Origin of the sequence: Flavobacterium sp. SLB02 (genome assembly GCF_009664855.1) — a bacterium.
In the GTDB taxonomy this organism is placed as follows: Bacteria; Bacteroidota; Bacteroidia; order Flavobacteriales; family Flavobacteriaceae; genus Flavobacterium.
This window is the reverse complement of sequence record NZ_CP045928.1, coordinates 3,846,229-3,941,194: the sequence shown is the minus strand read 5'-3', so window position 1 is coordinate 3,941,194 and position 94,966 is coordinate 3,846,229. Positions and strand designations below refer to the sequence as shown.

Annotated in this window: 92 protein-coding genes (1 of these 92 cut by a window edge); 27 read left to right on the top strand and 65 right to left on the bottom strand. The window is 34.4% G+C overall.

Translation table 11 applies throughout. The features are described from left to right. From tpx to GIY83_RS14420, 9 genes are all read right to left on the bottom strand, one after another. Nucleotides 1–432, bottom strand: a 432-nt coding sequence (gene tpx, locus GIY83_RS14460) for a thiol peroxidase (protein ID WP_208682049.1), incomplete at its 3' end; no start/stop codon positions are given. Between the two features lie 297 nt (nucleotides 433–729). Beyond that, the gene (locus GIY83_RS14455) at nucleotides 730–987 is read right to left on the bottom strand and encodes a hypothetical protein (protein WP_017495510.1); all 258 of its coding nucleotides are present in this window, start codon (nucleotides 985–987) and stop codon (nucleotides 730–732) included. Between the two features lie 85 nt (nucleotides 988–1,072). After that, nucleotides 1,073–1,381: a co-chaperone YbbN gene (locus tag GIY83_RS14450; protein ID WP_041519142.1), complete on the bottom strand. Its 309-nt coding sequence runs from the start codon at nucleotides 1,379–1,381 to the stop codon at nucleotides 1,073–1,075. Nucleotides 1,382–1,624: 243 nt separating this feature from the next. Next, a complete protein-coding gene (locus GIY83_RS14445) occupies nucleotides 1,625–2,263 on the bottom strand; it encodes a peroxiredoxin (RefSeq protein WP_065450690.1) in 639 nt (212 codons plus the stop codon). Nucleotides 2,264–2,401: 138 nt separating this feature from the next. Beyond that, entirely contained in the window at nucleotides 2,402–4,009 is a 1,608-nt protein-coding gene (locus GIY83_RS14440; protein WP_370514210.1) for a glycoside hydrolase family 3 protein, read from the bottom strand. Between the two features lie 8 nt (nucleotides 4,010–4,017). Next, on the bottom strand, nucleotides 4,018–4,467 hold the full coding sequence (locus GIY83_RS14435; RefSeq protein WP_208682044.1) for a GNAT family N-acetyltransferase: 450 nt from the start codon (nucleotides 4,465–4,467) through the stop codon (nucleotides 4,018–4,020). Nucleotides 4,468–4,492: 25 nt separating this feature from the next. Further along, nucleotides 4,493–4,834 (bottom strand): hypothetical protein, encoded by a 342-nt coding sequence (locus GIY83_RS14430; RefSeq protein ID WP_208682042.1) that lies wholly within the window; start codon nucleotides 4,832–4,834, stop codon nucleotides 4,493–4,495. A gap of 20 nt (nucleotides 4,835–4,854) precedes the next feature. Beyond that, nucleotides 4,855–6,123, bottom strand: coding sequence for an MFS transporter (locus tag GIY83_RS14425; protein WP_208682040.1), 1,269 nt, complete (start codon nucleotides 6,121–6,123; stop codon nucleotides 4,855–4,857). After that, entirely contained in the window at nucleotides 6,110–7,681 is a 1,572-nt protein-coding gene (locus GIY83_RS14420; RefSeq protein WP_194616348.1) for a glycoside hydrolase family 10 protein, read from the bottom strand. The genes GIY83_RS14425 and GIY83_RS14420 overlap by 14 nt, the downstream gene beginning before the upstream one ends. 372 nt (nucleotides 7,682–8,053) lie before the next feature. Here GIY83_RS14420 and GIY83_RS14415 point away from each other — a divergent pair, with 372 nt between their 5' ends. The 4 genes from GIY83_RS14415 to GIY83_RS14400 all read left to right on the top strand — a co-directional run bounded on the left by GIY83_RS14415 (nucleotide 8,054) and on the right by GIY83_RS14400 (nucleotide 10,457). Next, entirely contained in the window at nucleotides 8,054–8,611 is a 558-nt protein-coding gene (locus GIY83_RS14415; RefSeq protein ID WP_194616349.1) for a LemA family protein, read from the top strand. After that, nucleotides 8,611–9,567: a DUF3137 domain-containing protein gene (locus GIY83_RS14410; protein WP_208682037.1), complete on the top strand. Its 957-nt coding sequence runs from the start codon at nucleotides 8,611–8,613 to the stop codon at nucleotides 9,565–9,567. Before GIY83_RS14415 ends, GIY83_RS14410 begins: the two co-directional genes overlap by 1 nt. Nucleotides 9,568–9,707: 140 nt before the next feature. Continuing rightward, nucleotides 9,708–10,061: a hypothetical protein gene (locus tag GIY83_RS14405; protein ID WP_208682035.1), complete on the top strand. Its 354-nt coding sequence runs from the start codon at nucleotides 9,708–9,710 to the stop codon at nucleotides 10,059–10,061. Between the two features lie 174 nt (nucleotides 10,062–10,235). Further along, a complete protein-coding gene (locus GIY83_RS14400; RefSeq protein ID WP_208682034.1) occupies nucleotides 10,236–10,457 on the top strand; it encodes a hypothetical protein in 222 nt (73 codons plus the stop codon). Nucleotides 10,458–10,805: 348 nt separating this feature from the next. Here GIY83_RS14400 and GIY83_RS14395 read toward each other — a convergent pair whose 3' ends face one another. Continuing rightward, nucleotides 10,806–11,453, bottom strand: coding sequence for a mechanosensitive ion channel family protein (locus GIY83_RS14395; RefSeq protein WP_229029110.1), 648 nt, complete (start codon nucleotides 11,451–11,453; stop codon nucleotides 10,806–10,808). 362 nt (nucleotides 11,454–11,815) lie between these two features. Between GIY83_RS14395 and GIY83_RS14390 the strand changes: the two genes are divergently transcribed. Together GIY83_RS14390 and GIY83_RS14385 are read left to right on the top strand one after the other, a co-directional pair. Continuing rightward, nucleotides 11,816–14,722 (top strand): FAD-binding and (Fe-S)-binding domain-containing protein, encoded by a 2,907-nt coding sequence (locus tag GIY83_RS14390; RefSeq protein ID WP_208682030.1) that lies wholly within the window; start codon nucleotides 11,816–11,818, stop codon nucleotides 14,720–14,722. Nucleotides 14,723–14,947: 225 nt separating this feature from the next. Beyond that, entirely contained in the window at nucleotides 14,948–16,882 is a 1,935-nt protein-coding gene (locus GIY83_RS14385) for an amino acid permease (RefSeq protein WP_208682028.1), read from the top strand. 198 nt (nucleotides 16,883–17,080) lie between these two features. Here GIY83_RS14385 and GIY83_RS14380 read toward each other — a convergent pair whose 3' ends face one another. Continuing rightward, nucleotides 17,081–18,283: an aminotransferase class I/II-fold pyridoxal phosphate-dependent enzyme gene (locus GIY83_RS14380; RefSeq protein ID WP_194616359.1), complete on the bottom strand. Its 1,203-nt coding sequence runs from the start codon at nucleotides 18,281–18,283 to the stop codon at nucleotides 17,081–17,083. Between the two features lie 357 nt (nucleotides 18,284–18,640). On the opposite strand from GIY83_RS14380, the gene GIY83_RS14375 reads away from it, so the two are divergent. The 3 genes from GIY83_RS14375 (at nucleotide 18,641) to GIY83_RS14365 (ending at nucleotide 21,477) form a co-directional block, all read left to right on the top strand. Beyond that, entirely contained in the window at nucleotides 18,641–19,099 is a 459-nt protein-coding gene (locus tag GIY83_RS14375; RefSeq protein WP_194616360.1) for an Lrp/AsnC family transcriptional regulator, read from the top strand. Between the two features lie 269 nt (nucleotides 19,100–19,368). Further along, nucleotides 19,369–20,772: a dihydrolipoyl dehydrogenase gene (gene lpdA / locus GIY83_RS14370; RefSeq protein ID WP_072964517.1), complete on the top strand. Its 1,404-nt coding sequence runs from the start codon at nucleotides 19,369–19,371 to the stop codon at nucleotides 20,770–20,772. Nucleotides 20,773–20,934: 162 nt separating this feature from the next. Further along, on the top strand, nucleotides 20,935–21,477 hold the full coding sequence (locus tag GIY83_RS14365) for a lipocalin family protein (protein WP_208682026.1): 543 nt from the start codon (nucleotides 20,935–20,937) through the stop codon (nucleotides 21,475–21,477). Nucleotides 21,478–21,564: 87 nt separating this feature from the next. Here the strand turns inward: GIY83_RS14365 and GIY83_RS14360 are convergent, their stop codons facing one another. Both GIY83_RS14360 and GIY83_RS14355 read right to left on the bottom strand, forming a co-directional pair. Continuing rightward, nucleotides 21,565–21,939, bottom strand: a complete 375-nt coding sequence (locus GIY83_RS14360) for a DoxX family membrane protein (RefSeq protein WP_208682024.1) — start codon at nucleotides 21,937–21,939, stop codon at nucleotides 21,565–21,567. A 208-nt stretch (nucleotides 21,940–22,147) separates the two neighbouring features. Next, a complete protein-coding gene (locus GIY83_RS14355) occupies nucleotides 22,148–23,044 on the bottom strand; it encodes a DUF4349 domain-containing protein (protein ID WP_208682022.1) in 897 nt (298 codons plus the stop codon). 186 nt (nucleotides 23,045–23,230) lie between these two features. Between GIY83_RS14355 and GIY83_RS14350 the strand changes: the two genes are divergently transcribed. The 3 genes from GIY83_RS14350 to GIY83_RS14340 all read left to right on the top strand — a co-directional run bounded on the left by GIY83_RS14350 (nucleotide 23,231) and on the right by GIY83_RS14340 (nucleotide 28,213). Beyond that, nucleotides 23,231–24,529 (top strand): anthranilate synthase component I family protein, encoded by a 1,299-nt coding sequence (locus GIY83_RS14350; RefSeq protein ID WP_194616365.1) that lies wholly within the window; start codon nucleotides 23,231–23,233, stop codon nucleotides 24,527–24,529. 278 nt (nucleotides 24,530–24,807) lie between these two features. Next, on the top strand, nucleotides 24,808–26,127 hold the full coding sequence (gene tilS / locus GIY83_RS14345) for a tRNA lysidine(34) synthetase TilS (RefSeq protein ID WP_208682019.1): 1,320 nt from the start codon (nucleotides 24,808–24,810) through the stop codon (nucleotides 26,125–26,127). Continuing rightward, complete coding sequence (locus GIY83_RS14340; protein WP_208682017.1) at nucleotides 26,117–28,213, top strand: thioredoxin family protein; 2,097 nt, start codon at nucleotides 26,117–26,119, stop codon at nucleotides 28,211–28,213. The genes tilS and GIY83_RS14340 overlap by 11 nt, the downstream gene beginning before the upstream one ends. Before the next feature lie 273 nt (nucleotides 28,214–28,486). On the opposite strand, the gene GIY83_RS14335 is transcribed toward GIY83_RS14340, so the two are convergent. From GIY83_RS14335 to GIY83_RS14325, 3 genes are all read right to left on the bottom strand, one after another. Then, nucleotides 28,487–29,803 carry an ammonium transporter gene (locus tag GIY83_RS14335; RefSeq protein WP_065448139.1) on the bottom strand — a complete coding sequence of 439 codons (1,317 nt, stop codon included), beginning with the start codon at nucleotides 29,801–29,803 and terminating at the stop codon, nucleotides 28,487–28,489. Between the two features lie 339 nt (nucleotides 29,804–30,142). Beyond that, nucleotides 30,143–31,450 carry an amidohydrolase family protein gene (locus GIY83_RS14330; protein WP_208682015.1) on the bottom strand — a complete coding sequence of 436 codons (1,308 nt, stop codon included), beginning with the start codon at nucleotides 31,448–31,450 and terminating at the stop codon, nucleotides 30,143–30,145. A gap of 39 nt (nucleotides 31,451–31,489) precedes the next feature. Further along, nucleotides 31,490–34,480 (bottom strand): amidohydrolase family protein, encoded by a 2,991-nt coding sequence (locus GIY83_RS14325; protein WP_208682013.1) that lies wholly within the window; start codon nucleotides 34,478–34,480, stop codon nucleotides 31,490–31,492. A 129-nt stretch (nucleotides 34,481–34,609) separates the two neighbouring features. Between GIY83_RS14325 and GIY83_RS14320 the strand changes: the two genes are divergently transcribed. Both GIY83_RS14320 and GIY83_RS14315 read left to right on the top strand, forming a co-directional pair. Next, entirely contained in the window at nucleotides 34,610–35,587 is a 978-nt protein-coding gene (locus GIY83_RS14320) for a Gfo/Idh/MocA family protein (RefSeq protein WP_208682011.1), read from the top strand. A 78-nt stretch (nucleotides 35,588–35,665) separates the two neighbouring features. Further along, entirely contained in the window at nucleotides 35,666–35,887 is a 222-nt protein-coding gene (locus tag GIY83_RS14315) for a hypothetical protein (protein ID WP_208682009.1), read from the top strand. 57 nt (nucleotides 35,888–35,944) lie between these two features. On the opposite strand, the gene GIY83_RS14310 is transcribed toward GIY83_RS14315, so the two are convergent. The 28 genes from GIY83_RS14310 to gltB all read right to left on the bottom strand — a co-directional run bounded on the left by GIY83_RS14310 (nucleotide 35,945) and on the right by gltB (nucleotide 63,301). Next, a complete protein-coding gene (locus tag GIY83_RS14310; protein WP_208682008.1) occupies nucleotides 35,945–36,640 on the bottom strand; it encodes a DUF1963 domain-containing protein in 696 nt (231 codons plus the stop codon). Between the two features lie 144 nt (nucleotides 36,641–36,784). Continuing rightward, entirely contained in the window at nucleotides 36,785–37,858 is a 1,074-nt protein-coding gene (locus GIY83_RS14305; RefSeq protein WP_208682006.1) for an alanine/ornithine racemase family PLP-dependent enzyme, read from the bottom strand. Between the two features lie 36 nt (nucleotides 37,859–37,894). Continuing rightward, nucleotides 37,895–38,329, bottom strand: coding sequence for a GNAT family N-acetyltransferase (locus GIY83_RS14300; protein WP_208682004.1), 435 nt, complete (start codon nucleotides 38,327–38,329; stop codon nucleotides 37,895–37,897). Nucleotides 38,330–38,917: 588 nt separating this feature from the next. After that, nucleotides 38,918–39,286: a nuclear transport factor 2 family protein gene (locus tag GIY83_RS14295; protein WP_208682002.1), complete on the bottom strand. Its 369-nt coding sequence runs from the start codon at nucleotides 39,284–39,286 to the stop codon at nucleotides 38,918–38,920. A 668-nt stretch (nucleotides 39,287–39,954) separates the two neighbouring features. After that, nucleotides 39,955–40,641: a GNAT family N-acetyltransferase gene (locus GIY83_RS14290; protein WP_208682000.1), complete on the bottom strand. Its 687-nt coding sequence runs from the start codon at nucleotides 40,639–40,641 to the stop codon at nucleotides 39,955–39,957. A gap of 40 nt (nucleotides 40,642–40,681) precedes the next feature. Further along, entirely contained in the window at nucleotides 40,682–41,554 is an 873-nt protein-coding gene (locus GIY83_RS14285; protein ID WP_208681998.1) for an alpha/beta hydrolase, read from the bottom strand. A gap of 68 nt (nucleotides 41,555–41,622) precedes the next feature. Continuing rightward, a complete protein-coding gene (locus tag GIY83_RS14280; RefSeq protein ID WP_208681997.1) occupies nucleotides 41,623–42,186 on the bottom strand; it encodes an HD domain-containing protein in 564 nt (187 codons plus the stop codon). Nucleotides 42,187–42,362: 176 nt separating this feature from the next. Beyond that, on the bottom strand, nucleotides 42,363–43,592 hold the full coding sequence (locus tag GIY83_RS14275; protein ID WP_208681996.1) for an autotransporter outer membrane beta-barrel domain-containing protein: 1,230 nt from the start codon (nucleotides 43,590–43,592) through the stop codon (nucleotides 42,363–42,365). 167 nt (nucleotides 43,593–43,759) lie between these two features. Further along, complete coding sequence (locus GIY83_RS14270; protein ID WP_208681995.1) at nucleotides 43,760–44,257, bottom strand: SRPBCC domain-containing protein; 498 nt, start codon at nucleotides 44,255–44,257, stop codon at nucleotides 43,760–43,762. A gap of 50 nt (nucleotides 44,258–44,307) precedes the next feature. Beyond that, complete coding sequence (locus tag GIY83_RS14265; protein ID WP_208681994.1) at nucleotides 44,308–44,808, bottom strand: SRPBCC domain-containing protein; 501 nt, start codon at nucleotides 44,806–44,808, stop codon at nucleotides 44,308–44,310. Further along, nucleotides 44,798–45,124, bottom strand: coding sequence for a helix-turn-helix transcriptional regulator (locus tag GIY83_RS14260; RefSeq protein ID WP_208681992.1), 327 nt, complete (start codon nucleotides 45,122–45,124; stop codon nucleotides 44,798–44,800). The genes GIY83_RS14265 and GIY83_RS14260 overlap by 11 nt, the downstream gene beginning before the upstream one ends. 217 nt (nucleotides 45,125–45,341) lie before the next feature. Continuing rightward, nucleotides 45,342–46,052 carry a M949_RS01915 family surface polysaccharide biosynthesis protein gene (locus GIY83_RS14255; RefSeq protein ID WP_208681991.1) on the bottom strand — a complete coding sequence of 237 codons (711 nt, stop codon included), beginning with the start codon at nucleotides 46,050–46,052 and terminating at the stop codon, nucleotides 45,342–45,344. Between the two features lie 23 nt (nucleotides 46,053–46,075). Continuing rightward, nucleotides 46,076–46,621: a hypothetical protein gene (locus GIY83_RS14250; protein ID WP_208681989.1), complete on the bottom strand. Its 546-nt coding sequence runs from the start codon at nucleotides 46,619–46,621 to the stop codon at nucleotides 46,076–46,078. A gap of 74 nt (nucleotides 46,622–46,695) precedes the next feature. Beyond that, entirely contained in the window at nucleotides 46,696–47,883 is a 1,188-nt protein-coding gene (locus GIY83_RS14245) for a hypothetical protein (RefSeq protein WP_208681986.1), read from the bottom strand. A gap of 311 nt (nucleotides 47,884–48,194) precedes the next feature. Then, a complete protein-coding gene (locus GIY83_RS14240) occupies nucleotides 48,195–48,584 on the bottom strand; it encodes a VOC family protein (protein ID WP_208681984.1) in 390 nt (129 codons plus the stop codon). Between the two features lie 95 nt (nucleotides 48,585–48,679). Further along, complete coding sequence (locus GIY83_RS14235) at nucleotides 48,680–49,120, bottom strand: hypothetical protein (protein ID WP_208681981.1); 441 nt, start codon at nucleotides 49,118–49,120, stop codon at nucleotides 48,680–48,682. Between the two features lies 1 nt (nucleotide 49,121). Beyond that, the gene (locus tag GIY83_RS14230) at nucleotides 49,122–49,493 is read right to left on the bottom strand and encodes a DUF5071 domain-containing protein (protein ID WP_208681979.1); all 372 of its coding nucleotides are present in this window, start codon (nucleotides 49,491–49,493) and stop codon (nucleotides 49,122–49,124) included. Nucleotides 49,494–49,504: 11 nt separating this feature from the next. After that, the gene (locus GIY83_RS14225; protein WP_208681977.1) at nucleotides 49,505–49,993 is read right to left on the bottom strand and encodes a DUF2947 family protein; all 489 of its coding nucleotides are present in this window, start codon (nucleotides 49,991–49,993) and stop codon (nucleotides 49,505–49,507) included. Continuing rightward, a complete protein-coding gene (locus tag GIY83_RS14220; RefSeq protein ID WP_208681976.1) occupies nucleotides 49,974–50,693 on the bottom strand; it encodes a hypothetical protein in 720 nt (239 codons plus the stop codon). Before GIY83_RS14220 ends, GIY83_RS14225 begins: the two co-directional genes overlap by 20 nt. Nucleotides 50,694–50,796: 103 nt before the next feature. Then, nucleotides 50,797–51,276 carry a DUF1572 family protein gene (locus tag GIY83_RS14215; RefSeq protein WP_208681973.1) on the bottom strand — a complete coding sequence of 160 codons (480 nt, stop codon included), beginning with the start codon at nucleotides 51,274–51,276 and terminating at the stop codon, nucleotides 50,797–50,799. 109 nt (nucleotides 51,277–51,385) lie between these two features. Next, complete coding sequence (locus GIY83_RS14210; RefSeq protein ID WP_208681971.1) at nucleotides 51,386–52,384, bottom strand: hypothetical protein; 999 nt, start codon at nucleotides 52,382–52,384, stop codon at nucleotides 51,386–51,388. Between the two features lie 73 nt (nucleotides 52,385–52,457). Then, entirely contained in the window at nucleotides 52,458–52,820 is a 363-nt protein-coding gene (locus GIY83_RS14205; RefSeq protein ID WP_208681969.1) for a hypothetical protein, read from the bottom strand. A 549-nt stretch (nucleotides 52,821–53,369) separates the two neighbouring features. Further along, nucleotides 53,370–53,819, bottom strand: a complete 450-nt coding sequence (locus GIY83_RS14200) for a hypothetical protein (protein ID WP_208681967.1) — start codon at nucleotides 53,817–53,819, stop codon at nucleotides 53,370–53,372. Nucleotides 53,820–53,860: 41 nt separating this feature from the next. After that, a complete protein-coding gene (locus GIY83_RS14195; RefSeq protein WP_208681965.1) occupies nucleotides 53,861–54,196 on the bottom strand; it encodes a hypothetical protein in 336 nt (111 codons plus the stop codon). Nucleotides 54,197–54,658: 462 nt separating this feature from the next. Next, nucleotides 54,659–55,168, bottom strand: a complete 510-nt coding sequence (locus GIY83_RS14190; RefSeq protein WP_208681963.1) for a hypothetical protein — start codon at nucleotides 55,166–55,168, stop codon at nucleotides 54,659–54,661. Nucleotides 55,169–55,570: 402 nt separating this feature from the next. Next, a complete protein-coding gene (gene lysA, locus GIY83_RS14185; protein WP_194616396.1) occupies nucleotides 55,571–56,794 on the bottom strand; it encodes a diaminopimelate decarboxylase in 1,224 nt (407 codons plus the stop codon). A gap of 421 nt (nucleotides 56,795–57,215) precedes the next feature. Next, entirely contained in the window at nucleotides 57,216–58,670 is a 1,455-nt protein-coding gene (locus tag GIY83_RS14180) for a glutamate synthase subunit beta (protein ID WP_208681961.1), read from the bottom strand. A 116-nt stretch (nucleotides 58,671–58,786) separates the two neighbouring features. Continuing rightward, nucleotides 58,787–63,301: a glutamate synthase large subunit gene (gene gltB, locus GIY83_RS14175; protein WP_194616398.1), complete on the bottom strand. Its 4,515-nt coding sequence runs from the start codon at nucleotides 63,299–63,301 to the stop codon at nucleotides 58,787–58,789. A 415-nt stretch (nucleotides 63,302–63,716) separates the two neighbouring features. Here gltB and sucC point away from each other — a divergent pair, with 415 nt between their 5' ends. Further along, nucleotides 63,717–64,910: an ADP-forming succinate--CoA ligase subunit beta gene (sucC, locus tag GIY83_RS14170; protein WP_035684436.1), complete on the top strand. Its 1,194-nt coding sequence runs from the start codon at nucleotides 63,717–63,719 to the stop codon at nucleotides 64,908–64,910. A gap of 315 nt (nucleotides 64,911–65,225) precedes the next feature. On the opposite strand, the gene GIY83_RS14165 is transcribed toward sucC, so the two are convergent. Then, nucleotides 65,226–66,029 carry a DUF5694 domain-containing protein gene (locus tag GIY83_RS14165; RefSeq protein ID WP_208681959.1) on the bottom strand — a complete coding sequence of 268 codons (804 nt, stop codon included), beginning with the start codon at nucleotides 66,027–66,029 and terminating at the stop codon, nucleotides 65,226–65,228. Between the two features lie 220 nt (nucleotides 66,030–66,249). Here GIY83_RS14165 and GIY83_RS14160 point away from each other — a divergent pair, with 220 nt between their 5' ends. Then, a complete protein-coding gene (locus GIY83_RS14160; protein WP_208681957.1) occupies nucleotides 66,250–67,290 on the top strand; it encodes a sensor histidine kinase in 1,041 nt (346 codons plus the stop codon). 3 nt (nucleotides 67,291–67,293) lie between these two features. Further along, nucleotides 67,294–67,998: a LytTR family DNA-binding domain-containing protein gene (locus GIY83_RS14155; protein ID WP_208681955.1), complete on the top strand. Its 705-nt coding sequence runs from the start codon at nucleotides 67,294–67,296 to the stop codon at nucleotides 67,996–67,998. A 149-nt stretch (nucleotides 67,999–68,147) separates the two neighbouring features. Here GIY83_RS14155 and GIY83_RS14150 read toward each other — a convergent pair whose 3' ends face one another. The 4 genes from GIY83_RS14150 to GIY83_RS14135 all read right to left on the bottom strand — a co-directional run bounded on the left by GIY83_RS14150 (nucleotide 68,148) and on the right by GIY83_RS14135 (nucleotide 71,633). Beyond that, nucleotides 68,148–68,612: a DUF1456 family protein gene (locus GIY83_RS14150; protein ID WP_194616402.1), complete on the bottom strand. Its 465-nt coding sequence runs from the start codon at nucleotides 68,610–68,612 to the stop codon at nucleotides 68,148–68,150. Nucleotides 68,613–68,775: 163 nt separating this feature from the next. Then, on the bottom strand, nucleotides 68,776–69,795 hold the full coding sequence (locus tag GIY83_RS14145; RefSeq protein ID WP_208681953.1) for an aminotransferase class I/II-fold pyridoxal phosphate-dependent enzyme: 1,020 nt from the start codon (nucleotides 69,793–69,795) through the stop codon (nucleotides 68,776–68,778). A gap of 5 nt (nucleotides 69,796–69,800) precedes the next feature. Next, nucleotides 69,801–70,811, bottom strand: coding sequence for a dipeptide epimerase (locus tag GIY83_RS14140; RefSeq protein WP_208681951.1), 1,011 nt, complete (start codon nucleotides 70,809–70,811; stop codon nucleotides 69,801–69,803). Nucleotides 70,812–70,832: 21 nt separating this feature from the next. Further along, nucleotides 70,833–71,633 carry an alpha/beta hydrolase gene (locus GIY83_RS14135; protein WP_208681949.1) on the bottom strand — a complete coding sequence of 267 codons (801 nt, stop codon included), beginning with the start codon at nucleotides 71,631–71,633 and terminating at the stop codon, nucleotides 70,833–70,835. A 55-nt stretch (nucleotides 71,634–71,688) separates the two neighbouring features. Between GIY83_RS14135 and GIY83_RS14130 the strand changes: the two genes are divergently transcribed. Beyond that, nucleotides 71,689–72,090 carry an excinuclease ABC subunit B gene (locus GIY83_RS14130; RefSeq protein ID WP_194616406.1) on the top strand — a complete coding sequence of 134 codons (402 nt, stop codon included), beginning with the start codon at nucleotides 71,689–71,691 and terminating at the stop codon, nucleotides 72,088–72,090. Here GIY83_RS14130 and uvrB read toward each other — a convergent pair. The 13 genes from uvrB to trmD all read right to left on the bottom strand — a co-directional run bounded on the left by uvrB (nucleotide 72,087) and on the right by trmD (nucleotide 86,497). Further along, nucleotides 72,087–74,078 (bottom strand): excinuclease ABC subunit UvrB, encoded by a 1,992-nt coding sequence (gene uvrB, locus GIY83_RS14125; protein WP_208681947.1) that lies wholly within the window; start codon nucleotides 74,076–74,078, stop codon nucleotides 72,087–72,089. The two genes, GIY83_RS14130 and uvrB, sit on opposite strands and share 4 nt — an antisense overlap. A 213-nt stretch (nucleotides 74,079–74,291) precedes the next feature. Beyond that, nucleotides 74,292–75,233: an alpha/beta fold hydrolase gene (locus GIY83_RS14120; protein ID WP_208681945.1), complete on the bottom strand. Its 942-nt coding sequence runs from the start codon at nucleotides 75,231–75,233 to the stop codon at nucleotides 74,292–74,294. An 87-nt stretch (nucleotides 75,234–75,320) separates the two neighbouring features. Then, nucleotides 75,321–75,551 carry a uroporphyrinogen decarboxylase gene (locus GIY83_RS14115; protein ID WP_194616409.1) on the bottom strand — a complete coding sequence of 77 codons (231 nt, stop codon included), beginning with the start codon at nucleotides 75,549–75,551 and terminating at the stop codon, nucleotides 75,321–75,323. Between the two features lie 78 nt (nucleotides 75,552–75,629). Beyond that, the gene (gene rlmF, locus GIY83_RS14110) at nucleotides 75,630–76,577 is read right to left on the bottom strand and encodes a 23S rRNA (adenine(1618)-N(6))-methyltransferase RlmF (RefSeq protein WP_208681943.1); all 948 of its coding nucleotides are present in this window, start codon (nucleotides 76,575–76,577) and stop codon (nucleotides 75,630–75,632) included. A gap of 293 nt (nucleotides 76,578–76,870) precedes the next feature. Next, nucleotides 76,871–77,533, bottom strand: a complete 663-nt coding sequence (locus tag GIY83_RS14105; RefSeq protein ID WP_208681940.1) for a thiamine diphosphokinase — start codon at nucleotides 77,531–77,533, stop codon at nucleotides 76,871–76,873. A gap of 258 nt (nucleotides 77,534–77,791) precedes the next feature. Next, entirely contained in the window at nucleotides 77,792–78,250 is a 459-nt protein-coding gene (locus GIY83_RS14100) for a RidA family protein (RefSeq protein WP_194616412.1), read from the bottom strand. A gap of 105 nt (nucleotides 78,251–78,355) precedes the next feature. After that, nucleotides 78,356–78,796 carry a DinB family protein gene (locus GIY83_RS14095; RefSeq protein ID WP_194616413.1) on the bottom strand — a complete coding sequence of 147 codons (441 nt, stop codon included), beginning with the start codon at nucleotides 78,794–78,796 and terminating at the stop codon, nucleotides 78,356–78,358. Further along, the gene (locus tag GIY83_RS14090) at nucleotides 78,786–79,283 is read right to left on the bottom strand and encodes a GyrI-like domain-containing protein (RefSeq protein WP_208681938.1); all 498 of its coding nucleotides are present in this window, start codon (nucleotides 79,281–79,283) and stop codon (nucleotides 78,786–78,788) included. Before GIY83_RS14090 ends, GIY83_RS14095 begins: the two co-directional genes overlap by 11 nt. A gap of 8 nt (nucleotides 79,284–79,291) precedes the next feature. Then, nucleotides 79,292–80,113: a DUF4249 domain-containing protein gene (locus GIY83_RS14085; RefSeq protein WP_208681935.1), complete on the bottom strand. Its 822-nt coding sequence runs from the start codon at nucleotides 80,111–80,113 to the stop codon at nucleotides 79,292–79,294. A 35-nt stretch (nucleotides 80,114–80,148) separates the two neighbouring features. Next, nucleotides 80,149–82,530, bottom strand: coding sequence for a TonB-dependent receptor (locus GIY83_RS14080; protein WP_208681933.1), 2,382 nt, complete (start codon nucleotides 82,528–82,530; stop codon nucleotides 80,149–80,151). Between the two features lie 208 nt (nucleotides 82,531–82,738). Beyond that, complete coding sequence (locus tag GIY83_RS14075; RefSeq protein ID WP_194616417.1) at nucleotides 82,739–84,961, bottom strand: NADP-dependent isocitrate dehydrogenase; 2,223 nt, start codon at nucleotides 84,959–84,961, stop codon at nucleotides 82,739–82,741. A 282-nt stretch (nucleotides 84,962–85,243) separates the two neighbouring features. Then, nucleotides 85,244–85,594: a 50S ribosomal protein L19 gene (rplS, locus tag GIY83_RS14070; protein ID WP_194616418.1), complete on the bottom strand. Its 351-nt coding sequence runs from the start codon at nucleotides 85,592–85,594 to the stop codon at nucleotides 85,244–85,246. A 219-nt stretch (nucleotides 85,595–85,813) separates the two neighbouring features. After that, a complete protein-coding gene (gene trmD, locus GIY83_RS14065) occupies nucleotides 85,814–86,497 on the bottom strand; it encodes a tRNA (guanosine(37)-N1)-methyltransferase TrmD (protein ID WP_194616419.1) in 684 nt (227 codons plus the stop codon). A gap of 340 nt (nucleotides 86,498–86,837) precedes the next feature. On the opposite strand from trmD, the gene GIY83_RS14060 reads away from it, so the two are divergent. The 9 genes from GIY83_RS14060 (at nucleotide 86,838) to GIY83_RS14020 (ending at nucleotide 93,092) form a co-directional block, all read left to right on the top strand. Continuing rightward, nucleotides 86,838–87,089 (top strand): hypothetical protein, encoded by a 252-nt coding sequence (locus GIY83_RS14060; RefSeq protein ID WP_229029109.1) that lies wholly within the window; start codon nucleotides 86,838–86,840, stop codon nucleotides 87,087–87,089. Between the two features lie 111 nt (nucleotides 87,090–87,200). Beyond that, nucleotides 87,201–87,647, top strand: coding sequence for a nuclear transport factor 2 family protein (locus tag GIY83_RS14055; protein WP_194616420.1), 447 nt, complete (start codon nucleotides 87,201–87,203; stop codon nucleotides 87,645–87,647). Further along, nucleotides 87,644–88,561, top strand: a complete 918-nt coding sequence (locus GIY83_RS14050; RefSeq protein ID WP_208681930.1) for an archaemetzincin — start codon at nucleotides 87,644–87,646, stop codon at nucleotides 88,559–88,561. Before GIY83_RS14055 ends, GIY83_RS14050 begins: the two co-directional genes overlap by 4 nt. Nucleotides 88,562–88,567: 6 nt before the next feature. After that, complete coding sequence (locus GIY83_RS14045) at nucleotides 88,568–89,104, top strand: NADPH-dependent FMN reductase (RefSeq protein ID WP_229029108.1); 537 nt, start codon at nucleotides 88,568–88,570, stop codon at nucleotides 89,102–89,104. Between the two features lie 42 nt (nucleotides 89,105–89,146). Next, nucleotides 89,147–90,010, top strand: coding sequence for a sugar phosphate isomerase/epimerase (locus GIY83_RS14040; protein ID WP_208681928.1), 864 nt, complete (start codon nucleotides 89,147–89,149; stop codon nucleotides 90,008–90,010). A 49-nt stretch (nucleotides 90,011–90,059) separates the two neighbouring features. Beyond that, complete coding sequence (locus GIY83_RS14035) at nucleotides 90,060–90,410, top strand: cupin domain-containing protein (RefSeq protein WP_194616423.1); 351 nt, start codon at nucleotides 90,060–90,062, stop codon at nucleotides 90,408–90,410. Nucleotides 90,411–90,552: 142 nt separating this feature from the next. After that, nucleotides 90,553–91,689, top strand: a complete 1,137-nt coding sequence (locus GIY83_RS14030; protein WP_229029107.1) for an MFS transporter — start codon at nucleotides 90,553–90,555, stop codon at nucleotides 91,687–91,689. Between the two features lie 59 nt (nucleotides 91,690–91,748). After that, complete coding sequence (locus tag GIY83_RS14025; RefSeq protein ID WP_194616425.1) at nucleotides 91,749–92,681, top strand: peptidylprolyl isomerase; 933 nt, start codon at nucleotides 91,749–91,751, stop codon at nucleotides 92,679–92,681. 96 nt (nucleotides 92,682–92,777) lie between these two features. Further along, complete coding sequence (locus tag GIY83_RS14020; RefSeq protein ID WP_208681924.1) at nucleotides 92,778–93,092, top strand: cytochrome c; 315 nt, start codon at nucleotides 92,778–92,780, stop codon at nucleotides 93,090–93,092. Between the two features lie 114 nt (nucleotides 93,093–93,206). On the opposite strand, the gene GIY83_RS14015 is transcribed toward GIY83_RS14020, so the two are convergent. The 3 genes from GIY83_RS14015 to GIY83_RS14005 form a co-directional block, all read right to left on the bottom strand. Beyond that, a complete protein-coding gene (locus GIY83_RS14015; protein WP_208681922.1) occupies nucleotides 93,207–93,602 on the bottom strand; it encodes a GreA/GreB family elongation factor in 396 nt (131 codons plus the stop codon). 429 nt (nucleotides 93,603–94,031) lie between these two features. Then, entirely contained in the window at nucleotides 94,032–94,586 is a 555-nt protein-coding gene (locus GIY83_RS14010) for a thioredoxin family protein (RefSeq protein ID WP_208681920.1), read from the bottom strand. A 128-nt stretch (nucleotides 94,587–94,714) separates the two neighbouring features. Next, on the bottom strand, nucleotides 94,715–94,966 hold the end of the coding sequence (locus GIY83_RS14005; protein ID WP_208681918.1) for an alpha/beta fold hydrolase. Its footprint extends 642 nt past the window's final position; 252 of the gene's 894 nt are visible here — the last part of the coding sequence; the start codon falls outside the window, past its right edge; its stop codon occupies nucleotides 94,715–94,717.

Sequence of the window (94,966 nt, the reverse complement as noted above, 5' to 3'; positions counted from 1 at the left end):
AGTAATTTTTCCGTTTTCATCAACAACAATAATTGCTCTTGAGTGTAAACCCGCTAGTGGTCCGTCTAGGATTTCCAGACCGTTTGCTTTACCAAAAGTTCCTGCTTGAAAATCAGATAAGTTTACTACATTTTCAAGTCCCTCAGCTCCACAAAAACGTTTTTGAGCAAATGGCAAATCTCTTGAGATGCATAATACAGTTGTGTTTTCTAAACCGCTTGCGCTTTCGTTGAATTTTCTAACAGATGTCGCGCAAGTTCCTGTATCAACACTTGGGAAAATGTTTAAAACTAATTTTTTTCCTGCAAAGTTACTCAACGAAGCAACAGATAAATCGTTTTGTACTAATTTGAAATCAGCTAGTTGAGAACCAACTGTTGGTAATTCACCTGAAGTATGGATAGGATTTCCTCCTAATGTTATTGAAGCCATGATGTTTGTTTAAATTAATGAGGTTCAAAAGTAAGGATTAATATTTGAATCTAAAAGTATTTGTTAGCTGTTGTCATGACAATTAAGCTAGTTATAAGATAACGAATAATATGTGTATTTATGTTACAAATGTTACGATTTATCTTTATGTATCTATGAAATGCGGATCATACTGATTGGCTTTGCGAAAACACGGATAGCTCGCCCAGATGATTGTGAAAACTGAAAATAAAAAAAAACGCTCCCTTGGAATGAAAGCGTTTCTTAAGTCATGTTTTTTTAATTTGTAGTGCTCGATTATTTATCGATAGAGCCTAAAACACGTTTCATGAACGCATTTAGAGCTTCTTTTTTATCTGTGCCCTGAACTACCATTTTGTGTACTTCGAGTGCACCATACATATTGGATATTAGTTCGCCAATTACATCTAATTCTTCATCTTTTAGAGAAGGAATTTCAGTCATTGCCTCCAGAACTTCGATCGTTTCAATGATATAATCCTGATCGTTTTCTTCAATAAATTGAGTTAACTGCTTTATTACGGGTAATTTCATTTTTTCTGGATTTTTAGATTACTCGATTATTGGATTTTTAGATAAGATTCAAAAAATCTAATAGTCTAAAAATCTAATGATCTGTTTATGCAATTGCGTTTACCAAGTCGATTAAAACTTCTTGTTTGTTGGTTTGAGTTTCTCCAACTAATTTTCCGTTTACAAAAGTGGCGAATGTTGGCAGGTTGCTTACATTGGCTAATTTTCTTGATTCCGGAGAATTCTCAGCATCAACCAAAACAAAAGTGATAGCTTCATTCTCTGTTGCTAATTTTTTGAATTTTGGTTTCATAATACGACAATTTCCACACCATGAAGCTGAATATTGTACTACTACTTTTTCGTTTTTAGCAACTAAATCTGCTAATGTATCTTCGTTTAAGTCGATTAACATATCTTTTAAATTTAAATTCCAAATTTTTGTAAATTCCAAATTCCAAATTTTAGGGTTGGAGCTGAAATTTTTAAATTTGAAGGTTATTTTTTTAATGAAATTCCAGGATTATAAATTTCAAATTCCAAATCGTAAGATTGAAACTTAAAAAAATAAGGTTTGAAATGTGATTGGATTGTTGTGAGAAAAAAACTCCAAATCCTCAGGGATTTGGAATTTTAAAAAAATGTGGTATTCTATTTCTTAGTTTGCGCTTAAGTATTCAGCTGTACTGATTCTGTCTGCGCTCATTGCTTCTTTTCCAGCTTCCCAGTTTGCAGGACAAACTTCTCCTTTTTCCTGGATATGAGTATAAGCATCAACCATACGTAAGTATTCGTTTACGTTACGACCTAATGGCATATCGTTTACACTTTCGTGGAAGATTTTTCCAGTTTCGTCAATAAGGTAAGTAGCTCTGTAAGTTACGTTTGAACCTTCGATGATCACTGAGTCAGTTTCTTCGCTGTATTCTGTAGAATCAATATCTAAAATTCCTAAAATGTTAGATAAGTTACGATTTGTATCTGCCAGGATTGGGTAAGTTACACCCTCGATTCCACCATTGTTTTTTGGAGTGTTCAACCAAGCAAAGTGCACTTCGTTTGTGTCGCATGAAGCTCCAATTACGATTGTATTTCTTTTTTCAAATTCTGGTAATGCAGCTTGAAAGGCGTGTAATTCAGTTGGGCATACAAAAGTAAAATCTTTTGGGTACCAGAACAATAATACTTTTTTGTTGTTGTTTACTGCTTCTTCAAAGATGTTGATTTTTAAATTATCGCCCATCTCTGAGATAGCATCTACTGCAATACTTGGGAATTTTTTTCCTACTAAAGACATATTTTTCGTTTTAACGTTAAAAAATTTATTTCTGGTGCAAAAGTAGGTTATAAGTGCATGTTGAAGCAATAAGAAGTGATTATAAATATTTATAGATTGATAGTATTTGACTATTGAACTGGGTTTTGGTTTTGTAACTTATTGCAGGTCAATATTTACAGGTAATTTTCCATTGCAAGTTAAATTTTCAAGAAATTGAATTGCTGCATTTTTTTGGAATTCATTAAAATCCTGATAGACCTGAATTAATCCTGAAGCCTTTGTTAAATAAGGAATAATAGGCAATACATACGGATTTCCGAAAACGTAAACGATACATTTTTTACCTTGCAATAAGCTTGAAAGCAATTCTAAAACTTCGTCGTCGATTTCGAAATTGTTCATAGGTTTTGCTTTTGGAACAAATAAGGAAATAATAATGGTTTGGAAATTCTCTAAACTAGCTGCAATTGATTTGGCATCTGAAGTTTCTAAGCTTTCAAAAGCAAATTCAGGAGATTCTAATTTTGAATTTAAGGTTTGAAAAAAAGTATTCTCTACACCTTTATATAAACTCAATTTTGCTAATTGATTGTTTTTTTGTTCTTCGAAAGCTAATTGAGTATTCTGGTTATCGATAATTTTTGTGATCGAATATTGCGCAATTTCAAGATTTAATACTGATGTTTTCTCGAAATCTAATGCTCCTGAAGTAAAATTGTTATCAGAGAGGATTCCCACTTTTTCTTTGGCTTTCATGATTCTGTTAAAGCTCTCTTCGATACGCTGCGGTGAAGCATTTTTAAGGATAGCTTCAATTCCTTCGGGAACATTTTCTGCAAAACATAAAACATCATTTCCTGCGTTGAAAGCTTCCCATTCCAGTTCTCCTTTGGTCTGGTATAATTTAGAAACACTGTGCATGTTGAGCGCATCAGAAATTATCAGGCCGTCGTAACCCAATTGCTCGCGCAAAAGCGTCTCGATAATAGGTTTTGATAAGGTTGCCGATGTATTTTTTCCATCGTTTAAACTCGGAACGGCAAGATGGCCTATCATTATAGAATCGACATTATTTTGGATTCCTTTAATGAAAGGATACAATTCATTTTCTAGTAATTCTTCAAGGGTTTCATTTAAAACAGGTAGCCCCAAATGCGAATCGACATTGGTGTTTCCATGTCCTGGAAAGTGTTTCAGGCAGCCTAAAACGCCAGCTTCGGACATTCCGTTTAGATATTCTATCGAAAAATCAGCGACTTTTTCTTTGTTTTCACCAAAAGAACGATAACCAATAACAGGATTGTTGGGGTTATTGTTAATGTCTGCCAAAGGCGATAAATTATAATGAATTCCGGCAGCTTTCAGGTCTAAACCAATTTGTTTTCCAACTTCATAAACTAAATTGGATTTACTCTCAGGCAAAGCGCCAAGCGTAATGGCGTACGGATATTGCGGTGTTTTTTCGATGCGCATGGCCAATCCCCATTCGGCATCGATACTGATTAAAAGTGGAGTGGAAGCGGCTTTTTGGTAGCGAACAATCAGGTCTTTTATTTTTTGATAACTATCATCATTAAAAATGATTTTTTTCTTGCTTTCGTAATTTGTTGCAGCACTGGCACGGCTGTGAAAAAAAGTCAATCCGCCAATGTTGTGTGCTGCGATTAAACGTTCGGTTTGCTGAATGTTTTCTTCGGTATCGTTTATAAAAACTGCGGGAAAAAAGAATTGTCCCACTTTTTGTCTTAATGCTTGAGCTGTCATTTTCATTATTATAAAGTCTTTTTCATACAGACACTGTTATCCATGTTTTCATAAGGCGGATAATTTGGAATTATGGTATAATTTAGTTTTTGATATAAGTTGATGGCTTCGGGCTGGTTTTTTCCGGTTTCGAGAATAGTATAGGTGTAACCTACTTCTTTCGACCAAATTTCTAATGCTGCTAAAACTGCAGAAGCAATACCTTTTTTACGATGATCAGGATGCACATACATTCGTTTGATTTCGACGGTATCTTCTTTTTTCTCCCGAAAAGCGCCGCAACCCACAGCAATATCATTTTCGTAAAAAACGATAACATGTTTTATCGCGTCAGTTTTATTAAACTGATTGTAAAAGGCGTGATCTTCTCCGTCTCTGATCGCTAAGTCCTTGTCTAATAAGACTACCAGATTTATAAAATCGATATCGTCAGAGTTGGTTCTTTTTAAGCTGGTCATGATAAAATGCGGTAAAAATTATTCTTTATTTCAGCTTGCTTTTCTTTTGTTTGGCAAGCTGGGTTTTGGTATGCAAGGCTTTTTCGAGTCGGTTTTTGAAACGGAAGAGTTTAGGCAAACCTTCTAACCGGTCCTCGAGAGTGATTTCTTCGTAAATGATAATGGCTTTTTCTAAAACCCTGATCTCATTGTCCAGATCAAGTTGGTTTTTGTAGATTGTTGCCAGTCGGTCATAAGGATGATTTCCTTTAAAACCTTCGCTAATGTTTTCTTCGTATAACGCAATTGCTTTCTCAATTTCTCCTGCTTTTTCCAATTCAATTGCTTTCAGGTTTCGTTCAACCTGGATGTTTTCATTGATTTCCATGGGCGTTATAGGTATAGCTGTTATTGTGTTTTTTTACCGAAATCTTTTGGAAACTCTAAAAATCGGGAAAGAATTAAACCCGGTATTGTAGCCAGAAGAACCCAAATAAAGAAGTTATCATAGCCTAAATATTTCTGAATATAACCACTGAGCATTCCCGGAAGCATCATTCCTAATGCCATAAAACCAGTTGCAATTGCGTAGTGCGATGTTTTTGATTCGCCTTCAGCCACATGAATTAAATACATCATAAAAGCTGTAAAGCCAAAACCATAGCCAAATTGTTCTAAAATTACCACGGCATAAATATAATAAATGGATGTGGGATGGAAAAAAGCCAGCAGAATAAAACCAATAATAGGCAGGTGCATGGTCAGGAACATCGGAAGCATCCATTTGGTAAGACCTTGTCTGGAAATAGCGATTCCGCCTAAAATTCCGCCCAGGGTCAAAGCTCCAACGCCGAAAGTTCCGTAGATTATTCCAACAGCTTCGGTGTCTAATCCCATTCCGCCTAATTCTTTTGTGTCCAGTAAAAACGGACTGAGCATTTTAAGCAACTGAGATTCTCCTAATCTGAAAACAAGGATAAAAGCTAAAATTAATCCGATTCGTTTTTTCTTAAAAAAGCTGATAAATACAGTAGCGAAGTTTTGATTCTGATGCGCTTCTTTATTATTTGCTACAGCATTGATTTCATTTTTGGGTGTAAAAATGAAATTATAAAGTGTTATAAAAGTCATTAATAAACCAACAGCAATCATCGTGTAGGACCATGCTTTGGTGTTATCTGAGTATTTATGCTCCAGATATCCGGCAAAAAGTACAATTAGTCCGTTTCCGGCAAGTAAAGAGAGTCTGTAAAAAGTACTTCTGATACCCAGGAAAAAAGATTGTTTGTCTTCGGGTAAAACCAATAAATAAAAACCATCGCTGGCAATATCATTAGAAGCCGAAGCAAAAGCAGCCACCCAAAAAATGGCCAGAGTCATGATGAAAAAGCCACTGGAGGGAATGGTAAATCCGACCAGTAAAAAGGCGACTGAAATAAGTAGCTGCATCGATAAAAACCATTTTCTTTTGGTTCCGTGTAATTCTATAAATGGACTCCAAAGAGGTTTTATCACCCAAGGCAGGTATAATAAACTGGTATAGACACCAATATCTTCATTTGAAATTCCCAGATTTTTGTACATAATAACAGAAACTGAGATAATTACCGCATACGGTAAACCAGATGCAAAATTAAGAAGCGGAATCCAGAACCAGGGTTTATTATCTGTTTTCATTAGGCTGAGCAGGTGTATAAAGTTTAAATGTCTTTTTCAGGTCGATCGTAGTTGGGGTACTTTCGTTTGCAAAATAATCAATAAATGTTACAGCGCAAGCTTTATACTGATTCATTTTTTCGGCCGGGATAGAAAACTGGATTGTTCCTTCATTTTCATAAACCGTGATTTTGTCAATTATCTTGCTTGGATCGTTAATGTCTATTTTCGAGGTACTTTCTCCTCCGTAAAGGACCATATAACGCACCTTTGTATTGAGAGGAGCTTTTATATTAAAGGCATAATGTACACTGTCTTTTTGATATTCATTCACCACCGGAATATCAATTACGATGTGTTTTAGATTAGGAACCGGAGCAGGAAGTGCTGGATATTTATATTGGTTTTCTTCTAAGATACGAACCACATCAAAGTTTTTATCCATGAACCATTTTGAACTGAAATAAGCACTTCCGCCTACTTTTTTGAAACTTCTGGCAAAGTCAATCTGAGTTGGGATTTCGTTTACAAAGTTCCAGCTCTTGTCGCTATCACCTCTAATTTTATAGGTTGCATGACCAATATAAAGTGCGGTATTATTTGAATTTTCAGACCACCATTTCACCAGTTTTGAGTACGAAGCTCTTGGGTTATTCATACTCCAGTAGAGTTGAGGCAGGATATAATCGATCCATTTTTGGTCCATCCATAAAATAGGATCTGCATATAAATCATCGTAATTGGATGTCGATTGCGTCTCAGAACCTTTTGGATCCATCGATTTGTTGCGCCAAACCCCAAACGGGCTGATTCCGAATTGTACCCAGGGTTTGCTGGCTTTTATCGTAGTTGAAATGGTATGCACAAAGCTGCTCACATTTGCACGACGCCAGTCGGCAAGACTTAAGCCGGCTCCGTATTTTCTGTATGATGCTGAATCGTTAAAAGATTTTCCAGGAACAGTATAAGGATAAAAATAATCATCAAAATGAATCGCGTCGATATCGTATTTATCAACAACTTCTTTGACAACTTTGGTCAGATGCTCCTGAACTTCAGGCAATGCAGGGTCATAATAATATTTTCCGGCATATTCGATCATCCATTCCGGATGTTTAAAAATGTCGTGATTGCGGCTTAAAAGATTTTTATTTAGATCGAAAGTAGCACGATATGGATTTAGCCACGCATGAAATTCAAAACCTCTTTTATGCGCTTCCTCAATCATCCAGGCCAATGTATCGTAATACGGGTTGGGAGCTACACCTTCCTTACCGGTTAAAAAACGCGACCAGGGAGCAAATTCGGAAGGATAGAAAGAATCCCCAACACTTCTAATCTGAACAATTACCGCATTATAGTTGAGTTTTTTATAGGTATCTAAGATTTCAAGATAATCAGCTTTTTCTTTTTCAACGCCGTCAATGGCAGTTTTGGGCCAGTCGATGTTGACCACCGTTGCAATCCAGACACCTCTAAATTCGTTTTTAGGGTAAATTATTTTTTCCTGTGCATTAGAAATTAATCCAAAGAAAAATAAAAATAGGATAGAGAAAAGTACTTGCTGATTTTTATGCATTTCAATCTTTTTTAACAGAAACCAAAAATAGTTTTTTTAGCGGACTATAATAAATAATTAATAAATTATAATTGGAACGGTATTTATTTGGTTTTCATATAATAGGTGATGTTTTTTGTATTTTTTGTTTAGTGATAAAATAGAGAATGGGTTTAAAAACGAAAGTTTAATCATGAATTTCGCTATTTGGGTTTCAGTATTTTATGCCATAAACAGGATAAACTGCAAGCAAATCTGATGCCTAAAAGTTTTTTAAAGTCTGGCGAAGTGTTTTTTCTTGCTTTAGTAAAATTGATGTCAACGCATAAAAATAAAAAAGAATCATTTTGTTTTTTATTTATATTTGAACTCAACCAATTAAAACTAAAATTCATGTTTGTTATTTTACCTATCCTTATCCTCTTTATCTTTTTATGGATATTTTATTATAATTCCCTTATCGGAAAAAGAAATCAGGTAACGAATGCTTTTTCGGCAATTGATGTAATGCTGAAAAAACGTTTTGATTTAATTCCGAATCTTGTTGAAATCGTAAAACAATATACAGATTATGAACAAAGTACTTTAACTAAAATCGTTGAGCTTCGTGCCAAAGCAACTTCCGGTTCTGTTAGCGATACCGAAAAAGCCAGTCTTGATGCTGAATTGAGTACAACAGTAAGAGGTTTAATGGTAAATGTTGAAAATTATCCTGACTTAAAAGCAAACGCAAGCTTTACTAATTTGCAAACTACCTGGACAGAAAGCGAAGAGCAAATAGCGGCTGCCAGAAGAACTTATAATGCTGTGGTAACAGATTTTAATAATGCTATTATGATGTTTCCGGGTAATTTATTTGCCGGAATGCTTAGTTATACCCCAATTGCAGTTTTGGCAACAGCCGAAGAAGAGCGTAAAAATATCAGTGCAAAAGAGCTTTTTAATAGTTAATGGATTCAGAAATTAGTAATAATACGGCCTTTGAGGAGGTTTTGAATACATTAGAAGTCGACCGTAAAAAAATTGCCTCGACTTACACCGTTTGTTATACCGTATTTGGCATTGCAGCATTGCTTATCGTGGGCGGTTTGCTTGTAGGAGCAGCGACTGTGGCCATTATACTGAGTTTGATTCCAATAATTGTGGGTATTGTAATGCTTTTTCAGATTGATGGTGATGCAAGGAAATACAAAACAGCATATAAAACCAATGTTGTAGCAACAGCATTAAAGAAGATCAATGACAGTCTCACTTTTGTACCTCAAAGCGGACTTCCGGAATATGAATTTATAGATTCTGACCTTTTTACAAGAGAACCGGATCGCTATAAAACACAGGATTTAATAAGTGGAACGGTCGATAAAACTTCTTTCTCGTTTGCCGAAGTTCACGCCGAATATAAAACAGAAACGCAAACCAAAAATGGAACCCGTACCGAATGGCATACTATTTTTAAGGGAATTATTTTTGTAGCCGATTTTAATAAGAACTTTACAGTCTCGACGGTTGTTCGCCCAAAAAGCTTTGGAAATACGGTTAGTGCATGGTTTTCTAAAAATGTTTTTAGTTTTGGAAATACCGAAATTGTACAGTTAGAAAACACCAATTTCGACAATCAGTTTGTTACCTATTCCAGAAATCAAATAGAGGCAAGATATATCTTAACGCCCGCAATGATGGAAAGAATTTTGGACCTAAACAATAAATCCGACGAAACGATTTCGCTTTCGTTTATAAGTTCAAAAATGTATATCGCTTTCCCGTTAAGCAACAATTACTTCGAAGCGCCTATACATACGTCGCTTCTAGTGCCCGATTTACTTACCGATGATCTTTCGATTGTTCAGTTTATGCATGATATTGTTCAGGAACTGGATTTGAATACGAGGATTTGGGGGAAGTATTAAGGATTTTTCAAATCATCTTTATTTAAATTATTAAGTAGATTTTCGATTTGTTAAGCAGTTTTCTTTTTAAATAATCAGGTATAAATACGTGGTTGTTAAGGTTGGTTTATTGATAATTTTGAAAAAAAATGAACTTCTAAATGGATTTAATAAAAATTCAACAAGATATTTGTAATAAATATGAGTTTAAATTTGAATCTTGTGAAATGCATCTAAAAGTTGGAATCACTTTAGATATAAAAGAAAAAAGTAAAACAATGCCAATACACGCATTGCGACTTCCTATTGAAGGAGGTACAAATGGCTGGTATATCTGGTCAGGAGAATATTTAGAAGATGATGACTTTTTTAAACCAATGCATGCAGAGCATTTAGAAGATTATTGTCCGTTGATAATTCCTTATTTAGGCTTGCCAACAGGAACCAGACTTTTGATTGCTGAAAATGGAGATTATGTAGATGTCTGGGAAGATTTGTCTTTATTGAGTGTTTAAATTTCAAAATAATAAAACCTTCTTATGAAAAAGAGTCCTCGATGCAATCGAGCACCACAAGAAGACATAGATTTACTACTCCATATTTCGCTAATCAATTAGGATAAAATGAATATTATAATCTGATTGAAAAATATTTTTCTTAAATTAGAGAAACAATTAAATTCAAAAAACATGAATTCATCAAAAATAATAGGTATAATTCTAATTATTATTAGTCTCGGTGTGGGGTATATAAGTGTCAACAAAATAGCTGATAATACAAAAGAAATCAATTTATTAGGACTAAAAATTAATGCGTCAAACGAATCCGGTAAACAACAGGGATACCTTTATTTAGGGCTGGGCGTCATTTTACTTGTGGGCGGAATTTACACTGTCAACAAATCAAATTAAAGTGCTGTAAGTAGGGATTGTAAATGTTGAATGAGGGCATTGCTGGATAACTATTTCGTGTCAATTAATTTTACAACAAAACTTCTTGTAAAACCAATAGCCCTAACCTTGATAGAAGTGGAAATCCTTTTGTGATGGGGTTCAATACAAAAGATTACTTTGTCAGTTCGCTTTCGCTTGTGTGGAACGGATAGCAGGAAATAGCTAAAATTAAAATTCCAATTTTGCGTTTTCGGTGATGTTTGAGTTTTGTTTTCAAAAGCCTTCGACGTCGCCCAGAATGACAATCGTGTAGAGAAGAAACCTCCGTCCCTTTGCTACTTTGAACCTTCGGCCCTTAAAAAAAAACTATTTCAAGACAAATCCATTTTCTTTTAAAGCATTTAGCACTTCAGAAATAATTTTGGAGCGGTTTTCGGCTTTGTTGGTTGCGGTGGCGGTCTCTACCCAGTAGCGAATGTTGAGTTGAGCGACGCCGGCGGTGACATCGGTAATTATAGCCGAATCGTTATGATCTTTGTCGGTTACCTCGTCGTTGCGCTTTAGAACTTCTTTTACAAGTGCGATGGCCTCATTATAATTAGAACCAAATTCGAGTCCTACGGTAAAAGTCTGCAGGAGAAATCCGGCGCTGTTGTAATTGATAAGGGTGTTTTTTATTAAAAGTGCGTTGGGTATATAAATGATTTTCGAGTCGCTTTTAACTTCGGTATCGCGAAGGTTTAGGTTAATGACTTCGCCTTTTACCCCATTGCTTTCGATAATATCGCCAATAGAAAACGGTCGTTTGAAGGCGAGCAGAATTCCGGCAAGGAAATTCTCGCCAATATCCTTAAGGGCAAAACCAATCACGAAAGCCGAGATTCCGGCGCCGGCAAGCATACTTTGCGCGATTCCGTCAAGACCAATAATCTTGAACATGATCAGAACGCCAATAATAATAAGGACAGATTTTATCAGGCGCGCAATAAAAGTGGCCAAAAGTCGGTCGTGCATTCGTACCTTGAGTCGATTTCCGGCAAAAATACCTACGCGGGTGGCGATAAACCAGGAGACCAGAATTACGGCGACGGCCAGAATAAATTTAGGAGTTAAATCGACAATGCTGTAATAGTAGGTTTCTAAATGTTTGAGGACGTCTTGCAGAAAATTTTCCATAATTGTAAAAGGCGTAAAAATGTAAAATCTTAAAATTAGTGATTTGGGTATTTCGGCGTTTTACAGCATTAGGCTTTAATTTTATAAAATACAAGGGAGGTGATTACTAAATTGCCAATTTGTACCATTTTACCATGCTATATATTTATATTTGTTGTCTCAGTTTTTGAGGAAATATTTTTTTAAAACGCACCATTTACATGTTGACCCAATCTCAGTTAGAGCAATTCGCCGGTACGCTCGAAGGCACACTTTTATATGATGATCTTCATAAAACGCTTTATTCGACCGATGCCTCGGTATACCGTATAAGGCCCAAAGCTGTTGCCGTTCCTAAAACGATTCAAGATATTAGTAAACTAATCAGGTTTGCCGCCCAGCATCATCTATCCATTACGCCAAGAACGGCGGGAACTTCGCTTGCCGGACAAACAGTTGGTGAGGGAATTGTAGTGGATGTTTCGAAAAACTTTACCAAAATCCTGAATTTTGACCCAATAAAAAAAACAGTTACGGTTCAGCCCGGTGTGATTCGCGATGAACTGAATTTATTTCTGAAACCTCACGGTGTATTTTTTGGTCCTAATACTTCGACTACAAACCGCTGTATGATTGGGGGAATGGTTGGGAATAATTCATCGGGGACAACATCGATCAGATATGGTGTTACACGCGATAAAATTGTAGAGATCAAAGGGCTTTTGAGCGATGGATCTCAGGTAGTTTTTAATGAACTGACTTCGGCTGAATTTATCGAGAAAACCAAAGGTGATACTTTAGAAAATAAAATATATAAAAGTCTTTATGATGAACTTTCTCTAAAAGCAACGCAGGACGAAATTATAAAAGAGTTTCCAAAGCCGGAAATTCACAGGCGAAATACGGGTTACGCGGTTGATATTTTACTGAAATCGGATTTATTTGCAGGAACAGAACCGACAATAAATGTTGGGAAATTACTTTGCGGAAGCGAAGGGACTTTAGTATTTACAACCGAAATTACCTTGAAAGTTGATGATTTACCGCCAGCCAATAATATTATGGTCGTGGCGCATTATCATAGTATTCAGCAGTCGCTGGAATCTGTTGTGGTAGCGATGAAGCATCATTTGTATACTTGTGAGATGATTGATGATACGATTTTAGATTGTACTAAAACTAGTCGCGAACATATTAAGAACAGATTCTTTTTAGTTGGAGAACCAAAAGCGATTATGATGTTTGAAGTGGCCTCGCACGATCCGCAAGATGCCGAAAGGCAAGCCAATGCTTTGGTGGCTGATTTAGAGAAAAACAACTTTGGTTATGCCCTTGTAAAGATTTACGGCGCGGATATTGAAAAAGTAAATGAACTTAGAAAAGCCGGCCTTGGACTTTTAGGAAGTATTGTGGGGGATGATAAAGCAGCTGATTCTATAGAAGATACAGCAGTTGAATTGAGTGATTTACCGGCTTATATTGCGGAGTTTTCAGCCATGATGCTGCGTCACGGGCAAGGCGCCATTTACTACGCGCACGCGGGAGCGGGAGAACTGCATTTGCGTCCGGTTTTGAATTTGAAGAAAACATCTGACTTAAAACTCTTTAGAACCATTGCAACCGATGTGGCGATTTTGGTCAAAAAATACAGAGGTTCGTTGAGTGGGGAACACGGGGATGGAATTGTGCGCGGAGAATTTATTCCCTTTATGATTGGTCAGACTAATTACGAATTGCTCAAAAGAATCAAATTGGCCTTTGACCCGAATTCGGTTTTCAATATTGGCAAGATTGTAAACGCCTTGAAAATGGATGAAAACCATCGTGTGGTTTCAGGAAGGGTAGAGCCCGATATTAAAACATTTCAGGATTTCTCAGACAGTTTAGGAATTTTGCGTGCTGCCGAAAAATGCAACGGATCGGGAGATTGCAGAAAATTGCCATCGGCAGGAGGAGCGATGTGCCCTAGTTATCGCGCCACTAAAAACGAAAAAGAAACCACGCGCGCCAGAGCCAATGCCTTGCGTGAATATTTGACCTATTCTGAGAAAGAAAATAAATTCGACCAGAAAGAACTTTACGAAGTTTTTGAGTTGTGTGTGAGCTGTAAAGCCTGTGCGAGTGAATGTCCCAGTAATGTGGATGTGGCAACCCTAAAGGCGGAATTTCTATACCAATACCAAAAAGCAAACGGGTTCTCGACCCGAAATAAGATTTTTGCCCATAACGCAAAACTAAATAAAATGGGAAGTAAGTTTCCCTTGATTACCAATTTCATTTCCAATCAGTCCCTTGTAAAGAAAAGCATGGGAATTGCGCCGCAAAGACAAGTACCGCTTTTGGCGAGAAAGACTTTCAAGAAATGGTATGAGAATCATAAACCAGAGCAAAATAATTTCCCTAATGGACAAGTGTACTTGTTTAATGATGAATTTACCAATTATTATGATGTGAATATCGGGATTGATGCTTTCGAACTATTGACCAAATTAGGTTACCAAGTTTTGGTCGTAAACCATGAAGAAAGCGGAAGGACCTATTTATCGAAAGGATTTCTGGAAGAAGCCAAGAAGATTGCCAATATCAATATCAATATTTTTAAAGATCTAATTTCGGCAAAAGCGCCTTTAATTGGGATAGAACCTTCGGCAATTTTGACTTTTAGAGACGAATATTTACGTTTGGCAGATAATAAAGAAGCGGCTGAAAAAGTTGCTCAAAGCGCCTTTACGATTGAAGAATTCTTTAAAAAAGAAATCATCGAGGGAAAAATAAAACCGGATTCTTTCTCAGAAGAAAAAAAAGAGATCAAAATTCACGGACATTGCCATCAGAAATCATTGAGTTCTGTTGAAGCCACTTTCGCAATGCTGAATTTACCAACCAATAATACAGTTACTATTTACAATTCGGGATGTTGTGGAATGGCGGGATCCTTTGGTTATGAAAAAGAACATTACAAGGTCAGTATGCAAATGGGAGAAGATACGCTATTTCCTAAGGTTCGCGCTACTGGCCAAAACGTAAAAATCGCCGCGGCGGGAACCAGCTGCCGCCATCAAATTTTTGACGGTACAAGCAGGGAAGCGCAGCATCCGGTAAGTATTTTAAGAAGCTCTCTGAAGTGAGAGGTTTAAGTGCAGAGAGTTCCCCAAGATGTAAAACTTTTGCCAGAGGTTAGCAGATTAAATTAATTAAAATATGCTCCCTAAATGATTCTAATCTCTGGCAAAAAAATAATTCACAATAAAACAAAATGGTTTTATATATTTGAAATCAGGATATTTTTTGCATTATTTGCAAAATAAAACCGCAAAGACCGAGTTAAATTAATTTTAAAAGCAAAACCATATATGGCATTATCAGGTTTATTCCGAAAAAAAACGGTACAAGATATTCTGAAACAAGTTGCAAAAAACGAAGCAGACGGTCATAATGCATTAGGAAAACATTTAACGACCAAAGATCTAACTGCTTTTGGGATTGCTGCTATTGTAGGGGCAGGAATTTTTAGTACTATCGGAAAAGCCAGCGCAGATGGCGGTCCGGCGGTAATCTTTTTATTTTTATTTACTGCGTTGGCCTGTAGTTTTGCGGCTTTTGCATACGCTGAATTCGCCTCAATGGTTCCTGTTTCAGGAAGTGCCTATACCTACTCATATGTTGCTTTTGGAGAATTAATCGCATGGATAATTGGCTGGGCTCTAATCATGGAATATGCCGTGGGAAATATAACGGTCGCCATATCGTGGAGTGATTATTTTACCGGACTTCTCCAGAGTGGGGGAATTCATCTCCCGCAATGGATACAGATGGATTATCTCACGGCTTCAACTGGTTTTACAGATGCAGAAGCTCTGATGCAAAGCGGGAAATCTTTTGATAATTTAAGCGCTTCATTACAGACAGCCCATACTGCCTGGAGAACAGCGCCAACTATTGGTTCTTTTCATTTCGTGGCTGATTTACCAGCATTGTTTATCATTGTTTTAATTACAGCCTTGGTCTATAGAGGTATGAAGGAATCTCGTAACGCGAGTAACTTAATGGTGATTGTAAAGCTTTGCATAGTACTTTTAGTAATTGCCGTTGGTGTGTTTTATGTAGATACAGCCAATTGGGATCCTTTTGCGCCAAATGGAGTAAGTGGAGTTTTAAAAGGAGTTTCGGCTGTTTTCTTTGCTTATATTGGTTTTGATGCTATTTCAACAACTGCCGAAGAATGTAAAAATCCGCAACGTGATTTACCACGTGGTATGATGTGGGCGATCATTATTTGTACGATCTTATATATTGCTATTGCTCTGGTTTTAACCGGAATGGTACGCTATAACGAATTAAATGTTGGAGATCCTCTGGCGTTTGTTTTCGATAAACTAAACCTAAAATGGATGTCAGGAATTATAGCCGTTAGTGCTGTAGTGGCTATGGCGAGCGTTCTTTTGGTTTTTCAGATGGGGCAGCCTCGTATCTGGATGAGTATGAGCCGTGATGGTTTATTGCCAAAGAAATTCTCTACCGTGCACCCAAAATTCAAAACACCATCATTTGCAACAATTGTAACTGGTTTTGTAGTGGCAGTACCGGCCTTGTTTTTGAATCTTACCATGGTTACCGATTTATGTAGTATTGGGACATTATTTGCCTTTGTACTGGTTTGCGCAGGAGTTTTGGTTTTACAAAACAAACCAGAGATTCCAAGAGGTAAATTCAAAACACCTTATATCAATTCAAAATTTATTTTGCCTGTTTTAATGATCGCCGGATTGTATTATGCTTTCGCATTTAACAGTAAAGCTACAATGGCTTTTATTAATAATGATGCGCAAACAAACGACGCAACCACAATTATTACCTCTTTGGATAAAGAACAATCAGCAAAAGTTTTCAATTATTTACAAAGTATCGATATAGATAATAAAACTGCAAAAACGACCGATTTAGAACATTTATTGAGTCAGTATCAGGACAACGATGCCAAATATGCTCAGGTTGTAAAAGGATTGCCCATTAAGGATTCTTTAAAGTATGAATCAGGTTTTAGTTTATTTAAACACAAAATCCCAATGTGGATTTTCTTATTTGTTTTGGTAGGATTAGCCGTTTGGGCATTCAGAAAAAACTTGTCTTTAATTCCCCTTTTAGGGCTTATATGTTGTCTTTACATGATGGCTGAGCTAAGTGTTTGGAACTGGATTTATTTCACCATCTGGTTGCTCATCGGGCTTGTGATTTACTTTACCTACAGTAGAAAAAACAGTAAACTTAATTTTCCTGCAGAAGCATAGATGCTTGTAAAGTACAAATAGAAAAAGCCGTTCTGAAAAGTAATTCTCAGAACGGCTCTTATTTTTCATTGCCGATAATGGATTAAAAAATATTTTTTTCACGCAGCATTATGCAGATTAAATCAAATTTAATTTTTGATTTTTTAACTAAATAAAATCTACATGAAATAATCTTGGTAAATCTCTGCGAAATCCCCCCTATAAAACCCCAAGCTCCACCATACAGGCCTTCATCATTTCATATGTACGTTCAATATCGTTATCCAGCCCAATTGAAAAACGAATCAAGCCATCGGTTAATCCCATTTCATGTTGTTCCTCTAGAGGAATCTCACTAGAGGTCGAGGTTCCAGGCGCGCTGAATAGTGTTTTATAAAAACCTAAACTGACCGCGAGATAACCTAGGTTTCTGGCTTGCATTAATTCCATTAATTCATTGGCTTTAGCCAAAGTACCAACATCAATTGTCATCATTCCTCCAAAACCATACTCGGGATTAATCATCGTTTTGTATAATTCATGGCTTGGATGACTTTTTAATCCCGGATAAACCGTTTTAAGTCCGTCTTTTTCGAATTTATCCGCCAGAACATGCGCGTTATGACTGTGCTGTTTGATACGGATATGAAGGGTGCGCAGATTTTTCATCACAGAGGCCGATCGTAAACTATCCATAGTTGGTCCCAGAAGCATACTTGCTCCGGAATTTACATTTTTAAGTGAATTGATAAATTCCTTTGATGCGCAAGTCACCCCACCAACTGTATCGCTACTTCCGTTAATGTATTTGGTCAAACTGTGAATGACAATATCCGCTCCTAATTTAGCAGGAGAAACAGACAATGGCGAGAAGGTGTTATCGACCACCAGTTTCAAATTATGCTTTTTAGCAATCTTTGCCAAGCCGGCAATGTCAGCCACTTCGAGTAACGGATTACTAACAGTCTCGCAATACAAAACTTTAGTTTTTGTACTAATTGCAGCTTCTACAACATCGAGTTTTGTGATGTCTACAAAACTCGTTTCAATCCCGAAGCGAGGCGTGAAATTCTTTAAAAAAGCATACGTCCCACCATAAATTGTTCTGCTCGATACGATGTGATCTCCCGCACCACAAAGCTGTAATAGAGTAGGGGTGATCGCGCCCATCCCTGAGGCTGAAACATTTGCCGTTTCGGTGCCTTCCATTGCTGCCAAAGCCTGATCCAGATATAAGTTACTCGGCGAGGAATGGCGAGAATACAAATAACATCCTTCCATATTCCCCTCAAAAGTATCGAACATGGTTTTGGCCGAAAGAAAAGTATAAGTCGAAGAATCAGATATAGAAGGATTCACCCCTCCAAATTCGCCAAAGTATTGCAGATCCTGAATTTTGTCTGCCGGGTTAAAATTTTCCATAATAGTTTGTTGAGTTGATATTTTATTGTTTTTTATCATTATCATTGCAATTTTCAGGACCTATTTCCTGGTATCTGTTCTGGGCGAGCAACAGCGAACCGGCAAAGTAATCTTTTGCATGGAAGCCCCACGCAAAATGATTTCCACTTCTATCAGGTCAGGAGCACTTATTTTCAAAATAAATTCTATTCAAAATAACGTTTATTGTGAAAAATAATCAACTATACAGCTTATAATTAGGTTTTAAAACTATAAATATAGATTTATAGAGATTTTTAATCTAAATTTGATTCGGAAAGTATAACTCATTAGATTTTCTTTCACCTGCACAAAAAAAAGGATAAGCAAAAAAAGACTATGATATTAGACCCCACCGATAAAAAACTCCTGGTCTTACTGCAAAGCGATAGTAAAAAGACAACTAAAGAATTGTCCTTAAAACTCAATCTATCGGTTACGGCTGTTTATGAAAGAATTAAAAAGTTAGAGCGGGAAGGTATAATAAAAAATTATGTAGCATTAGTAGATAAAACCAAAATAGATAAAGGATTTGTGGTTTTCTGTCATCTAAAACTCATTCAGCACACCAAAGAATTTCTAACCAAATTCGAAAGTGAAGTCATCAAACTCCATGAAGTTTTAGAATGTCACCACGTGAGTGGTGATTACGATTATATTTTGAAAGTCTTAGTAAAAGACATGGAAGAATACAGGGAATTTCTGGTCACCAAACTAACCTCTTTACAGCATATTGGAAGTACCCAAAGCATGTTTATGATTAGTGAGGTAAAAAATTCTACCATCATCGGGTTTTAGAAGCCTCAAATGTTTTTGTTTCGTGTTTGATCTTGCTTTACTTTGGGTTCTTTACTTTGGCAGAAAAAGTCCAGACTCAGTTTTGCCAACCTCTGCAGATCTTTGTAAGCTTTACGATAAAATGTCCAATCCAAAAAAAACTTTTGCATCTTGGCGTCATTGCGGGCAAATTCTCAACCCAAAATTTCACGCAAAAAACATTGAGATTTAAACTTTAAACAAAACTTTATTGCTTAATTTTGTATCGCTAAAAATAAAATTTACAAACTATGAGTTCATTTGACGTAGTCATTATAGGTTCAGGTCCTGGCGGATATGTATCAGCAATTCGTTGCGCACAATTAGGTTTCAAAACAGCAATTGTAGAAAAGTATAACTCTCTTGGGGGAACCTGCCTTAACGTAGGTTGTATTCCTTCAAAAGCATTATTATCTTCTTCTCATCATTATGCCGAAATTGCACATTTTGCAGATCACGGAATTGAAGTTTCCGGTGATGTAAAAATCAATTTAGAGAAAATGATCGCGCGTAAACAAGCCGTTGTAGATCAAACCGTAGGTGGAATCAACTACTTGATGGATAAAAATAAAATCACTGTTTTCAATGGTTTAGGTTCTTTTGTAGACGCAACGCACATTGCAGTTGCTAAAGCTGACGGAACATCAGAAACTATCGAGACTAAATACGCTGTAATTGCTACAGGTTCAAAACCATCTTCTTTGCCATTTATCAAAATCGACAAAGAAAGAATTATCACCTCCACTGAGGCTTTGGCTTTAAAAGAAGTTCCAAAACATTTAGTAATCATTGGTGGTGGAGTTATCGGAATCGAGCTAGGACAAGTTTACCTTCGTTTAGGGGCTCAGGTTTCTGTAGTGGAGTTCATGGACAGAATCATTCCTGGAATGGATAGTTCATTGTCTAAAGAATTGACTAAGGTATTGAAAAAACAAGGAATGAAATTCTATGTTTCTCACAAGGTAAAATCAGTGGAAAGAAACGGTGATGCGGTTGTTGTTCAGGCTGAAAATGCAAAAGGAGAAACAATCACTCTTGAAGGAGATTATTCATTAGTTTCTGTTGGTCGTCGTCCTTACACAGACGGATTAAACGCTGATAAAGCAGGAGTAAAAATTTCAGATAGAGGACAAGTAGAAGTAAACGATCATTTACAGACTAATGTTCCAAATATTTATGCAATTGGCGATGTTGTTCGTGGAGCAATGCTGGCACATAAAGCAGAAGAAGAAGGAACTATGGTTGCTGAAATCTTAGCGGGTCAAAAACCACATATCGATTATAACTTAATTCCTGGTGTAGTATACACTTGGCCGGAAGTTGCTGCAGTTGGACAAACTGAAGAGCAGGTTAAAGCTTCAGGAACTGAATACAAGGTAGGAAGTTTTCCTTTCAAAGCATTAGGTCGTGCAAGAGCAAGTGGAGATCTTGACGGATTTGTGAAAATCATCGCTGATGCTAAAACAGATGAGGTTTTGGGAGTTCACATGATTGGAGCGCGTACAGCAGATTTAATTGCTGAGGCAGTTACAGCAATGGAGTTCAAAGCTTCTGCTGAAGATATTTCAAGAATGAGCCATGCGCATCCAACTTTTGCCGAAGCAGTAAAAGAAGCAGCATTGGCCGCTACAGATAATAGAGCTTTACACGTATAATCTGCGTTAAATTATATTTAAACCGCCAGCTTCTTGGGAACTGGCGGTTTTGTTTTATGATAGATTTATTTAAAGGTTTGTAAAAATGTAAAAAGCAATTATAATTCTGTAAAACAATTGTTTTGATTTCGGCTTATCTTTACAGGTCTAAAAGATAATGTTATGAGAAATAGATATATAGCTCCGGTTATCCTGGGGGCAGGAGTAGCACTTGCACTTTATTCCTGTGGAGCAACAATTCCGCAAAAGGCAAAAGCAGTAACTAATTTTGATAAATCGAAATATTTAGGAAAATGGTACGAAATAGCCAGGCTGGATTTTAAGTATGAAAAAGATCTGAACAACGTCACGGCGGAATATTCTCTAAACGATAACGGAACGATAAGAGTAGATAATAAGGGCTATAATGTCAAAAAAGACAAATGGGAAGAAAGCATAGGAAAGGCCAAGTTTGTCAAAAAAGACAATATTGGTATGCTTAAGGTCTCATTTTTTGGTCCTTTTTATGCAGGATATAATGTAATTGCTGTTGATGAAAATTACAAGTACGCACTTGTTGCAGGTGAAAACTTAAAATACATGTGGATACTCTCTCGAGAAACCACTATGCCAGAGAGTATAAAAGCGGATTACCTTATCAAGGCTCAGGAAATTGGTTATAAGGTCACTGATCTGGTTTGGACAGAACACAATAAGACAAATTAATAGAGATTATAACGTTGAGTCTTTATTAAATAAGAAACCCGGTACTCAAAAAAGTATCGGGTTTGTTTGTTTTAAAAGTAAACTGGATTATCTGGTAAAAACTGATTTATAATTATCCCAATATCTGTAGATCAAAAATAAGTTAGCCAGGAACAATAAAACCGCAATTGGTAAACCCTCAGGGGCTAAAAAATAATTGATAAACAAAATGTTTACCGTAATGGGTAAGATCAAAATATTGGCCAGTGTTACATAACGCCCCGTTACAAAAGCAATTCCGCAAAGCAATTCAATCGACTTTGCTAAAGGCATAATATAGGTTGAGGCGATTAAACCAACATTAAAAGCTTTAAAGTTTCCTGTTGTTTCCGGTTCAGGTGCCAGATGAAAGAAATAACTTATCGAAGCAAAAAGCAACAAAAGACCAATTAAAACGCGGACAATAATGGTAGCGATTTTCATAATACTAGATTTAATAAGGTTAAAATATATAATTTAATTGCTGATAAACATCTTAAATCTGAATTCCCTAATAAAATGAAAATCTGTTTTTATTGTTATTTTATTGAGGATTCAATAATCATTATAACTGTAAATTGTATTTAATTTAATGCTATATCAAATATAGCGAATTTTTCATTATCAAATCGCTAATTTATTAACACTTTTCTTATTTCTTTGCGTATTTTTTGTAAAGAAAAAATCCGCCTAAACCAATTAAAATAAATGGCCAAAGATTAATTAAGAAAACAAAAACTGATTCGAGAATATACCAGCCATTTTTAAGCGAATCAAGAATCTGCAGGCCTAAATTTGGCTTGTAAGCATTGCTGTTTTTCTCACTTGCCATTGTCTCTTGTCTAATGGTTTCATTTTGATAAAGCTGCAAAGTAATAGTGCTAAAATTAACCTGATCTTTTAGAGATAAATTATCAATAATTCTGCTATCGCTAGCTTCTTTTTGGTTGGCCAGGGTATTTTCGGCTTCAATAACATCATTTAGTTTTTTGCCTTTAGCATCAATTGCATTTTCAACTCTTTTTTCGGTTGAAGCGCTTCTTTTTTGCGAAAGCTGATTCGATAATAATTTCAACGACACATCATCGGCTTTGATGACTCTAAAGTCAAGAAAATCAATTTGTTTGGCAATAGTTTTTATAACAGTATCAAGCTGGGTGTTAGGAACGCGAATCGTAATGTTATTCTCGACCGTGTATTTGGTGGTTTCAAGGGTACTATCCTGACTGATTTTGGTTTTAATCTGATCGTGAATATTACTTTGTAAATTGGTATAAGTTACAAAACCTCCAAATTTTTGAGTTGCGTTTTCAATTGCATAGGTAGACTTGACGACATTCTTTACCTTGAATTTAATATCGGCAGTTCGAATAAATTTTTGCTTACTGTTTTTATCGACTACCGCTGCCGACGATGAAACAGCAGTGCTATCTGCTGAAACGCTCATATCGGCTGATTCTCCATACGAAGAGTTATCAGCTTTCTTACAAGAAAATAGTAATGCAATGATTACTACAGAGGTCAATGATAATTTTGCAATTGTTTTCATAAAGGTTTTAAAATTTGATTAATAAATAATGTTTTTTAGAATTATTAATTTTGATTTTATGTTAAAAATCTGTTTAGTTAATAAGTCTTAATTCGGTGTACTAAAAAGTGTGCCAATAATTTTTGAGTATTATTTTATCGAAGGATTTTTTTTGTCGTAATTTTGAAATCTAAAAATTATACTTTTTTGAGAGTTTCCATTCATAAACATATTTCAAATCCAGGGCACTTTAAACAACAACTTTTAAGCTGGTCGCAACAATTTCGCGAAGTAGTTTTTTTGGATAGCAATTCTTATCCGCAAGAATATTCCAGTTTTGATTGCGTGTTGGCTGTGGATGCTTTTACGTCTTTAAAAACCGATTTTCATAACGCTTTCGACGATTTAAAACAATATCAGCAAACGACCAAAGACTGGCTTTTTGGTTATCTTACCTATGATTTAAAGAATGATCTTGAAGAGTTAAAATCTTCCAATTTTGATGGTTTAAATTTTCCGGATCTGTTTTTCTTTCAACCCAAAAAGATTTTTTTATTGAAAGGAAATCAGCTTGAAATTCAATATTTATTACTTTGTGATGATGAGCTTGAAGATGATTTTCAAGAAATTGTTCAAACTCAAAATGATTCTTTTATCACCCTAAGCGGAGTTGAAACGGGCGGTGAAGTGAAACAAAGAATTTCAAAAGAATCTTATGTCGAAAAAGTAACAAAAATGCTCGACCATATTCATAAGGGAGATATGTACGAAGCGAATTTTTGTATGGAATTTTATGCTGAAAACGCGATTATAAATCCGCTTGAAAAATTTCAGAAACTAAATAAAATATCACAGGCGCCATTTTCGGTTTTCTTTAAAAATTACAAACAATTTTTACTTTCTGCCTCGCCTGAAAGATATTTAAAACGAGTAGGAGATACCTTGATTTCCCAACCCATAAAAGGAACCTCGAAACGATTTACAGATCCTGTCCAAGACGAAAGATCAAAACAGTTTCTGGAGTCAGACTCAAAAGAGCGTGCCGAGAATATCATGATTACAGATTTAGTGCGCAATGATCTATCACACACAGCTCAAAGAGGCTCCGTTGAGGTGGTAGAACTTTGTAAAATCTATTCGTTTTTGCAAGTGCATCAAATGATTTCCACGATAACTTCAAAACTAGATCCTCAATATTCGCCAATAGATGTTTTAAGAACTACTTTTCCAATGGGAAGTATGACGGGCGCTCCAAAGATTTCGGTTATGAATATTATTGAAAATCTCGAAGAAACCAAACGAGGTTTGTATAGCGGATCGATAGGGTATTTTACCCCTGAAGGCGATTTTGATTTTAATGTTGTAATTAGAAGTATTTTGTACAACCAGGAAAATAAATACGTTTCATTTTCTGTGGGAAGTGCCATTACAGCACAATCAATTCCGGAAAACGAATACGAAGAATGTTTGTTGAAGGCGAAAGCGATGCACGAAGTTTTGAAGTAAAAGTTAGCCAGAGATTAAAGGATTAAAATGATTTTTTTTCATGCAGTCCATAACTATTGGGAGCAGATCAAAACAGGTTTAATTTAGATTTTTGTAAAATTAATCTGCTATTAAATCTTTTTAAATCTGCTTGAGTCCATATAGAGAATCTGTGCTAATCTTTTTGATGTGTGGCAGAAAAGAAATAATTCGTACTAATTCATGCAATTCGTGGCAAAAAACATACGCTTAACAATTCATTTAAAAATAGATCGAATTTAATTTTTTACATTTATCGAATGTTTTCAAAATTTCAAAATCATATCATTTCAAGATTTCCATTTCTGGGAGATAAAAAACTTTTTCTTGCCGTTAGCGGAGGATTGGATAGTATGGTTTTATTGTATTTACTCAAGCAATTGCCGTATGAAATTGCGGTTTTACATTGCAATTTTCAGCTTCGCGGATTAGAAAGTTTTGGCGATCAGAGTTTTATTCAGGCCTATTGTGATCAGAACAATATTCCTATTTATACCACACAGTTTGATACCGAGGCTTTTGCTAAAGATTATAAATTGTCGACACAAGTTGCAGCACGTGAATTGCGTTACAGTTGGTTCTATGAACTTTTAGAAAAAGAGAATTTCGATTATATCTTAACGGCACATCATGCCGATGATAATCTGGAAACCTTTATTATTAATCTTACCCGCGGCACAGGATTAGAAGGCTTAACCGGAATTCCCGAACAAAACGATCGTATTATTCGTCCCCTTTTGCCTTTTTCCAGAGAAGAGATCCTGAAATATGCTGAAGATAATAATATAGAATGGCGGGAAGACAGTAGTAATGCATCAAATAAATATCTTCGAAATAAGATTCGCCACGATTTGGTGCCGATACTGAAGGAAATCAACCCTAATTTTTTGAATGCTTTTCAGAAAACACAATCCTATTTGCAGCAGTCGCAGGAAATGGTTGAAGATGCTTCGATTATGATTTATCAGCAAATTGCCAAAGAGCAGGGTGACGATATTCATTTTGATCTAAATCAGCTTAAAAAATTACCCAATTATAAATCGTATTTATACCAGTGGCTGAACGAATTTGGTTTTTTGGCCTGGAATGATATTTATGATTTGGTTGATGGGCAATCCGGAAAACAAGTGCTTTCGGCAGAATTTCGCTTACTAAAAAACAGAGATACGTTGATTTTATCACCTATTTCTGAAATGTCAGAAAAGGAAGAATTTGAAATTTTTGCAAACGATAAAGAAGTTAATTTTCCCTTAAAATTAAAGCTTTGTAACGTTAGTCACATAACAATAGATTCAAATAAAGCTATCTTTGTGGACGCTGAAAAAATCCAGTTTCCTCTTGTTTTACGTAAATGGAATCAGGGAGATATTTTTCAACCTTTTGGGATGAACGGAAAGTCGAAAAAAGTAAGTAAGCTTTTTAAAGATGAGAAATTATCGCTGATCGAAAAAGAAAAAACGTGGATTTTGTCTTCAGATAATCAGATTGTATGGGTTGTTGGAATCAGACAGGATGAACGTTTTAAAATTGAAAATGCCACAAATAAAATACTTAAAATAGAATTAGATAATGAACTTTAATCAATACCATCAAACGATAATGTCGAAAAGTGTTTGGAATAAAATCATCATATTTTTCCTGTTTTTTGCTTTTGCAAAAGGAAATGCGCAAATCCTGGAACCGGTAAAATGGACTTCTAAAATTGAAAAAAAATCAGGAAATAACGCCGTTTTAATTTTTGATGGAACAATTGAAAAAGACTGGCATATGTATTCGCAATTCACGCCGGAGGGTGGGCCTCTTGCGCTGGAGATTGCATTTAAAAATCAAAAAGGGAACTATACTTTAGTTGGCAAGGCTAAAGAAGGTAAAACAAGAACAGCATTTAATGATGTTTTTGGCGTAAACGAAACTTTCTTTGAAGGTAAGGCACATATCGAACAGGAAATCACCATCATAAATCCGAATTTAAAAACCGTTGATGTTGAGTTTGATTTTCAGGTTTGTAAAGAAGTTTGTATCAATTCCAATAAAAAATTCTCCATTGCAATTCCATCAACATTTAAAATGGATGCAGTTGCCAGTGTGGCAGAAGTAAAAAAAGATGAAACTAAAGTAGAAGGTCTAGCTGTTGATACAGTAAAACCAACAATTGAACCGCAGAAAACCGAAACTGCTAAAGTGGCTGTTGATGATGCTTCTTCTGCCAAAGAAGATGTTCCCGGGCCAGCTCCGGCAAGAAGTTTATGGTCTATCTTTTTTATTGCTTTTATATCAGGATTTGCAGCCTTGCTCACACCTTGTGTTTTCCCAATGATTCCAATGACGGTAAGTTTTTTTACCAAACAAAGTAAAAGCAGGGCAAAGGGAATCAGAAACGCTATTTTTTACGGACTTTCCATTATTGCTATTTATGTTATTTTAGGATTAATTGTAACTAAAATATTTGGTGCAGATGCATTAAATGCTTTATCTACTGATGTTTGGTTTAACTTAATCTTCTTTATTATATTGATCATTTTTGCTACTTCGTTTTTGGGAGCTTTCGAAATTATGCTGCCAAATTCATGGGGAAATAAAGTAGATCAGCAAGCAGACAGAGGTGGAATAATCGGAATATTGTTTATGGCTTTGGCCTTGGCAATTGTATCATTTTCTTGTACAGGACCAATTGTAGGGACATTACTGGTTGAAGCAGCTTCAAATGGAGGAATTGCTCCGGTGATCGGAATGTTAGGATTTTCTTTAGCATTGGCTTTACCCTTTATGTTGTTTGCAATGTTTCCGGGTTGGTTGAATTCTCTGCCAAAATCCGGCGGATGGCTCAATACTGTAAAAGTAGTTTTAGGATTCTTAGAATTGGCCTTAGCATTTAAATTTTTATCAAATGCCGATTTAGTTTTGCAGTTGCATTTATTAGAAAGGGAAGTTTTTATCGCAATCTGGATTGCCATTTTTGCAGCCTTGACTTTATATTTATTTGGAAAAATTACTTTGCCTCACGATAGTCCCCTACAACATATTTCGGTTGGAAGATTGTATTTAGGATTACTTACATTAGTATTTACAGTATATTTAATTCCGGGTCTTTGGGGAGCACCATTAAAATTGATCAGCGCTTTCCCACCACCACCGCAATATAGCGAAAGTCCGTTTGGAGTAGGAGGTTCTGGTAATTCAGGCGGAACTGCCGAGTCTATAAAAGGATTGCCTGATGGGGCTGAATTAGGACCGCATGGCATTATGGTTTTCCATGATTATGAAGATGGACTGGCTTATGCAAAATCAATCAACAAACCAATTATGCTTGATTTCACCGGCTATGCTTGTGTGAATTGTAGAAAAATGGAAAACAATGTTTGGTCTGAGCCAACTATTTTACCTATTCTTAAAAATGATGTTGTTTTGATCTCCCTTTATGTAGATGATAAACGCGAGTTGCCAAAAGAAGAACAATTTGTAACAACATCCGGAGATAAAATCATTACTGTTGGTGATAAATGGACTGATTTTATGATCTCAAAATATAAAACCAATACACAGCCATTATACATTATCACTGATTTAGAAGGCAAGAATTTAAACACTTCAAAGCCAACTATTAGTTATGTAAATGCTGATGAATATTTGCATTGGCTCAAAGAAGGAATTGGGAATTTTAAATAGAATTTGTTTTTTAGAATATAGAAGATAGATCTGAAATTATAATGACAAGGTTGAATTAATTCAAAATAAAAAGCACTCTGGGTAAAAAAACTTAGAGTGCTTTTTTATGTATACTGTAAATCCACAATCGCAGATATACATTCTACAATCTATGTTCAATTTTCTTTCTTCTATCTCCTTAATCTAAAGAAATGCTTAAAAGCAAAAAGCACTCTAAGTCAGACTCAGAGTGCTTTTTCAATTTTGGCTAGGTTTTGGTTTTGGTTTGTTTTTTTATAAAAATTCTCCGTGTTGAGAGATGTCTAATCCTAATTCTTCTTTTTCTTCAGTAACTCTTAGAGGTGTAATTTTATTTACAACAAAGAACAAGATGTAAGAACCTACGAAAGCGAAGATTGAAACGATTACCAGAGCAGTTAACTGGTTGATGAATAAAGTTGGAGTTCCGAAAATCAAACCTTGATTATCTCCAACAGCAGGATTAATTGCTTTAGAAGCAAAAACTCCTGTTAATAGCATTCCTACCATACCACCAACACCGTGGCAAGCAAAAACATCTAATGCATCATCAATTTTACCTTTAGGGAATTTACTCACTACTAGGTTACTAACAATTGCAGAGAAAGCTCCGATGAAAATTGCGTGAGGAATACTAACGAAACCTGCGGCAGGTGTAATAGCAACAAGGCCTACCACAGCTCCGATACATGCACCAAGTGCAGATAATTTATGTCCGATGATTTTATCAAGGAAAACCCATGCCATAGCAGCTGCAGCAGCTGCAACAGTTGTAGTTCCTAAAGCCTGTACAGCCAAGCCGTTTGCTCCAAGTGCAGAACCTGCGTTGAAACCAAACCATCCGAACCAAAGTAAACCTGTACCTAATAATACATAAGTAATTCTGGCAGGATTCACTTTTTGAATTTTTCTTTTTCCTAAGAAGATTGCTCCGGCCAATGCAGCCCAGCCAGCACTCATATGCACAACTGTTCCTCCGGCGAAGTCTAATACTCCCATTTTAAAGAAAACTCCATCAGGATGCCAGGTCATGTGTGCTAAAGGAGCATATATAAGTAAGATAAATAAAACCATGAATAATAAGTATGCCCAGAAACGTACACGCTCTGCAAATGCACCAGTGATTAATGCAGGTGTGATGATGGCAAATTTTGCCTGAAACAATGCAAATAACATAAAGGGAATAGTTGGGGCAAGACTCCATGCAGTGTTAGTGCCAACACCTTCAAAGAATAAATTAGTAGATGGATTTCCGATGATTCCTCCAATAGTAGGACCAAAAGCCAATCCGAAAGCAACAACAACCCATAAAATAGTAACAATTACCATTGCCATGAAACTTTGAAGCATTGTACTGATAACGTTTTTCTTACCTACCATTCCTCCGTAGAAAAATCCTAGTCCTGGTGTCATAAGCAATACAAATGCAGTTGCTACGATCATCCAAGCTGTATCTCCTGTGTCAAACTTTACAGCCTCTGCCGGAATAGGATTATCAGACAGGATAAAGTTGGATATAAAGGTTAGTACCAAAATAGTGATAAGGATCACACTTAAAATAATTTTTCGCATAGTTATTTAGTTTTAAATTTTTTATAAAAGTATAAAATCAATTGACACCCCTATAAAAAATAGAGTCAGATGTTTAATTTTTGTTAATTTTAGAATTTAACCCCCTGTATTTTGCGTGTATTTGTTAAAATGAACTTAAAATTTGTAATTTATTAATGAGAAACATCAAAATTTGCCTCTGAGAAGCTTTTGTTAACAGAAAAATGAAAGAATAATTTTAAATTTAAGAGTAATTATGTCCAACTATTTAAAGATTTGATCAGAATGGTGATAATTTTAAATAAAAAAGACATCAAATGAATTTCTCAAATGATGCCTTTTTTATAGAAAAGAATTTACTTATTTCTGGTTGTATTTCGCTTTGAATTTATCGCTGAGTTTGGTTTGAAAAGTTTCTAAATTAATTGATCTTCCCTGAATAAAGGCGCTCGTTAATTTATTTGTTCTCATATCCAGTGCATCACCTTCAGAGATAAATAACGTGGCATCTTTGCCTGTTTCCAGTGTACCGCAAGTAGCATCGATACCTAATAATTTTGCTGTATTTGAAGTAATAAGCTGTAGTGCTTTTTCTTTGTCAAGACCAAAAGCTGCACAGGTTCCGGCAAGGAACGGAAGGTTTCTTACACTCATACGTTCGTGATCGCCGCTGTTTTCAAGGCCTACCACAATAGCTTTATCAGTTAGTATTTTAGCCATTTTGTAGGGAAGATTTACATCCTGGTCGTCACTTGTTGGCATATCGTGAACACGTCTTAGTAAAACACCAACATTGTATTTTTGCAATACATCTGCTGATTTATAAGCTTCGAATCCTCCAACGATAACAATCTTTTTGATCTGGTTGTCAACGGCCAATTGTATTGCATCTACAATCTGTTTTTCTTCGTCGGCGTGAATATAAAGGGTTTGAGTTCCGTCAAAAATACCTTTTGTAGCTTCTAAAACTACATTTCTTTCTTTGGAAGGAGCCTGATTGTATGCTTTTGAATTGATTAGAAACGCAGCGATTTCTTCAACCTGTTTAGGGTAATCTTTATTTGCCTCGATTATTCCGGGTTCAAACCATGATCCTGATCTTTTAAAGTTCGATGGAAAATTAAGATGAATTCCATCGTTTTCTTTTAAGATTGCATCCTGCCAGCTCCATGCATCCAATTGTACTACTGAAGAAGTTCCTGAAATTCTTCCTCCACGTGGTGTAATCTGAGCAATTAAAATACCATTTGGACGAACGGTTTCTACTACTTTCGATTCTGAATTATAAGCAATAATACTTCTCACATTTGGGTTAAAACTACCAATTTCTTCCTGATCGTCTGATGATTTTACAGCGTCAATTTCTACCAAGCCCAGTGTTGCATTTGGAACTATGAATCCCGGGTAAACATGTTTTCCCCTGGCATCAATAGTAGTGTCATAAGCATTGGCAGCAAGTCTTATGGTTGTTGCATCGGCCACTAAGGTAATTTTCCCATCCTTAAAACCAATTGCACTATTTTCAATAACAGTTCCGTTGCCTAAATGTGCAGTGGCATTTAAAATTAAAACCGATTTGGTTTGTTTTGGTGCCGGTATTTGTTGTGCTTTTATTTGTACCGAAGCGCAAACTGCGAGCAGCATTATATAGATGTTTTTATGTATCATATTGTCTTTTTTTAATCTTTTCGAATTATAACACCTTAATTATTGTTCTAAAGTATCACAGTGATATTCTGTTTTTTCCTTTTTTGTAGGTTGTTGCGTGCTCATGCCTTTGTTTTTTTCTTGTAGCATTTGCCCAATGAGCAAGCTTCTTTCTTTGGTAATAGCCAATTGTTTTTGGGCATCTTTTTCAATATCAAAATAAACAACACCTTCAATAATTGTTTTTTCGGCTTTAGCATAAATAGATAAAGGATTCTCGCTCCATAATACAACATCAGCATCTTTACCTACTTTAAGGCTTCCTACTTTATCATCAATATGTAATAATTTGGCAGGATTCAGCGTTACAAATTTCCAGGCATCTTCCTCGGAAATATTTCCGTATTTTACTGCTTTTGCAGCTTCCTGATTCAATCTTCTGGACATTTCGGCATCATCAGAGTTATAGGCTACGACCAATCCTTGGTTGTGCATAATTGGCCCGTTGAACGGAATTGCATCATTTACTTCAAATTTATATGCCCACCAGTCAGAGAAAGTCGAAGCTCCAACTCCGTGTTCTTTCATTTTATCAGCTACTTTATAACCTTCAAGAATATGGGTAAAAGTGTTTACTTTAAAATTGAATTTCTCTGTAACATTCATAAGCATCAAAATCTCTGATTCTACATAAGAGTGACAGGTAATAAAACGTTCTTTATTGATAATTTCAGCAATAGTCTGTAGTTCTAAATCAACTCTTGGCGCTTTTCCTTTTTTCGATCCGGCGTTGAATTTTTTCCAGCTTTCGTCATATTCTTTTGCACGTTGAAAATAATCGGTAAAAACCTGTTCAACACCCATTCTGGTCTGAGGAAAACGAGTAGGATTATCAATTCCCCAATTGGCTTGTTTTACGTTTTCTCCCAAAGCAAATTTGATAAACTTGGGTTGGTTTTTGTATAACATTTCGTCTGGAGAAGCTCCCCATTTCCATTTTACAATTGCAGAACGTCCGCCAATAGGGTTTGCAGATCCGTGTAACAATTGAGAGATGGTTACCCCTCCGGCAAGATCCCTGTAAATATTAATATCTTCAGAATTCACAACATCCTGAATTGTAACTTCGGCAGTAGAGTTGTGCCCCATTTCGTTTACACCCTTAGATATAGCGATATGCGAGTGCTCATCGATAATTCCGCTGGTAATATGTTTGCCTTTGGCATCAATAACACTAGCAGATGCATCTGAAAGATTTTTACCAACAGCAGCAATTTTTCCGTTTTTAATTAAAACATCCGTTTGGGTTAAAACACCTTCTTTTTCATTTGTCCAAACCGTAGCATTTTTAAACAATAAGGTCTGAGCCGTTAGTTTTTTAGCATCACCAAAGGCCACGTTCGGGTAAGTTAAAGGTAGAACAGGATTTGGTTTTTCTGGTTTTACAGTATCTTTTACAGCAACAAATGCACTTGTTTTTAAAGCTGTCCAAACTAGTTCATCTCCGTTTGCAAAAACCGCTTTTCCCGATAAACTTTCCGGTTTTTCTATAAATCCTGTCAAACGGGTAAAGTTAGCTTTGATAGTATCTGCAGGTTTGATCAAAAGGGAAATCCAATTTTTAGAAACTGCAAAAGTGCTGTTTACTTTTTTATCGTCAAGAGTAGTTATTTCAGATTTTGGAGCATTAGCAGTTCCTTCAATTTTCCATTTGTAAGTATCTTTTCCAACCGTTAAATTGTAGTTGCCGCGAATGTCTTTTGAATTAATATCATTTACAACATATTTAGTTCCCTGAACCCAGTTTTCGTATAAAACTGTTTTTTCGTCAAAGATTTCACCTGAGGTAATGACAAAATTGGCATAACTTCCGGTTTTTAAACTTCCAATTTCATTGCTTTTTCCAAGAATTGCAGCCGGAATTGTAGTGAGGGCTTCTAAAGCTTTTGTTTTATCAAAACCATATTTAATGGCTTTTAATAAATTAGGTTTAAAGTCTTCGGTCTTTTTTAGTTTGTCTGTCGTAAGGGCAAAAACAACACCATTATCAGATAATATTTTTAGGTTTGATGGCGCCTGATTCCAAAAACGCATATCGTTCAATTCGATTTGATTGGATAAATATGGATTTGAAACATCATAAGCTTCGGGAAAACTTACCGGAATGATAAATTTAGCATTCGTATTTTTGATTTCGTCGATTCTTTCAAACTCATTTCCACTGCCTTTTAGAATATAGTTTAAACCAAATTCCTTAGCAATTTTAGCCGCTCTCAAACTATTTAATTTGTCTTCTGTAGTAAAGATTTGAACCAGCTTTTCGTTATTTGCCAAAGCTTCTAGTGATAAATCTTTAGTATCAGAATTTCCTTTTTTGTACCAATCCAGATCCAGATACATTTGACGCAGCAAAGCCATCATACCCATTAATGAACTCGGATAAGCCTGATTTGTTAGAACGCTTCTCGAAAAAGCAAGGTGATTGGTAATTTTACTGGCAATAATTTGTTTACTGTTTTCAGTATTATTCAGGGCAACCAAAATTCCGGTTCCCTGAGCAATTCCGTCAGCAATATGCGTTCCAACAACTCCAAAGCCAGCTTTTAGTAATTCTTCGGCTTTAGGCTGGTCGTACTTAAAAGTCTCATAAGTGTTTACTTCTGGTCTAACGCTTTCATTCCAATAATAACCCACTCTTTTTGTATCATACAAAGGATCGCGGAAACGGCCTAAATTGCTTTTTGGTTTTTCAATTCCAAAACTTGTGTAGATATCAATAAAGGAAGGATAAATTGTTTTTCCTTCAAGATCGATCGTAATACTGTTTTTAGGAATGGTGACAGTATTGCCAACTGCAACAACTTTACCATCCTGAACAAGTAAAGTTCCTTTTTCGATTTTTTGAGTTGGCGTAACATAAATGGTGGCATTTGTAAAAACAGTGTAATTTTTGTTTTTGTTTTGCACACTTTCATTAATAGGGAAATAATCCTGAGCATATGTTTTTGTTAAAAAAACGCTCAAAAAGAGTAAGAGTAGGGCTTTTTTCATAGTTAATTTGCAAATTTGTTGCTAAAATTATGAAATATATGTTGTCTATGATTTATTTTTATAAATGTTTTTTCTTTATTTACATTACATTTTAATTAAACCCTTGATAAGTAGCTCTTATAGCATAATATGAAAGACGATAATAAAATAAAATGGGGTATTATTGGCCTGGGAAACATTGCAAATCAATTTGCCACTGATTTATTGTTAGTACAAGATGCAGCATTATTTGCAGTAGCTTCCAGAGACCATAATAAAGCAATTGAGTTTGCCAAAAAGTACAATTGCGCAAAATCCTACGATTCTTATCAGGCGCTTTTTCTGGACGATCAGATCGATATCATCTACATTGCAACTCCACATGATTCCCATGCCGAATTATCTATAAAAGCACTAGAAAACGGAAAACATGTTTTATGCGAAAAGCCACTGTCGCTTTCTACTAAAGATGCAATGCGAATGATTGAAGCTTCAAGAAAACACAATAAGTTTTTTATGGAGGCATTCTGGACACGATTTATTCCGTCAGTTAAAGAGGTTTTAGAAAAAGTAAACCAGGGAGTAATTGGTGATATCAAATCCATTAAAGCCGATTTTGCTTTTTATGCAGATGAAAAACAGGGAGGCAGACTTTTTGATAAAAATCTTGGCGGAGGAGCTTTATTTGATATTGGCGTATATCCGTTATTCCTGTCTTATCTATTATTAGGTATGCCAAAAGAAATTATGGCAAAATCTATTTGTAATAAAAACGGAATCGATTTGCAAACTTCCATGATATTGCACTATGAAAATGCACAATCGATTTTGCATGCTTCGATAGTTTCTGAATCTGATATGAAAGCAACTATAAGCGGGACAAAAGGTCATATTCAGCTCAATTCTCCATGGTATATTGCTGATGGCTATTCTGTTTCTAAAAATAATAAAGAAGAAACTTTTAGTTTACCAAACTCAGGCATAGGATATATGCATGAAGCAATTGAATGCCATAATTGCATTAGAAACAACCAAATCGAAAGTAAGCTTTGGTCACATCAGAATAGTCTGGATTTGAGTAAGATTGTCCAGGATATTAAAAATCAGATTGGGTTGAATTTTTCTTAATACGATTCTATTCAAAAAAGAATAAATTTCTTCAGAATAATAAATAATACATTTACAAGTAAACTTTAAATAAATAAAATGAGTTTCAAAATTACAAAAATGCAAGATTTAAGTATTGCCGATTTAAAAGCTGCTTATGACTTTAATGAGATGAAAATAAAAAGTTTAAAGAAGTCATCTAAAAAAACTGGTGCTGTTGATTTTAAGAAAAGTGAAGGTTATCAAGACTTATTAGTATATAAAGCAAATCTTTATAAAGAATTAGAAAAAAGAGTTAATTCTATTGAAGTAATATGGTAGCATTAAAAACAGCTTGAAATTGGATTGAATTTTTCTTAATCGAACACTTTATTTATTTTAATAAAAATCACAATAAAACACCCATTGTTTGGTCTTTCTATTTTTGGCTAAATAAATATTTCCGCTGTCTACAATATTTAAATTCGCTTTTTCATCAGAAGCAATTTGGAAAACAAATTCAAAATCTTCTCCAAAATCAATTCCGGATTGACAATATGTTGGATAACCGCCAATTTTGTGGCTATAATTGTTTTGGATAATATCGTAATAAGAATCAATAATTCCTGAGTCTTCAAGTTCATTGATTTTATCTGATATGTCATCTGGTATTTCAGGGTCTTCCCAAACCGGATAATCTTCTTCAATAAGTCTATTTGATAAAGGAAAAGGTTTTATAAATGAAGTATCATTTTTTAAATCCTTAACTGCAACATTATCTACGCTTTTATATTCACGTAAAACCCAATTATTTCCATTAGGAGTTAAGTCCATTGGGAATTTTTTAGAAATGAAAACGGTAATAATTTTAGTTTCTTCTAAAATTTCAGGGACAAAAGGCAATTGATTTAAGCATAATTGAAAAAGGGGAAGCATCAATTCACCATCATTATCTAAAGGTATCTCTTCATTTTCGTGATATAAATAGACTCTTCCAATCCAGCTTTCTGAAATTGAGTTTGTTGGTTTAAATCCAGCAGATACAAATTCGGTTGCTTTTTTTGCAAGGGTTAATTTTATTTGAGTTTCATCCATCATCTTCGTTTTTGTAAAGAGAAATTAATAATTATTTAAATAACAGTTTTAAATGTAATAAAAAACCGCAAACCCGCTCTTTTCTCGATTATAAATCTATGATTTGCAATGAAGATGATTTGCAATTAAAATGGTGATCTTCTTTTACTCGATATTTTTATCAATATAATTTGAATTCAGCAAGTACAAAGCGCCCATGTATTTAATATTAAAAGAGATTAAATCACCCACTTTATATTTTTGTGTTGAAGATGAAATGTCAATTACCAGCATATCAGAACTGGCATCTACGATTGTGATGTTCTCATCGACAGCTTCCAGATACTGCGGTTGCATGTCCAGTAATCCAACATCTAGAATAGCGCGTAATGAGGTTCCTCCAAAGTTCTCGATTTCTTGCATAGAAAAACTATTTCCAGCCACATTTTCACCTAGCTCTCCAGTTGGTACGTCCGGTTTTTTGGTTATCTCGATAATTTCAGCAAAAAGTTTAAAAACATCATTGTGCATACCTTTGATAGTTTCTCCGGTAAATAAATCCTTTCCAAAAAACAATGCTTCACCAATTCGAAAATGATTTACAGCCATTGGTCGGGCATTCTTTAAAAGTAAAGGTATAGCAACAGATGTCCCGCCAGAAACCCACGGAATTGTAATATTAAATTTAGCCTCAATAAGTTGTTTGTACAAACTCAATTGTATTAGCTTATCCTGGGTTGGCATCACGCCGCTAAGGCAATTTAAATTCGTACCAATTCCCCGAATTTCGATGTTGGGCATACTAATAATTTTTCCGTAAAATTCGATTAAATCTTCGCCCATAACACCTTCTCGCAAATCTCCCATTTCGATCATAATAATGATTTTATGCACTTTGTTTTGCTTTTGGGCTTCTTCTGAAAGGAGTTGAATCGTATAGAATTCAGTATTAAAACTTACATCAGCATATCTTACAATATTAGCGATACTTCGTTTAGCGGGCGGTTTTATATATACAGTCTGAATACTAGGATCGAGAGCTTTAATTTTCTTTAGATTACTAACTCTTGAATCATGTATTTCTTTAACTCCCAATGAGATAATCTCTTTTAAGTACAATTTGTTTCCACATAAAAGTTTGGAGACAACTCCCCATTGAATATTTTTAGATTCAAAAATTGAATCCAGGAAGTTGTAGTTTTCTTTTAATTTCTTTCTATATAATTTTATGAATGCCATTAGGCTTTATTTTTTATTGAATTAGTGAATTTGCGATTATCTTACTAAACGCATTTCGAGATATTTATTTGTAAAGCCCAGTTTTTCATATAATCCTTTCGCAGGATTGTCCGGTTCTACATGTAGTGCAATATTTCCTTCGACTACAGAAATTGCTTTTTCCATTAGTTTTTTTCCATAACCTTTTCCCCTTTCAGAATTGTCAACAGCAATATAAACCAGAATGTTTTCAGGAATATAATCCTTCATTCCGGTATTGTTTAAAACTACAGCTCCAACAATTTTATCGTTCTCCAGACCAATAACGATATTACCGCCCTTATCAGGATTCATGGCATAAGCAATAGCTTTTAGAATATCTTCTATTTCGTCTCCATACTCTTCTAAGTGGGTATGTAAAAAAGTGGCAATTATTTTTGATGTATAGGTTACGTCGTCTCCAGAAATTGGATTAATTAATTTAAATTCCATTTTTTAAATTTTAGATTATTTACGCTGATAGTAAATTTCAGCTATTAAAAAGATGCAAAATCAATTGCAGAAGATTTCCAGGATTAGAAATCGAAATTATCAACAGAAATTGATGATATTTTCGCAAGATAGGCATAAATACTGGTTTTATTGCAATGTTAGGCTACCTTTTAGCCTTTATGCTACCAAAATTTCATCATTTCTAGTTTGTAAAAATATCGAACAGTACGGTTTTGAAGTTTTTTTTCAATTAAAAGCATTAAAGAAACTGCTAATATTGAAGTGTGTAGCTACTTTAGATTTAAAGAGAGCCATTTTTTCCACAATCGCATCACACTCTTTAAATTTGTCAGTTCTGAATGCAGGAAGTAGCCTTGAGCCTAGCAAAAAAAACAGGTGGGCTATAATGGCGTTTTCTTGCTGGAAGAATTGCAAGGGTTTAAGGGTAAGGTTTCAGAGTCAGTGCATCAGCAGCCTTAAGAGGGTGGGTAAGTATTTCGCATGTTAAATTCTGTGAGAATCTCAGGGTCATAATCCAGTGCTTTTAGTGGAAAACTTGATGAATCTTTTCAGTTATTAAGATTAATTTTATTCAAATTTTAAACTGGCATTTCTGGACATTAAATACGAAGTTAACTTCTTTATTTTTCCTGTTTCCATTTCAAAAACATCACAAAAAACGGCATCCAGTATATTTCCGTTTTTCATATTACCTTGCACGGCACCTTCTGCAATGACAATATTATTTTGCTCTATCAATTTTATAATCTGAATGGTAGGACTTCCAACAAAATTATCATTCTCGATTTCTTTATCAAAAGCTTCCTTACCAACATGTTGGTAAATACCCGGCATTTCCCAAATGACATCCTCGGTGAGACAGGCAAGTATTCTTTGATGATCGCTTACTCTAAAAGCGTCCATGTATTCATTTACAGTTTGTTTGTTTAATGTCATGTCTAAAACTAATAAGAGTTAATAATTTATTCACTGACTTTTTTATACTCAAAAGTTCCTATTTCTGGGGTTGTAATCGCACGTTTATTAGAGTCAAAACAATCAACAGAAAATTTTACAGGCATTAAAATGGCCATAATGGTAAGTTCAGAATTGTCCTTAGATAGTTTTCATTTTGCTTTGTGAGATTCATCTCTGACCAAACTTTCAAAATCCCCATTTTCCCTGAAAACCTGGTAAAGCTGATCTGTTTTATAATATTGCTGAATATTTTTTTCTTTTCCTTTTTTAGTCCATTTTACCAATTGCCATTTCTATAAGTTGATTAGCGGTTTGAGCACTTACCGAGATTCCTAATTATACAGATAATGATATTTTTTTTCATCATTTTAAGTATTAACATTGAGATATAAAATTACTAATTAATCTGTTTTGCGCCTATTGATTCAGCGATTTTTCTATCTTAAATTACGGGATTATAAAGCGCTTTACCAACAAAAAAAAACTCTAATATTATTTATAGACCAGAATATTTAGTTGATGTTGTTTGAAATAAATTATAGGCCGTGATCTGAAAAAAAGTATCCATGCTGAATACCAGTAGATAAAAAAAGGAGTAGAAATCTATACAATCAATTTCAGCTCCTTTTTTTATTGAATTTATAGCTTTACTGATTCTTAGAAATATTCCAAAAACTCATTTTTCTTCTCGTTACAAAACCCAGTTTTTCATATAGGGCAATTGCTCCTATATTACTTTCCACTACATGTAAATACGGAGTTTTATTTTCGCTAAAAATGTTATTGACACAATGAGCAATTAATTGTTTTGCATAGCCTTTTCCCGTATGATCGGGATGGGTAATAATAGCACTGACCTCTGTAAAATCATTCATCTTCATGCGCTCGCCTGTTATAGCAACCAATTGCTTTTGTTTAAAAATTCCATAATAATTGCCTAATGAAGCAGTTTTGTTTTTAAAATATCCCGGTTGCACTAAGTTGACCAAATGCACCAATTGATCATTATTTTCTTGGGTAAGTTTTACAATGTCTTCAGTTATTGATACTTCTATTTTATTGTAAATAATCATTTGCAGGCAAACTAATTCTTTTACAATTTTTAGTGAATTAGCTATTTGAGGTTTTTCTCCAACAATAAAGAAATTTTCTGCTAATACTGCATATTGATCTGATGCATCTAAAGTGCTTTGGGAATTTATAAAACCTCCAAAAGGGCAATAATCGGGATTGTAAAATTTGGTTCCCTTATAATCTGTGACAAATCCTTTATGAATTTCTGAAAGTGAATTCCAAACCGGATTGTCTAATTTATTTTCCTGTATACTTTTCATTGTTGTAAATTTTGTCTTTCGATAAATCTTAAAATACTTTTTATTCTTTTTCTTTTATTGGATAAAAGAATTTGAAAGAATTTGAAACTGCCGGATGCAAAATAGTACCATGATTTTCGAGAGGGAAATAATCAAAATAAACTTTTATGTTTTTGCTTTTTGATGCCTTAATTTTTTCGGCTAGTAAATTAGCATCTACTTCCATCACTCTCGGGATTTCGGTAGGAGTAAGGCCTTCTTTACCAACAGCGATATAAATCGCAGTTTTTTGATTAAAACTCTCCTGAAAAATTGCACTGTCTAGCTTTAAAATAGAACCATTATTCCACCAAATGCTTGGGCTCACAATAACGTATTTATTAAAGAGCGTTGGTTTCTTTAATAAGATTTCGGTTTCTAATAATCCACCTAACGATTGCCCTATAATGGTTTTAGAATCATTTGTTTTGTATTTTTTATCGATAAAAGGCTGTAATTCTTTTTCGATAAAAGCAATAAATTTATCTGAATGTCCAGAAGTGGCAAAACGTTTTTGATCTTTTTCGATAGTGGTCGGGAAAGTAAAATCTCTTCTTCTGTCGACCGTTGCAATGCCCACCACAATTGATTTAGGCACCTGATTGATCCATTCAAAACTATTAAACTGAACCAAACCAGCAATATGAATAAAGTCTTCATCTGCTGAGCCGTCTAATAAATAAATTACAGGATACTTTGTCATATCTTCCGGTTTATAACCATCAGGCAGATAAATATTCAGGATTCTTTTTTCGCCCAGTTCTTTCGATTGTATTTCGTCTATAACACCTAATACAAAAGGTTTAATCGTATCTGCTGATTTAGATTTATTGGTTTGACTAAAGGAAATTGTTGAGGTAAAAAATAATAATGTAAAGGCAATAATTTTATTCATTTTGTGGTATTTTATATCCAGTATGATTTCTCATAATAGGTTTAAAGATTAAAATTTATCTTTTTTGTCTAGTTTTGGTTATGAGAGGTAACACAGTATTGTAAATAATCGGCAATTTTTTCCTGAAGTCTTTTTTCTAAAAAATCGTTACTGCCTTTTAAAGCATCAGCTATCTGAATCGCTTCTTTTTGGTATGCACTGATTTTTTCTATGCCCCAAAGTTGCGGTGGAGTTTGCAGGTTTGTTATTCTGTCCGCCAGTTTTACAGCCCAAACTTCTTTTGATAATTGTTTGATGCGATGTAAGCTGTCGGCCATTCTGTTTTCTTTTGGAATTTCGGCATTTTTTGTCAATGCTAAAACAGCCTGCGCAATTTCTGGACTAAACTCTTGAGAAAGTTCTTCAAATGAGGTATTGGTATCTTCTAAAATGTCGTGAAGTAATGCCACCTGAACAGCAAATTCAGCATTGAACTCTTTTGTGTTTTGTGAAGCAGTCAAAATTTCCATCGCTACATTGCTTAAATGAACAACGTAAGGTAAGTTCGTTCCCGGAATTAGTTGATTGATATCTGCGTGTCTTTTTGAAGCGAATTTTATTGCTTTTTGATAAAGCGTTTGTATGTTGGTCATATTATTTTTTCAAAGGGTAAATACTTTGCAGTTTGCGAGACTCGCAGTTGGATATAATATTTTCTGCTACACGAAAATACAAATTAAAATTTAATTTAATTTTGGGATCTGTTTTGCAATGATTGAAATTAAAAAAAAATCCCATTCTGTAAAGAATGGGACAATATAAAGCTTTTTTAAAAAAAGGAATATCCTAGTATCAGTGATGCTGTCGAGAATGAGGAATTTACAAAGATGTAATCTTTTACAATACTTCGGTCAATTATATATCTGAGCTCTATGCTGTACTTATCGTGAAGTTTTCCGCCAACTCCTAAAGCTAGAGTGCTACGGGATTTAACATCAAGAGAATTTATTGATGAGCCATCTTTTCGAAACAATTCAATTTTTGAATTTAAAGCAAAATCAACGAGATAAGATGCATTTATAAATATCTTAGAATCATTTTTAAGAAAAAAGTAATGTCTTAAACCTATTGGTAATTCAATTGACTTGTAATCAACTTTTGCTGTTACTTGTCCTCCTAGTAAAGAAGTAGTTTCTTTTGTTTTTTCGTTTTTATAGTATTGATAAGTCGGTTCTACGATTAATGCCCATTTATTTCTGTTAAATGGAAAAATAAACTCTGCTTCAAGACCAACACCTATATTTGATTTAGAATCAAATTTCACGTTATAAAAGTCTACATTAGAACTACTCATTGATAATAAGCTGCTATTTAATCGGGGTCTCACAGTTAAGTTAAACAAATCTTTTTTTTCTTTTTTTTCAAATTCGGTAAAATTCGTATCACTGCATTTATTGTATTTTACAAATAATTTTAAAAGGCCTCGGCGATCGTAGTTCAAATTTTCATATTCTCTTTGAAGTATATTGTCACATTTCAGATCGATAAAAAGTTGTTCTCTGAAATAATTATTCTTAGCAACAGAAGAATTTTCGTTTACTAAGTAAGGTTTGTACACCAACTGTTTTATTTCGCTGCCATTAACTTTATAAAAGAAACGAGTTAAGCTTCCTTCGTCATACAAATACAGAGATGCTTTTCCTTCAATAAGTACTTTTAGCAATAAAGTTTCTTCCTTGAAAATCGGATTTTTTTCTGTACTCATTTCTTCTATAAATTTTGAAGATCGGTCGATTTTTACTGAAGTTCTAAGATATTTGCTTTCTCCGGCAATGGCAAATTCTTTTATAGCTTTAAGGTCTGCTGTAATGATATCGTCACTTCCTGGTAGCTTATATCTAAAATTAAGAGGTGTGTTTTTCCAGTCTAAATTTTCAATTAGACAGTCAGTCTTTTTATTAGTTGGATCTATGAAGTATCCGTTTTCGAAAACTACTTGCGAATAACAATTAATACTAAGAAAAAGGGTAAGAACAAGGAGTAAAATTGGTTTTTTCATTAAAAATTTGGGTTTGTTTTTATATTTTAAAGCCCAAATATAATGGCTAAAAATTGGTTTTCATTACGGGAAACCGTAAAAGTTTCTTTTTAATTGTGTCTCAAAAAAAAATGCGTAAATTATAGAATCTTACGCATCTTTTTCGATCTTCACTAGGCGAATTTATTTTATTTCGAAGCAAAAACTTTGTCCAGACCTTCCAGAGCAATGGTAAAACCTTCTTTGAATCCCATTTCGATCATCTTCTCTAAATCGGATAGGTTTTCGTGTTTAATGGCGATGTCTGCAAAAGTACTATCGCCTTGTTCTGAAAAATTGACATCCCAGTCAGAACGCGGAAAATCATTGTTTAAATTCCCTTCGCTATCGCAAAAAGCGTCCAGATATTTAAAATTAGTCTTTGGAGTTATCGACGTAAAATCAGCCAAAGCCCAATGTTCTTCGCCTTGAGGACCAACCATCGCGTAGAGTCTTTGACCTCCTGTTTTAAATTCCATATGTTTTGTTTTAGATTTCCATGGAGCGGGAGCCCACCATTGATCTAAAATTTCAGCTTCTGTCCAGGCCGACCAAACATTGGCAAGTGATGCATTGAACTCACGTTTTACATTTACCGTACTGGTTTTTTTGTTTACAGTAAAATTCATTAATAAGTTAGATTTCATTTTCTTAAGATTTTAAATTCATTACTATTTTACTTGTCTTATTGCACTGTTTATTTTTTTGCTTCAAGGATTTTATCCAAACTTTCCATAGTGCTTGTAAATCCTTCTTTAAAGCCCATTTCTATTATTTTTTCTAAATCAGATAAGCTATCGCGTTTGATTTCAATATCAACAATTACTGAATCTCCTTGTTCGGAGAAATTGACACTCCAGTAAGAACTCCCAAAAATTGAATCCGGGTTACCTTCAGAATCGCAAAAAGTAGAAGAATATTTAAAATTGGTCTTCGGAGAAATCGAGGTATAATCAAGAATACCCCATCGTTCCTGATTTTCAGGCCCAACCATGGCGTACAATCTATGTCCGCCTTCTGTAAAATCCATACGTTTTGTTTTAGAGGTGAATGGAGCAGGAGCCCACCATTGATCTAAAATTTCAGTTTCTGTCCAGGCCGACCAAACATTAGCAAGCGATGCATTGAACTCACGTTTTATATTTACCGTGATGGTTTCTTTATTCACGGAAAAATTCATTAAAAGATTAGATTTCATTTTCTTTAGATTTTAGATTCATTAATACCTGATCAAGCTGACTGAAACGGTTTTCCCAGATTTCTTTAAATTGCGCTAACCATTTGTCGACTTCTTTCATTTTGTCTATTTTGAGTTGATAATAGATCTCCCGACCTATTTTTTTTTCTGCTAATAAGTCGCATTCATTAAGAATTTTGATGTGTTTAGAAACGGCTTGTCTTGTCGTATTAAATTGCTCTGCAATAGCGTTGGGTGTTAATGCATTTGTAGCAACCAGTACTAAAATAGCCCTGCGGGTTGGGTCAGCAATAGCCTGAAATATATCTCGTTTCATTTTTAACGTATTTTTAATTAGCAACCAATCAGTTGCAAATATACATAATGTATTGGTTTTGAGTAATATTTTTTTGTCATTTTTTTGAAATAGATTTATTTAAACAAAAAAAAGACGCACTGTAGTACGTCTTTAATGGTATTGAAATGTAGAATAATGGAATGAAAAAGTGAATAACGATGCAGGATTTTGCGTGCCAGAATTGACTCGATATATTTTAGTTATCCCATTTTTCCATGAGATTTTCTTTCCACAAATTTTGAGCATATTCTTTGAATACTTTCGGGCCATTTTTAAAGTTGGCGTCCAATTTAAATTCACCGCCAATAAAAGATGCTTTATCGTTTACATCACTTCCTACCTGAACCTTATTTTCTCCGCGCATGGCATATTTACTATTTCCTTCGTACATTATTATTTTCATATTAGAAGGACTCACATCCCCATGGCAAACAGTTTTATACATAAGCCATACTTCGGCAATTCCGTTTTTATTTAAGTCGGTGATTTTAAAAGTATTTTTGACAAAAGAAGCAGTAATATCAACAGGACAATCGGCAATAAAATCCTTCACTCTCCAGGTTTGGGTGGCTTCATTATTTGATAGTATAAAATGATAAGCATATAATTCAGCATCACTACTATCCTCAAATTCATGTTTCAGTTTTTCATTTCTGTAGATTCCGGTTTCACTTGTAATGACAATATTTTCTCCGAATTTATCTTTCCAGCGAACAGCATTTTTTATAAAACCTTCGTATTTTATAGAAGCTGGAAACTGAGTCGAGTCAATTTTATTTACGACCAAAGGATATTCTTTAAATTCTGTTAATGCTGAGGTTTCAGATTCTTTTATGGAGTCTTTTTTATCTGATTTACAGCTCGAAAAAGTAACAAGTAACAGGCATAAAACGGCAATATTCTTCATAGAAAAGTTTTTAAAAAGGTGATTTATTCCTGCTGAATCCATTCGTATTTTCCATCTTTCAGATAAATTACTCCGCCGCCACAGCTTTCTTCTGCATGAATGTATATTCCGTCATTGAGGAGTTTTATTTTGTCTTCTTCCTTGATTTCTTCGTCGGCCATTATTTCGCCATCATCATTTACATTGTTCCAGTAAAGTTCATTTTTAGGGGCTTTTTCGAATATTCCTACCCAATCAATTTCATCAAAACCCTGCTTTAAAACATTATTTCCTAAACCTAAATAATCCGTTTTATTTCCGTTGCCAAATGTTATTCTCAAACCGCTTTTTCCGCTTTTTGTGCTTCGTACAATCTCTACAGTTTCATTGATATTATCTCCGTCAAGATCACAGACAATTTTGTTTACCTTATGTTTTGTCGAAATAACAATTGTGTCAGCCTTGTTTTTGTCTTCGATTGGTTTTTGTATGCTGTCGGTTTTTACCGTTTTTATTTCAGTTTGTTGTTTGTCTTCTTTTTTGCAAGAGATAAAAAGGAGTGTAGTAATTATTAGAATGCTAAATTTCATAGATCACTTTTTGAAATGAATAAGGCTAGTAGATCTTTTTAAGATCAAGGCTGAATTACTAAGATATAAAGTAATTATCCCCTAAATTTATTGCTGACAATAATATTTTTAACCCTCGCTTTTAAATCCTCTCCGGTATCAAAAACCATTTGCTCATTATTTGGGAAAGGCACAGCGCGCTTATTAAAATACGACATATAATTGTCCTCACAAGCACTCCTGTCGCCTTTGTAGGTAGAATAAATATTCTCAAAAATAAATTCGCTCGCTACTGGAAAAGATTGCAATAACTGATTCGTTTTTACATCAATATAATCGATTTGCGCCGTAACCTGACAAGACTTAAATTGCCTGAACTCGTAAACATTCGCGCGAAGCATTCTGTAGTTATCCACTTTTATTTCCTTACCCAAACTATCTTTTACAGGTCTTCCACGACTGTCTAAAAGCGTTTTTACACCATCTTTAACCTGTCTTTCTTTAATGAATTCTTTCTCCTTAATTTGTTCCGGCGAAATATTAATTTGTCTAAAATTGATTACAAGACTGTAATCGTAGGTAACATTTTTTTGTCTCAGGTTATGGTAAACCGTCCATTTGTCATTTAATCCGTAGGTTTTAAAATCCAGCAAATCATCCTGAAGTTGTTTCGGGATCACCATATTGGTTTCGTTTTTGGCATAAACATCCACAAAATCAGTTCCTTTAAACTGTGCATCTTCCATCAGTTTTTTTGTGTTTTTATATCCCGGACTAAGGCTTTCCAAATACGCAAAATCATCATATGCTTTTCTTAAATCCAGTTTGTTTTTCGATTTTAAGAGAGCCGAAGCGCTTTCATACAAATATTTTGTAAGCGCAATTTTACTGCTCACAATCTGGTTGGAGTAATTATCAAAAGCAAACGAAGCATTTTTTCCCTGCTTTAACAACGGCAACGGCAATAAAGGCCTGATTTTTTCCTGACGGTTATTCAATTGCAAATACGTATTGTAAACGCGCTCTGCATTTGTTGGCGTAGCTTCTTTAATCATCAAATCAAGATCGCGCAGGTCCCTGTCCTTTGCTTTTGCAAAAGCCTCTTCAAGCAAAAACACATAATCTTGTTTTCCTTTCGAATCTTTTTTGGTTCGCAATGCCTCTACGGCGCGGTCTATTGCAGCATCATAATTTCCATCGCTTAGTAAGGATTGAGTGGTTTTTACACCGCATGAGAAAAGTGCTAAAAATAATATAGAAAGCAGTAAAGTAATTTTTTTCATCCTAAAAGACCAATTGATTTTAAAGGTGTAAATATATCAGTTTTTAGATGAATTCAGATAATGTAAATTTTAAATTTCAGGAGCAGAAATTTCAGTTTCCATAAGACCCTTCGTCCCGCTTTCGCCTTTATCTCTTCTCTCGATAGCCATCGGGATACTAGGATACAGGCTCAAACGAAGTTCACTGAACACAAGTTTAAAAATATAGTTTAGTGAAGTAATCGGGGCTCAGGTTAGAAATTTAGTATTTTATAAGAAGTTGGATAGTAGAGACGCACAGCAGTGCGTCTAACGTTAAGCAATATAATATTTTATTCAGGCCAATACAAAACATTGAATTTGTGACCATCAGGATCAGCAAATCCAAAGAAATAACCTTTTTCAAAGCTTTGCGGTTCTGCAAAAATTCTTCCTCCTGCATTTTTAACGGCAAGTAACCATTGATGTACTTCATCTACACTTTCAGCCGAGAGAGAAAATATGATTTCATTTCCCAGTTTTAAATCAGATGCTTCATCGCCAACTGCCCACTTAAATCTTTCTTTTGTAAAAAAATGAATGATAAAATCGTCTTGTCCAAACGTAAAACTTGTCAGTAATTCATTGGTACCATTGGGTTTAAAACCTAATTCGCTATAAAATTTGGTAGTTCTTGCCAAATCTTCTACGCCCAAATTGGCCCATATTTTTTTAGTTCTCATACTATTTACTTTAAAAAATTAATATAACCATTAAAATAATCTAATAGTAAATTTATGATTTTAAAAAGCATCTATCGTAAAATGGAGTCCTTATTTTAAAAGGGATTAAATTCCATATTATGTTTACGTAAATAATAGATACCCAGACTTAGGAAAAACAAACCAACAAAAAACAATAAATGTTTTACCATAAAATCTTTATTAGGCAAATAATACTCCGTTTCAGGTTTCGCAGGATTGTAGCACACAGGAGTGGTTTCGTACATAGTGCAGATCGAATTACTTTTCCCTTTTATACTGATCTGATTGTTTGAGCTGTCGTAAAATATAAACAACGGTATTTTAAGAGGTGCTTGATCTTCTTCCAAAGACTTTTCATCGCTAAAAACTATAACCTTTGCGATTGTTTTTATTCCGATTTTTTGAATTCTTCGTTGTTTGATAAATACCCGAATCCCCATCACCATTAGACTCAAGCCAATACCAATCAGTAAAAGATCCCACAATGAATCCCAGATCAACGATATAGTTTCCAAATTAATTATTGTTTATTTCGTTTGCAATCTCATTAACTCCATCATCTATTTCATCCTGCGTTGGATTTTCGGCAATTCTATTAATTTCCTTGAGAACCAATGTGTTTTTGATATTTTTTCCAAAAGCCATAAGAATACAATACTTCCACATTTCATCTTTGCTTTTCAATATTTTGACTATTTCCGGAGCAATTTTTTCAGAAAACGGAAGTAAAAATTCGGCAATGGGCTGACTAATTGGCCAGTTTATATCCTGCAGCCATTCTAATAAATCCGGAACTATGGGTTGGATATCATCAAAAGAATGTTGTTTTAGTTTTTCGACAGTTTCAAGATCAAATTTGTCTTTTGGTATCAAGTTTTTAATATCCATATAAGGTTCATTTATAAACGATCAGCAATAGATAAGTTTCCGTTTGTACTTAAAATAATGGCTTTTCTGCTTTTAGGATTGATAATAATATTGGCTTCATCTTCATATAAAAACGAAATCCAGTATTTGCAAATCAAAGCCCATTTAGATTCTATTCCCGAAGTTTTGTTCCAAAAAAATATAACCGAATCATCATCTTTCCAGTCCAAAAGATTTTTTACATTTTCATTGAATGCTTCAGGACTAGAGTCGTTCCAGTCTTTTAGCCAGTTGTATTCTTTCTTGATTTCATTTTTTACTTTCGATTCTTCAGGATTATTTACAAGCATCAAATGTCTTTTATTTTCTGACACGTATTCATGCCAAAGCGCAGCGCAATAATCATCTGTTAGAGCCTTTATTTCAGGTTTATCAATATTGGTTAATTTAGGATCACAATATTCATTTTCAAAATAATAGAATTTTTCCAGAGCTTCATATTTATTTATATTCTTTTCCATTAAAAATTAATTTTGATGTCGCTTTTTTAGTGGTTTCCTTCGAGACACAATCATCAATTGTAGGAGTACTGATGCTTTTTACAATTGTGGTCTTCACTATGATATTGTTGTAATTGTTGGTTTGCACTTTATCTATATCAAAAGTCGAATTACGATCTTCAAATTCTCCTGCGCAATTGGTATCCCATTCTCCTGCGGATCGAGAAATAGAATAATTGTTAAGCACCGGCTTCAAAGAATTTTTATCTATGATGTATAATGATAATTTGGTTTCACCAAAAGGATTCGGCCTGCTGCTGCCGTTATAAGATACCCTGACTCCAAAGGCTCTCGTAGTGGTGTTAAGATGATACAATCCGGTATCAATCCAAATGCTGCTTAGCATTAATGCATCAGATGTCCATGCATTGGGTTCAATAAATTTGCAGATTATTTTTCCTGTCGTATTATCGATGACCACTACATAAGCGTCTAAAACAAAGTAATCATGACCTTCATTATCTTTCTCGTTAATATCATATTTAGGAATAACCATAACACTTTTACTCTTATCATAGGGTAAGACTTTTTGAGTAAAAAGTTCCTGATGTACTTCGCTTTTTTTGATCTTAAGCTGTTTTAAAACAGTATTTAAATGATCTGTATTTTGAGAAAATGAAAATTGAAAGCAAAGGATTAAGGCCAATAGATATTTTTTCATTAGAATTTCCTTTAAAACTTGTTAAGGATAAAATTTATATTGTCTGTCAATTCTATTCTCGGGTTTTCAAAAAATAAGTAGAGACAAGTAAAAATACCCATTTTTAACATTTAGTGTATTCGGTTATCATTTTTTTAATCAGGACAATTTGACCTAAATGGTAGTAACTATGTTCGATCATAGCTTCGATATTTCTTTTGTACGTTCCGTACTTTTCATCAACAAAAACCTGATTTAGTTTTTCATCCGGCATTTGTTCTACGAAAGAGGCAAATTCTTCGGCTGCAGTCCAGAATTTCGATAAAAAAGCCTGCCATTCTTCCTGCGAATTAACAGAAGGAAAGTCGAAGCTGAATTTGTCTTTTATATCTAATGATCCGCCTTTGAAAACATTATTTATTCCATCGATGTAATAATGGATATGCTGCGCCAAAAGCAAAATGGAATTCAGGTTTTTTATTGGAGTAATTGCAATTTTCCAGTCTAAATTTTCAAGCTGATCTTTATAATTAGTATTAGCAATCCAGGTTCCGTTTATAATAGTTTCTCTAAAACGATTGGCAATTTCTGAAGTGTTTTTCATCTTTAAAATTTTTAGAAATTAAATTTAATGAAAATTATACTTACTAATTCATCTCTTTTTTTGATGCTTATGAAGTCTCCACGTTTATAGATGCTCGAAAATATGGGAATCATTTTTTCAAATAAATACAAATTCCAGCAATGGTTAGCGCTACTCCAAAAATCCCAAAAAATCCAATTCCCCAGTAATCATTTTGTCGATTTGTCTTATTATAGTCAGACAAGGATAAATATTTAAAAGTCTTGTTTTCGACTTCAACTACATCAATTTTTTCATAATAAAAGTATTCGTCTAAAACTGATATTGGAATCTTTTTACTTATTTTCTTTTCATATTGCTCTTTTTCGATCGTAAGATAAATGAGATCGCCTTTTTTAAAATCGCTCATTAAATCTTCATAATATGTTTCTTTTAATGCCAGGCTTCCAATTTTGAATTTGAAATCACTAAGGTTTTCAAGTCTAAAAACCAGAGAGGTAGATTTCTTACTACGTTCTAGTTTTATATCGTCTGCTAATTTTTCTTTTATTACATATATATCGTTTGTAGTAAGACTAGTGTCTTTGTAAAATTGGCAAGCAATATAAATAAAGAGACAGCCTATGAGGAAAAAAACAACAGCGTATTTTAGATTTTCTTTTTTGTTTAATTGCTCTTTTAATACGTTGTTTTTAGGTTTGTTTCTAATTATTTCTGCTTGTACTTCATAGAAATTAGCATAATCATAACTGCTTAATTTTACTATTTCTTTATTGTTCAAAGTGAGATACAATTCTTCATAATTACCATATTTACTTTCTTTTTCTAAGGTAATCCAGCTTTCTATTTCGCTCAAAAACAAAGTTCGTTTTAATAAACCAAAATAACGATGCAATTCTATTTTGTCAGCATAGACATAAATTCCGGGTAAAGAAATGATATAGTAAAAAACGAATAATGCAAAAAGGATAAAGCAAATTCCGGGAATTAAATTCGCAAATGTATTAGCATATTTGGCATTGTATTTAGAAAATGAAAGAAGACTTAAATAGCAAAAAAAAACAATTCCAAAAACGTAAAGAATTCTATTGGAAGTTTTAAATTTTGAAGCCGCTTTTAGTCTTGACATACAGGTTAGTTCTTGCCGTTTTTTACAGCAATTAAAAAAGTAAAAGGATAACATTCATTAAAGAGAATGTATTTTATGATTTTCTACTTTTTACCTGATAAACAATTTCCCAAAGTAATATAGATAAAATAGCATTTGTAAATATTGCTGTTTTAACCAGGTAAGGATCGTATTTGGCTAACAAATGCAAATTGGCAAATTGCACAGCTAAAAACAACGATGCCGCTGCAATTACGATAGAACAAATTATATTTAGTAAAGGTGTCCACTTGAGAGCGAAGAAAGTGTAAATGATATTTAAAACAGCAAAACCACAGCCTAAAGTGATGTAAGGATCTGTTTTTAATAATTCTCCCAAAGACAACAATGATGAAGTTGTAGAAAGATATAGAAAAAATAGGATAGAATAAATTAGGATTCGGATTTGTGCTTTCATTTGAAATTTATTTTGCTTTGGCGAAATTACGAATTAAAAATGAAGCTGTAATTAGGATAGATTTAAAAAACGGTTTTTTAATAATCTTCAAAAGTTTTTTTTTCGTCCCAATTTTCCTTACTTAAAAATTTCCCGTAAGAATCATAATGTTTTATTATTGCTTTTTCTGAGTCTGTGTTATATCGAAATATCCATATTTCGTTTTTTATAATCTTTATACGTCGAAATTTTCTAGTGTCGCAAGCATCGAGAGAGCAAATATGAATGGAACGCGTCTTTACTATTAATTTTCGATCTGTAGTAATTACCCGATCAGTAATGATTATCTTTTTATGAGGCAATTTCCAAAAAACAAATTTTCGTTTCTTTTCAACTCTTTCCGTTTTTAGGTCTATTTTTTGGCATGAATATTTGTCTTCATTTTGAATTGTGTCTCTTGATGATTTGGATATATTCATGCTGAAAATTGAAAGCGAAAAGAAACTAAATAGAATTGACGTTATGAATTTTACTTGCATTAAATTTTGATTATTAGTGTTATACACTTATTTATTGCAAAATCGCCTCTATTTTATCTTCCGATTTTTCTTTTATGGCGCTGTCGGGACGAAAACTCCAAATGATCAGGAATTTTCCTTTTGCAAGATACTCTTCCGGGCGTTCATCAGTTGGCTGACCTTCTTTTCCCCAAAGTAATCCTTGCAGAAATCGATCGCCTTTAAAGGTGTGTTCAAATTCAAAGTACATGATAGATCCACGATCTGTTTTATTTTTAAAACTTTGAATCGATTTACTCTTTAAGGTTCCAACAAGGTTGCTGTAGGTTTCGATATCATTGTAAAAAGTGCAAGCCTGAGGTGTAATACAAATATTACCATCATTTAAGGTATAACCTTTGGGAATTTCTTTTGGTTTTAGTTTTAAATCAGCAAGCGTCTGGCTGAATGTAGTAGTAGTGAATAAGAGGAATAATAGCGATAGGGGAATCGTAATTTTCATTGGTTTTTTGGGGTTTGGTTTGTTAAGCGAAAATAGTTTTTTTATTTTTTTCTTACTTTAACTTCTTTCTCTTTTTTGTCATAATATAAAAGATCTTTATTTTTTTCAAACCAAGATCTCCACTTTTTTATAGTTTTATCTGGCGGAAATACAGGCATATCAAATGGCTTTTCCATTTTATAAGTAATGCCGGTTATATCTATCAAAAACTTTCGAGCTTCGTAAACGATGTTTAAACTTATCGATTCATTTTCGTTTTTAGATAATCTTTCAAATGATTCGAGGTTTTCCAGAAAGATTGCTTGAGCATTTTGTGCATTTACTTTTTTTGTAAAGGAAAATAAAATCAGAAATAAAATAATGGTTAGTTTTTTCATAGGTTAGTTTTTAGTTTATAAAAGAGCACAAAATAAAAAAATATTTGTGCTTTTGTATGCTTTATTTTTCTTTTAGATATAGTCGATAGCGAAACGCTTGCGTTAGCTAGGCTTATTCTAAAAAACTATCAAACTATAAAAACATTTTACTAGAAATATTAAACTGACAACAAGAAAAATAAAGGAAAAAATCAAGTAACTTTTATTTTTAAATATTCTAAGAAATGCAAAAAATAGATACCCGAATATAATAGTAGTGATAATATACAGCATTTTTAAGAATGCGACTGCATCTTCATCAATCACTATATATTGTCCATCGTTGACAGTATAGGGACTAATAAAATAGCTGACAATTAAAAGAAAAAGTCCAATAAAAAATAATATTCCTATTATGATTTTCACAGTTTATTTATAGATGCTAAAGTTCACTCGCTAATTAAAGCGTTGTTAACTTCATTTTTATTTTCGTACTTCTAATTTTAAAATTTGATTTGAATTTTTTATTCTAATGTAACTTATTTTAACATATTTATTTGCGTCTATCGCTCCTCCATGTGACTTCGAATTATTGTATCCAAATCCAGATATATCGAAATCTGAAAACTCAAATTCTACTCCGCTAACAGTGAATTTTTCATCTTCATGACCACCAGATGGCATTGGATGGAAATTAGTTACAAATCCTTCGGTTTGAAATTTGGCATTATGGTATAAATAATTTGTTTTGTAATATCCGTAGCCAAATAGGATTGAGAATAGAAAAAAAAGGAATATCGATAAACATTGGAATATTTTTACAATCAATTTTTGGTGTTCGGGATCTTTAAATAAATTTTCTTCTTCATCGTTTTCAATCAAGAATAAAATAAATTTTAGAAATAGAAAAATGCCAACTGGTATCAACAATACTTGAAATTTTTTGAATCCATCTATAGATGCAAAATCATAAATTATCTCAAAAGAGTTCATAGGTTATAAAAATATTGCGATTTATTTCAAATATAATATTTCTTATTAAATAAGTTTGTTTGTAATGTAAATGATTTTGCTTCAGGGATAGAGGCGGTATCCTTTTGTGAAGTGAAACGGAACAAAAGATATAGCCGAAAGCCGGGCTCGGAGGGAGACGCCCAAAAAATAAAATTGCTTTGCCTGTTGGCTAACGCTCGGGTCCAAATTCCAATCTTTGTGGAGTTACTTGCGGAGATTCTTAGTTCCTCAGAATGACAAACGTTATGGCTACTTTGCGTGAGCTTCGACTTCGCTCAGCCTGACAAACGTTTACCAGTCAGAAATCAGAAATCTACAATAAAAAAAATCCCGCCTCAATTAAGAAACGGGATTCAATAGATATTCTCTTTTTTTTTATTTTTAAACTGTCGCAGCAACTTCTTGTGGCAACGGAATTTGATTTTTAAGTAAATCTTCGAATGTTTCGTGTTGACGAATTAAGATTCCTTTACCGTCTTTCCATAAAACTTCGGCTGGTTTGTATCTTGAATTATAGTTCGATGCCATAGAAAAACAATAAGCTCCGGCGTTTCTGAACGCTAAGATATCTCCTTCGGTAATTTCTGAAATTCTGCGGTTGTTGGCAAAAGTATCAGTCTCGCAAATGTATCCTACAACGGAGTAAAAACGCTCTTTTCCTTTTGGGTTTGAGATGTTTTCGATATAATGTTGTGAACCATAAAACATAGGACGGATTAAGTGGTTGAAACCACTATCGATTCCGGCAAAAACTGTTGAGGTTGTCTGTTTTACTACGTTTACTTTTGCTAAGAAGAAACCTGCTTCGCTCACCAAAAATTTTCCTGGTTCAAAAATCAAGGTTAAATCTCTACCGTATTCTGTACAGAATGCATTGAATCTTTTTGATAATTTTTTACCTAACTCTTCAATATCAGTTTCGATATCGTCTTTTTTGTAAGGAACTTTGAATCCGCTTCCGAAATCTAAAAACTCAAGATCTTTGAAGTGTTTTGCGGTATCAAACAAAATTTCAGCAGCATACAAGAATACTTCGATATCAAGGATATCAGATCCTGTGTGCATGTGAATTCCTACGATGCTCATTTTTGTATTCTCTACAATTCGCAAGATATGTGGAATTTGGTGAACAGAGATTCCGAATTTACTATCGATATGTCCTACCGAAATATTAGCATTTCCTCCCGCCATTACGTGCGGATTGATACGAATACATACCGGAATTTGTGGATATTTTGTTCCGAATTGCTCCAGAATAGATAAGTTGTCAATATTGATTTGTACACCCATTGCGGCAACTTCTTCGATTTCTTCAAGAGAAACTCCGTTTGGTGTAAAGAAAATTTTGTCAGGATCATAGCCAGCATGAAGTCCTAATAAAACTTCCTGAATAGATACAGTATCTAAACCAGACCCCATGTTCTTTAATAACTGAAGAATCGCAACGTTTGACAATGCCTTCATGGCGTAATTAACTCTTAAGTTTTCTACCTTAGAGAAAGCTTTAGTTAACCTATTGTACTGTGATTGGATTTTTTCGGCATCATAAACATATAATGGACTTCCAAATTGGTCTGCTAACTGCAGTAAATCTTTTGCTTGCATTTTTTAAACTATTTTGAGCAAAGTTATTACACTTTTGACTAACAGCAAATTATTTGTAGAAAAATAACAAATTATAACAAATTGTTTGTTTTTAAACAAAAATCGACTTAAAATGATTTTTTATAAAACTACAATGCATGCCTAGCAAAAAGACTCTAAGCTGCTAAGGATCTAAGTTAGTAAGGTTTTGTCACAGATTAAAAAAGATTAGCAGAGATTTTTATAGTTTTTTCTGCCAAGATCCGAGAGATAGCGAACACATGAAGTAATTACACGAATTTTTGCGAATTTTTATTTTGATGATTTATTTATGAGTGTTTGTAATTAGTGAAATTCGTGATGAAAAAATCTTTGTAAATCTGTGGCAAAAAAAAGCCCCTGAATTAATTCAGGGGCTCGTGTTAGTTGTGTGTTATAAGGTTTAAAGACTTGGTAAGTCTCCGTTTCCTTTGGTTGGCAAGTTAGTAGAGCCCATTAAGAACAAATCTACTTCTCTTGCTGCTTCGCGACCTTCTGAAATAGCCCATACGATTAATGATTGTCCTCTTCGCATATCTCCTGCAGTGAAAATATGAGGAACATTTGTTTGATAATTTTTTGCTTTATAGTTGCTTCTCATGTCTAATTCAAGACCTAATTGCTCGCTTAGAGTTTTTTCAGGACCTGTAAATCCTAAGGCCAATAAAGCCAGATCGCAAGGCCAGATTTTCTCAGAACCTTCTTTTTCGATTAATTCAGGACGCTGACCCGGAGTCATTTTCCATTGTACTTCAACGGTTTTCAATCCGACTAATTCTCCTTTATCATTCGATAAGAATTCCTTAGTATTGATTAACCAGTTTCTATCGCAACCTTCTTCGTGAGATGAAGAGGTTTTCAGCTGCAAAGGCCAGAAAGGCCAAGGCGTAGACTCGCTTCGTCCAACCGGAGGTTTTGGTAAAATCTCAAAATTCGTTACCGATTTTGCTCCGTGTCGGTTTGATGTTCCAATACAGTCAGATCCTGTATCTCCACCACCAATTACAATTACATCTTTTCCGGTTGCCATAACCTGGTCCGGAACTGATTCTCCAAATAAAACTTTAGTTTGTTGAGTCAGGAAATCCATTGCCTGAACAACGCCTTTGCTTTCGATTCCCTTAGTTGGCAAACTTCTTCTTTCGGTTGCTCCACCGCATAAAACGATAGAATCAAAAGCGTTTAGTTCCTCAACGCTAAAGTTTACACCAACATTTACATTAGTTTTAAAAGTAATTCCTTCGGCTTCAAGGATAGCTACACGTCTATCTATAATTCCTTTTTCTAATTTGAAATTAGGAATTCCGTAACGTAATAAACCTCCAATAGCGTTGTCCCTTTCAAAAACAGTTACCGTGTGACCGGCTCTGTTTAATTGTTGAGCTGCCGCTAAACCTGCAGGACCTGAACCAATAACGGCTACGGTTTTTCCTGTTCTGGTTTTTGGTGTTTGTGGTTTGATCCATCCTTCGGTAAAACCTCTTTCGATGATGTTTTTCTCGATGTTTTCGATGGCAACAGGCTCTTTGATGATCCCCAGTACACATGACTTCTCACATGGAGCAGGGCATAAGCGACCTGTAAATTCAGGAAAATTATTAGTGGATTGTAAAATCTCTAAGGCGCTTTGCCATTCTTCCTGATGTACCATGTCGTTGAAGTCAGGAATTAAATTTCCTAACGGACAAGCACTGTGGCAAAAAGGAATACCACAATCCATACATCTTGAACCTTGTTCTTTTATTTTATCTTTTGCTAACGGAATGGTAAATTCATTGTAGTTAGAAACGCGTTCTGCTACTGCTAAATTACTTTCGTCGGCTCTGCTATATTCTTTAAATCCGCCTATTTTACCCATGACATTTTAATTAAAATTCCAATTTCTTAAATTCCAATCCTTAGACTTCGCTCAGGATGACATTGTTAATGCCATTTTTATTGAAATTGATTTTTGATTTTTGAAATTGATTTTTATTAAGCAATTAATTCTTCTATTTTTTTCTCTTCTGCAATTCGCTGCAATGCTTTTTTGTAATCAGTTGGCATTACTTTTACGAAATTGTTTTGTTCATTTTCCCAGTCTGCTAAAATTCTTTTTGCTAATGGACTGCTGGTGTACAATGAATGATTTTTGATCAATCGTCTTAGTTTGATTACATCTTCTTCTTCGATTGGATCAAAAGCAACCATTTCCATGTTGCATAATGTTGCGTCGAATTTTTGATTTGGATCATAAACATAAGCAACACCACCGCTCATACCAGCTGCAAAGTTTCTTCCTGTTTTCCCTAAAACAACCACTGTACCACCGGTCATGTACTCGCATCCGTGATCTCCAATTCCTTCAACAACGGCAGTTGCTCCAGAATTTCTAACACAAAAACGCTCACCGGCTATTCCATTAATATAAGCCTCCCCGGTAATAGCTCCGTAAAGGGCAACGTTTCCAATAATGATGTTCTCTTCAGGTTTGAAAGTGGCAGTAGGAGGTACTTTTACAATTAATTTTCCTCCAGAAAGACCTTTTCCTAAATAATCATTACAGTTTCCGTGAATTTTAAACGACAATCCGTTTGTGGCAAAAGCACCAAAACTTTGTCCGGCAGAACCTTCAAAATCAACTAAAATAGTGTCATCAGGTAAACCTTGTGCGCCATATATTTTTGAGATTTCATTACTCAAAATGGCTCCTACAGAACGGTCTGTATTTTTAATTTTAAAGGTAACTCTTGTTTTTTCTTTTCTATAAATAGACGGAATTGCTTCTTTGATAATGGCAAAATCCAATACATTGTCTAAATCGTGATCTTGTTCAGTTGTATTGTGAATGGGCTGTGTTTTAGCTTTTTCTGGTTTGTATAGAATTGATGATAAGTCTAAACCATTTGCTTTGTAATGTTTGATTGCTTTGTTCACATTTAATTTTTGTGATTGACCAACCATTTCTTTTAAGGTTCTGAAACCTAATTGCGCCATGATTTCTCTTAATTCCTCTGCAATAAAATACATGAAGTTAATAACGTGCTCGGGAGTTCCTTTGAAATTTTTTCTCAATTCAGGATCCTGAGTTGCAATACCAACCGGGCAAGTATTTAAATGACAAGCTCTCATCATGATACAGCCAGAAGCTACAAGTGGGGCAGTAGCAAAACCAAATTCTTCTGCTCCTAATAGAGCTGCGATAGCTACATCACGACCCGTTTTTAATTGTCCGTCGCACTCTAAAACTACACGGCTTCTTAAATCATTTAAGATCAAAGTTTGTTGTGCTTCGGCTAATCCAAGTTCCCACGGAATACCTGTGTGTTGTAACGATGTTAGTGGAGCAGCACCAGTTCCTCCGTCATAACCTGAAATCAGGATCACGTCAGCTTTTGCTTTGGCAACACCGGCAGCGATGGTTCCAACTCCAACTTCAGAAACTAATTTTACGTTGATACGCGCTTCGCGATTCGCATTTTTTAAATCGTAAATCAACTGAGATAAATCCTCGATAGAATAAATATCGTGGTGAGGTGGAGGCGAAATCAAACCTACATAAGGAGTGGAGTTTCTTGTCTCAGCAATCCAAGGCACGACTTTTTCTCCCGGTAATTGACCACCTTCTCCCGGTTTTGCACCCTGAGCCATTTTGATCTGGATTTCTTTAGCATTTGTCAAATAGTTGATCGAAACACCAAAACGTCCTGACGCTACTTGTTTAATTGCACTATTTCTTGAATCTCCGTTAATTTCTTTCTGGAAACGTTTAGGATCTTCCCCACCTTCTCCAGAGTTACTTTTTCCGCCAATTCTATTCATTGCAATGGCTAAATTCTCGTGTGCTTCTCTACTGATAGATCCGTAAGACATCGCACCTGTTTTGAATTTTTTTACAATCTCGGTCCATGGTTCTACTTCATCAATAGAAATAGGATCTAAATTGTTGAATTCGAATAAACCTCTAATCGTCATTAAGTTTGAGCTTTGCTCATTGACCATATTAGAATACTCTTTATAACTTTCAGGACTGTTTAAACGAACGGCCTGTTGTAATTTTGAAATCGTTGTTGGATTAAACATGTGTTTTTCTCCGCCACGTCTCCATCTGTAAATACCTCCAATTTCTAAAGAAAGCAAGTTGGCAATCTTAGAGTTTGGAAATGCTTTTTGGAAACGTTTTTTTACTTCTTTTTCTACTTCCATCAAACCAATTCCTTCGATTCTTGAAGGGGTGAATGGGAAATACTTATTGGTGAAGGTTTTGTTTAAACCTAAAATCTCGAAAATCTGAGCAGCTCTGTACGAATGTAAAGTCGAGATACCGATTTTGTTCATGATTTTAAGGATACCTTTTGCAATTGCTTTGTTGTAATTTACAATTGCGTAATCAGCTTTTACTCCTGTAATGAATCCCTGGTTTACCTGATCGTGAATGATCTCATTTACCATATAAGGATTGATTGCACTTGCGCCGTATCCGAACAATAAAGCAAAATGATGCGGTTCACGTGGTTCTGCAGATTCGATGATGATTCCGAATTTAGAGCGTACCTGTAAAATGTTCAATGAATGGTGAATGTAAGAACAAGCCAATAACATTGGTATTGGAGCCAATTCTTCGCTAACTCCTCTGTCTGATAAAATGATGATGTTGCATCCTTCAGAAACAGCTTTAAAAGTGGCCTGAACACATTTTTCAAGCGCTCTTTCTAAACCGTTAACCCCTTTTTCTATTTTGTATAAAGTAGAAATAGTAGCCGATTTGAAATCTGCGTGATCAATGTTTCTGATTTTATCTAAATCCTCATTGGAGATAACCGGATTCTGGATTTTTAATTTTTTACATTGTTTGGATTCAATTTCGAAAATATTAAAATCCCCACCAATTGCTAAACTAATATCGGTAATGATCTCTTCACGAATACCATCCAAAGGCGGGTTGGTAACCTGAGCAAATAATTGTTTGAAATAGTTGTACAACAATTGTGGCTGCTCTGATAATACAGCCAATGGTGTATCGTTACCCATAGAACTAATGGCTTCAGCGCCCTGAGCTCCCATTGGGTTAATGATTGTTTTTAAATCTTCGATAGTATAACCAAATAAACGCTGTCTTGTCTGGAAATCAAGTTTCTCAACAGGAGTAGGGTTATTGGTATAGGGTATTTGAGATAATTGTAACAAGTTGGCATCGATCCATTCCTGGTAAGGACGTTTGGTTACAATTGCTTTTTTAATTTCTTCGTCTTCAATAATACGGCCTTCGTTCATATCAACCAAGAACATTTTTCCTGGCTCTAAACGACCGTGTTGTACTACATCTTCGGGCTCAACATCCAATACACCAATTTCTGATGACATGATTACAAAACCGCTTTTTGTTAATGTATAACGAGAAGGACGCAAACCGTTACGGTCTAGTAAGGCACCAATTACGTTACCATCTGTAAAAGGAATAGAAGCAGGACCATCCCAAGGCTCCATAATGCAAGAGTTGAATTCGTAGAATGCTCTTTTCTCAGGAGACATTGTCTGGTGTTTTTCCCAGGCTTCAGGAACCACCATCATCATCGCCTCAGGCAATGAACGACCTGTCATTAATAAAAGTTCAACCACCATATCCATAGAAGCAGAATCTGATTTTCCTTCTAAGATAATTGGGAATAGTTTTTTGATATCATTTCCAAAAACTTTGCTTTCCATCAATTCTTCACGAGCACGCATACGGCTTACATTTCCACGTAATGTATTGATCTCACCATTATGACACATGTATCTGAATGGCTGCGCTAACTCCCATGAAGGGAAAGTATTGGTAGAGAAACGTTGGTGCACTAACGCCAAACGAGTCACTAAATCCGGATCTTTTAAGTCAACATAATAACGGCTGATGTCTTCGGGCATCAATAGACCTTTATATATTATGGTAGTTGTCGATAAACTAGAGAAATAAAACATATGGCTTTCAGAGGTTTTTGATCCTCTTACGGCATGTTCAGCAATTTTTCTAGCTGCAAAAAGTTTTGCATTAAATTCATTTTCAGTTAAATCCTGACCGTTCTTGCTAACAAAAACCTGTTTAACTGTTGGTTCTTTTTCTGCGGCAATCTGCCCTAAATTTTCTACTTCAACAGGTACATCTCTCCAACCCAGGATCTTTAAGTTCTGATCCTTAATAGTTGATTCGAAAGCGTTGATACAAAAAGAAACCTGGTTTTTGCTTTTTGGTAAAAAAACCATTCCTACTGCATACTCACGTGTTTCAGGGATTTCAAAGTCACATACTTTTTTAAAAAAATCATGTGGGATATCGAATAAAATTCCAGCCCCGTCTCCAGTTCTTCCATCAGAACTAACGGCACCACGATGTTCCAATTTTATTAAGATATCCAATGCTTTGTGAATAATATCGTTAGATTTAATACCATTCAAATTACAAATAAATCCTGCACCACAATTGTCGTGTTCAAATTCAGGCAAATAAAGCCCTTGTTCTTTAACTTTCATTCTTGATATTTTTTCTACAAAAATAAAGATTTCGTTAAATATAATGTAGTGGAATTGTAATTCGACTTACATTTTTATTGTAATATTAGAAAAACGCTTCTTAATTGATAATAATATTATATTAACCATTGCGAATTGATAAAATGATAACGGCTCTTAAAATATATTAAGAAAAATCGCCGTAAGGCTAGTAAATACAGTGATGTTTTTGTTAAATATCAAACGTTTTAGTGGATTTCAGTTAATATTAACAAATTGTTTAGTTAACTATTTCTTTGCATTGAAAAAGAATAAACGTTTTATAAATATCTCACACGTTTTTTAATTGAAAAAGATTTTACTATTCAGTTGAATTTTGCTACTTTTGTCGCACTTTTATTCTGAAATAAATTCAGAACCAGACAAATTCTATATTATGAACATACACGAATATCAAGGAAAAGAAATTTTAGCGAGTTACGGAGTACGCATTCAACGCGGAATTGTGGCTAACAATGCAGTCGAAGCTGTGGCTGCTGCAAAACAATTAACTGCCGAGACTGGTACAGGATGGCACGTAATAAAAGCACAAATTCACGCAGGTGGTCGTGGAAAAGGTGGTGGAGTTAAGTTAGCAAAAAACTTGCAACAAGTTGAAGAAATTGCTGGACAAATCATCGGAATGCAATTAATTACACCTCAAACTTCTGCTGAAGGTAAAAAAGTAAACAAAGTATTAGTTGCAGAAGATGTTTACTATCCTGGTGAAAGTGAAACTTCTGAATTTTATGTTTCTGTTTTATTAAATAGAGCTACTGGTCGTAACATGATTATGTATTCTACTGAAGGTGGAATGGATATTGAAGAAGTTGCTGAGCATACTCCTCATTTAATTTTTACTGAAGAAGTTGATCCTTCTGTTGGATTACAAGGTTTTCAGGCAAGAAGAATTGCTTTTAACCTAGGTCTTTCTGGAAACGCTTTCAAAGAAATGGTGAAATTCATCGATTCATTATACAATGCTTACATTGGTTCTGATGCTTCTATGTTTGAAATCAACCCGGTTTTGAAAACTTCAGATAATAAAATTATGGCTGTTGATGCTAAAGTAAATATCGATGATAATGCTTTATACAGACAACCAAAATATGCTGAGATGAGAGATATCCGTGAGGAGAATCCAATCGAAGTTGAAGCGAAAGAAGTAGGATTGAACTATGTAGATCTTGACGGTACTGTAGGATGTATGGTAAACGGAGCAGGTCTTGCAATGGCAACTATGGATTTGATTAAATACGCTGGTTTTGAGCCTGCTAACTTCTTAGACGTTGGTGGAACTGCTGATGCAAAACGTGTTGAAACTGCTTTTAGAATTATCTTAAAAGATCCTAACGTAAAAGCTATTTTAATTAATATTTTTGGTGGAATCGTTCGTTGTGACCGTGTGGCGCAAGGAGTTGTTGATGCTTACAAAAATATGGGTGATGCTATCAATGTGCCTATTATCGTTCGTTTGCAAGGAACAAATGCTGAAATTGCAAAAGAATTAATTGATAATTCTGGTATGCCAATTCTATCAGCTGTTCAGTTTCAAGAAGCTGCTGATCAAGTTAAAGCTGCACTTTCTTAATCAAATAAGAAATCAATTATATAGAAAATCCTTCCGATGATCGGAGGGATTTTTTTTGTAATACTAATTTAACCGCAAAGAATTTTTTTTTACCACAGAGTTTACAAAGTTTTACACAAAGTTCACAAAGCTTTAGTAAGTGTAGCTTTGTGAACTCTGTGTAACCACCATGCAAGTATAAATCTTAATATTCTCTGTGGTTAAATTTTCGCCACGAATTCACGAATTATTATCATTAAAATCCTTTTAATGTGTGGCTAAAAAAACTTTGCGACCTTTGCTAAAGCCTTGCAAATTTTGTGATTAACTTATCTTTTACTTCAAAACTGTAGCCAATTCTACAATTTCAAATTCAGGATTGTGTTCTACAAATTCTCTGATCATAGCAGTATGTCCGGCACCTAATAAAACCATTATTTTATCGTCTTTGCTTTCTGTTAGTTTCTGAATTAAAGCGTACATATAAAGGTTTCTTCGGTACCACTCAGATACTAAAAAAGCTCCCACAAAATCCTCTGTTTTACCGCCTTTAGTAGCTGTTTCAAGGTACCATCTAATATTATCTTTGTTCGATGCTTTTGTGTTAAGATCCAAAAGCAACTCTGTCAAAGAATACTTGGCAATCTTTTTATTTTGATCGATTTCATACTGCTTCATTTCCTCTTCGTTCTTTTTAATTAAATCAAACTGATTAGCAGCGGTCATTGCTTTTACTAAACTATCATAAGGAAAGTCGGTGTTGTTGTAGTCAATTCCATATAACTTTTTATGACCTAGTTTTTTTGCTGAACGTAATGCAATTTGTACGATTTCGTCTGCTTTTATATGCAGTAAAGTATCTGTATTGCTGTTGTAGAATTTATCGAGTTTGTCTTGTTTTTGATAATTCCATTCTACGAAAATTTTATCCGGTCCAAACTTTTTAATTTTATTGGTAATGTTTTCCAGTTCTTTCTGACTCTTGTCTGACATTACATTAAAGGTATTTACCTTGGCAACGTCAAGTCCGGGATTTTCAAAATGGAAAGTTCCCAATAATAAAATTTGTTTCTTTTTTGATTGAGCAGCAACAGTGTTCAATGCAATTGTAATGATTAGTAATAAAGCGATTTTTTTCATGATGATTTGTTTTAAATTCATGACAAATGTAGAGGAGCTTTTGAGATGAATTTTTAGTTTTTGATGAACTCCAAATTCCGGATTACAAACATTGGTAATTCGCTGTCAAAAAATTTCGTGTATTGTTTTTGAACGTTCATCACAGAAAAGAGCCATTTTATATAAATATAATATTCATGTAAAGTCATAGTTGTATTTTTGAATTAATTACGATATTATTATGAAGCTAAAAATCCCTTTTTATTACCATATTCTTCTTTTCTTAGGATTATTTCTAACCTTTTATCTGTGGGATATTGCCGTGAGTAATCAAAAAATAGATTTTGTTTTTAGCCGTATGTATTTCTTTTTTAATGTTGGTTTTGTTCTGTCTATTTTTATCGTTTATCTTTTAAATTTCTACACATTTTGCGATTGGTTTTTAAATAAAAAAAGAATTTTACTGTATTTGCTAAGTATTACTGTTTCGTTATTGATCTTTGCGGGAACGCGTTATTTTTTGCAGGAAGTTGTCGTGTTTAAACTTACCGGAATTCATAATTATGGTGAGGAAACACGTAAAATTGGATATTATATTCGGGATAATTTTTTCTTTGGATTACCGGCTATAATTTTAAGTTCTTTGAGTTATTTGTTTTGGCAATTTCAGAATGCGTATAAACAAAATCAGGAATTACTCTTAGAGAATAAAAAAGCGCAACTCCAAATGCTTAAATCCCAGGTGAGTCCGCATTTTTTATTCAATACGCTAAATTCTTTCTATAGTCAGTTGATTTTGAAAGATGATAAAATGGCATCGGATATTTTAGTATTATCAGATTTGTTGCGTTACGTGATTACAGAGACTGAAAAAGAGGAAGTTTTGCTTTGTAAAGAAATTCAGTTTCTGCAAAATTACATTCATTTGCAGCAAAAACGATTTGAAGATCAGCTTTATTTGGATTTTGAAATTGAAGGAAATTATTCGAGCGAAAAAATCCTTTCATCGGCTTTAATTCATTTTATCGAAAATGTTTTTAAACACGCCAAACTCAATAATAAGGACGAAAGAGCCATTATTTCGATCAAAATAAAAGAAGGTTTCTTAGAGCTTTCAACCTTTAATTATAATGTAGGAGGAGAGAATTATTCGTCGACCGGAATTGGTTTTGAAAACCTCACCAAAAGATTAGAATATACCTATAAAGATCAATTTATACTTGAAAAAACAGCGGAAAACAATACCTTTAAAACCTATTTAAAAATACCACTAAAAAAATAAGATATGAACTTTAAATGTATCATTGTTGATGATGAACCGCCAGCAACCCGCATTCTGGAGAATTATATAGAAAAAGTATCTTTTCTGGAAAAAGTTGGGGTTTTTAATGATGCGTTAAAAGCATTAGAGTTTTTAAATACGCAAACGGTTGATGTTATTTTTTTGGATATCCAAATGCCACAACTAACAGGTCTGCAGATTTCAAGGATTGTTTCTAAGGATATAAAAGTCATATTTACAACGGCTTATCCTGATTTTGCATTAGAAGGTTTTGAGCTCAATGCGATTGATTATTTATTAAAGCCAATCGCTTTCGAACGCTTTTATAAGGCCGTTTCTAAACTTAGTGCTGAACCAAAAACTGAGGTTGTAAGCAATAACTCATCTGAGTTTATTTTTGTGAAAACGGATGGTAAAAATAAATTTCAGAAATTATTTTTAGAGGAGATTTTATATGTAGAGAGTCTTCAGAATTATGTTTGTATTCATAGCTCGAAGCAACAAATTATAACGCATTCGTCTTTGAAAAATGTAATTGAGTCATTGCCGGAAAAAGATTTTATCCAAATACATAAATCCTATGTAATTGCCTTAAAACAAATAGAATCTACAGATAGTTTTTCTGTTTTTATTAATAGCAAAGAATTGCCAATAGGGGCTACGTATAAAGACGCTTTTTTTGACCGAATTGATCAGAATAAAATATAATTCTAATTTGTTTTAATGGTCATTGAACCACAAAGAGAGTGCAAGGATTTTTAATCATAAGATTGTATATAAACGCAAAGTTCGCAAAGCTTTATCAATAAAACTTTGCGAACTTTGCGTGATTCTTAGCGCTCATTGCGATTAAAACCTTATTTCTTATTCTTTCCGTTTTTGTATACTACTTTTTCTACAACTTGTACTTTAGGTGCAGTTTTCGTATTATTTTTCTTGAAAGGTTTTTTAGCTGCAGGTCCTGTTTTAGAAGGTGCTTTGTCGCCTCTTCCTTTTTCGGCATCTTTTGCACTGGCTTTAAATTCAGGTCTTTCTTTAGTGCTGTCTTTTTTAGGAATTTCAGCTTTATGTTTTGCTAAAACGTCATTTGGGTTTTTTGGGTTTTCTTTCGTGCCTCTTAAATGAATTACCAATCCATTTAAGAAATTGCGCAAAACCTGATCACCACATTCCATGTAATTTTCATGATCTTCGGCTCTAAAAAATGCTCCCAATTCTGATTTTGAAATTCTAAAATCTACTAATTCTAAAATTTCAACTATTTGGTCGTCACGGAGCATCAAAGCCACGCGAAGTTTTTTTAGGATATCGTTGTTTGTCATCGTTTAATTTTTTACAAAGGTACGTTTTAAAACTAATTTGATTACAATTTATTGAGTTTGGGGAAGCTTTTTTGCCACGAATTGCACGAATTTTCAATAATTGTAATACGATTAAATTTTAATTCATGGAAATTCGTGCAACTCGTGGCTAATTTTTAGAATCTTACTGATTTAAAATCCCTACAAGTTTATCTAAATCTTCATAAAGATGATTTGCTGTTATTACAATTCGATTGAGATTATTGGTATTTTCCTGATATTTAAAATTGGCAATAATGATTTTATTGGCTTTTAATGTTTCGATCAGATTATCATCTTCTAAATAAATCAGAGGATAGTTTTTATCAAATTTGATACTTTGATTTTTAATTAACTTTCGATCAATATAATTCAGATTCTCTAATAATTTTTGATGCTGCATTTTGTAAAGCAATTCAGCATCAGCCAAAGTCTGAACAAAAGCAGGATTCATTCCGGCAGCAGAAATAAAAATGTCCAGATTTTTTATCTCATTAATGAAAGCGACATCACTTGCAATAACACCGCCATTTAATCCAAATGCTTTTCCTAAAGACGAAATCATGATTTTTCGTTTGATAGGAAGATCGATTTCAGAATAAATCCCGCAGCCATTTTGACCTAAAATTCCAAGGGAATGCGATTCATCAATTAGAAGCGTAATTTCTTTATGATCAGAAATAGTAGCCAAAATAGAAAGATCAATCCCTTTAGTCTGAAACCCTGAAACCCCATCGGTTAGAACCGTAATTTTTTCTGATTGAGAATCTGACAAACGAGGATTTATATTTCCATTTATAAAAACAGGTAAACTATCCTTGATCTGAATCGCAGGATGCGTATTGGGAAAATGAAAAAAAGAATCTGTTTGTTTTTTCAATGCATCAATTACGAGTTTTCCTGCCAGCATTCCGGATGAAACCGTAACGGCACTTTCGGCTTTTATATGATGGGCTAAAAAAGTCTCACCATTCTTGTAAGCTGTTAATTTTATATTGGCACTTCTTGAGCTTCCATAAGTCGTTCCCCAATTGCGAATGTTTTTGATCACCAATTCCTGAAACTCCTTATTTGTGGGTAATCCCAAATAAGCCGTTCCTCCAAAATACAAATAATGTTCCTTGTCGATTTTGATAATTCTATCGGGAAATTGATTGACATTCATACTATTTAGATTAAGGTAACTCCGGTTCCGTTAAGTTCAGAATAGTGAATAACACCCTCTTTTATCGTTACGCCCATTGCAATATCTTCTGCCAAAAGCAAAGCGCCATCCATGTCTACATAATCCAACTGAGGCAATAAATGCGCAATTGCCGAAATTCCAACAGTAGATTCGGTCATGCATCCTACCATGGTTTTCAAGCCCAGTTTTTTTGCTTCTTCAATCATGCGTTTTCCCGGAGTTAATCCACCGCATTTTACCAATTTTACATTCACGCCATGAAAATGGTTGAAACATTTGGCTACATCTTCTTCTATGATACAGCTTTCATCTGCAATTATGGGTAATACCGAATGTTTGAAAACTTCTTTATGTGCTTCCCAATTATCAGCTTTCATGGGTTGTTCCAGAAATTCTACGCCAAGTTTTTTTAGTTCAATGGCATTATTGATTGTTTCCTCAACACTCCAGCCACAATTGGCATCAATTCTAAAAATGGCATTGGTATGTTTTCGAAGTTCTTTTACAATAGCGATATCCTCTTTGGTTCCCAGTTTGATTTTATAAATAGGCCAGGGAAGTTCCTGCATTTTCGAAACCATTTTTTCTATCGAAGCAATTCCAATGGTGTAATCTGTAAGGGGATTATTCTCGATAGTATAATTCCATAATTCGTATAATTTTTTACCTTTTTTGCGTGCGTACAAGTCGTTATAAGCTAAATCTAAGGCGCACAAAGCAAACATGTCACCTTTTAGATACGGATAGATTTTTGCCCAAAAAACATCAGGAGTTTCATTTTCTGTGGTTTGGATAATAGTTCTGATTTTTTCTAAATCCTGCATCATCATCGGAACCGTTGTTTTATAATACGGATTTGAAGTTGCTTCTCCAAAACCTGAAAAACCATCGCTTCTGAGTTCGACAATTAACGAGGGCTGAAAATCAATAGATTCTCTTGATATGGTGAATGTGTGTTTGAGTTTTAGATTGTATTCTCTTAAAATTAGTTCCATTGTGAGTTTGATTGTTTTTGTTTAATATCCTAGCCAGAGTACTGCTTTTACAAAACCATCCCGCCAGAGCTTTTCGTTATGCTCGCCGCCTTTTACAATTTTAGATTTGGTAAGATGTAAGCAATAACAGCGTTTTGTGTCGAGTAACCGTTCCATTTTGGTCATGTCCCTGACCATATCATCGCTTTCCTTGTCTCCGCATAAAAAATAGATTTTGGTTTTGATTTTTGTGGCTTGTTCTGTCAAAGTATAAATGTCATTCGAAAACCAGAAAGATGGCGAAAAAATGCCTGCTTTGCCAAATGTTTCCGGATATTTCAGAATCGCGTAATACGATACCAATCCACCAAGTGAACTTCCCATAATAATGGTATTTTTGGCTTTTGGTTTGGTTCTGTAGGTTGCATCGATGTGAGGTTTTAAAGTTTTTACAATAAAATCTAGGTAATTATCGGCATTTCCACCGCCATATTTTTCGTTTTTAAATGGTGTTAATTCGTCGATGCGTTTTTCATTTCCGTGCTCGATTCCCACTACAATTACCCGGGCTTTCAGGCTATCGAGTTTTTCATCGACATTCCATTCTCCGGAAAAAGAGGTTTTTGCATCAAATAGATTTTGGGCATCGTGCATATAAATCACGCTGTATTTTTTGGCTGTAGCCGAATAATCCTTAGGGAGGTAAATCCAGATTTTTTTAGTGGTTTTTAGTTGAGGGGCTTCGATTGTAAAAGTAGATACGTTTTTTGAAGCGGTACTTTCTTGTGCGCTTGTCAGAGAGGTTATCCAAAGCATTATAAAAAAGAAGAATCCTCTAATCATGAGTTCTTTGCATTTTAGATTTAAAAACAATATTTTAGCTAAAAATAATAAATTGATGAATACCGAAACAGAAAAGAGAAGTTTACTTTTAGAAATGATTGCTTTTTCTACTGTTGATGGGCATTTGCACAAAAGAGAGTATGATTTTTTGTGGCTTGTGGCTCAGGAATTAGGTATTGATTTAGCTGTTTTTCATGATTTATTTCATCAGGAACATTCCACTCAAATTATAAAATCTGAGTTTCAGCGCATTCAGCAATTCTACAGATTGGCCTTGATTATGTACTGCGATGGTATTTTACACCAAAAAGAGGCCAAAGCCATACAGCAAATCGCAATTGAAATGGGTTTGAATCCCAACGCAACCAAACGTGTTTTGGATTTAATGAAAAACGCGCCAAACGCTATAATTGACCCTACGGTATTATTGAAAGTTTTTCAGGAACAACACAATTAAGCCAATTGTTCCTGTAGTTTTTTGATATCGTCACGCAACTTAGCCGCTTGTAAAAAGTCCAGTTCTTTTGCTGCTTTTTCCATAGATTTACGTTTCTCGCGGATCATTTTTTCTAATTCAGCTTTTGATAAATACGCCGTTTCAGGTTCTGCAGCAACAGATAGTGTATGACCCAATTCGTATTCTACCAAAGGATTTTTAGTAAAAGCACTGTCAATTTTTTTGTTTAAAGCCTGTGGTGTAATGCCGTGTTCTGTATTATAATTGATCTGTTTGGTTCTTCGATATTCTGTTTCGTCTATGGTTCGCTGCATACTTGCCGTAACTTTATCGGCATACAAAATTGCTTTTCCGTTCAGATTTCTTGCCGCACGACCAATAGTTTGGGTGAGCGATCTGTGATTACGAAGAAAACCTTCTTTATCGGCATCTAAAATCGCAACCAGCGAAACCTCTGGTAAATCAAGACCTTCACGAAGTAAGTTTACTCCAATAAGAACATCAAAAATACCTTTTCGTAAATCCTGCATAATTTCGATACGCTCCAGTGTATCTACCTCAGAATGTATGTAACGACAACGAATGTTTACTTTAGTTAAATATTTGGCGAGTTCTTCGGCCATTCTTTTAGTCAGCGTGGTTACTAAAACTCTTTCGTCTAATTCGCAGCGAACCTGAATTTCTTCGATCAGATCATCGATTTGATTCAAACTGGGTCTTACTTCGATAACTGGATCTAATAATCCCGTTGGACGAATAATTTGTTCGACATAAACACCGTCTGTTTTTTGTAATTCGTAATCTGCCGGTGTTGCAGATACATAAATTACCTGGTTCTGTATGGCTTCAAACTCTTCAAATTTCAAGGGTCTGTTGTCCATTGCGGCTGGTAAACGAAAACCGTATTCCACCAGATTTTCTTTACGGCTTCTATCACCTCCGTACATGGCATGAACCTGAGAAACAGTTACGTGACTTTCATCTACAATCATCAAATAATCACTTGGGAAATAATCTAATAAACAGAACGGTCTTGTTCCGGCTTGTCTTCCGTCAAGGTATCTTGAATAATTTTCGATTCCGGAGCAATAACCTAATTCCCGAATCATTTCTAAGTCGAAATTGGTACGTTCCTCAAGTCGTTTTGCTTCGAGATGTTTTCCTATTTCTTTAAAATAATCTACTTGTTTGACTAAATCCTGCTGAATTTCCCAAATGGCACCTTGCAGTACATCGGGAGAAGTCACAAACATATTAGCGGGATAAATAGTAAGTCTTTTGAATTTTTCTATCACTTGTGAGGTCTTCACATCAAATGATTCTATTTCTTCGATTTCATCACCAAAAAAGTGAATTCTAAATGCATCATCGGCATAGCTTGGGTATACTTCGACTGTATCGCCTTTGATTCTGAAAGTTCCCGGATTAAAATCGGCTTCGGTTCTGGCGTACAAACTTTGAACCAGGCTATGAAGTAATTTAGTTCTCGAAATAACCTGATCTCTGGTTATTTCAATTACATTTTTTTTAAATTCAACTGGATTTCCAATACCATACAAACACGAAACAGAAGCAACAACCAAAACGTCCCGACGTCCTGAAAGGAGGGAAGAAGTGGTGCTCAAACGCATCTTTTCAAGCTCTTCGTTAATGGATAAATCTTTTTCGATGAAAACCCCTGTCACAGGCATAAAAGCTTCGGGTTGGTAATAATCGTAGTACGAAACAAAATATTCGACCGCATTATTCGGGAAAAATTGTTTGAACTCAGAATATAATTGCGCTGCCAAAGTTTTATTGTGAGCCAAAACCAAAGTAGGTCTTTGGACTTCCTGAATAACATTCGCAACAGTAAATGTTTTTCCCGATCCGGTAACCCCTAATAATGTCTGGTACTTTTCGCCATCGATGACACCTTGCGAAAGTTTTTCGATTGCTTGTGGTTGATCACCTTTTGGACTATACTCTGAGGATACTTGGAAATTCATTTTTGAATGATGAAAAGATTAGTTTTGTAAAGATACAAAGTTTGAATTCTATATAAAAGCTAAAAAAATGTTGCCACGAATTCACGAATTTTTGCGAATTGTTTTTTTTCTAAATATTGAAATCCTTAAAAGAATATCTCGTAGAGATTAAATGTTGGTAAAAAATAATATGGCAACCTGATATATCTCCCTAGGGACTACACCTTTTTAAGGCTATTCTAAAAAGTTGATCATCGCATCATTTACAATTTTTGACTGATCTATGGATAAAAAATGTCCTGCGTCTTTTATCGTTTGCGTTTTGCCTTTGATTAAATATTTGTTTGCTCTTTCCAGACTTTCTTCGGAATTAATGACATCGTGATCGCCAATTAAAACCAAAACCGGATTGTTGATCGATTTTAATTCATCATCAGAAAACGGATGCATTTTGAGCATACTTGAATTTGATTTTGCGTATTTATTGGCCAGATAAAATTGTCGTTTGTAAACAGGACTAATTTTTTCGGAATGAGTTGAAAAAGTATTTAATGTCTTTCCGAATTTTTTTTCACTTGGGAATAATTTAAGCATTAAAGCAGAAGTTGTTTTACCGACCTTATCTATAAATTTAAAGGTTTGTGCCGGACTTAATAATACTATTTTATCGATTGAATTTCCTTTTTGAGTAGCTAATAAAGTAGCAATCCAGCCACCGCGGGAAGCGCCCGCAATATCGAATTTCTTTAATTTATAATGATCAAAAATTTCATTGTACAAAATCACGATATCTTCTGATGAAAGCGATTTTGAGCTCAATGTTGATTTTCCGGGTTCCATCATAAAATCGATGGCATATATGCGGTGATTTTTGGCTAAAGGTTTAATATTAGGATACCACATCGTAGAGCTGGCGTCCATACCGTGGAGTAAAACCAAATCTTTTCCGTTTTTGGGACCCGCCATAATAACGTGAGCGGTTCCGTAAGTGGTTGTGATGTTTTCTTCAGTATAAGGAATGTTCCAAAGTTTTAAGGCTTTGTCATAAGAATTAATATAAGCTTGTTTTTCGCTTTTGGTTTTGAAAATGTAATCGTCAAATTTTGCTTTTTTACTCGAAGCGCAACTTGTCATTAAAAGCAGTAATACTGCTAATCTGAAGTATAATTTTGGCATAGTAAATTCAATTTTGAGACTAAAGTTACGATTATAGTAAATCAACTATGTATCAAAATTTTGTTTTAAAATATCATAATTTTAAGATTATGCTTTTTTTGATGATAAATAATATACTTGTACCAAAGCTAAAATAGCATTTGGAATGATCACAGGTAAAAGCCATTGTTTAAGATCTCTATAATCATTTAAAAAAATACCATAGATTACAAAACAAATGCAGCCAAACATATTAATGAATCGGATTGCTCTAAGATTTTTTAATAAAAAACCTCCAACAATAAAAAATGATGCGAGATAACCAATATATTCTGCCATAATTTTATTAATTGATTTTGTAATAAATTTACTAAAAACAATTAATAAAGTCAACGTTTTGTATTTAAAGTCAGTATTTTAAAACTTCCACGCCTTTTGTTGGCTTTCACTCAAAAATGTCCAGGCAACAATGCGGCTTGTTTTTTGGCCTTGAGCCATATCGATTGTTTTTATCGAAGAGGCATTTACTTTATTAAGTGTTTTGTAAATGCTCGAGAGGTTTTCTCTTTTTGAAACTAATGTGGTAAACCACAAAGTTTGCATGGCAAATTTTGCGCTTTCGTAAATCATTTGGGTTATAAAACCAATTTCGCCGCCATCACACCATAATTCGGCATTGTGGCCTCCAAAGTTTAAAACCGGATTGGTTTTTTTTCTTTCCTTTGTTAAGTTCGAAACTTTACGAACGGTACTTTGATTTGCGTCTTCGGCAGAAGAATGAAAAGGCGGATTACACATCGTGAAGGTAAAACGATCTTCAGGAGTGATAATATTTTTGAAAATAAATCGGGCTTCGGTTTGCTGTTGTAAACTTATAGCGTCGATTAATTTTGGATTTGCCTCGATAATTTTACTGCAATTTTCTATGGCTTTCTCATCGATATCGGTTCCTACGAAACTCCAGTTGTAAATCGCATTTCCTAAAATAGGGTAGATGCAATTGGCGCCTGTTCCTATGTCCAAACCTAAAACTGAAGATCCTTGCGGAATGATTCCGTTGTTGGTTTCGGCAAGTAAATCAGCCAGGTAATGAATATAATCGGTTCTTCCCGGAATAGGCGGGCAAAGGTAATTTTTAGGAATATCCCAGTTTTGTATGTCGTAATAGGTTTGTAATAAAGCTTTGTTAAGCGCTTTTACAGCCAATGGATTACTGAAATCAATGGTTTCTATTCCGTGAATGTTGATCGCAACGTAAGCTTTTAGCTCAGGACAATTCGCGATAAGAAGTTCGAAATCATAACGGGAACGGTGAAGGTTTCGAGGATGTAAATTGTTTTTTTCGGAATTCTCTGTTGCTTTCATTTTGTAAATTTCCGTGCAAAGATAGTCATTCCTTTCTTAGTGTCTGTGTGTTTAAAATTCCAATGTTTAAAATCTAAATTCCAATAAAAAAAAAACAAATTCCAAATGCGAATTTAAACACATAGAAACATAGATTTTTCTGTTGTTATTTTAGGATACAAAAAAAGCTCGCTTTCTCACATAGCTTTGCTATTGTGATTTAATGCTAGAGTGAAACGACTTTTTTATAGATTTTAAGCTATGTTTCTTTGTGTTTAAATAAAATTTTAGAGACTTTTATTCTAATGAAATAATTAATCCATACATTCCATTAACAACAAATCACCGTCGGTGTGGGTAATGCTGACCAAACCATCCTGAAGAACAGCATTGCTGCTGCCGGTTCGATAGCCAATTGTGAGAGTGTCATCTTTTAGTGGATATAATAAATTGGTCGAATTAATTCCGTTTACAACTCCAATTGGAATCAATGAAATGGGCGTTTTTGCGGTATACCATTTCTCGAATTTAGTGGGTAACAAAAATATTTTTGAATGATCGTCGAGAATTACAATTTTAAGCAAATTGCGGTAACGAACGATATTGGTAAGGTTGGTAATGGTATGATCGGCACGTTTACCGGTGGCCCAAACTACATTTACGGCCGGAATTTCTCTCTCCATTAGGTAATCAAATGCTTTTTCTAAATCGGTTTTATCCTGATCAGGAGTATGTATAATTTCGATAGGATATTGTGATGTTTTGTAAATTTCAGGATCAAAACCACGGTCGAAATCTCCTAAAAGGACATCGACTTTTATGCCTAAATCAATCACTCTTTCTATGGCTGAATCCAGCACGATAACCAGTGGCGACCATTCGAGCAATTGTCCTAATAATTCAGGGTTGCATGCTGCTCCGTTGGCAATAATTAAAGCGGGTTCCTGGTCGTCGCGTACGATATGGTGTGAAGACATTTAGTTTTTGATTTGAAATGTGCTGCAAATGTACGAAAGGAAAGGATTTTAGAGGTTAGATTTTAGATTTTAGATTTTTTTATCGTTGTGATGTTTTGTTTTACCATTAAGATATTAAGAAAGTTAAGTTTTTCCTGCTTAATGTAACTTAATGCCTTAATGGTTATTTTTTTTTGCCACAGATTATTAAGATTAAAAGGATTTTAACTGGTTTGTGTTTAAGATATCCAAACTTAATTACCTTAATGGTAAAAAAAACTATTTTGATGCTTTAAAAGCGATAGCGTCAACTTCGATTTGCATTCCGTCGATGGCAAGTTTAGGAACGGGAATTAAGGTGCTGGCAGGGAAGGATTTGTTTTTCCATACTTTGCGGATTTCTTCGTTCCATACTTTTAGTTTTTCTGGTGAATGATTAACGATGAGAATGGTAATTTTCATGATGTTTTCCGGTTTTAGATTATAGCTGTCTAAAACCGTTACAATGTTTTTTAAGGCAACCTGAGTTTGTTCTCTAAAATCATTGCTTAAAGTATGTTCTTTTCCTAATCCTCCGCTTTGCCCGGAAATATAAACGAATTCTCCTGGTGTAGAAACGGATGAGGCGTGGCTAAAACCGTATGGAGTTGGATCGAATAGTGGTTCAGGATTTTTAAACATTTGTGCTTTTGCCGTAAAGGCACAAAGTGAAAATAGTGTAAAAAGTAAATGTTTCATGTTCTCGAAATTTTGAATTAATTGTTTGCAAAGTTTGCTTAATTCTAATTTCTAAACCTTTACATATGTTGAGAGTTTTTTTAGTATTCAGTCGCAGTCTTTAAACTAAAGCAACCTTCGGTGGTAATTGATTTGTCCTAAATGATAGGCCAGGTGTGTGGAGAGATGAACCAAAAAGAAACCTGTTGTCATTTCTTTTTCGAATACAATTTGCGGGTAAATGGCTTCAAGATCAGTTTCTGTTAAACTATCAAAAGTGTTATTAACCACTACAATAGTCTCTTCTATTTTGGTTATTAACTCTGATTTGGGAATGTTTTTTAATGAAAATTCTAAAGGACGATCCCGAATATAAGTTGTTTTTCCAATTTCTGCTCCAATATAAGTATTGATGTTCCCAATCAGATGCAAACAAAGATTTCCGGCAGAATTCGAGATGTTTTTATCAACCGCCCAAATCTTATTTTCGTCCTGATAGGATTCGATTTCAGCTTTTAATTTATTGAGGTCACGGTTAAAGAGTGATTTTAGGGTTTCAATTAGCATGGCTTTGAATTTTACTTGTTATAGGAATCCAGATTTCTTCTTTAGAATCAGGATCTTCTTTTTTATACTGATCTCCCATTACGGCAAAATGGGGTCTTTCATCTACTGTATATGCTGAATTAGGAAGCCATTCTACAAAAATAGAATGATAGGTTTTATGTCCTTCGCTTTGGGGACCTTTATGTATAAAAACAGCATATAATCCAGTTGGGATTATTAAGGTTTCCATTTCTGAAGGAATCGTATCAAAATCAGAAACTTCGACTGCCGCCCATTTTTGAAAGCTGTTACTGGGATCGAAATTGTCAAAATGTCCGTTGGGAAAAACTTCGAGTGAATATAAATTCGAATCAACAGAATTCTTGATTTCTTTTCGTTTTGGCATGAAGGAACTCCATAATTGAAACGTTTTGTTTTCGATAAACGACATATCAATGTGTTTGCCAATTAGTTTTTTTTCGGATAAAATTTCAATTCTGGCTTCCATTATATTAATTATTGAATTTTGTATTTTTTTATGTCGATTTCGCTAAGAGAAAAATAACCCAGCGGATAATTGGCTTTATCAGTTGTATTGATGATATTTCCTTTTACCGTTGCAGGAGGGGATTGAAAAGGTCCGCCAGAATTGCTTCCGGCAATGCTTACCAATATGCTCATGTAGTTATAGTATTGTTTTGAAATCCCGTAATGTGTCATTTCGACTTCGTCTCCTGCTTTTAATTCGTCATCATCTGATGAGCTGAAAAATTCATTTCCCTGAAAAAACTTATCCTCACTAACATAATAAGTAGATGTAACTTTGTTAGAATAAACATATTTAAATAAATAGAAGTTGTCTGCATCAGCTGGGTCATTAAAGAAAGCTTTGGTTTCAATATCTTTTCCTGTAAAACCACCTTCGTTATTTTGTTCGATTCGGGTAATTGGCGCCACTGATTTTAATGTTTCAGTAGCAGTATAAGTATTCCCGTTACTGATTACAGTTAGAGTGTAATTTTCGTCAATTACAGGAATAAAGTTTGCACATACATATCGTCCGGTTTTTTGAACTTCGACAAAGTTAAATTGTTCGTTTTTGCTGTTTTTTATAAAAATGGTGGCACCTGAAACTGTTGGAATTACGTTTTCGAAATAGCCCGTTGTGGTAGACAATTTTACAGTTTGCTGTTTTCCTGTGGTTCCTTTTTGCCAGTTTATAGCCGCTTCGATTACTAATTTTGGAGGTGCAGTGTCGAGATCAACATCGACAACTTCCTCACAGCTTGCCAGGAGAATCGAAATAAAAAGTGCCATTAATAAGGTTGCTTTTTTCATGATATATCTTTTGTTTCTTTTTAGGGAAAGTTGTTTTAAAATTTAAAATTATAACTAACAGCAGGAACAATTCCAAAAATAGAGGTTTGTACAGCTTCATTGGCTCCGGTGTCAACATTTTGGCGAAAGTTGATAGACGCGGCATTATGACGGTTGTATAAATTGTAGATACTAAAAACCCATTCGCCTTTCCAGTTTCTGTCTTTGTTTTTTCTTGGTGTTAGCGTTGCCGAAATGTCTAAATGGTGATACGCCGGCAAACGATTTTCGTTTCTTTGTCCGTAATTTGGGATTGTAATTCCTAAATATTCGTATTGACTGTTTGGATACGAAACAGGCTGACCCGATTGCAAAGCAAAGTTAGCGCCAAATGACCATTTCTCGTTTAAGGTATAAGCCGATGTAACTGCTAAATTGTGTGTTTTATCGTAAGCAGAATTGTACCATTGTCCATTATTGATTCCGGTCTCTTCAGGAGTTCTTCCCGGAGTTTGTTGTTGTGATTTTGATAGCGTATAGGAAATCCATCCATTGAGTTTACCTTCGTTTTTCTTTATCATAAATTCTACGCCATAAGAACGCATACGTCCGTTAAGGATAACTTGCTCTATAGCGTTATTGGCAATCAAATCGGCACCATCGATATAATCCAATCTGTTTTGAATTTTTTTGTAATAGGTTTCAATCTCTAAAGAATATGCACCATCCTTAATATTTCTAAAATAACCCAAGGCTATCTGATCTGCAATTTGTGGTTTGATATAATTGTCACTTGGCATCCAGACATCAAGCGGGGTAGGCGATGAGGTATTGGAAATTAGTTGAAGATATTGCGCCATTCTGTTATAACTCGCTTTTATCGATTGATCATCGTTTAATTGATAAGAAGCTGAGAATCGAGGTTCTAAATTATTGTAACTCTGAATTTCTTTATTCTTACCGAAATATTTAGTCGATGTAGGTGTTGCTTTTTCATAAATCTGCATATTACTATTGAAAATAACTGGTTCATTATTATCATAATAATTGATTGTCGAAGCTCCTAAACGATAAAATAGACTATAGCGTAATCCGTAAGAAATCGTAATTTTTTTCGAAAGCTGATTTTCTGCTTCAAGATAAACAGAGGGTTCAAAAGCATATTTTCTATCTAACTGATCCGGATTAATTCCTGATGTATCGTTACTTGGTTTGATCGTTCCGGGATTGAATTGGTAATAAATTCCGTTTACACCGTAATTCAGTTTGAATTTATCTGAGATATAGTTTTTGAAATCGTATTTGATATTGTAGTTCTTGATTCCCGAATCCCATTTAAAGCCTACAAGATCTAAGTCTAAACCATAATAGTAATCACTATAAATCAAAGATAAATTCGCAAATAATTTATCAGAATACAAATGATTCCAACGCAGGTTTAAAGTGGCGTTTCCGTATGTATTGGTAAAACTTTTATTCAGGCTAAAAACGTCCCGACCGAAATAACCGGATAAATACAAGCTGTTATTCTCGTTTAGTTTATAACTTAATTTTGTGTTTAAATCATAAAAATAAGCCGAGTTGTCTTTTTGATCTTCTGACAATTTTAAAAATAAATGGGCATACGAAGCCCTTGCGCCAATTAAGAAGGAACCTTTGTCTTTTACAATTGGACCCTCGGCAAGAATTCTACTTGAAATTAATCCGATTCCTCCATTTACATGAAATTCTTTACTGTTTCCGTCTTTTTGATAAATATCCAAAACAGATGAAGCTCTTCCGCCGTAGCGTGCAGGGATTCCGCCTTTGTATAATTTTAAATCTTTAATGGCATCAGGATTAAAAACAGAGAAAAAACCAAAGACGTGAGAAGAGTTAAAAATAGTTGCCTCGTCTAATAAAATTAAGTTTTGATCTGCTCCACCGCCCCGAACATTAAATCCTGAAGCGCCTTCGCCGGCATTTGTAACTCCGGGAAGCAGCAAAATCGATTTAAGAACATCGACTTCGCCCATTACTACGGGCATTTTTTTTATGGTGGCAATAGAGAGTTTATTGGCACTCATTTCAGGCGATTTAATATTGATTTTGCCTCTGTTGTCTTTTATTACAACTTCCTGAAGCTCTTGGCCACCTTCATGAATTGCAAAATTGTTTTTGGTATTTTGATTTAAGACAACCGTTTTTTGAATGGTTTGATAACCTACATAACTAATCTCGATGTCATGTTCGCCTTTGGGAACAGTTAGCGAATAGAAACCGTATTCATTGGTAGTAGTTCCTATTTTTAAAGCAGGAATATAAAGATTTACGCCAATTAGGGTTTCATTGTTTTTAAAGTCAGTAATGGTTCCGCTTAAAGTAAATTTTTCCTGAGAAAATGAAGTTAAAGTCGTTATAAGGAGAATAAAAATAAGGCCAATTTTTTTTGTAATCATTGTCTTGTATTTGAAGCACATAGTTAATAATTCTTACTAAATATAACTACGGAACGTTTGTTAAACATTAGTTAAGAATATTCTCTTTTTGTTACAGGTTCTCAAGGCTTTAATGTTTCTTAATTTAATTCCAAAAAAAAAGACAACCCTTTAAAGTTGTCTTTTTTATGATTGATCTTAAAGATACAAATGCATCTTTTAGGATTGATTATTTTATTTCAGCAATAATTGCGTTGAATGTTGCACTAGGACGCATTGCTTTGCTTACTAACTCAGGAGTTGGCTGATAGTAACCACCAAGAGTTTGAGGTTTTCCCTGTGCACCAATTAATTCAGCATCGATTTTAGCTTCGTTAGCTTCAAATTGAGCAGCAATTGGAGTAAAGATTGCTTTTAATTCAGCATCTTTATTTTGAGCTGCCAAAGCTTGTGCCCAGTAGTAAGCAAGGTAGAAATGAGAACCACGGTTATCAATCTGACCCACTTTACGTGCCGGAGATTTATCGTTTGCTAAGAATTTGTCGTTAGCTTCGTCAAGAGTTTCAGATAAAACAATTGCTTTAGAGTTGTCTAAAGTTTGTCCTAAATGCTCTAAAGAGGCACCAAGAGCTAAAAATTCTCCTAATGAATCCCAACGTAAATATCCTTCTTCAGTAAATTGTTCAACGTGTTTAGGAGCAGATCCTCCGGCACCAGTTTCGAACAATCCACCACCATTCATTAACGGAACGATAGATAACATTTTAGCTGAAGTTCCTAATTCTAAGATTGGGAATAAGTCAGTTAAGTAATCACGTAAAACGTTTCCTGTTACCGAGATAGTATCTAAACCTTTAATAATTCTGTCTAAAGTGAATTCTGTAGCAGCAATTGGATTTAAAATACGAATATCAAGATTTGTTGTATTGTGATCTTTTAAATATTTTTGAACTTTTGTGATCAATTCTCTGTCATGCGCTCTGTTTTCGTCTAACCAGAAAACAGCCGGAGTATCAGATAAACGAGCTCTGTTTACAGCCAGTTTAACCCAGTCCTGAATAGGAGCATCTTTTGCCTGACACATTCTGAAAATGTCATTAGTTTCAACATCTTGCTCCATTAAAACTGCTCCTTTGTTGTCTACTACTCGAACAACTCCGTCAGCTTTTATCTGGAAAGTTTTATCATGAGATCCGTATTCTTCCGCTTTTTGAGCCATCAAACCTACGTTAGGAACACTTCCCATTGTTTTAGGATCAAAAGCACCATGTTTTTTACAGAAATCAATAGTAGCGGTATAAATTCCTGAATAAGCGCGATCCGGAATAACAGCAAGAGTGTCTTGTTGTTTACCATCTTTATTGTACATCTGTCCAGAAGTACGAATCATTGCAGGCATAGAAGCATCAACAATAACATCAGATGGAACGTGTAAGTTTGTAATTCCTTTATCAGAATTTACCATTGCAAGAGCTGGTCCGTTTTCGATAGCTTTAGTAATATCAGCTTCTACTTCTGCTTGTTCAGGTCTTCCTGCAATTTTTGCATAGATATCACCTAAACCGTTTCTTGTATCAATGTTTAATTCAGCAAATAAAGTTGCATATTTTTTGAAAAGATCAGCAAAATATACCTCGACAATAGCGCCAAAGATAATTGGATCCGAAACTTTCATCATGGTAGCTTTTAAGTGCACAGAAAGTAAAATACCTTCTTTTTTTGCATCAGCGATTGCATCAGCAACAAAGCTTTTTAAAGCTTTTAAGTGCAATACAGAACTGTCTATTATTTCACCAGCTTTAAGAGGAGTACTTGCTTTAAGAACAGTTGTTGTACCGTCTTTTGCTACCAATTCGATTTTTACGTCATTCGCTTCAGCAACAGTAAGTGATTTCTCACTTCCGTAGAAGTCACCATTTGGCATTGAAGCCACTTTAGTTTTAGAATCAGCAGACCATGCACCCATCGAGTGTGGATTTGCTTTTGCAAAGTTCTTAACTGCTCTAGGAGCTCTACGGTCAGAGTTACCTTCACGTAAAACAGGATTTACAGCAGAGCCTAAAACTTTAGCGTATTTTGCTTTAGTTTCTTTTTCAGCATCGTTTTGAGGATCTTCCGGAAAATCAGGGATTTTGTAACCGTGAGATTGTAATTCAGCAATAGCCGCTTTTAATTGAGGTACTGATGCAGAAATGTTTGGTAACTTGATGATGTTCGCTTCAGGTTGTGTCGCTAATTGACCCAATTCCGCCAAAGCATCTCCAGTTTTTTGAGCATCTGTTAAAACTTCCGGGAAATTTGATAAAATTCTACCTGCCAAAGAGATGTCTCTAGTTTCAATTGCAATACCAGCAGTAGCAGTAAATGCCTGAACAATAGGTAGAAAAGAATAAGTCGCTAATAATGGCGCCTCATCAGTTAAGGTGTAATAGATTTTTGAATTCTGTGTCATTTTTTTTTTTTTTTTTATAATCGTATTGCCAGGATGCAGCAATGTAAAAGGTATAGTCGGCTCAGAATGAGCGGAGCAAATATAATAAAAACAGTCCGAAAACGGTATAGTTTTCCTGATAAATGCCGAAATTATCAGATTGTTATTACGGCGTCTTTAAATTGTCAAATCGATTGTTTTGGTATTAAAAAATTACAGTTTTGATATTTTGAAAATAAGGCGTAAAAAAAAACTCGTTTCAAATGATATGAAACGAGTTTTTTATAACAAATAGATAAATGATTATCTTCTTTTATCTTTAATCTTAGCTTTTTTACCAGTAAGTTCTCTGAAGTAGAAAATTCTAGCTCTACGAACAGCTCCTTTTTTGTTGATTTCAATTTTCTGTAAAGCTGGTAAGTTTACTGGGAAGATACGCTCAACTCCAATAGCTCCAGACATTTTACGGATAGTAAAAGTTTCTGTGTTACCAGAACCTCTTCTTTGAATAACAACTCCTTTAAAAAACTGAGTTCTTGTTTTTTCACCCTCTTTAATTTCGTAGTAAACTGTGATAGTATCTCCAGCTCCGAAAACAGGGAAATCTTTTTTAGCAACTAATTCGTTTTGAACGAATTTCATTAAATCTGCCATGATATCTTGTAATTATGGTTTTTTTATATAGAGCAACATTCACGGATCTCGCCAGAGGTTAGTCTAATTCGGGTGCAAATGTAGAAAATAATTATGAATTATAAATTGTAAATTATAAATTATTTTAACTTGTTGATAAAAAGGTTATTAGTCTTAGTTTTCAGTGTCAGCTTTTATCAAGCAATCAAATTCATTGAAAACTGTGACTGCGACTGAAAACTAATCATGCCCTTCAAGTAAATCCGGTCTTCTGTTCTTAGTATGTTCATATGCCATATCTTCACGCCATTTGTCAATTTTGGCAAAATGACCGCTGGTTAAAACCTCAGGGACTTTCCATCCTTTATAATCTGCAGGTCTTGTATATATGGGGCCTGAAAGTAAATTATCCTGAAAACTATCTGTTAATGCTGAGGTTTCATCACTCAATACACCGGGAATTAACCGAATTAAAGCATCAGATAAAACCAGGGCTCCTAATTCTCCTCCGGATAAAACGTAATCTCCAATCGAAATTTCTTTGGTGATAAAATGATCGCGTACGCGTTGATCTACTCCTTTATAATGTCCACATAAAATGATAATGTTTTGATACATCGACATAGTATTGGCCATTTTTTGATTTAGCGTCTCGCCGTCAGGGGACATATATATAATTTCGTCGTATTCCCGTTCGTTTTTTAAATGTGTTATACAGGCATCAATTGGCTGAACTGTCATTACCATTCCGGCGCCTCCTCCAAAAGGATAATCATCGACACTTTTTTGTTTGTTTGTAGTATAATCACGTAAATTATGAAAGTGTACTTCGACCAAACCTTTGTCTATGGCACGTTTCATAATTGAAGCCTCAAAGGGACTTCTTAATAATTCAGGCAAAATCGTTATAATGTCAATTCGCATTTTTTCTCTTAAAATAGTTCTAGGCCTCAAAGATACAAAGTTAATTTTTGGAATTTTAATGATAAGGAAAATGAGAATTCTTAATAAGTAATTAAAATACAGATCACTAATTGTGAATATAATAATTTAGGGCTTAATGATTTGTTAGACAGTTAAATACATGGGTGTTGTGTGAATTAAAAATGTTTTTGTGTAATTTTATAAAGCCTCTTTTCGTCTAATATTATATTGTAAAATCATTACTTAAAAAATAATTATTAGGATAAGAAAAATACTTCTGTTACTTGCAATTTTCATTTTGCATTCCTGCTCGTCCTCAAAAAACGCCGGTGAGAAATGGGTGGGTGAAACTAAAAAAAATCTAATAAAGAGTTGGGCAACACCAATTCGAAGCATTGATAATGCTGAGCAAGGTGAAATTCTTATTTATGGAGAACAAGTTTATGCGAATGTAAACAATGAAGAAGGGGCAAGAATAGCAGGTCCAAATCATTGGGATTACACTTATATATATGTAAATCAAGGAAGGGAAAATTTATTCGTCAAAAAGGATAAACAGCAGCATACACCTCAGGAACTTGTTGTGAAATAATTATTTACAAGTTTATTTATCTTAGAGATTGTAATTTGCCATTGCAATCTCTATTTTTTTTTATATATTTAAATCATTGTAAGTTGATTTGTAATGATTTAAAGATGAATTATGAAAAAAGTAATAATCATTGTTGTCGTTTTTCTAGTTATTTCCTGCAATAATCAAAATCCGTCAAAACCTATGAATATTTCAGAAAACCAGAAAGTAGTCAAACAATATTTTGAGTATTTTAATGATCATGACTGGAAAAAGATGGCAGAAATGTATACCCAAACGGCAGATTTTAAAGATCCTTCTTTAGGACCGGGAATTGTAAGGCAATCGCGCGAACAAATACAAAATAAATATGCAGAATTGAATAAAATATTTCCTGATTTGCATGATAAAGTACTTCAAATTTATCCTTCGGGGGAAAAACATATCATTGTAGAATTTGTTTCAACAGGAACAGGGCCGGATAATTCTAAATTCGAATTGCCTATTTGTACAATATTTACAATTGAAAACGGATTAATTACAAAAGATTTTACTTATTTCGATAATTTTGAGGAATGAAAAAAATAATCCTCTTCCTTGTTATATTATTTTGTTCCTGTAGTAAAGAAAAAGTAAAAGAAACCCGAAAAGATACTTTAAATGATACTTCAAAAGAAATTCCTGTGGAGACGTCATATTTTAAACAAATTAAAAGTAATGACGTTAAATTGGGTGAACCTGTTTATGGAGATTGGTTGTATAGCCGTAAAGAGAAAGGACAAACTTTTGATCAGTATTTCCGGTCTAAACATATCGTTCCAACAAAAGAAGCGAATATTATTTATATTCGGCCTATCGGGAATTTTAATGCTTTGCAAAACAAACAAATTGCGCTTCTCGATGAATATTTAGAAATTTACTTTCAATTAAAAACAAAAACATTAGACCCGATTTCTAATGATGTAGTTCCAAATTCTTCCAGAAGAATGAGTTATGGTCATGAGCAGTTATTGGCCGGTTATCTTTTGAATGATGTTTTAAAAGATGAAAAACCTTTAAAAAGAATTGCTTTAATGGGGCTTTCAGAACTGGATTTGTATCCTAAGGCCGAATGGAATTATGTTTTTGGTCTGGCTTCTTATCGCGATAAAGTGGGCGTGAGTTCAATTTACAGATTACAGGATGGCGAATTAACATCTGCAAATTTTAATCTGTGCTTATCGCGATTACTTAAAATAAGTTCCCACGAAATAGGACATATGTTTGGGCTGCATCATTGTATCAATGCAAATTGCGTCATGAATGGTACCAATAGTATGGATGAAACCGACAGGCATTCGATACGATTGTGTTCTGTTTGCCAAAGAAAACTCAATTCCTGTATAGCATACGATAATGAAAAGAGATTAACTAATTTAAAAAAATACTTTAAAAAGAATAACTTAATCGACGGTTTTGATTTGATGAAAAAAGATCTTGAGGTTATTCAATAAATAGACATGAAAAAAATAAAAATATTTGCCATAACAGGCAGCACCAGAAATAATTCCAGCAATTATAAACTTTTAAAATTTATTTCAGAACAAATTAAAGATTCATTTGAGGTTGAAATATTTGAAGGTTTGGCTCAATTGCCTCATTTTAATCCGGATCTGGATACCGAAAATCTGCCTGAAGAGGTTGTTTCTTTTAGAAATAAAATTGCAAAAGCTGATGGAGTTATCATTTGTACTCCGGAATATGTTTTCAGTTTGCCGGGAAGTTTGAAAAATGCATTAGAATGGTGTGTTTCTACTACTATTTTTTCAGGTAAAAAGGTCGGATTAATAACGGCTTCTGCTTCTGGTGAAATGGGACATGAGCAACTGATTTTAATAATGAAAACGCTGGAAGCTAACCTAAAAGAGGAGACGCAATTATTAATATCTGGTATTCGTGGAAAAATTAATGAGAATGGGGAAATTACAAATGTAGAAACCAGTGATAATCTGAAAAACTTTATACATCATTACGAAAATCAATTTTCAGTATCTTAACAATTAATTAATTAGTTTTACTTTTCATCTTTTTAAATAAAAATGATCACACGAAGAAACTTTGTAATAAACACAAGCCTGGCTGCAGCAACAGTTTTGGCTTTACCATCATTAGCTTTTACTATGGATAAAAAAGAAATAGGTTTGCAATTATACACCTTGCGTGACGAACTTCCAAAAGATGTAAAATCAACTTTAGAGAAAGTCGCAAAAGCGGGATATAAAACAGTCGAAACATATGGTTTTTCTATAAAAGATCAGTTTTGGGGATTGACTCCAATTGAGTTAAAAAAAATCTTAGATGCAAATCATTTAAAAACTCCAAGCGGACATTATAATTTAGGAAGCTTTTTATATGATGGAAATTTAGAAGAAGTTAAAGCTGCGATTGAAGCTGCTCAGATTTTAAAAAACGAATATTTAACCGTTCCCTGGGTTGATGAACCTTATAGAAATGATTTTCATAAGATTGCTGCTCGTTTAAACGAAGCCGGAAAAATGTGCGTAGCTGCTGGTTTAAAATTAGCGTATCATAATCATGATTTTGAGTTTAAAAAACAGGACGGAATTACGGGATATGAAATTTTATTGAAGGAAACAGATCATGATTTAGTTTCTTTTGAATTGGATTTGTATTGGGTGGTTCGCTCAGGAAATGATCCCATTAAATTATTCAAAGAAAATCCGGGACGTTTTAAATTGTGGCATGTAAAAGATATGGATAAAGTAAATCCTGCTTTGAATACAGAAATAGGTTCAGGGCCTATTGACTTTAAAACTATTTTTAAAGAGGTAAAACAATCCGGAATGAAACATTTTTTTGTGGAACAAGAGAATAATTATAATCCCAATGCTTTTGAAGCGATTAAAAAGAGCTATGATTTTATTTTAAAAGAATTGATTTAGGTTGAAATAATTTAAAAATGTATTTTTGTAGGAATAAAAGTAGAAAGACATGCAAAGTTTCGGAACAAGCAAAGAATTTATAAAAGGAGATGACATAGAGTGGGAAGTAGTAGGTGAAGGTATCAAACGCAAAATCCTGGCCTATGATGACAGAGTAATGTTGGTGAATGTCCATTTCGAAAAAGGGGGAATTGGTACTTTGCACGAACATTATCATACTCAGGTTACTTATGTTTCGAGCGGTAAATTTGATGTAACTATCAACGGAGTTACACAAACTTTAAAAGAAGGCGATAGTTTTTATATTCCGCCTCATGCGATTCATGGTGTAGTTTGTTTAGAAAGCGGACTTTTAACAGATGTTTTTAGCCCGATTCGTGAAGATTTTATGCAGCCATAAGGGTTTAAAAATCAATAATATCTTGGGAATAATCTTCTGATTTGTTTCAAGATTTGAAAAATTTATAGATTTTTTAAAGTTTTGATAAAGATTAGATTGGTATTTTTGCAAAATGAATTTATCCAAAACGAATGTCTTATTTATGGCAGCTTGCACTGGACTTATAGTTGCAAATCTGTATTACTGCCAACCCTTAATTGTATTAATTGCCAACGAATTTAAAATTCCTGAAGCCAGCGCGGGAACAATAACGTATCTAACTCAGGCCGGTTATGCTATCGGATTGTTTTTTATGGTTCCGTTGGGAGATAAACTGGAGCGAAAAAAGCAAATCCTGATTACCACTTTTGCCTCGGTCATTGCCTTAATTCTTGCTGCAACGGCAAAAAGTTTCTTTCTTTTACAAATAGCTTCTTTATTAATCGGAATCACTTCGATCGTACCACAGCTTATTTTGCCTTTGGCTGCATCGTTAAGTGCGCCCGAACAACGAGGAAAAGTTGTAGGAACCATCATGAGTGGATTACTTGTTGGTATTCTATTATCAAGAACTTTAAGCGGATTTATTGGTCAGGTTCTGGGCTGGAGATCGATGTTTTATATCGCATCGGGAATTTGTCTTTTGATCTTTTTTGTTATTCAGAATAAATTCCCGGTCAATAAACCTCAGTTTCAGGGAACTTACGGCCAGCTTATTAAATCTCTTTTTACACTTATAAAAACAGAGCCTGTTTTGCGTGAAGCCACGATGATTAATGTGTTTAGCTTTGCTCAGTTTGGAGCATTCTGGACTACAATGGTTTTATTGCTTTCAGGAGAACCTTTTGGTTTTAATAGTGCTACAATTGGTTTATTCGGAATTGTAGGTGCTTCAGGAGCTTTAGCGGCGCCTTTAGTGGGGAAAATGGGAGATAAAGGAGGTTCCAGAGTAGCTGTGGGTTATGGTTGTTTATTGATTTTAATTAGCTTTTTGGTTTTTTATTTTTCAATAGAAAGCGTCATCGGAATTGCCATTGGAATCGTTTTTATCGACATAGGGATCCAGGGGGTTCATATCTCAAACCAAACCAGAGTATATTCGTTGCTTCCCGAAGCCAGAAACAGGTTAAATACTGTATTTATGTCGTTTAGCTTTTTAGGAACAGCAGCCGGATCAGCTTACGGATTATTATTATGGAAATTAGGCGGATGGCATGCCGTAACTATTGGGTGTGTTGGATTATCAGCTTTAGCATTTACAGTTTACGGTCTTACTTATAAATCAAAATCTAAAAAATAGAAAGCGCAAATTGATATAAAATTAATTTGTAAATTTGCAATCAAATAAAAAATAACAACATGGAAAACGGAATATACGCTAAATTCAACACTAGTAAAGGTTCGATTTTAGTAAAACTAACTCACGATTTAACACCGGGAACTGTAGGGAATTTTGTAGCTCTTGCAGAAGGAAATATGGAAAATAAGGTAAAACCTCAAGGACAAAAGTTCTATGACGGTCTAACATTTCATAGAGTAATTCCTGATTTCATGATTCAGGGTGGATGCCCAAAAGGAACTGGAACTGGAGATCCTGGATATAAATTTGATGATGAATTTCACCCAAGTTTAAAACACGATCGTCCGGGAGTTTTGGCAATGGCAAATTCAGGACCTGCAAGTAACGGTTCTCAGTTTTACATCACTCACGTTCCAACTTCTTGGTTAGACGGAAAACACACTGTTTTTGGTCATGTAATCGAAGGTCAGGATATCGTTGATGCTGTAGCTCAGGGTGATGCTTTAGAAAGTGTTGAAATTATCAGAGTTGGAGAAGAAGCAGAGAAATTTAATGCTATTGAAGCTTTTGTAGGTTTAAAAGGGGCCCGTCTAAAAAGAGATGCAGCTTTAAAAGCAGAATCTGAAGCAAAAATGGAGCAATTGGCTGCAGGTTTTGATAAAACAGAAAGCGGTTTACGTTATAAAATGATTAATAAGGGAGATGGTAAAAAAGCTGAAGCTGGTAAAACTGTTGCAGTTCATTACGAAGGATCTTTAGAAAACGGAAAAGTTTTTGATTCATCTTACCCACGTAAAAAACCAATCGAATTTAGATTAGGTCAGGGACAGGTTATCGAAGGATGGGACGAAGGTATTGCTTTATTACAAGTAGGTGATAAGGCTCGTTTTGTAATCCCGTCTGATTTAGCTTACGGTGCTTCAGGTGCAGGAGGAGTTATCCCACCACACGCAACTTTGATTTTTGACGTTGAATTAATGGATGTAAAATAAGAAAGTAACATACAATTTAGTATTGTTTTAAATAATAATCCCATAGGCTACGGCGTATGGGATTTTTTTATATTTACTTAAAAATATAGAAAAACAATGAAATCAAAAATCTTAATCCTTGCTGCTGCAGTGTTGCTTTTAGTTTCGTGCGGAACTCAAAAAACAGCTTCGGTTGCAACGACAGAACCAGCTGCTCCGGTAGCCGAAACAAAAGCCGTAGCATTAACGCCTGAATTGGCAGAAGGCAAAAATTTGTATGAAAACAGTTGTGCAAGATGTCATAAATTGTATGACGCAAACAAATTTACTCAGGACGAGTGGAAACCAATTTTAACAAGGATGCAGAAAAAAGCGAAGTTAGATGATACCCAAATGGTTTCGATATCAAATTATATAAACTCTCAATTGTAAGAAGTTTATAATTGTAGATTCATAAGACTATGCAGTAAATTATTTATTGGATAGTTTTTTTTATTTAAAATAGGACATAAAAAAACACCTTCACAAGTGAGGTGTTTAAAAAAATTAAGAGTTTTCTTCAGCTGTATTAGTAACGGAAACTATTTTTAGTGTTTTTATTCCAGCCGGTAATTCCCAATCAACTTCGTCATTTTCTTTAAATCCAATAATAGCAACACTTAAAGGAGCGAGTATTGAAATTTTACTTTGTTTTAAATCTGCAAATGATGGCAAAACGATCTGAATTTTCATTTGTTTCTTAGCTTTTACATCTTCGATTGTTACATAAGAATTGATTCTTATAACCGAGTTATCCAGTTCGCTTTCTTTACTGATTACAGCTCTGTCTAATTCTTGCGAAAGCTGATTGGCTTCTTTGGCGTTTGTTGAATTTTTACTTTTTGATATCAATTCTCTTAAAAAATGATAATCTGTTTTACAGAAAGTGGGTATTGGTTTCATAACTATGTTTTATTTTATTATTAATTTATTTTGAATGTCAGTGTTTTTGTTTAATTTCTTTTTACAGGCTTATAAATGCATAATTTCTATTTCAAAATGCGTTATGCAAATCGAAATTTTAAATAATGTATGTTTTGGAAATTTTTGATTGAAAAAACCAAAAAATTACTTGAGAGAGAATTTACTCTTTCAAATAAAATAAATGATTAAATCGTGGTATAAATCCTCCGCCTGAAAGAAGAAATTTTGAAATAGACGGAGGCCTAATTGATAAAGGCCTTACTATGACTAATAAATACAGCAGTAAGCGGCTTTCTTGTTAGAGAAAACAGCAGGGTAAAGTCTGTAAATATATTTATAGTGCTCACAATGAGAATAATTAATTTGATCTGCAAAGATAGGTAAACTTTTTGAAATAGCTATAATTGTTTATTTCCATTTAATATTGCAGCCCAAACTTGGCTTTTGCGGCTCCTTTAAACTTCTGTTGTATATAAGGGCATCAATGGCGCTTCGAAGATCAGTTCCGCTTAAAGGAATTCCGTTTCCGGGCCTTGAATCATCGAGCTGACCACGGTAAAACAATCTGTCCTGATCGTCAAATAAATAGAAATCAGGAGTACATGCCGCATCATAAGCTTTGGCAACTTGCTGGCTTTCATCATATAAATAGGGGAAATCTATTTTATTGTGAAAAGCAAACTCCGTCATTAATTCCGGCGAATCCTGAGGATATTTTTCGACATCATTACTGGAGATGGCAACAACTCCAAGTCCTTGCACGCGATAATCATTGGCAATCATGACAACTTCGTTAATAACATGAAGCACAAAGGGACAATGATTGCAAATAAAAACCACTAAGGTTCCTTTTGAGCCTTTTAAATCTTCAAATGAATATACATTATTAGAATTAGTGTCTTTTAGTTTAAAGCCCGGAGCAATTGTTCCAAGAGGTAACATATTCGAAGGAGTGCGTGCCATTTTTATACAAAATTAGTTATTCAAAAATAACTTTAATATTCTGTAAAAGAAAGAAGACAAGAGCAAAAAAAATATCCAAAGAAGATTTTATAAAAGTTCTTTGGATATTCCTGACCAATAGTATTGATTTACGAATTCAAAAAGTTCAGTAAATCATTATTTAATTTGTCTTTATCTGTATAGAATAATCCGTGCGGTGCGCCTTCATAAACAATATAAGTATTTTCACCAATGGCTTTGGCTGCTTTTTTTGATGTAAGTTCAATAGGAACAATTTTGTCATCATCGCCGTGAATAATTAAAGTCGGAACTTTTATAAAATCCAATTCTTCTCTAAAATCAGTATATGAAAAAGATTCAGCACATTTTAGAGTTGCGCG

Excerpts from the sequence above, each read along its gene's own strand:
- GIY83_RS14130 (WP_194616406.1), top strand. The coding sequence starts at position 71,689 with ATGAATACCGAAACAGAAAAGAGAAGTTTACTTTTAGAAATGATTGCT.
- GIY83_RS14155 (WP_208681955.1), top strand. The coding sequence starts at position 67,294 with ATGAACTTTAAATGTATCATTGTTGATGATGAACCGCCAGCAACCCGC.
- GIY83_RS14415 (WP_194616349.1), top strand. The coding sequence starts at position 8,054 with ATGTTTGTTATTTTACCTATCCTTATCCTCTTTATCTTTTTATGGATA.
- GIY83_RS14315 (WP_208682009.1), top strand. The coding sequence starts at position 35,666 with ATGAGTTTCAAAATTACAAAAATGCAAGATTTAAGTATTGCCGATTTA.
- GIY83_RS14105 (WP_208681940.1), bottom strand. The coding sequence starts at position 77,533 with ATGTCTTCACACCATATCGTACGCGACGACCAGGAACCCGCTTTAATT.
- GIY83_RS14015 (WP_208681922.1), bottom strand. The coding sequence starts at position 93,602 with ATGAAACCAATACCCACTTTCTGTAAAACAGATTATCATTTTTTAAGA.
- rlmF (WP_208681943.1), bottom strand. The coding sequence starts at position 76,577 with ATGAAAGCAACAGAGAATTCCGAAAAAAACAATTTACATCCTCGAAAC.
- GIY83_RS14330 (WP_208682015.1), bottom strand. The coding sequence starts at position 31,450 with ATGATACATAAAAACATCTATATAATGCTGCTCGCAGTTTGCGCTTCG.
- GIY83_RS14390 (WP_208682030.1), top strand. The coding sequence starts at position 11,816 with ATGTTGACCCAATCTCAGTTAGAGCAATTCGCCGGTACGCTCGAAGGC.
- GIY83_RS14095 (WP_194616413.1), bottom strand. The coding sequence starts at position 78,796 with ATGCTAATTGAAACCCTAAAATCACTCTTTAACCGTGACCTCAATAAA.
- GIY83_RS14365 (WP_208682026.1), top strand. The coding sequence starts at position 20,935 with ATGAGAAATAGATATATAGCTCCGGTTATCCTGGGGGCAGGAGTAGCA.
- GIY83_RS14380 (WP_194616359.1), bottom strand. The coding sequence starts at position 18,283 with ATGGAAAATTTTAACCCGGCAGACAAAATTCAGGATCTGCAATACTTT.
- GIY83_RS14050 (WP_208681930.1), top strand. The coding sequence starts at position 87,644 with ATGAAAAAAATAATCCTCTTCCTTGTTATATTATTTTGTTCCTGTAGT.
- GIY83_RS14335 (WP_065448139.1), bottom strand. The coding sequence starts at position 29,803 with ATGCGAAAAATTATTTTAAGTGTGATCCTTATCACTATTTTGGTACTA.
- GIY83_RS14025 (WP_194616425.1), top strand. The coding sequence starts at position 91,749 with ATGGAAAACGGAATATACGCTAAATTCAACACTAGTAAAGGTTCGATT.
- GIY83_RS14030 (WP_229029107.1), top strand. The coding sequence starts at position 90,553 with ATGGCAGCTTGCACTGGACTTATAGTTGCAAATCTGTATTACTGCCAA.
- GIY83_RS14270 (WP_208681995.1), bottom strand. The coding sequence starts at position 44,257 with ATGAAATCTAACTTATTAATGAATTTTACTGTAAACAAAAAAACCAGT.
- GIY83_RS14075 (WP_194616417.1), bottom strand. The coding sequence starts at position 84,961 with ATGACACAGAATTCAAAAATCTATTACACCTTAACTGATGAGGCGCCA.
- GIY83_RS14205 (WP_208681969.1), bottom strand. The coding sequence starts at position 52,820 with ATGAAAGCACAAATCCGAATCCTAATTTATTCTATCCTATTTTTTCTA.
- GIY83_RS14325 (WP_208682013.1), bottom strand. The coding sequence starts at position 34,480 with ATGAAAAAAGCCCTACTCTTACTCTTTTTGAGCGTTTTTTTAACAAAA.
- GIY83_RS14425 (WP_208682040.1), bottom strand. The coding sequence starts at position 6,123 with ATGAAAACAGATAATAAACCCTGGTTCTGGATTCCGCTTCTTAATTTT.
- lysA (WP_194616396.1), bottom strand. The coding sequence starts at position 56,794 with ATGCAAGCAAAAGATTTACTGCAGTTAGCAGACCAATTTGGAAGTCCA.
- GIY83_RS14135 (WP_208681949.1), bottom strand. The coding sequence starts at position 71,633 with ATGATTAGAGGATTCTTCTTTTTTATAATGCTTTGGATAACCTCTCTG.
- GIY83_RS14360 (WP_208682024.1), bottom strand. The coding sequence starts at position 21,939 with ATGAAAATCGCTACCATTATTGTCCGCGTTTTAATTGGTCTTTTGTTG.
- GIY83_RS14040 (WP_208681928.1), top strand. The coding sequence starts at position 89,147 with ATGATCACACGAAGAAACTTTGTAATAAACACAAGCCTGGCTGCAGCA.
- GIY83_RS14440 (WP_370514210.1), bottom strand. The coding sequence starts at position 4,009 with ATGACAGCTCAAGCATTAAGACAAAAAGTGGGACAATTCTTTTTTCCC.
- GIY83_RS14240 (WP_208681984.1), bottom strand. The coding sequence starts at position 48,584 with ATGAGAACTAAAAAAATATGGGCCAATTTGGGCGTAGAAGATTTGGCA.
- lpdA (WP_072964517.1), top strand. The coding sequence starts at position 19,369 with ATGAGTTCATTTGACGTAGTCATTATAGGTTCAGGTCCTGGCGGATAT.
- GIY83_RS14430 (WP_208682042.1), bottom strand. The coding sequence starts at position 4,834 with ATGGAAATCAATGAAAACATCCAGGTTGAACGAAACCTGAAAGCAATT.
- GIY83_RS14320 (WP_208682011.1), top strand. The coding sequence starts at position 34,610 with ATGAAAGACGATAATAAAATAAAATGGGGTATTATTGGCCTGGGAAAC.
- GIY83_RS14375 (WP_194616360.1), top strand. The coding sequence starts at position 18,641 with ATGATATTAGACCCCACCGATAAAAAACTCCTGGTCTTACTGCAAAGC.
- GIY83_RS14245 (WP_208681986.1), bottom strand. The coding sequence starts at position 47,883 with ATGAAAAAAATTACTTTACTGCTTTCTATATTATTTTTAGCACTTTTC.
- GIY83_RS14275 (WP_208681996.1), bottom strand. The coding sequence starts at position 43,592 with ATGAAAAAACCAATTTTACTCCTTGTTCTTACCCTTTTTCTTAGTATT.
- GIY83_RS14180 (WP_208681961.1), bottom strand. The coding sequence starts at position 58,670 with ATGGGTAAAATAGGCGGATTTAAAGAATATAGCAGAGCCGACGAAAGT.
- GIY83_RS14255 (WP_208681991.1), bottom strand. The coding sequence starts at position 46,052 with ATGAAGAATATTGCCGTTTTATGCCTGTTACTTGTTACTTTTTCGAGC.
- GIY83_RS14220 (WP_208681976.1), bottom strand. The coding sequence starts at position 50,693 with ATGAAAAAATATCTATTGGCCTTAATCCTTTGCTTTCAATTTTCATTT.
- tilS (WP_208682019.1), top strand. The coding sequence starts at position 24,808 with ATGTTTTCAAAATTTCAAAATCATATCATTTCAAGATTTCCATTTCTG.
- GIY83_RS14445 (WP_065450690.1), bottom strand. The coding sequence starts at position 2,263 with ATGTCTTTAGTAGGAAAAAAATTCCCAAGTATTGCAGTAGATGCTATC.
- GIY83_RS14395 (WP_229029110.1), bottom strand. The coding sequence starts at position 11,453 with ATGCACGACCGACTTTTGGCCACTTTTATTGCGCGCCTGATAAAATCT.
- gltB (WP_194616398.1), bottom strand. The coding sequence starts at position 63,301 with ATGAAAGTTAAAGAACAAGGGCTTTATTTGCCTGAATTTGAACACGAC.
- GIY83_RS14115 (WP_194616409.1), bottom strand. The coding sequence starts at position 75,551 with ATGGCAGAATATATTGGTTATCTCGCATCATTTTTTATTGTTGGAGGT.
- GIY83_RS14295 (WP_208682002.1), bottom strand. The coding sequence starts at position 39,286 with ATGACATTAAACAAACAAACTGTAAATGAATACATGGACGCTTTTAGA.
- GIY83_RS14265 (WP_208681994.1), bottom strand. The coding sequence starts at position 44,808 with ATGAAATCTAATCTTTTAATGAATTTTTCCGTGAATAAAGAAACCATC.
- GIY83_RS14035 (WP_194616423.1), top strand. The coding sequence starts at position 90,060 with ATGCAAAGTTTCGGAACAAGCAAAGAATTTATAAAAGGAGATGACATA.
- GIY83_RS14355 (WP_208682022.1), bottom strand. The coding sequence starts at position 23,044 with ATGAAAACAATTGCAAAATTATCATTGACCTCTGTAGTAATCATTGCA.
- GIY83_RS14410 (WP_208682037.1), top strand. The coding sequence starts at position 8,611 with ATGGATTCAGAAATTAGTAATAATACGGCCTTTGAGGAGGTTTTGAAT.
- GIY83_RS14405 (WP_208682035.1), top strand. The coding sequence starts at position 9,708 with ATGGATTTAATAAAAATTCAACAAGATATTTGTAATAAATATGAGTTT.
- GIY83_RS14455 (WP_017495510.1), bottom strand. The coding sequence starts at position 987 with ATGAAATTACCCGTAATAAAGCAGTTAACTCAATTTATTGAAGAAAAC.
- GIY83_RS14215 (WP_208681973.1), bottom strand. The coding sequence starts at position 51,276 with ATGAAAAACACTTCAGAAATTGCCAATCGTTTTAGAGAAACTATTATA.
- GIY83_RS14250 (WP_208681989.1), bottom strand. The coding sequence starts at position 46,621 with ATGAAATTTAGCATTCTAATAATTACTACACTCCTTTTTATCTCTTGC.
- GIY83_RS14385 (WP_208682028.1), top strand. The coding sequence starts at position 14,948 with ATGGCATTATCAGGTTTATTCCGAAAAAAAACGGTACAAGATATTCTG.
- GIY83_RS14090 (WP_208681938.1), bottom strand. The coding sequence starts at position 79,283 with ATGGAAGCCAGAATTGAAATTTTATCCGAAAAAAAACTAATTGGCAAA.
- GIY83_RS14140 (WP_208681951.1), bottom strand. The coding sequence starts at position 70,811 with ATGGAACTAATTTTAAGAGAATACAATCTAAAACTCAAACACACATTC.
- GIY83_RS14400 (WP_208682034.1), top strand. The coding sequence starts at position 10,236 with ATGAATTCATCAAAAATAATAGGTATAATTCTAATTATTATTAGTCTC.
- GIY83_RS14340 (WP_208682017.1), top strand. The coding sequence starts at position 26,117 with ATGAACTTTAATCAATACCATCAAACGATAATGTCGAAAAGTGTTTGG.
- GIY83_RS14225 (WP_208681977.1), bottom strand. The coding sequence starts at position 49,993 with ATGGAAAAGAATATAAATAAATATGAAGCTCTGGAAAAATTCTATTAT.
- GIY83_RS14305 (WP_208682006.1), bottom strand. The coding sequence starts at position 37,858 with ATGGCATTCATAAAATTATATAGAAAGAAATTAAAAGAAAACTACAAC.
- GIY83_RS14285 (WP_208681998.1), bottom strand. The coding sequence starts at position 41,554 with ATGAATAAAATTATTGCCTTTACATTATTATTTTTTACCTCAACAATT.
- GIY83_RS14080 (WP_208681933.1), bottom strand. The coding sequence starts at position 82,530 with ATGATTACAAAAAAAATTGGCCTTATTTTTATTCTCCTTATAACGACT.
- sucC (WP_035684436.1), top strand. The coding sequence starts at position 63,717 with ATGAACATACACGAATATCAAGGAAAAGAAATTTTAGCGAGTTACGGA.
- GIY83_RS14190 (WP_208681963.1), bottom strand. The coding sequence starts at position 55,168 with ATGAACTCTTTTGAGATAATTTATGATTTTGCATCTATAGATGGATTC.
- GIY83_RS14055 (WP_194616420.1), top strand. The coding sequence starts at position 87,201 with ATGAAAAAAGTAATAATCATTGTTGTCGTTTTTCTAGTTATTTCCTGC.
- GIY83_RS14160 (WP_208681957.1), top strand. The coding sequence starts at position 66,250 with ATGAAGCTAAAAATCCCTTTTTATTACCATATTCTTCTTTTCTTAGGA.
- GIY83_RS14290 (WP_208682000.1), bottom strand. The coding sequence starts at position 40,641 with ATGAAAAGTATACAGGAAAATAAATTAGACAATCCGGTTTGGAATTCA.
- GIY83_RS14010 (WP_208681920.1), bottom strand. The coding sequence starts at position 94,586 with ATGGCACGCACTCCTTCGAATATGTTACCTCTTGGAACAATTGCTCCG.
- GIY83_RS14435 (WP_208682044.1), bottom strand. The coding sequence starts at position 4,467 with ATGACCAGCTTAAAAAGAACCAACTCTGACGATATCGATTTTATAAAT.
- GIY83_RS14280 (WP_208681997.1), bottom strand. The coding sequence starts at position 42,186 with ATGACCAACATACAAACGCTTTATCAAAAAGCAATAAAATTCGCTTCA.
- GIY83_RS14420 (WP_194616348.1), bottom strand. The coding sequence starts at position 7,681 with ATGCATAAAAATCAGCAAGTACTTTTCTCTATCCTATTTTTATTTTTC.
- GIY83_RS14210 (WP_208681971.1), bottom strand. The coding sequence starts at position 52,384 with ATGTCAAGACTAAAAGCGGCTTCAAAATTTAAAACTTCCAATAGAATT.
- trmD (WP_194616419.1), bottom strand. The coding sequence starts at position 86,497 with ATGCGAATTGACATTATAACGATTTTGCCTGAATTATTAAGAAGTCCC.
- GIY83_RS14450 (WP_041519142.1), bottom strand. The coding sequence starts at position 1,381 with ATGTTAATCGACTTAAACGAAGATACATTAGCAGATTTAGTTGCTAAA.
- GIY83_RS14045 (WP_229029108.1), top strand. The coding sequence starts at position 88,568 with ATGAAAAAAATAAAAATATTTGCCATAACAGGCAGCACCAGAAATAAT.
- GIY83_RS14020 (WP_208681924.1), top strand. The coding sequence starts at position 92,778 with ATGAAATCAAAAATCTTAATCCTTGCTGCTGCAGTGTTGCTTTTAGTT.
- rplS (WP_194616418.1), bottom strand. The coding sequence starts at position 85,594 with ATGGCAGATTTAATGAAATTCGTTCAAAACGAATTAGTTGCTAAAAAA.
- GIY83_RS14310 (WP_208682008.1), bottom strand. The coding sequence starts at position 36,640 with ATGGATGAAACTCAAATAAAATTAACCCTTGCAAAAAAAGCAACCGAA.
- GIY83_RS14100 (WP_194616412.1), bottom strand. The coding sequence starts at position 78,250 with ATGAAACATTTACTTTTTACACTATTTTCACTTTGTGCCTTTACGGCA.
- GIY83_RS14300 (WP_208682004.1), bottom strand. The coding sequence starts at position 38,329 with ATGGAATTTAAATTAATTAATCCAATTTCTGGAGACGACGTAACCTAT.
- GIY83_RS14145 (WP_208681953.1), bottom strand. The coding sequence starts at position 69,795 with ATGAATGTCAATCAATTTCCCGATAGAATTATCAAAATCGACAAGGAA.
- GIY83_RS14260 (WP_208681992.1), bottom strand. The coding sequence starts at position 45,124 with ATGAAACGAGATATATTTCAGGCTATTGCTGACCCAACCCGCAGGGCT.
- GIY83_RS14150 (WP_194616402.1), bottom strand. The coding sequence starts at position 68,612 with ATGACAAACAACGATATCCTAAAAAAACTTCGCGTGGCTTTGATGCTC.
- uvrB (WP_208681947.1), bottom strand. The coding sequence starts at position 74,078 with ATGAATTTCCAAGTATCCTCAGAGTATAGTCCAAAAGGTGATCAACCA.
- GIY83_RS14200 (WP_208681967.1), bottom strand. The coding sequence starts at position 53,819 with ATGAAAATTACGATTCCCCTATCGCTATTATTCCTCTTATTCACTACT.
- GIY83_RS14230 (WP_208681979.1), bottom strand. The coding sequence starts at position 49,493 with ATGGATATTAAAAACTTGATACCAAAAGACAAATTTGATCTTGAAACT.
- GIY83_RS14195 (WP_208681965.1), bottom strand. The coding sequence starts at position 54,196 with ATGAAAAAACTAACCATTATTTTATTTCTGATTTTATTTTCCTTTACA.
- GIY83_RS14085 (WP_208681935.1), bottom strand. The coding sequence starts at position 80,113 with ATGAAAAAAGCAACCTTATTAATGGCACTTTTTATTTCGATTCTCCTG.
- GIY83_RS14165 (WP_208681959.1), bottom strand. The coding sequence starts at position 66,029 with ATGAAAAAAATCGCTTTATTACTAATCATTACAATTGCATTGAACACT.
- GIY83_RS14120 (WP_208681945.1), bottom strand. The coding sequence starts at position 75,233 with ATGCCAAAATTATACTTCAGATTAGCAGTATTACTGCTTTTAATGACA.